The sequence below is a fragment of the Pseudomonas imperatae genome, assembly GCF_057128625.1.
In genome coordinates this window covers 1-101960 of the sequence record NZ_JBSKHP010000025.1, presented here as the reverse complement: position 1 = coordinate 101960, position 101960 = coordinate 1, and the positions used below count along the sequence as shown (strand labels likewise).

Genomic DNA, 101960 nt, shown 5'->3' with positions numbered 1-101960 from the left:
GTTGCTTGGTCATCAGACACCTCTCTGTGGCGAGCATTCTCGCCTAAATGGGTGTCCGGTTTCATTAGACCACTACATATATAGTCAAACGTGGGCTTCTCCGGACAACCATTACCCTTCCACAGCTCACATTCAGTCAAGACAATCGACAACCTTGATATCTACTGAATACAGCTGACTGTTACGTCCCGCAACAACTTTCGGAAAGCTCGTACACCGGTATGATTGTGCCCGACAGATACAACATTTACCCTGGTTTCGCGCCTAAGAAACGCCTCAAGTAGCGGCCAACCCGCTCCCGAAAATGCGGCATTTTGTGCCTGCGGCCCCCGGCTGCACGTCTCAAAAGCTCTGCTATGTCGGGGGTGGACTAATACAAGACCCGCAAGGGGAATACGTCCGGCCTTCTACTTGAGGTTTCTTAACCCCCGACACCTAGCCCTAAGAAAGCTATCAAGTAGAGGTAAATGGACATGCCAACCCACGAAACCGGAGGCCATCGAAGGCCCAGCAGCGAACGAGTGCACCAATCCAGCGACACTCCTCACACACCAATCGTCTTCACCCGCCACAACCGCCCGCTCCACGCCCTTTGGCTAGAATCGCAAATCTGGTTCTCGGCCCGAGACCTAGGCCGACTCATCGGCCGGCACCTGGAATCCCACGCCCTTCGCAAGCTAGACCCCGACCAAACTAACCCCGCCCCCATGGGATTCAGCTTTGTGTGGAATCGTTTGTGGGGTTAGGCAGTAAGGTGGGGAGCTCCCTGACGCGGCCTTGCGGCCGCTGCTACAGATGGGGTGGTGGTCGCTCTACAAAACACTCCCAGACTTTGCGAGAGTTCGGCGTAGCTGCCCTCGCCCGGACACCCACAGTCACACTTCATCAGTTGCCGCCCTTCCCACTGATGCGCAAACTCGCCCGACCTCAACGGGAAACGAGCCATGCGATCCCAAGCCAGCTTTCAACATATGGGCCATCACGGGATGGTGTTTGATGTGAATCGCTACGTAGTGACTGAGCATAATCGCGGCCAGTTGCACGTCATCCGGTTACCCTGGGCGCCAGCCGCGCGCCAGGAGGTCGTGCGCTTCGTTACTGACAGCTACTACCACATGCAGGCAAAGCAGCGCAGTTGCACAATCGTGCTCGCCATCTCTCGGCCATTGACCCGCGAGCAAGGTGATCGTTTGAACGGCCAGCGTGCCAGTGTTGCCCTGAGCATCGACACAGCGTTGGGCGCGTTATCGAGCGCGCTCACTGCGAGCGCTTTTATAGGGGCCATGACTGGAACCGCAACGCGAAATGGCGTGTTTTCGAAGCTGCCCACCTACCACGCCGGGGATATCATCGTGGCTGTGAGCCTCGAGGTTAGCGGTGGAATCGGCCCACAGCGTAGCCAACGCTCAATCATCATCCCATCAGGAAAAAGCGGGTGAGTTTTCTGCTGGAGATGACCATCGCGCTGGGCACGTTCCTCATCGTCAACCAGTGTGTTCGGCGTCGCACCTTCAGGAAGTGGACGGGATTGCTGGCTTGCATGGGAGGGTGTGGACTGATGTTTATCCCTCACCCCTACCGGTTGAATGAGAGCGTGCAGGCGGTTGCGTTCTACAGCGCCATCTTTGGATATTGTGTATTCCACAGCCGAAGCAAGTTCGAGACGGGCGATGGTTGAAGTCGCTTTGGAGGCTTGGTAGCAGAGCTGTTGCTGATGCCCATCACTCCATACAAGCCCACGAAACAACGAGACTAGGCTTGAACATGAACAGCTTCATCGAATTTGCACTAATAGTCGGCGCAAGCGTCGCAATCGACCGACTCATCAGCCGCTACAAATGGCGATGCTGGGCAGGCCTGATGATTTTTATTGCTGGATGGATATCTGTTTATTTGCCTTCCGATTACCGGTTTGACATGGACATCAGCTCGATGTCACTCACGTTTATTATCGTCGGTGTGGTGCTGATGGTGGGAAACCGTCGCCAGTCGAAGCGTGAAAGGGAGAGTACCTGAGTCCCATCACGGAAGCGGCTTGAAACCCGTCGGCTGCGCCTGGAAGTGCCAGCGCAGCCGACGGCAGCGGCTACGAGCCCCGCCCTAAGGCGCCACCACCACCCCCTGCCCCACATCCACTTCATCCAGCTTCTCGAACCGGCTTACCTGCGCAGTCCCCACCAGCTTGGCCCGCACGTTGCGCGCATTGGCCTTCTTTCCCGTGGCCGCGATCGCCTCCCACCACAGCGCCGCCACGCCCGCTACGTGTGGGCAGGCCATGCTGGTGCCGCTCAGGGTCTTGAGGCCGCCGCCGGGCCAGGCGGAGGTGATGTCGACGCCGGGCGCGCAGAGGGTGGCGAAGCAATTGGAGAAGTCGGCGACGCTGTAGTACGCGCCGTCACGGCCGATGGCGGCGACGGACAGCACGTCGTCGGCGGCGGCCGGCAGGGAGGCGGCGATGCGGTATTCCGGGTCGGTTTGGCGGCGGCTTTCATTGCCGGCGGCGGCGATGACCAGGGTGCTGCTGCCGAAGGCGGCGCGGGCCTTGGTCATGGCCATGAGAGCGTCGAACATGCGCAGGTTGGCGCGGTAGGTTTCCAGCGCGTTGGAGGTCGCCAGTTGCACCGGCCAGCCATTGCCCGCCAGGGTCTTGACCATGCCGGTGAAGTCGAACCCCAGGGACAGGGAGACGATGTCGGCGCGTTGGTCCAGCGCCCACAGCAGGCCGTCGAAGACCATTTCCGAGCTGCCGCTGCCGTCGTTGGCGAGCACTTTGCCGATCAAGGCGCGGCTGACGCCTGGGGCGACGCCGATGCGTTCGCCCAGGCCGCTGCCGAAAATGGTGCCGGCGCAATGGGTGCCATGGCCCTGGACGTCCCCGTTGCCGTCACCGCTGAAGTCCTTTTCCAGCAACTCCAGGCCGGCGAAGGCTGGATGCGTGGCGTCGATGCCGGTGTCGAGCACGGCCACGCTGACGCCAGCACCGGTGTACTGGCTGGTGATGGCCCCCACGGCGTCGGCGCCCCAGCAGGGCTTGTGCCGGGTGGCCCGGGAGTTCTGGGGGGCGATGAGCCGGGTCGGCATTTTCGGCGCGACCAGGGCCACGTCGGGCTCGGCGTTGAGCTCGGCCAGGGCGTGGGCGGGTATGCGTTCAAGGGACAGGCTGGGCTCGGCGGGTCCGGCGTCCTTGTTGGCCAGGCTGGCGAAGCCGGTGCGGCCTTGGGGGGCTTCGCGGCGTAGCACGATGTACTCTCTCATGGTGACGGTCCTTGTGGTCGGGATGGCGATGCCATCGGGACCTTAGGCGTCCGGTGCCGCACCACGGCAGAGGGAAAGCCGCTTACAGGTAGTCTTGGGTGCAGGTGCTGTTATGCCTTCCGATTACCTGCTCGGATTGCAGCTCCATATCTTTTCCATTTGAAAAAGCTACGCAGTGAAGGGCCAGCGCAGCCTTCGGCAGCGGCTACGGACGAATTGCATAACCCGCCACGGGTAACACGTCCCCCACCCTGTACAGCGGCTCGGCGCTCCAGACTCGGCCTTCCAGCAACTCCGTATCCCACTTTCCGTTTTCGATCGCGGCCAGCAACATGCCGATTCTCAGCGGCTGGTTACCGCGGCGATTTTTATCCCTGCTAAACCAAAACAAATCGAACCCTTCACCCGCAAAATATCGGTACGGGTCGTAGCCATCCACGTTCACGCCGTAGTCATGAAACAACATCGGCAACAGTTCATTGGCGTCGTCGCCGTCGATGCCCAGGTCGGCCGCAAAAGAGGTCGCAAGGCTCAGCGTTTCGAATGCCCGCCTGGCCAGGCCTGTCTGCGCATGTACTCGGCGAAGGATGTCGTCCAGCGTTGCTCTATTCGTTGCTTGAAATGGCGTCACAAATAACCCTGCGTACAAGCACTCGCCACAATCAGCAACCCAATAAACGGCACGATCAACAGCGTGCTTATGGCCATGGACACGACATTGGCCACATAGGGATGTACCCACCGAGGCAGCTTCTGCGCCAGCCCGTCCGCCAACGGCGCCGCCACCAGGGCACCGAGCACGGCGCTCAGCGCCACCACCAGCGCGCTGCCGCCGTGGGTAAGCACCGCGGCAGGCACCACGGAGACGATGGGGATGTAGGTGGGGTACCAGCCCTTGGCCATCCAATGCCCGCGCCACAGGTAGATGCCGATGGCCGAGCTCAGCGCCTGGCCGATGAGAATCGGCAGCAGCAGGCCTGTGCCGTAGACCGGGCTGGCGGGGTTGAGCCACCAGGCCAGCAGCACGCCGCCGAGCAGGCCGAGGCTGGCCAGTTCATTGCCAAAGAACGGCGCTTCGGAGAAGTCGGCGAGCACGCGGCGCAGCCCCCAGACCAGGCCGTGTTTTTGCGCAGGCGCGGGGGGCGTAGTGATGGCTGCCACGCTGCCGGGCTTGACCAGGGCCGGGAACCATTTGCACAGCAGGAACGCGACGAAACCGGCCAGCGCCATGCCGGACACTGCTCCCACCACGGCGGGAATTTTCCACGGCACGCAGACGTAGTTGACCAGCGCCAGACTGGCCGGGGTGACCAGCAACGCGCCGAACACTGCACCGGTGACGGTGATGCGCCAGCCGGGGCCATGCATCAGCACCAGGGCGGCGGGTACGGAGACGAAGGCGACAAAAGTGGGCTGCCAGGTGTCGGCGTCCAGGGTCCAGCCCCACAAGAGGTTGCTCAGCACCAGGCTCAGCAGCGAACTGGTCACCAGCCAGGGCCACAGGCCGCTGCCGTAGGCGATGGCGAAGCCCTGCCAGCGCTTGCCGGTGCTGTTGGCCCACCAGGCCAGGCCGGCGCCGGCCAGCAGGCCGATGGCGGCGAACTCGTGTTTGTAGAAGGCGAACTCGCTGATGTCGCCGATCCCCCAGCGCAGCCAGGCGCCGGGCTGGTCGAGGTTGTTGACGATGTCGTTGTAGGTGGGCCAGTTGGCCTCCAGCACCAGGCCATGGGCCAGCAGCAGCCCGGCAATGAAGCTGAGCGCGGCCACGGCCAGCAGCAGGCAGAGCACCGGACGGGCCTGGATGGGCAAGGTGGGGCTGAGGGTGTCGCGGGGCATGGGAGGTCCTGTTCATTCACCTGGATGGTTTCCCAATCAGAAACCAATCGTTCAGGTGTAAAAAATCAGCCGTTTCCGGTTAGTGCGTAGGACCTTTCCCAATAGCGGCTTTGGCTGCATAAACCGCGCCCATGTGCGTATGCCGGGCGGTACACGCATTCATGTTCGGGACAGGTGAAAAGGATTACTGTTTAGGTAGGCCCTGGCTGGCGTGGCAGGGCTGCGGTGCCTGGGGCGCGTGTGCCACCAGGCGCCTGACCGGCTTGGGCATCGGACTTGGGCTATTATCAAGTGGGATGCACGGGTGTTTTCCGGCCACCGCGGCGACCGGATGACCTGGACGCGACTGTCCACTCCCCACGGGAGCGAAGCTCAACCGCCCACGCGAAAACCGCCGTAGGACTTTTCATCTGGCAGGCATCATGAACATCAATCGGATCAAACGCAGTGTGCTTATTGGCGTACTCGCTGCTGCAACCGGGCTGTCGGCCCCGGCGTTCGCCGGCCCTCATGGCGGCGGATGGCATGGTGGTGGAGGCTGGCATCGCGGTGGGGGCTGGGGCGGTGGCGGCTGGTGGGGGTTGGGTATCGGCTTGGGCCTGGGGTATACCGCAGCGGTGGTAGCGGACTCCTACTACTACCCACGCACGACCTATTACTACCCTGCCACCAACTATTACTATCCAGCGTACGGCTACTATGCGCCGGCGCCGGTGTACCAGGCAGCGCCAGTTTACCAGCAGGCCGCGCCGGTACAGACCTCGGCCGTACCGCCACCACCCGCCCAGGCGAATTCGGACTGGTATTACTGCCGGTCCAGCCAGGCGTACTACCCCAACGTGCGCACGTGCAGCGTGCCATGGCAGCAGGTACCGGCCACCCCACCGGGAAACATCCGCTGACAGCCCTGTAGCAGCGGCCGCCAGGCCGCGTCTGGGCCCCTGCGCAGTATCGGATGCAACGCGTGCGGCCTGACGCAGCCTGGCGGCAGCTGCTACGGGGAGTCGTTTTTCGGGCAATAAAAAACCCGCCGAAGCGGGTTCTTTGTGGCCTTCCAACATCCTGTCGGAGCGCGTTCCGTGCTGGCCTGTCTTCCGTGACTGAGCGCGTCCTGCGCATCACCTGTGTAGCTAGATTAAGCCTGGATCCGAGTCGGCAATAGAGGAGATCGCTGGCACCGCGTGTAAGCCTTTCGCCATGCCCTATGTAACCTCCGTTTATCACCGGCAACAAAAAACCCGCCGAAGCGGGTTTAGTGTCCTGGCCATTCCAACCTCCCTGTCGGGCTGCGTCCTTTCAATGGCCAACCATCCTTGGCGCTGAAGCACTTCCTTGGCTTCAGTTGTTGGATCCAGAATATCGATACACCGCCCCCGACGAAAGAGGAGATTCCTGCGCCCACGTGTAAGCCTTTCGCCATAAGCTCACCAAACACACCCCCGTAGCAGCGGCCGCAGGCCGCGTCCCAGCCGCCAAACATGATTTCAAAGGCAATAAAAAACCCGCCGAAGCGGGTTCTTTCGTGGCCTTCCAACATCCTGTCGGAGCGCGTTCCGTGCTGGCCTGTCTTCCGTGACTGAGCGCGTCCTGCGCATCACCTGTGTAGCTAGATTAAGCCTGGATCCGAGTGGGCAATAGAGGAGATCGCTGTGCCGGCGTGTAAGCCTTTGGCTATGGGCGGTGTAACACGACGCTGAGCCTGGTGAAGGGCGCGGCCGAGTTGGCTGGTTTCCATTTCCGGTATTGCTGAAGGACGCTTCCTACCTATGTGAATGAGTTTTCGCATGGCCTGGCGATAGCCCCAGGCTAGAGGGTTTGTCTTATCCGATGGGTTGGCCAACCTGAGTTATCGAAGCGCGGTGGTGGCACTGGCCGGTGCGTCGACTCACTGCCCACCTACCCCTATTGTCGTTGGTCTTTTCTGACCATCGAGCAGCGACTGATCATGACCAAGACTTCAAACGACCCAGGCTTGCAGACCAGCTTTACCGAGGCGGCCTTGCTGATTTCAGGGGCACGGCAACGGGCGGCACAGGCGGTGAATACGCAGTTGATTGAGCTGTATTGGCAGGTGGGGCAGTACATCTGCAAGAAGCTGGAAAGCGCCGAGTGGGGCGAAGGTGTAGTAGCCGACTTGGCGGCTTACCTCGCGAAACATCAGCCAGGCCTGCGCGGGTTCACCCGCGCAAGCTTGTTCCGCATGCGTCAGTTTTACAAAACGTACCACCAGGACGAATTAGTCGCACCACTGGTGCGACAACTGCCATGGACCCACAACCTGATTATCCTCGGCCAAAGCAAGCGGCCTGAAGAACGTGAGTTTTACCTGCGGATGGCGATCAGGGAACAGTGGTCCAAGCGCGAGCTTGAACGCCAATTCAAAACCGCTCTCTTCGAACGCACCGTCCTGGAGCCCGCCAAATCCAACCCCTCCATCGCCACCACCCACCCCGCCGCTCTCGACGTGTTTCGTGACGCTTATGTAGTGGAGTTTCTCGGCCTGCCCAACAAGCATGGCGAAGCCGACCTGCACGCTGGCCTCCTCCTGAGGCTCAAGGACTTCCTGGCTGAACTGGGCCGCGACTTCTGCTTCGTCGGCTCACAGTACCCGTTGCAGGTAGGCCACCGCGATTTCACCCTGGACCTGCTGTTCTTCCACCGCGGCCTCAACTGCCTGGTGGCGCTGGAGCTCAAGGTCGGCCGCTTTGAACCGGAATATCTGGGCAAGCTGGAGTTCTACCTGGAAGCCTTGGACCGCGACGTGCGCAAGCCCCATGAGAACCCGGCGATAGGCGTGCTGCTGTGCGCCAGCAGTGATGATGAAGTGGTGGAGTACGCCTTGAACCGATCACTGTCGCCGGCTTTGATCGCGGAGTATCAGACGCAGCTGCCAGACAAGCGCCTGTGGCAGGCCAAGTTGCAGGAATTCTTCAACCTGGATTCGCCCGCTACCGAACCCCAGGCAACAAAAAACCCGCCGAAGCGGGTCTAGTGTCCTGGCCATTCCAACCTCCCTGTCGGGCTGCGTCCTTTCAATGGCCAACCGTCCTTGGCGCTGAAGCGCTTCCTTGGCTTCAGTTGTTGGATCCAGAATATCGATACACCGCCCCCGACAAAAGAGGAGATCCCCGCGCCAACGTGTAAGCCTTTCGCCATAAAACCACCAAACACGCCTCCGTAGCAGCGGCCAAAGGCCGCGTCCTAGCCGCCAACCATCATTTCAAAGCCAATAAAAAACCCGCCGAAGCGGGTTCTTTTGTGGCCTTCCAACATCCTGTCGGAGCGCATCCATGCTGGCCTGTCTTCCGTGACTGAGCGCGTCCTGCGCATCACCTGTGTAGCTAGATTACCCTGCCAACCGGGGGCGCAACAGAGGACATCGCTGGCAGCGCGTGTAAGCCTTTCGCCATGGCGGCTGTAAACGCCGCGATCAGCGCCCGCAGCACTGCTTGTATTTCTTGCCGCTGCCGCACGGGCACGGGTCGTTGCGGCCCACTTTCACTTCGTTGCGCACGGTCTGCAGGTCGATCGGCTCGTCGCCGGTGCGCTGCTCGGCCCAGTAGGCATGCAGCTCGCGGGCGGCGTTGGCCAGGGCGTCAGGCAGGTCGGCGGCGGGTTTGCCGGCCTGCTTGTCGGCGTCCAGCTGGCTGAAGATGAAGTTCAGCGCGGCGGTGGGTGCTTCAGGCATCTGGCTCCAGCCGCTGACCAGGGTGGTGGCGCCACGCAGGTAGCCCACGCACCAGTCCAGCACGTCCAGGCCTTCGCCGTCTTCGGCCTGGTTGAAGATGGGGTGGTAGTCGGCCGGCTGCTCGACCAGCAGCATGGAGATCTGGTTCAGGTGCTGGATCAACGCGTCGAAGAAGCGCTGGTAGGTGTCCTCGCTCTTCCATTTCGGCAGGTCGCCGCCGCCCCAGAACGACAGGTACCAGGCGTCGAACGGGATGTCGCTCTTGTAGGACATGACGGCCGTCAGGTAGCCGTCCATTTCCGACACCGTGCGCACGCCGGACTCGACCGCGAACGCGTCCAGCTGAGCCTGGATGAAGTCGAACTGCTCGGGGGTCAGGGGGTCGTTGCTGATGGTGTAGGCCATGGCGGGTGTCCTGTAGGGCAAAGGGGGCACAATCAAGGGTATCAGGGTGAAACGTCAGGCAACAAAAAAGGGCGACCCTTTCGGATCGCCCTTTTCTCACCGCCCAGCAGAGCGGATTTTGTTTGGTAGGCGCGATTGGACTCGAACCAACGACCCCCACCATGTCAAGGTGGTGCTCTAACCAACTGAGCTACGTGCCTGCTGTGGGGCGGCATTCTACGGATTTAACGCGGGCTGTCAACACAGGCGTGCGCAATTGTGACAACTGCGCCAGGCTGGGGACTACACTGACTACCTGGAATGTTGAATCAGGGAGGCTGTCTCGTGAAAAGAACAACGCTGTCACTTGCCCTTTGCTCTGCCCTTCTCGCGCTTTGCGCCTGCTCACCCGACCCCAACGCGCCCAAGGTGGACTACCGCAGCCTGCTCACCGCCGACCAGCAACTGGACCCTGCCAAGGTGCAGGACGCCCGCGCCAAGTGCGCCGCCATGCCCGCCAGCCAACAGAACGACAACGACTGGTGCGCCGCCGTGCGCAAGGCGGCCGATTGCGTCAAGGAAAGACTCTGCCCCTGACGTGCTGCACTTGCGCGCAGGATAAGCTTGCAGCACCCTTGCTTCCCCGCGCCGTGCCCCACCCCCCGGTGGCGCGGCTGTCCAGGAGCAACCGATGTTTCGTACCCTTTCCCACGCCGCGCTGATCGCCGCGGCCCTGGCACTGGCCGCACCGGCCATGGCCCAGACCCACGCCCATGCCAAGCACGCTGCACCCGCGAAAAAGCCTGCGCCCACCGGGCCGAAGGTAGCGACGCTCAAGGGCAAGTTCAGCTTCACCCTGCCGGCCGGCTACGTGGCCAGCAGCATGGACGCAGGTGATGAAAAGGACGGCACCACCGGCGCCAGCGGCACCCTGTACCAGAGCGAGAAAGAAAAGCGCGTGGTGATGGCCAGCGAAGGCCCCACGCCGCAGCAGGCCAGCGTCAGCGACTACGACCCCGCGTTCCTCGACGCCGCCGTGCAGGACTTCGTCAAGCAGCAAAGCGCCGGTCTGCCGGACTTCAAGAAGACCGGCGAGAAGGAATTCACCATCAAGGGCCTGGGCGTGCGGGAAATCGACAGCACCGCCACCCAGGGTGGTGGCCGCACGCTGTCGAGCACCTTCCTGGCCGGGTCAGGCACCAGCATGTCGATCGTGCAGGTGATCTCGCGGGCGGATGACCAGAAAGGGCATGAGGCGTTGGTGAAGAGGATTGTGGCGGGGAAGTGACGCTAATGTAGGCGTTGCCGTGGCCCTGATCACACTGGACATATCCGGTGAGGTTCAGGGCCAGCGCAGCCTTCGGCAGCGGCTACAGGACGGTGGAACCCAGCCTTAGTGCAAACAGCACTGCTTGAACTTCTTCCCGCTCCCACAAGGGCAAGGGTCATTGCGCCCCACCTTCTCCCCCGCCCGCACCGGCTCGCTCGGCTTGCGCTGGGCCAGCCAGTAGGCGTGCAGGGTCAGCGCGCCGATGCAGACCATGTCGGCCGCTTCTTCCGGGTCGATTTCTTCCTCTTCGGTTTCGTCGTCGTAGGTGTGGATGAGGATGCCGGCCAGCAGCTCCTGTTCCTCTTCCGGCAGGCCCGGCCAGCCGTCGCCCATGACCACGCCGCGCTCGTAGCCAAAGCACCAGTCTTCGACGCTGAGGGTGAAGTGGCCGTCTTCGTGCTCGTCTTCCATGAAGATGGGCGAGAACTCTTCGGCGTTTTCGATCAGCTTGCCGGCGATTTCGTTCATGTGCTGGATGACCAGGCTGATGAAGCGCTCGCACTGCTGATCGCTTTCCCACTTGGGTAGGAATTCGACGCCGCCCCACAGCGCCTCGAACCACTCTTCGAACGGGATCACCACCGGGCCGGACACCAGCGCGGTCAGGTAGCCGTCAAGCTCCGAGGTGTTCCAGACGGAGGTTTCGCTCTTGTATTGCTCAAGCATCGACTCGATGAAGTCCCATTGGGCATCGGTCAGGGGTGCAGCGCTTGGAGTGGTCATGGGTTTGGGCCGTGGGGAGATAGATAACAGTGTAAGTCGATTTACCGCGCAACGTAGTCCGCTGGGCAATAGCTGGGCGGCATTATGACGGCTTGCCGTGGGAAGCACGGCTTGGATGACAAATTTATTTCGCAAAAGTGATGGAGTGTCATAAAGCCATCATGCGCAACTGTTACAACCGCTGGCGTCGTTTTCAAATGAGTCAGCCGCCGTGAACCTTCGTTTTTCCCTGCGCCGCACGCCTTCCTCCCGCCCTGCCCTGCTGCGCCGCATGAGCATCGGCAAGCGCCTGCTGGCCAGCTTCGGCCTGTGTGCCCTGCTGCTGGCCGGGCTGGGCGGCCTGTGCCTGGCGGCGATGCAGCACATTCGCCACCAGGGCGAACTGATTGAACAGGGGCCGCTGTCGAGCATCGCCCAGGCCGATGCCATCGCCATCGACCTGGGCAAGATGCGCACCGAGGCCGCGCTGCTGCTGGTGTACGCCAATGACCCGGCCGAGCTGGTGAACCGCAAGATCAACCTGCAGCAGCTGAGCACCGAGGTGGACCAGGGCTTCACCCAATACCTGGCCAAGGTACCGGAAGGCACCGAGCACGACTCGATCAAATTGCTGCAGGACGCTTCCCAGCAGTTTGTCAGCCTGTTCAAGCAGGCCATCGACCTGGTGGAACAGAAGCAACTGAGCGAAGCCACTAACCTGTCCAACAACGGCCTGGCCAACCAGGGCGCGCTGATGGACATGCAGGTGCAGTTGCTGCGCGAACTGAACAAGCAGACCAGCGCCCAGGCCCTGGAAAACACCGCCAGCACCTTCGGCAAGGTGCAACTGGTGCTGCCCATCGCCATTGCCGTGGCGCTGGCGTTGATGCTGCTGCAGGCCTGGCGCCTGAGCGTGAGCATCACCCGGCCGCTGCGCCAGGCGTTGCAGGTGGCCACCACCGTGGCCAACGGCGACCTCAGCCAGCCCGTAGTCGCCCACGGCCAGGATGAGGTGGCGCAACTGCTGCAGGCATTGGGGCACATGCGTGACCAGCTGCACGGGGTGATCCAGCAGATCGGCGGCGCCGTGGGCCGGCTCAACTCGGCCACCCAGGAGATGGGCGCGATCATGCACGACAGCGCCCAGGGCCTGCAGCAGCAATACAGCGAGATCGAGCAGGCCGCCACCGCCGTGACGCAGATGAGCCAGGCGGTGGAGGAAGTGGCCGGCAATGCCGTGGAGACCTCCACCGAGTCGCGCAGCTCCAGCACCGCCGTGCGCGAAGGCCAGCAGCAGCTGGACGAAACCATGGCCGACATCGGCGCCCTGGCCGACCAGGTGGAGCAGGCCAGCCTGCGCGCCCAGGCCCTGGCCACCGAAACCCTGGGCATCAGCAAGGTGCTGGAGGTGATCCGTAACGTCGCCGACCAGACCAACCTGCTGGCGCTGAACGCCGCCATCGAGGCGGCGCGCGCGGGCGAAGCCGGCCGTGGCTTTGCCGTGGTGGCGGATGAGGTGCGCGGGCTGGCCCATCGCACCGGCGCCTCGACGCGGGAGATCGAGCAGATGATGGCAGGCATTCACACCGGCACCGGCCAGACGGTGCAGGCCCTGGCAGAAAGCGCAGCCCAGGCCGGCCGCACCCGTGAGCGGGCGCAGGTGGCCAAGGACGTGCTGGGCAGTATTTCCAGGTCGGTGGCGGGTATCGACGAGCGCAACCAGGTGATTGCCACCGCGGCCGAACAGCAGGCGCAGGTGGCGCGTGAAGTCGACCGCAACCTGGTGCGCATTCGCGACCTGTCGATGCAGACCGCCAGCGGCGCGGCGCAGACCAGCACGGCCAGCCAGGAACTGGGCCGCCTGGCGGTGGAGCTGGACGGGATGCTGGGGCGGTTTTCGTTATAACCCTGCCGCCGCCGGTGTCAGTTCGCCGGCAGCGCCAGCTTCACCCCACCCGGGTGCTGCGCGATCACGCCATAAGGCAGCACCGACCACTCCGTGCCCTCGCACATCCGCGCCACCCGCGCAAAGCTTGGGCCGAAGGCGATGCCTTTGTCGGTGAAGTGCCAGGTGGGGAAGTTCCACACCTGGGGGTCGCTGTAGTCGCAGTCGTTTTCATCCGCCGGCTTTTTCATCTCGTTGGGGTACAGCTGCTTGAACTGTGCCACCAGCCACGGCGCCAGGGATTTCTCCCGGTAGTTGGAGAATTTGTCGAAGTCCACGTCAGCCTCTTCCGACTGCTGCGCACCTTCGCGGTCGTCGTAGTGGAACGCCGGGCCCTCGCCCACCCACAGCACATCTTCCAGCGACAGCGGCTTGCCGTGGTTGACGTCGAAGTTGATCGGCGCATCGCCGAAGTCCGGGTGCGCGCCGCCGCAGTAGTAGCTGGTGTAGACGCTGACGCTGACCACTGCGGGCGACAGGAAGGTGGGCGTCACGGTCTGGTCGTACTCGCCTTCGCCGAAGCGGGTGCTGCCCAGCATGCACTCGTGGTAGCTGACCACCTCGCTCCACAGCCGCGCCCGCAACGCCTGGTTGACCCGGGTCAGTTGCGGCTCGGGGTAGCCGGACGCCACTTCGAACAGCTGGATCTTCGAGTTGGGCTCGCCGCGCCACTGCAGCGGGTAGCCCATGAAGGTGTCGCGCTTGCCATTCACCAGCGGCAGTTGCAGCAGGCGCAGGTAGTCATAGGGGGCGTTGTCGTGCAACTGCACCCAGAATGGGTCGGCGCCGGCGGCGGTGTCGGGTACCTGCGCCGGCTTGAGCTGGACCTTCAGCGCCTTGCCGCCGCTCTTCTGCCACTGGCCCTCCCAGCCGTCGTCACTGGCGTGCTGCAGCTGCAGGCGCGGGCGCGGGGTGTCGCTGTTGTCGTCGAGGCCTTCGTCCAGGGTCAGCTGGTCGTCGGCCAGGGTGCCGGACAGGGCCAGGTCGCGGTGGTATTTCTCGTAGAAATAGCGCCCGCTGACCTGCTCGGGGTTGGTCATGTCGAGGTCAACCACCACCGGCATGCCTCCCAGGGTACCGGTGTACACCTGGGCTTGAACCGCGCCGGCCACAAGGCTCAGCGACAACACACAAGGCCGCAGCCATCCATTGGTCATGGAGAAAATCCTTACAGGGCAATACGCCGATTATGGCTGAAGGCTGGCGGTACCGAATAGCTGCACTGCCACCAGTTCGCCCTGCTGCTCCTGCAGCCGCAGGGGCGCGGTGCCGCCGGGCATCTGCACCCGCACCTGCCCGGCCTGCACCAGGCCCACGCGCCAGGCCGCGCAGGCCACGGCGGTGGCGCTGGTGCCGGAAGATTCGGTGGCGCCCTCGCCGCGCTCGAACACCCGTGCCTCCAGGTGCTGCGGGCCACGCCAGGCGGCCCATTGCAGGTTGATGCCGGCCGGGCACGGCAGGCCCTTGCCCTGGCCACCGCTGCGCGAATAGGCAATGGCGGTCAGCGCCGCGTCCAGGGCCGGGGCGCGCAACTGGGCCATGCTCGGCAGGGCCTCGGCGCTGTCGAGCCATGTCACGCAGTGGGGGTTGCCGATGCGCACGAAGACGCTGCGCTGCCAGTGCTCGTCGATGGCCGCCAGGCTCGCCACGGCAGCCACCGCGTGGCCGTTGAACGTGGCCGCCTGTACCTGCTCGGCGCCCACGGCCTGGGGCCCGAACGCCGGCGCCCCCAGGTCCAGCCAGAAGCCCGGCACGCCCTTGACGCTGGCCGGCTCGACGCTGACCGGTACTGGCGACAGCGCGTCGGTTTTGTCATGGTGCACGTTGAGGGTGAAGGCCTGACCGCCGCTGACCTGGCCCTGGTCGCTCAAGGCCTGGGAAAAGATGGTCAGGCCGTTGCCGCTGCGTTCGGCCAGGCTGCCGTCGGTGTTGACGATCAGCAGGTCAAACGGCGCCTGCGCCTGGAAGGGCCCCACCAGCAGGCCATCGCTGCGATGGGCCTTGGCGCCAGCCGGGCGCGCGCCTTCGGGCCAGTCGCACAGGGCGGCGACGGCGGCCTGGGTCCACTGCTCGCGCGTGGCGGCGGCCTGGGCAGCGCTGGCCGGCACGTCGACGCCCAGGCGGCGCAGGTGTTCGGGGGAGCTCACTACGTAGCGATTGCCACGTGCGTCATACAACATGGGGACAGCCTCGCAATGACTGGAAATACACCGACCTTACCGGGAATCGCTGCCGCTGAGTACACTCGTGGCCTTTGCCTTCCAACCCCAGGAGCGGCGCCATGCCCTCGCTGATCCGTCGCCGCTGGCGCGCCCTGAGCCTGCTGGTGCTGATACTGCTGGCGCTGCCCTACGGCTGCTCGCGCCTGGCCTACAAGGAGCGCGAGCTGCTGTACAGCATCGAACCGGGCACTGCCAGCTGGTTCAACGGCGTGCCCGCGGGCGTGCAGCAGATGAACATCCCGCTGGACAACGCCCAGCACCTGCACGCCTGGTGGTGGCCGGCGCCGGGCCGGCACGCGCCCACGGTGCTGTACCTGCACGGCACGCGCTGGAACCTCACCGCCCAGGTGCGGCGCATCACCGAGCTGCGCAACCTGGGCTTCTCGGTGCTGGCCATCGACTACCGCGGCTTCGGCGACAGCCCCGGCGGCCTGCCGTCGGAGGCCAGCGTGTACGAGGATGCCCAGGTGGCCTGGCAGCGCATGAGCCAGCTGCAACCCGACGCCGACAAGCGCTTCATCTACGGGCACTCGCTGGGCGGCGCCATTGCCATCGACCTGGCCCAGCGCCTGACCCGGCAACCTGAACCCCAGGCCGCCGGCCTGATCATCGAGTCCACCTTCACCGACCTCGGTGACGCCGCGGCGGCGGTGATCCACACCTCGTTGCCGGTGCGCTGGATCATGTCGGAGAAGTACGATTCCATCGACAAGATCGGCAGCGTCGGCCTGCCGGTGCTGATCGTCCACGGCACCGACGACCGCTACGTGCCACCGCGCTTCAGCCAGGCGCTGTACGACGCCGCCCACGGGCCCAAGCAGCTGCTGCTGGTGCCCGGCGGCACGCACCTCAACAGCATGACCCTGGGCAGCGCCGACTACGCCCGCGCGCTGCACCAGCTGTTCGGCCTGAAGGCCACGCAGGGCGCCGGCTGACGCAACTTTCGGGGCCCGCGCGGGGTCATCTTCATAGGCATCCGCCGGTCCCGTGAACGCAGTCAGGAGCCCCATGGACAGTCAACAAGGCAAGACCCCGGGCCTGTCGCCCGACGAGGAACAGGAAGTCCATGAAAACCAGCCGCCGCGCGCGGCCGTGCTGCACGAAATCATCCGCACCCAGGGCGAGCACGAGCTGTCGCGCAGCGTCGCCGCGCTGTGGTGGTCGGCGCTGGCCGCCGGGCTCACCATGGGCCTGTCGCTGATGGCCATGGGGCTGTTCAACTCACGGCTGCCGGACGTGGAAGCCAGCAAGGTGATCGCCAGCCTGGGCTACTCGGCCGGATTCCTGGCGGTGATCCTGGCGCGCCAGCAGCTGTTCACCGAGAACACCCTGACGGCAGTGCTGCCACTGATGAGCCACCCTACCCTGGCCAACGCCGGCAAGCTGCTGCGGCTGTGGGCAGTGGTGCTGGTGGGCAACCTGGTGGGGGTGCTGCTGGTGTCCTACGTGATGCTGCACCTGCCGATCTTCGACACCCAGACCGACAAGGCCTTCCTGGAAATCGGCCGCAAGGTGATGGAGAACGACGTGTCGCAGATGTTCGCCAAGGGCATCGTCTCGGGCTGGATGATCGCCACCATGGTGTGGATGATCCCGTCCCAGGAAAGCGCGAAGCTGTGGATCATCATCCTCATCACCTACCTGATGGCGCTGGGGGACTTCACCCACATCGTCGTCGGTTCGGCGGAGGTGTCCTACCTGGTGTGGGCCGGCGAGCTGGGCTGGAAGGAGTTCTGGCTGACGTTCGCCGGGCCTACCCTGGCGGGCAACATCATTGGCGGCAGCTTCATCTTCGCGCTGATCAGCCACGCGCAGATCCGCAGCGACAGCGGCACGCCGCCGCCGGACAAACCGAATGCAAAACCTGGAGAAACGTAACCTGTGGGAGCTGGCTTGCCAGCGAGCTTTTCAAAAAACTCGCTGGCAAGCCAGCTCCCACAAGCACTATCAAGCGCTGGTAGCTACGTCGGCAGCACCGGTTGGTAACCCCTCCCACCACGCCGCGCCCTGTTGCGGCGCAAGCAGGTTCACCCGCTCACCCATCTGCGGCGTGCTCACCGGCACGCCTTGTGCCCGGGCCAGTGCCACGATGCGCTGGAACGGCTCTTCCCAGTTGTGCGAGGACAGGTCGAAGGTGCCGTTGTGGATGGGCAACAGGCAACGCCCGCGCACGTCCAGGTGTGCCTGCAGGCTTTCCTCCGGTTGCATGTGCACGCTGGGCCAGTTGACGTTGTAGGCGCCGGTTTCCATCAGCGTCAGGTCGAACGGCCCGTAACGCTCGCCAATCTGCTTGAAGCCGTCGAAATAGCCCGAGTCGCCGCTGAAGAAGATCCGCAGGTCAGGCTCCATGATCACCCACGACGCCCACAGGGTGCTGTTGCTGTCGAACAGGCTGCGCCCGGAGAAGTGCTGGGTGGGCGTCGCGGCGAAGCGCGTGCCGGCCACTTCGGTCTCCTGCCACCAGTCCAGCTGGCGTACCTTCGCGGCCGGGATGCCCCATTCGATCAGGCGGTCGCCCACGCCCAGGGTGGTCAGGAAGCACTCGGTCTTGTCGGCCAGCTGGCGAATCGCGCTTTCGTCCAGGTGGTCGTAATGGTCGTGGGAGAGGATGACCGCGGTGATGGGCGGCAGCTGCTCGATGCCCAGCGGCGGTTGGTGGAAGCGCTTGGGGCCAGCCCACTGCACCGGCGAGGCGCGCTCGGCGAAGACCGGGTCGGTAATGAAGAAGCGCCCGCGCAACTTCATCAGCAAAGTGGAATGGCCCAGGCGCCACAGGCTGGCATCGGGTGATGCAAGCAACTGCTGTTTGTCCAAGTTGTGTACAGGTATTTGCTGATGCGGCCGGGTGCCCGGCGGCTTGCGCAGCAGCAGGTACTTGAAGCCGATGCGCAGCTTCTTGAGAAAACCGTCACGGGGCAGCACCGTGGCGTTGCGGAACTGGCCGCCCACTCGCCGGGAGCCGTCAGCTTCCCCGGTGGCAGCGACTTCGGCGGCGTTCAATGACGATTGACTCATGATAACCAGTACTCCGAGGATCGGGGCGGCCACCAGGCCGTCCATTGCAGGCGCCCCACGGCTGTAGAGAATACCCCTACACCCGGCTCGGGGGAGCCCCTAGGTGTTACAACGCGTGTCCCAGTGCCACTACGGAACGAATAACCGTTGAAATGGCTTGCAAGGCCACTGCCAATGTCCACATTATTTATGCGATAAACCGCACAAACTCTACAAAATCCAACACCCTGTACAAGAATACGGCTGCAATCAGCCCGGTAACTCGACTTATGGAAAACCGCACGGGCAAGGGGTTGTCGTTTGCCAAACGCATTTATGCACCGCGAGTACTGGGCACCGCCCTCTGCCTGATCAGCGTCCTGGCAGGCGTGTACCCGCTGGCACCGCCCACCTGGCTACTGGCCCTGCTGGCCGTGAACGGCCTGGTGTGGCCGCACATTGCCTATCAGCTGGCGCGCAACGCCCAGGCGCCGTTCGAGGCCGAGCGGCGCAACCTGCTGTGCGACGCCCTGTTCTGTGGATTTTGGGTCGCCGTGCTGCATTTCAACCCGCTACCGTCGATTACCCTGCTGTCCATGGTCACCATGAACAACGTCGCCGGCGGCGGCCTGCGCCTGTTCCTGCATGGCCTGGGGGCGCAGTTGTTGGGGATGCTTGCCGCGGTGACGCTGTTCGGCCTGGGCTGGGCGCCGCAATCCACCCCCGCCCAGGTGCTGGCCTGCCTGCCCATGCTGACCCTCTACCCCCTGGCCGTGGGCTGGGTGTGCTACCGCCTGGCCATCCAGCTGTCGGAACACAAGCGCACCCTCAGCGCCCTGAGCCGCACCGACAGCCTCACCGGGCTGCTCAACCACGGTGCCTGGAAGGATGCGCTCAGCACCAAGTTTCGCAAATGCCAGCGCGACCACACCCCGGCGGTGCTGGCGCTGATCGACATCGACCACTTCAAGGACATCAACGACAGTTTCGGTCATATCGTCGGCGATGAGGTGTTGCGCCACCTGAGCCTGCAACTGCAACGCAACCTGCGCGACACCGACCTCGCCGGCCGCTACGGCGGCGATGAGTTCTGCGTGATTCTGCCCGGCGTCACCATTGCCCAGGCCTGCGAGGTCATGGAGCGCCTGCGCCTGGTGTTCCACGCCTACCGCCACCATCAGCTGGAGCCGCTGCGCGTCAGCCTGAGCATCGGCCTGGCCGCCTGCCGCCTGGACCTGGGCGACGCCGCCGCCTGGCTGGACGAGGCTGACAAGGCCCTGTACCTGGCCAAGAACACCGGCCGCAACCGCGTGAATATCTGCGCCGCCGACCTGTTATTGCTGACCTGACCCGACAATCGGACGATCGGCAGGAACAAATCTGGATCCAGCTGCTTCTATAGATCAGGACGTCTTCATGCTGTGCGCCCTCGCCCCGGCATGTGCCACAAGGATGCGCCTGATCCATGGACAGCACACTCGCAGCGCCGCGACACCAGGTGTTTACCCGTAAGCTGCTGGCCATTGTGGCGTGCCTGTTCGCGCTGACCTTGCTGGCGGCCATGGGCATGTTGATTGAAATCGCCAACGGCTTGAATGCCGACCAGCAGCAGAAGTCGACCTTCTACGCACAAAAGGCCCTGGACACCCGCCAGGCCAACTCGGCCAACCTGGTCAGCAGCCTGGCCGTGTGGAACACCGCCTTCCAGCACCTCAATGGCCCGGTCGACCGGCAATGGGCGTTTGGCGAACGCAACCTGGGCCCGGCGCTGTTTGGCCAGCATGGCTACGACGGCGTGTTCGTGGTGGACAGCCGCGGCACCAAGTACGCCCTCTACCAGGGCCAGCTGAGCAACGCGGCCATCAAGGATTTCATCGCCACGCCACTGCACGAGCTGATCCAACAGGCCCAGGCCGCCGTGCCCGGTGCGCCGGCCGTCAGCGCCGTGGTGATGTTCAACGGCTGGCCTGCCCTGCTCAGCGCCTCGCCCATCCTGCCCGACGACGACAGCCCGCAGCCGGCCCCCGCCGATACCTCGGTGCTGCTGTTCGCCGACCTGCTGACCCCGGCCAAATTGCGCCCCCTGGGTGACAGCTATGGCCTGCAGGGCCTGTCGATCCAGAGCCACGCCACCGGTGCACTCGATCAGCCCCGGCTGGCCCTGGGCGACACCGGCTATGACCTGACCTGGACCGCGCCACGGCCAGGCAACCAGCTGCTGTGGCAGGTGCTCCCCACCCTGGTGGCCGCCTTCGTGGTGCTGGCCCTGCTGATGGCCTGGTTCTTCCGCTACGCCCTGCGCACCGCCCGCCAGATCGAGGACGGCTACACCCGGCTGCACCGCACCAACCGCGCCCTGGAAGCCAGCGAAGAGCGTTTCCGCGCCGTGGCCGAAGCCGCCTCGGACTGGATCTGGGAAACCGACCAGCACTGTCGCATCAACTACCTGTCCGCACGCTTCGCTGCCGTCACCGGCTACACCAGCCAGGACTGGGTGCATCGCGCCATCGACCAGCTGCTGCAGTGCGAGACCACGCCCCTGCAAGGCTGGCTGCACAGCCTCGACGACAGCCCCGCCGCCACCAGCCTGCGCTGCGCCTACCGCGACCACGGCGGCCAGTTGCGCTATTGCCGGCTGGCGGCCCGCGCCATCATCAGCGACCACCAGATCGTCGGCTACCGCGGCACCGCCAGCGACATCACCGACGAGGTAGCCGCCCATGCACAGATCCAGCACCTGTCGATGCACGACCCGCTCACGGGCCTGGCCAACCGCAACCAGTTGGCAGGGTATTTCGACCAGCTGCGCAGCCAGCCTGGCCCACTGCTGGTGACCCTGCTGGTGCTGGACCTGGACAGCTTCAAGCCCATCAACGACGCCTTTGGCCACCTGGCCGGGGACGCCGTGCTGCTGGAGGTGGCCGCGCGCCTGCGCGACTGCACCCGCGAGCGCGACCTGGTGGTGCGCCTGGGCGGTGACGAGTTCGTGCTAGTGCTGAACGGCATGAGCACGCACCAGGAAATCGATCGTTTCTGCGCCCGCCTGGTCGACAGCCTGCACCAGCCCATCGACTACCAGGAGCACCCGCTGCACGTGGGCGCCAGCCTGGGCATCGCGCAATCGGCGCAGCAGGGCCTGGACCCGGACGAGCTGATCCGCTGCGCCGACATTGCCCTGTACCAGGCCAAGGCCGACGGCAAGAACACCTGGCGCTATTTCTCCGCGCACATGCGCGAGCGCATCCAGCACCGCCGCCAACTGGAACAGGACCTGCGCCTGGCGGTGAAGAATCAGGAGTTCGTGCTGCACTACCAGCCCCGCTACCGCCTGTGCGGCATGGAGATCGTCTCGGTGGAAGCGCTGGTGCGCTGGCAGCACCCGGTGCACGGCCTGCTGGCCCCCGACACCTTCATTGGCCTGGCGGAGGAAACCGGGTTGATCGTGCAGATCGGCCGCTGGGTGCTGCGCGAAGCCTGCGATGCCGCCCGCCACTGGCCGGCGCCGCTGATGGTCTCGGTGAACCTGTCGCCGGCGCAGTTCGCCCGCAGCGACGTGGTGCGCGAGGTGCGCGACGCCCTGGTGCAGACCCAGTTACCGGCCCACCGCCTGGAACTGGAAGTGACCGAAAACGTGATGATGCACGACATCGAGAACGCCCTGGGCACCCTGACCGCCCTCAAGGAGCTGGGCGTGAAGCTGAACATGGACGACTTCGGCACCGGCTATTCCTCCCTGGGTTACCTGCGCACCTACCCCTTCGACAGCCTGAAGATCGACAAGCGCTTCATCGCCGCCCTGGAAAGCACCGACAGCGACCGGGCGGTGGTGCAGGCGATCATCAGCCTGGGCAAGGCCATGGGCCTGACGGTGACCGCCGAGGGCGTGGAAAACGAGCAGCAGTTGCAGACGCTGTGCAACGACCAGTGCCACGAAGTGCAGGGTTACTTCATGAGCCGGCCCATCGACCGGCAGGCGCTAACGGCGCTGCTGGGCATCGGCGCCCTGCCTAGCAGGACCCCACGGGTACCCGAACTCCCCTGACCGTAGCAGCGGCCGCCAGGCCGCGTCGGCGCCACACCTCGCACACCGCGCCGCCTGTGACGCGGCCTGCAGCCGCTGCTACGGTGAAAATCGCTCGACTTGCCGGCCAGACTTTGGGAAATTCAGCGCTTCCTGAGTTTTTGCTCATCTATCAGTGGAACCGCCATGGCGAATACTCTTGCTGCCGACATCGCCACCATCGGCCGCATCAAGGCCGTGCCCGCCATCCTGCAGGTGATCTGCGAGAGCACCGGCCTGCGCTTCGCCGCCGTGGCGCGGGTTACCGACAGCCACTGGACCGCGTGCGCAGTGCGCGACGACCTGGGCTTTGGCCTGGGCGTGGGCGGTGATCTGGACCTGACCACCACCCTGTGCCACGAGATCCACAGCAACCACCAGGCCATCGTCATCGACCAGGCCAGCGCCGACCCGCAGTACTGTGACCACCACACTCCGCGCCTGTACCAATTTGAGAGCTACATCTCGGTGCCGCTGTTCCGCACCGACGGCAGCTTTTTCGGCACGATTTGCGCCCTCGACCCGCGCCCGGCCAACCTGCGGCAAAGCCCCATCCAGGCCATGATGGAGTCCTTCGCCCGAGTGGTGGCGTTGCAGATGGAAAACGATGACAGCCACCAGCAGACCGAGGCGGCGCTGACCCATGAGCGGGAAATCGGCGATTTTCGCGACCAGTTCATCGCCGTGCTCGGCCATGACCTGCGCAACCCGCTGTTCGCCATCGGCGCAGGTGCCGAGCTGCTGTTGCGCAAGACCCAGGATGAAAAAAGCCGCGGCATCATCCAGCACATCCTCACCGCCGGCCAGCGCGCCGCGCAGTTGGTGGAAGACGTGCTGGACTTCGCCCGCGGGCGCCTGGGCAACGGCATCACCGTGAAGCTCGAGCAGCGGCCGGACCTGGCCCAGGCCTTGGCTCATGTGGTGAATGAGGTGCAGCGGGTGCACCCGCAGCGCCGGATCGACCTGCGCATCGAGCAGGCCCTGGACGTGCGCTGCGACCGCGACCGGGTGGCGCAGTTGCTGTCGAACCTGGTGGCCAACGCCATCTACCACGGCGCCGAAGACGCCGTGGTCACGGTCAGCGCCGAGCTGCGCGAGCAGCACTTCGTGCTCAGCGTGCACAACCACGGCACGCCGATCGACGCGGCCATCATGGCCCAGTTGTTCCAACCGTTTTCACGCCGGGCCAGCGGCTCGCCGCAAAGCGGCCTGGGCCTGGGCCTGTACATCGCCAACCAGATTGCCCTGGCCCACGGTGGCCAGATGCAGGTGCACTCCAGCGCTGCGGCCGGCACCCTGTTCAGCTTCCGCATGCCGGTCTAGACCAGGCGCGACACCACCTCCACCATGCGGTCCAGGCTCTGCCCCCAACCATCGTGAAAGCCCATCTGCTCGTGGGCCTCGCGGTCGGCCGCGCTCCAGTGCAGGGCGCGAGCGGTGTAGCGGGTCTTGCCGTCGATGTCCTCCAGGCTGATGACCGCGGTCATGAACGCCCGCGCCGAGGGCACCCAGCCGGGCTTGAAGGCGTCGGTGAACACCAGGCGGTGGGGTGCGTGGATGTCCAGGAACACGCCTTCGCTGGGGTATTCAGTGCCGTCCGGGGCGCGCATTACGGTGCGGAACAGTCCGCCCACCCACAGCTGCATCTCGCACACCGGCGTGGTCATGCCGTGGGGCCCCCACCATTGGCACAGCAGGTCGGGCTCTACCCAGGCGCGAAACACCACGCTGGGCGGCGCATTGATCAGGCGGGTGATGGACAGTTCGAATTCAGCCGGCGGCGTGTCCAGAGGGTGAAGGCTCATTTTATTATTCTCCTTCGTCGGCGGGCGTTTACACCCGGAAACGCCACTATGGCGGCAAACCCGTCAAAGGGCGAAAGCGCAATTAGGAATAATATTCCCGCTAGTAAGACCCAAGCCCGTGCGATCATCGCCAAAACAAGAGCAGCGTTGAACCGCAGCTGAATCAGCACGCATATTCACGTTTTTTTGACGGTTCGACGGCTAGATTTTCCCGCCCGCATGGGCACACGTTTTGTAACAGCACGGCAAAAGGCGAGGAGCAGTGAAGATGGTGGCAAGTCAGGGCAGACGGTTTCAGATCAGTTCAACACGGCTGGTATTGTTGTTTTCATTGGCCATGGTGCTGTTCTACAACCTGGCGACCTGGGAGGCACTGGCCAACCTGATTACCCTGGAAGGCCCCAAGCGCGTGGGCTTCTACCTGTCCTTCGGGCTGTTCCTGTGGGCCACCTTCACCCTGCTGCTGACCCTGGTGTCGTTCCGCCCGCTGCTCAAGCCGGTGATCACCATCGTGGCGCTGGCCTCGGCGGCAGCGGCATACTTCATGAACGACTACGGCATCGCCATCGACACGGTGATGATCCAGAACGTCATCGAGACCAACCCGGCTGAAGCCAAGGCGCTGCTGAGCCCGAAAATGTTCGGCTACCTGCTGGTGCTCGGCGTCATCCCCTCGGTGCTGGTGTGGTGGCTGCCGGTGCAATACCGCCGGTTCTTCCCCGGCCTGCTGAACAAGGTGCTGGTGGCCGTGGCCTGCCTGTTGGTGGTCGCGGTGTCGGTGGGGGCGTTCTATTCCACCTACGGGCCTATTTTCCGCCAGCCGGACAAGCTCACCCACTTCATCAACCCCAGCAACTACATCTACGCGGTGACCAAGCTGGCGAAGTCGCGCTACTCGGTGAAAGAGAACGTGGTGGTGCAGCAAGTGGGCACCGATGCGGTGATGAGCGCGGCGGCCAAGGCCCAGCCGAAGAAGAACCTGATGATCTTCGTGGTCGGTGAAACCGCCCGCGCCGACCATTTCTCGCTCAACGGCTACGAGCGCGAGACCAACCCGGAACTGAAGAAGCAGGACATCCTCAACTTCACCCGCGTGCACTCGTGTGGCACCTCCACCGCGGTGTCGGTGCCGTGCATGTTCTCGATGTTCCCGCGCAGCGACTACAGCGACAAGAAGGGCAAGACCTACGAGGGGCTGCTGGACATCCTGCAACGTGCCGGCGTGCAGACCGTGTGGCTGGATAACAACAGCGACTGCAAGGGCACCTGCCTGCGCATCCCCAACCACGACATTCCCAAGGACCAGAAGAGCCCGTTCTGCGACGGCACCAACTGCCTGGATGAGTCGCTGCTGGTGGGCCTGCAGGACTACATCGACGGCCTGAAGGACAACGCCATCATCGTCCTGCACGCCGACGGCAGCCACGGCCCGGAATACTACGACCGCTATCCGAAGGACAAGGAAGCGTTCCAGCCGGTGTGCCGCACCAACCAGCTGGGTAGTTGCACCCACGATGAGCTGGTGAACGTGTACGACAACACCATCCTGTACACCGACTTCTTCCTGTCCAAGGTCATCGACCTGCTCAAGCAGAACCAGGACAAGTACGACACCTCGATGATCTACGTGTCGGACCACGGTGAGTCGCTGGGCGAGAACGGCATGTACCTACACGCCGCGCCGTACAGCATTGCCCCGGAAACCCAGATCCACGTGCCCATGGTGATGTGGTTCGGCAAGGACACCCTGGCCCAGGAAGGCATCGACCGCGCCTGCCTGAAAGCCAAGCAGGACGAGGGCGACCTGAGCCACGACAACATCTTCCACTCGGTGCTGGGCATGTTCCAGATCCAGACCGGCGTGTACCAGTCGGGCCTGGACATGTTCCACGATTGCCGCCGCGCGCTCACCGCCGGGCAGTGAGCGCCACTGCCGGTCAGTCCTTGACCGGCAGCCAGATTTCCAGCCGGCCATTGCCCGTGGCCGGCTCGTAGTCATCGCTGTAGCGCTCGAACTCGGGCGCATCGGCCGCTTCCAGGCCCGAATTGGGCAGCCACAACTGCCAGATGGCCTGGAAGGTCTGGCCCAGCCCGGATATATGCCCCTGATGCTCGAACACCGCGTAGCGCTGGGGCGCCAACTTGATCCAGCGGAAGTCCTGCGGCAGTTCCCGCTCGGTCTCCACCTCCACCCCAGCGATGTATTCGAAGCCGCCCACCCCGTCGGGGTTGCAGCACACGCCGTAGCTTTCATGGCCCAACTGGCCGGGCACCTTGCCCAGGAACGGCACGAACTCGCGCCACAGCGCCTCGATGCCGCTGGTGGTGTCCTGGGTGAAGCGGTCGGACAGGCCGGCAATGATCATCGCCCGGCCCTGCTCGTAGCGCACCGGTTCGATACCGGTGGGTTCAATGCCTGTCATGAATACCTCGCATCCTGAGTGTGCAAACACTGTAGCAGCGGCCGCGAGGCCGCGTCACAGCCCCCCGCGAATCCCCCGCTTGCGGGCCAATTCCCCCTTGCGTTAACGTTCAGACCTCCCGCGCCCCGGAAAAGTCGGCATGAACCTGATCACCGAAGACTGGCACGCCGGCGCCGTGGTCGAAGCCTGCTGGGTTCGCGCCGAGGCCGCCAGCTTCCCCCGCCACACCCACGACGAATACGTGCTGGGCACCAACCTCACCGGCGTCGAGCACATCTGGCTCGACGGCCGCGCCCTGGAAGCCCCCGCCGGCGCCATCACCCTGTACAACCCGCAGGCCATGCAGGCCTCGCAGTTCAGCCCGCAGGGCGTGGAATACATCAGCCTGCACCTGGCACCCGAGGCGGTGGAACAGGTGGTGCGCGACAACAACCTGGCCGGCAGCAGCTTCGAACAGGGTGTGTTTCACCACGCCGGGCTGCAACGGGCCATCCTCGACTTCGCCCGCACCCCCGGCGCCCACCGCGCCGAGCAGGAAGAGGCCTTCATCCACCTGCTGTGCCAGTGGCTGCAGCCAGGCCCCGGCAAGGCCGGCGAACAGCACGCCAGCGTGCTGCGCAGCCTGGAATACCTGCAGGATAACCTGGGGGAGAAGGTGGACCTGGAAGTGCTGGCCGGCGTGGCCGGCCTGAGCAAGTACCACTTCGTGCGCTGCTTCAAGAAACAGACCGGGCTGGGGCCCCTGCAGTACCAGATGCAACTGCGCCTGCTGGAAGCGCGCAAACGCCTGCGGCGCCAGCAGCATTCACTGCAGATAGTGGGTGAGTTGGGGTTTTACGATCAGAGCCACTTCATCAATGCGTTTCGCAAGGTGATGGGCGTGACGCCGCAGGCCTATGCCCAGGCCTTCAAGACAAGCCGCCTGTAGCCGCTGCCGCAGGCTGCGCTGGCCTGTCTCCACACCGAAGATCTCCAGCGGGGCAAAGGGCCAGCGCAGCCTGGCGGCAGCGGCTACAGGGGGATCAGTGGCCGAAAATGTTCGACTTCTTCGCGCGTTTTTCAGCGCGTTTCTCTTCAGCGGTACGGGTTGGTTTTTTCTTCGCCGCTTTTTTCGAATCCATGCCTTTCATGCTATGCACTCCCCTGTTGGGTGGATGGTTCTAATAGGTATAACACCTGCGCCAGCGGCGTGCGGACTATTTAAACCGCCGCCTGGCCAACGATGAACTCCTGGTAGCCCGAGCCGATCACATAGGCCGCGAACCAGGCGAAAATCCCTGCGGAGGCCAGGTAGGAATAGCGCAGCAACTTGTCCCCCAGCAGCTTGCCGCCCTGGCTGGCCGCCGTGCAGATCGCCACGCACCACAGCACGCCGGCGCAGAAGAACCCCGCCAGGAACTGCCCGGCGCTCAGCAACCCGCCGCCGCCCGAACGGGAAATCAGCGTGCCACCCACCGCCGCGAACCAGAGGATGGCGCTGGGCGAGGACATGGCCAGGAAGATGCCCCGGGCAAACTCCTTAAACCCCGAGCGGGCGGTGGCTAGATCGTTGGCCTGCAAAGCGCTGTCATGGCGCCAAGCGCTGAGCAGCATCTTCACGGCGAAATACACCAGCAGCAGCGAGCCGCCCACCCACAAGCCCCAGCGCACCCAGCTGTACTGCAGCAGCACGGTCATGCCCACCAGCGCCAGGATCGCGTAGGCCAGGTCGCCGAAACAGGTGCCCACGCCCAGCCAGAAGCCTTGCAGGTAGCCACGCTGCATGGCCAGGGTGATCATCGCGATATTGGCCACGCCAATGTCCAGGCACAGGGAAAGGCTTAACAGGAAACCGCTGGAGAACTGCATGTAACGTGTCCACAAGGCAGGTGAAAGAAGCCGCCATTGAGCCAGAAGCCTGCGCCCCGGTATTGGACAAAATTGCGCTGTGGGAGCTGGCTTGCCAGCGAGCTTTTCGGGCCCCAACAGCTCGCTGGCAAGCCAGCTCCCACAGGTGATATTCCCAGGGTTCATGTCAGTTAGTGGCGGGAGCGGGTTTATTAATAACTGCGCGGCTTCTAGGATGCTGGCATGCATACACCACTGGAGGGCCGCATCATGACGGACGCACGCACGCTGTTGGGTATCCGCACCCCCATCATCCAGGCACCCATGGCCGGCACGGCCACGCCGCAGCTGGCGGCACAGGTCAGCAATGCCGGCGGGCTGGGGTCCATTTCCATTGCCGCGGTGGATGCCGAGGCGGGGCGCACGATGATCCGCCAACTGCGCGCACTGACCGACCAGCCCTTCAACATCAATGTGTTCTGCAACCGGCCGTCGACGCCCGACAGCACGGTGGAAGGCGCCTGGCTCGAGCACCTGCAGCCGTTCTTCGCCGAATTCGGCGCCCAGGCGCCTGCCGCGTTGCATGACATCTACAGCAGCCTGTACGACGACGAAGCGCAATTGCAGGTGCTGCTGGACGAACGCCCGCCCATCGTCAGCCTGCACCTGGGCCTGCCACCGCAGGCGCGCATCGACGCGTTGAAGCAGGCCGGCATCGTGCTACTGGCCAGCGCCACGTCCTTGGAGGAAGCGTTGCGGGTGCAAGCCGCCGGGATCGACGCGGTGGTGGCCCAGGGCGCCGAGGCCGGCGGCCATCGCGGCATCTTCGACGAGCATGGCGCAGACGAGGAACTGGGCACCCGTGACCTGGTGCGCCTGTTCCGCGAGCACCTGCACATGCCGATCATCGCCGCTGGCGGCCTGATGGATGGCGCCGACATCGCCGAGGTGCTGGCCCTGGGCGCGGTGGCGGCGCAACTGGGCACCGCGTTCGTGCTGTGCCCCGAATCCGCCGCCAACCCGGCCTACCGGCAGATGCTCGGCAGCGCCCGGGCCGGGCGCACGGCGTTCACCCGGGTGATTTCCGGGCGGCCGGCACGGGGCATCGTCAACCGCTTCATGCTCGAGGTGGGCGCGCCGGGCCATCCGCCCGTGCCCGGCTTCGGCATTGCCTACAACGCGGGCAAGAAGCTGATTGAAGCCGCCGCCAAGGCCGGCTCGCCGGAGTTCGCTGCGCACTGGGCCGGCACCGGTGCCGCCAGGGCGCGCGCCCTGCCCGCCGCCGAACTGCTGGCAGCGCTGACGGACGAATACCACGCCGCGCGGTCTACTCTCTGACAGGACAACGTCTTGAAGGAGCCAGACATGGCCAAGGACACCGCGCGCACCCTGGGGATCCGCACCCTCGCCGTCCACGCCGGGCAAACGCCCGACCCGAGCACCGGCGCCGTCGCCACGCCGATCAGCACCGCCTCGGCCTATTCCTATGGCGACTTCGACACCGGCGAACAACGCTTCAGCGGCGAGAGCCCGGGGTTCATCTACAGCCGCTTCGCCAACCCGACGGTGGCCGCGCTGGAGGGCAAGATGGCCGCGCTGGAGGGTGGCGAAAGCGCCGTGGCCTTCGCCAGCGGCATGGCCGCCATCTGCGCCAGCGTGCTGGCCCTGGTGTCCAGCGGCGACGAGCTGATCCACGTCGGCACCCTGTACGGCGGCACCGAAGGGGTGATGCGCAACCTGCTGCCTCGCTTTGGCGTGCGTTCCCTGCACGTGGCCACGGTGGACCAGCTGGAAGCGGCGATCACGCCCAAGACCCGGTTGATCTTCGCCGAAACCCCGGACAACCCCATGCTCGGCATCGTCGACCTGGCGCAGGCCGCACGCATCGCCCGCGCCCACGGCATCGTCACCGTGGCCGACAACACCTTCGCCACCCCCTGCCTGACCCAGCCGCTGAGCCTGGGCATCGACGTGGTGGTGCATTCGGCCACCAAGTTCATCGGCGGCCATGGCGATGCCACCGGCGGCGTGGTGGTGGCCAGCCGCGCGCTGGTGGAGAAGATTCGCGGCGTGGGCCTGAAGCAGTTCGGCGGTTGCCTGAGCCCCTTCGAGGCGTCATTGCTGATCCGCGGCCTGAAGACCTTGCCGCTGCGGGTGGAAGCCGCGTCGCTGAGCGCCGAGCGCATCGCCCGACTGCTGGACGCCCACCCGGCGGTGACCACGGTGTTCTACCCTGGCCTGGACAGCCACCCCGGCCACGCCGTGGCCCGGCGGCAGATGAGCCGCTTTGGCGCGTTGATGGCCTTCGAGCTGAAGGGCGGCAAGGCCGCCGCGCGCACCTTCCTCGACAGCCTGACCCTGGTGACCCAGGCGGTGTCGCTGGGCGACACCGACTCGCTGGCCTGCCACCCCGCCTCCACCACCCACAGCGCGGTGGCCGAGGACATTCGGCGGCAATATGGGGTGACAGAAGGATTGGTGCGCTTGAGCGTGGGAATCGAAGACGTCGAGGACCTGGAACACGACATCACCCAAGCCCTGGACACCCTGTAGCAGCGGCCGCAGGCCGCGTCCCGCACCACCGCGGTGCCATGGACGCGGCCTGCGGTCGCTGCTACGACTACGCTTTGCGGCGTAGCAGGACGACCGCGAAGATGGCGGTCCAGATGGCCGAGGCGAAGGTGTTCACCCGCTCGTACAGGCCGTGCCCCACGAGGTTCTTCGCCGAAATGGCCACCATAGGCAGGGTCACCAGTGCCACCAGGGTGAACGCCATGGAAAGGAACGCCAGGCCACGGAAGCCTTCCAGGCGCAGGCCCAGGCGCACCCAGATGGCGCCGGCAGCGATCAGGCTCCAGGCCATGACCAGGCCGGCAATATGGTGAACCTGCTGGGCGGCCGACGGATCGTCAAGGCTGCACCCGGCATCACAGGCAAAGTCACCGGTGACAAAACTGGCCAGGCCATGCAGCACAATCAACAGGCCGCTGACACGGCCCCACGCCGATTGTGGAAATGTCTTGTAAACACCAACCCCAAACAAAATGAATAACAAACCAAGCGGAAAGTTATTAATGATCGGCGCAATAAAGTGTGTCGGCGCATCCACCGCACCCAATACACTCATGGACTGTTCAAACTGGCTGTAGTCCGGGTACAGGCTGCCCAGGATCAGCAAGGCAACTGCCAGCCAGAAAGGCGTCAGCAGGCCAGCCACATACAGCGGTTTCAAGGGAAGGGATTTCAAGCGAACACTCCGCGGGCAATAATTGGCGTGGACCTTACTACACTGGGCACGGCCACGTCACGGCCCGCTGCCCCCGCTCACTGCGCGAGGGCTCGGCGGCCAGGCATCAGTTGTTCTCGCAACCGTTGCCCATCACCCGGTATTCGATGGTGTGGCGTTCGCCCTGGTGGTCCAGGTAAGTCATCTTCGCCGGTACCACTTCGCACACGTCGGGAATCGAAGTCATGCTCACCACCTTGGCGATATCCAGGTGGGTACCGTAGGTATATTCCTGCACACTGTTATTGCTGGCAGCAGGCAGAGTAGCAGCGCCGGCAACAGTCGAGAACGCGACCAGTGCGGCAATCACAAGAGTTTTCATGGTAAAGGGCCTTTAAAGCAATCACGCTGATTGACTTCATTTGCCGGCTTGGGGCTGGAAGAAGTTGTTACACAATATTTTGAACTCATTGTGTAACACGAAGTACCTGTCACCGCTGTTTCATGTTTCAGCGGGGACATATATAGAATACAACTTCCCCAGCGGGAATAAACCTCAAGGGCTGACAAGCACTGTTGCCGAAGTTGCAATAATTCAGCCCTTGCTGTGCAGCGCGTTGCTCAGTTCGTCACGCACGCGCCCCAGCGCTTCGCGAATACGCGCCTGGTGCTGCTCGATGCGCCACGCTGGGCCCACCACGGTCATGGCGTAGTTGCCTTGGGGCGTGTCCAGCAAAGTGGCGATGCCGCCCACGCCCTGCACATGCTCCTGGCGGTCGTAGGCGAAGCCCTCGGCGCGAATCTGCGGCAGTTGCGCCAGCAGTTGCTCAAGGTCGAGGGTGGCCGGGGTCAGCTGCTCCATCTGCCCTTGCAGCAGCTCGCGCACCGCCTCGTCGCTCTTGCGTGCCAACAGCACCTTGCCGCCGGATGACGCGTGCATGCGCAGGAAGTTGCCGGTGCCCGGCGACACCCGCAGCTCGCTCGCCGAGACCACCGAATGCAGCAACAGCAGGTCGGCGCCACTGGCGTGCAGCAGCACCGCGGTCTCGCCGGTCAGCCGCGACAAGTCTTCCATGAACGGCCGCGCCAGCTGCGAAATGTCCACGTGGCTGTGAGTGGCCAGACGCATCAGCGCCGGGCCCAGGCACACGCCGCCGGCGCCGCGCACTTCCAACAGCTGCTCCAGCGCCAGGGCGTCCACCAGGCGCTGCACGGTGGAGCGCGGCAGCTCGATGCGCTTGGCGATGGCGCCCAGGCTCAGGCCCGCCGGTTCGTTTTCCAGGCAGCGCAGGATGGCCGCAGCGCGGGAGATCACCTGAATGCCGGTGCGGTCGTTGTCTGTCGTGGTCACTGGATTGCCTCTTGTATCGCTGCTCAGTACACTGTACCAATTATCGCACTCTTACTCGCTCGCGTCTCGGGAAATCTTTCGTGTCCGCACCTGCTCCTCCACCCGCCCCCACGCCGTTCGGTTGGCGCCTGGCCATCGGCCTGGTCGGCGTGCTGATCGCCGCCCTGACCTCGGGCATCAACGACCGCGCCACCGACATTGCCCTGGCCGACGTGCTGGGCGTGTTCGGCCTGGGCCACGACGAAGGCACCTGGATCAGCTCGGCCTACAGCGCCGCCGAAGTCTCGGCGATGCTGATTGCGCCGTGGCTGGCGGTGACCTTCTCGCTGCGCCGCTTCGCCATCGTCGTCACCTTGCTGTTCAGCCTGTGTGGCGCCCTGTGCCCGCTGGCGCCGAACCTGGAAAGCCTGCTCACCCTGCGGGTGCTGCAAGGGCTGGCCGGCGGCTGCCTGCCGCCGCTGCTGATGACCGTGGCGCTGCGCTTCCTGCCGTGGCACATCAAGCTGTACGGGCTGTCGGCCTACGCCCTGACCGCCACCTTCGGCCCCAACGTGGCCATGCCCCTGGCCTCGCTCTGGACCGAAAACGCCGACTGGCGCCTGCTGTTCTGGCAGATCATCCCCGCCGGCCTGGTCGGCTCGGCCTGCATTGCCTTCGGCCTGCCGCAGGACCCGTTGCGCCTCGAACGGTTCAAGCAGCTCGACTGGCGCGGCGCCCTGCTGGGCTGCGGCGGCATCAGCATGCTGGTGGTGGCGCTGACCCAGGGTGAACGCCTGGACTGGCTGGACTCCAGCCTGATCTGCTGGCTGCTGCTGGGCGCCGCGGTGTGCCTGCCGCTGTTCCTGCTCAACGAATGGTTCCACCCGTTGCCGCTGTTCAAGCTGCAGTTGCTGGAACGGCGCAACTTCGCCTTCGGCATCACCACCCTCACCCTGTTCATGTTCGTCAGCCTGGCCGGCAGCGCCATTCCCGCCGCCTACCTGGCCGGCGTGCACGGCTACCGACCACTGCAGACCATGCCCCTGGCCCTGAGCATCGCCCTGCCGCAACTGCTGCTGGCGCCGCTGGTGGCCACGGTGATCAACCGCAACTGGGTGGACGCCCGCTACGTGATCGCTGCCGGCCTGGCCATCCTGACCGTGGCCTGCCTGGGCGGCGCGCAGCTGACCGGCGCCTGGATTCGCGACGACTTCTACTGGCTGCAAGCGCTGCACGCGGTTGGCCAGCCGATGATCGTGGTGCCTCTGCTGATGCTCGCCACCGGCGTTATCCACCCCATGGAAGGGCCGTTCGCCTCGGCCATGGTCAACACCCTGCGCGCGCTGTTCTCGGTGCTGGCCGCGGTGGCCCTGGAAAACTTCGTCACCGCCCGCGAACACCTGCACTCCAACGTGCTGCTCGACCGCCTGGGCAGCGTCCGCCAGGGCCTCGAGCCGCTGCTGGACGCCACCGGCCTGGCCCACCGCGTGCACGCCCAGGCCCTGGTGCTCACCGCCAGCGACGCGTTCCTGGCGCTGATCGCCGTGATCGCCGTGCTGCTGCTTGTCTTGCTGACCCTGCCCAAACGCGCCTATCCACCGCAACCTCCGGTATCCCCATGAAGCATAGAACCGCCATTTCGCTGATCACCGTCGCCATCTTGCTGTGCGGCACTTACGGGGCCTACCGGTTGCTGAGCCACGGCTCGCTGGAAAGCACCGACGACGCCTACATCAACGCCGACTCGGTGCTGGTGGCGCCGCGCGTGGCCGGCCAGGTCACCCAGGTGGCCGTGGCCGACAACCAGGCGGTGCGCACCGGGCAGCTGCTGGCGCAGATCGACGACCGCGACTACCTGGCCGCCCAGGCTGCGGCCACGGCCAACGTCAACGCCGCCCAGGCGCAGCTGAAGAACCTGGCTGCCGGCATTGAGCGCCAGGGCGCCGAGATCGACCAGGCCACGGCGAAAATCCGCGCCACCGCCGCCTCGCTGGCTTTCGCCCAGGCCAACGCCCAGCGCTACCGCAACCTGTCCAACGCCGGTGCCGGCACCCAGGAAGAACGGCAGAAGGCCGAGTCCGACCTACAGGGCTGGCAGGCCGCCCGCGACCGCGACGACGCCGCCAAGGTGGCCGCGCAGAAAACCCTCGAAGTGCTCAAGGCCCAGCGCGAAGTGGCCGAGGCACAGCTGGCCAAGGACCAGGCGGCGCTGCAACAGGCCAACCTCAACCTGTCGTACACGCGCATCACCGCGCCCCAGGACGGCATGGTCGGCCAGCGCTCGGTGCGCGTGGGGGCCTACGTGGCGCCCGGCAAGCCGCTGCTGGCGGTGGTCCCGTTGAAGGACGCCTACGTGGTGGCCAACTTCCGCGAGACCCAGCTGGCGCACATGCACCTGAACCAGACCGTAAGCGTGCACGTCGACAGCTTCCCCGACCGCACCTTCACCGGCCACGTCGACAGCGTGGCACCGGCCACCGGCCTGTCGTTCTCGGCCATCGCCCCGGACAACGCCACCGGCAACTTCACCAAGGTGGTGCAGCGCATTCCGGTGAAAATCGTCTTCGACGCCGGCCAGCCCGAGCTGGAAAAACTGCGCGTCGGCATGTCGGTGGTCGCCAGCATCGACACCGCCCAGGAGCAGCATTGAGATGAAACGCCCCTTGCTTGCGCTGGCCATTGCCAGCCTCGGTGCCTGCAGCGTCGGCCCCGATTTCCACACGCCGCAACCACAACTGCCCGCGCAGTGGCAGCAACAGGCCCAGGCCGCCGCCGCAGTCGACAGCCAGTGGTGGCAGACCCTGGGTGACCCGCAGCTGAGTTCGCTGGTGCAGCGCGCCGCCAAGGCCAACTTCGACGTACGCGTGGCCAGCAACCGCCTGGAGCAGAGCCGTGCCATGCGCCAGGTCAGCGGCGCCGCGCAGTTGCCCGGCGTGGCCCTGGGCGCCAGCTACCAGCGCGAACGCAACAGCGCCGTCAGCCTGCTCGACCCGTCCAACCTCAGCGGCAAGGCGCCGTTCGAGCTGTGGAACAGCGCCGCCGACGCCAGCTGGGAGGTGGACCTGTGGGGCCATGTGCGCCGCGCCGTCGAGGCGGCCGACGCCGAGGTCGACCTGAGCCAGGCCCAGCGCAACGGCGTGCTGCTGAGCATCAGCGCCGAGACCGCCAGCGACTACCTCAAGCTGCGCGGCGTGCAGACGCAACTGCAGGTGGCCCGGCAGAACCTCGATATCGCCAAGCGCAGCCGCGACCTGACCCAGACGCGCCTGGAAAACGGCGTGACCACCCACCTGGACACCGCCAACTCCGCGGCCCAGGTGGCCAGCATCGAGGCGCTGTTGCCCATGCTGCAGGCCCAACAGGACCGCCTGATCAACGCCCTCAGCTACCTGCTGGGCGAGGCTCCGGGTGCCCTGGCTGGCGAGCTGCAAGCGCCGAAACCGCTGCCCGCCAGCGCACCGGACGTGCCCCTGGGCCTGCCCTCGGAACTGGCCCAGCGGCGCCCCGACATCCAGGCCAGCGAAGCCGCGCTGCACCGCGCCACCGCCGCCATCGGCGTGGCCAAGGCCGACTTCTACCCGCGCATCAGCCTGGGCGCCAGCTTCGGCTTCCAGGCCCTGGACGGCTCCAACTTCGGCGCCTGGAACTCGCGCCAGTGGAGCTACGGCCCCAGCCTGTACCTGCCGATCTTCCAGGGCGGGCGCCTGACCGGCACCCTGCAACTGCGCAAGCACCAGCAGCAGGAAGCGGCGCTCAACTACCAGAAGACCGTGCTGGGCGCCTGGCATGAAGTGGACAACGCCCTCACCGACTACCGCGCCGAACAGCAGCACCATGCGGCCCTGGCCGAAGCCGTGCGGCAGAACGACATGGCCCTGAACGTGGCCCAGGAACGCTACCGCCAGGGCGCCATCGACTTCATCAACGTGCTCAACGTGCAGCGCATTCGCCTGCAGAACCAGAGCGAGCTGGTGAACAGCACCACCCAGGTGGCGCTGGATCGCGTGCAACTGTACCGCGCCCTGGGCGGTGGTTGGCCGGCCACATGAGCATTGACTACGCGCCCCTGGCGCCAACGCTGTGGCCGTTGTTGAACAAGTTCTACCGCGAGCAGCGCTCCCCCATGCGCGGCGACAAGGCGGCCCAGGCCTGGGTGGCGCGCGACGGCGAGATCATTGCCGCGCTGAACCTGACGCCGGTGGCCGACGGCCATTGGCTGACCGGTTTGCTGGTGGCAGACGCCTGCCGCGGCCAGGGCGTGGCGCGGCGGCTGGTGACGCAGGCGCTGGCCAGCGTGGCCGGGCCGGTGTGGCTGTTCTGCGACCCGGGGCTGGCGGGGTTTTACCAGCGGCTGGGGTTTGCGCTGGCGAACGATCTGCCCCAGGTGCTGGCGGAACGGTTGGTGCGCTACCAGCGCAACAAGGCGTTGATCGCGATGACCACGTCGGCCCCGTGACGCGCCCTTACGGCCGCTGCTACGCTGTGGGGATCGTCTTTTCGCCTACAGGGATTGTCATGAAACGTTCGTTGCTCGCGGCTATTGCCCTGGCGTGTGCCGCCCCCGCCTTCGCCTTGACCCTGGCCGCCGTGGCCCCGCCCTCCACCATCAGCGACAAGACCTTCGCCAGTGTGCTCAAGGGCAGCTGGCGCGACCCGGCCAACAGCGCCCGCGACCGTTACCGCCACCCGCGCCAGACCCTGCAGTTCTTCGGCCTGCGCCAGGACCAGACGGTGATCGAGATCACCCCCGGCACCGGTTGGTACAGCGAGGTGCTGGCACCGCTGCTCAAGGACCACGGCAGCTACATCGCCGCCGTGCAGTCGTCCGGCAGCTTCGACACCCTCAAGCGCAAGTTCGACGCCGACAGCGCCCACTACGGCAAGGCCAGGCTGGTGACCTTCGATCCCAAGGCGCCCACCTTCGGCCCGGACGCCTCGGCCGACACCCTGCTGACCTTCCGCAACGTGCACAACTGGGTCATGGCCGACAACGCCAAGGCCATGTTCCAGGGCTTCTACCAGGTGCTCAAGCCGGGCGGCACCCTGGGCGTGGTGGACCATCGCGGCAAGCCGGGCGAGACCGTTGAGCAGATCAAGAGCAGCGGTTACCTGCCTACTGAATACGTGATCAAGCTGGCCACCGACGCCGGCTTCACCCTGGTGGGCCAGAGCGAAATCAACGCCAACCACAGGGACACCAAGGACTACCCGCAAGGCGTGTGGACCCTGCCGCCCACCTACAAACTGGGTGACAAGGACAAGGCGAAATACCAGGCCATCGGCGAGTCGGACCGCATGACGTTGCGGTTCATCAAGCCGGTGGCGGTGGCCAAGGATTAGTGGCGGCCGCTTACGACGTTGTTGTGGGAGCTGGCTTGCCAGCGAGCTGTTGAGGCCCTAAAAGCTCGCTGGCAAGCCAGCTCCCACAAAGACAGTTGCCGCTACACGAAAAATGCGTTAATCGTCGGACGCCGGATCCAGCCCCGGGAACAGCACCTCGGTAAAGCCAAAGCGGCTGAAGTCGGCGATGCGCGAGGGGTACAGCCGGCCGATCAGGTGATCGCACTCGTGCTGCACCACCCGCGCATGAAAGCCCTGGGCCACGCGCTGAATGGGTTGCCCCTGGGGGTCGAAGCCCTCGTAGCGGATGTGCGTGTACCGGTCCACCACCCCACGCAAGCCCGGCACCGACAGGCAGCCCTCCCAGCCTTCTTCGGTGGCCGGGCTCAACGGCGTGATCAAGGGGTTGATGAGGATGGTCTGCGGCACCGCTTCGGCGTCCGGGTAGCGCTCGCTGCGCTCGAAGCCGAAGATTACCAGCTGCAGGTCGACGCCGATCTGTGGCGCGGCCAGGCCCACGCCACCGACGTGCTCCATGGTCTGGAACATGTCGGCGATCAGCTGGGTCAGCTCGGCGCTGCCGAACATGTCGGCCGGCACTGGTTGGGCCACGCGCAGCAGGCGCTCGTCGCCCATCTTGAGGATGTCGTGAATCATGAGGCGGTCCTTCTCCCGGTCAGGCCTGCTCGGCGTCCGGTTTCAGCGAGTGATCGCGGCCCAGACCCGAAACATGCTTTTTATCATCTTGCGCCTCGTCTTCGGGAAATTCCTTGTGGCCCGGGTCCTTGCCCTCTTCCGACATGTGCTCGATTACTGCATTCATCTCGGCGCCCAGCAACAGCACGGCCGAGGAGATGTAGAAATACAGCAGCAGCACGATGATCGCGCCGATGCTGCCGTACATGGCGTTGTAGTTGGCGAACGTCTTGACGTAGAAGGCAAAGCCCAGCGAGGCGATGATCCACACCACCACGGCCAGCACCGAGCCTGGGGTGATGAACCGAAACTTCTGCCGCACGTCCGGCATCACGTAGTAGATCAGCGCCACGGCGATCATCATCAGGATCACGATCACCGGCCAGCGGGCGATGGTCCACAGGGTCACGATGAAGTCTTCCAGGCCGATCTGCCCGGCCAGCCAGCCCATGACCTGCGGGCCCAGCACCATCAGCGCGGCCGCCGCCAGCAGCATGCCGGCGATGCCCACGGTGTAGAAGATCGACAGCGGGATGCGCTTCCATACCGGGCGCTCCTCGACCACGTCGTAGGCAGCGTTCATGGCGCTCATCATCAGCCGCACGCCGGCCGAGGCGGTCCACAGGGCGATGACGATACCGAACGACAGCAGCCCGCCCTTGGATTGCTGCAGCTGGTCGATCACCGGGTTCACCGAATCCAGCGCCTGGGGCGGCAACACCAGTCCGGCCTGCAGGCGCAGCCACGAGAAGAAGTCGGGCAGGTGCAGGAAGCCGATCAGGGCAATCAGGAACAGGATGAAGGGAAACAGCGAGAACAGCATCTGGTAGGCCAGCGCCGAGGCATAGGTGGACATCTCGTCATCGATGAACTCCTTCACCGTGCGCATCAGCACGGTCTGCAGGCTCAGTTCACGCAATTCCGGAAAAATCATTAGCGTCTCCTTTCGCCGCCATGGGGAGGGTTACAACGAGTGAAACGCCGGACCTGGCCACACTCGGGGGCACAGGTTTTACCTCAATGTAGCGTGAAACACGAACCTGGAACGGTTACCGGCAATGTCCAGACAGCACAGCGGCCATCCGAGGATGACCGCTGTATTGGCTCAGACCGCGCGAACACCGATTAGTGCTTGCTCAGTTTGTCCTTGGCTTCGCCAATGGTTTGCTGGACTTTGCCCTTGGCCTTGTCCGCGGCGCCTTCGGCACGCAGCTTGTCGCTGCCCACCAGTTTGCCGGCGCCTTCCTTGACGTTGCCCTTCGCTTCGTTAGCCATTCCTTTCACTTTGTCTTTAGTGCCACTCATGGTATTTCTCCTTTCAGGAAAGTACAGGTGTCTAAAGTCGACATAAGGTTGACTGAACGCTTCGCCCCAGAGTTTCAAAAATTTCTCGGTAATTATCTTTACCCGATGAACTGCACTGGGCGAATATCGACCGCAACCACCCGCACCGCCCACACATCGCGTTCTGCATCTACTAGACTCATGCCGCGTTTTCGCCACCGAGCCGGCGAACGTGAAAAAACAACAGTGTTTTCCCGGAATCGATACTCATGCGTGTTTCCCCCGTACTGGCAGCCCTGCTGCTGGCCCTGCCCGTGGTGACAGCCCACGCGGACGAGCCGACCCCGACCACGGATGCGCCGCAGACCCTGGTGGTCAACAGCTACGCCGACGACGGCAAGGATGGCACCCTGCGCTGGGCCATCGAGCAGAACAACCAGAACCCCGGCCATTACCGCATCGAGATCCAGGCGGTGGGCAGCGCGCCCTTCGTGATCAAGCCGACCTCGGCCCTGCCTGACATCAAGGGCCCGGTGGTGATCGAGGGTTCGGCGTGGAAACACAGCGGCGATTTCATCGCCATCGACGGTTCGGCGTTCGTCCAGGGCGACACTGCCAAGGCCTGCCCGGGCGCCGTGGCCGGCCAGTCGGGCGCCAACGTGCGCACCTTGAGCAACCCCGGCCTGAGCGTGCGCGACACCCAGGGCGTGGACATCAGCGGCCTGGAAGTGCGCAACTTCTGCATCGGCATCCTGCTCAACCGCGCCGGCAACAGCAGCGTGCACGACAACCGCATCGTCGCCAACCGCGGCGGCGCCGGCATCATGCTGACCGGCGACGACGGCCAGGGCAACGCCACGGTCAACACCACCATCAACAACCGCATCATCCGCAACCAGCTGATCGACAACGGCGACGGCCTGGAACTGAGCCGCGGCGCGGCGTTCAACCTGCTGGCCGACAACCTGTTCCGCGCCAGCAAGCTGACCCCCGAGGCGTCCCAGGGCGTGGAAGTCTTCCAGGCCAGCGACAACACCCTGACCCACAACCGCTTCGAAGGCTACTCCGACGGCGTGCAGATCAACGCCGGCGACCGCAACTACCTGGGCGGCAACGTGCTCATCGGCAACTCCATCGGCATCAGCGTCACCGGCGCCGACAACCTGCTGGACCGCAACGTGATCCACGGCAACCGTATCGGCGTGGCCCTGCGCCCCGAAGCCGTGAGCCACAACACCCGCCTGACCGCCAACCGCATCTGGGACAACAGCCAGGACGTGAAGCGTTGCCAGAGCGGCGGCTCGTGCATTCCCACCCAGCGCACCGGCGCCATCGTCTTCGGCGTGCCGGGCCCGGACAACGCCAGCTTCGTGGGCAACCGCGGCGCCGGCGTGGAAGCCGGCAAGGCGGTGATCTGCGCGGCCAAGGGCGCGCCGGTGGTGGACTGCCAGCAGTTGCCCAACCACAACCAGCCGGCACCCAAGCTGCGCGCCATTGCCGCTGGCCGCCTGCACGGCGAAGTCACCGGCGAGCCCAACAGCCGCTACCGCGTGGAAGTGTTCGGCAACGCCAAGCCGACTGAAACCGAGGCTGCCAACTTCCTCGGCGAGGTGTATGTGTCCACCAACGGCCGCGGCGTGGCCAACTTCAGCTTCCCGCTGGACGTGAAGGAGCCCAACCGCTCGTTCACCGTCACCGCCACCAGCCCGGACGGTGCCACTTCCGAGCTGAGCAAGGCCCTGCCCCGCTGAGCCAATACCGCGCCCTGCCCGCTTTTGGCGGCAGGGCGTCAGGTTTGCCTTTATGTTTGCGCGTTTTACCCCGAGAATGCACCGCGTATTCAGCCACGGCGCTGACGCTTCATTTGCGTAGGACTTCTATGAAACTCGACAAACCCCTGGCCATCGCGCGCCGCAACAAAGAACTCGGCGGCGCGGTGCTTGGTGTCAACAACTGCCACTTCACCCTGCACGACGCCCGTCGCAACATCTTCTGGTTCGACATTCCGGTGGGTCGCCTGGCGGTTGGCCAATATGAGTGGATTCACATGCTCATGCACACCCCGGCCACCGACCAGCTGCTGCACCTGAAGGTGCCCACCGCGTTCTTCCGCGAGCGCATGGAAGGCCTGACCGTGCGGAACGCCGGCAAGCGCAAGTCGACGGTGAGCCTGGAGCTGAGCGCCGACAAGGATTCGTTCCTGAAAGACGTGCGCCCCACCGGCACCGGCGTAAGCTTCGCGCAGTTCCTGCAGGGCTGAAATCGCTGACGCGGCCTGGCGGCCGCTGCTACGGGACGTGTAGCAGCGGCCGCCAGGCCGCGTCCAGCCTCACGCCCATTTGCTGGTTGCCCACACCCCAACGGCCGCCGCCAGCGCCGACACCACGATGCCCCAGAAGATATCGATGAACACCAGCAACGGCGGCCAGCCCACCAACGTGGCCCAGTTGGTCAGGTCGTAGGTGCCGTAGGCCACCAGCCCCAGCATCGCCCCCACCCCCAGGCCGCGCCAGACGCTGCCCGCGTTTACCCCCGGCCACACCGCCAGCACCACCACGCCCAGCGCATACAGCAGGTAAAAGGCTGCCGCCGGCCCGAGCAAGGGCTTGTCGCGCATCAGCGAGCCGAGCATTTGTTTGTAGGTAGGACTCATGAGCACGCCCAGCCACAGGGCGTCGAGTACAAGGATGACCAGAAGGGTGCTGACGTAGGCGATCAGGGCTTTTTTCATCGGTACACTGCCTCGAAAGGGGTTCGTACAGTGTAGGCCCAGGCCCGGCGCGAAAAGTTCACGCCGGGTGTCTAGCTCAAGGGCTTCAGGTCAATTCGATGCGGTCGGCATGAATCACCAGCTTGCCTTCCTTGTAGAGGGCACCGATGGCCTTCTTGAAGTTGCCCTTGCTCACGCCGAACAGGCCGCTGATCACGGCCGGGTCGCTCTTGTCGCTGACCGGCAGCACGCCATTGTTGTCGCGCAACTTGCCGAGGATCTGGCTGTGCAGGCTGCTGGTCAGTTGCTCACCCACCGGTTGCAGGCTGAGGGCAATCTTGCCATCGCTGCGCAGTTCCTTGATGAAGCCTTTTTCCTGCTTGCCCGAACGCAGGAACTTGAACACTTCGTTCTTGTGAATCAGGCCCCAGTGCTTGTTGTTGATGATGGCCTTGAAACCCATGTCGGTTTCCTCGGCCACCAGCAGGTCGACTTCCTGGCCAACGCTGTAGTTGGCGGGCAACTTGTCCAGGTAGCGGTCCAGGCGCGCGGTGGCGGTGATGCGCTTGGTGCGCTTGTCCAGGTAGACATGCACCACGCAGTAGTCACCCTGCTTGAGCTCGCGCTTCTCTTCCGAATACGGCAGCAGCAGGTCCTTGGGCAGGCCCCAGTCCAGGAATACGCCGATGCTGTTGATTTCGACGACTTTCAGGCTGGCGAACTCGCCCACCTGAACTTTTGGCTTTTCCGTGGTGGCCAGCAACTTGTCTTCGCTGTCCAGGTACACGAACACATTCAACCAGTCTTCATCTTCACTGGGAATATCCTTCGGAATATAACGGTTGGGCAGCAGTATTTCGCCGTCGGCGCCACCGTCCAGATATAAACCGAAGTCCGTATGTTTAACCACTTGCAAACTGTTGTAGCGCCCGACTAAAGCCATTTCAAAAAACCCTCGTTACGTGGGCGCATTCTACCCCAGATCCCCGGCTGCCGCTGCCCCGGCGCGCCAAGCCTTGATTTTCAAGGGCTTGGCGCCCCGTTCGTCAGGCCATTGGTCGCCTGGCCTGGCCAAGGCCTGTGCCCGACGGCCGTTTCAATGCAAACTTTTCATTTAAAACAAACGCTTAGGGCCGACAAATTAAAATAAAACGAACGATTGACAAATTACTATTAAGCTATTTCCAAGCCAATATTAGCCCAACAATTAAAGCCCCCTTGCGGTATAATCGCCGGCCGTATTGAAAATTGCACAGGTGAATGGCAGCCATGCGTGTTAAAGCCTCCAACAGCAAAGCCAAGCCCGCTCCGGCCGTGGAAACCAGCGAATCGATCAACGACCAGATCGCCGCCTTCCTCAAGTCCGGTGGTGAAATCCAGCAGATCGCCAAGGGCGTCAGCGGCCAGACTTTCACGCCGTCGCGCCACATCAGCCTGGGCAAGAAGTAATACCCCTGAGGCTCGTGGGCTGCCTGGCCCACCGCCTCCGCTTCACCTCCCCGCGTAGCCTTTCTGCCCATCGGCGCAGGTAAACCCGACGAACGGTATCAAACCAGCTTCGTTGCCCGGTATGCTTCACCCCTCTAGATCAAGCCTTCCAGCCCGGGAGGAGCACGATGCTCAAGCCCAGCCTACTTTTTGCAGCCACGTTGCTGGCGGCCCAATGTGCGAGCGCGCAACCGGTGCAGTTGCAGCGTGACCTGGGCGACTACAGCCTGCAGATCGGCACCAACCCGGCGCGCAGCATGGCCCAGGGCCTGGTCAAACCCGCTACTTCCGACACCGTGCACGGCGGCGTGGACCTGAGCAGCGACAGCGGCTGGTATTTCGGCCAGTGGTCGCCGAGCATGGGCCTGACCGCGTCCACCAGCATGGAAATCGACACCTACACCGGCTTCAAGAGCTCCTTCACCCAAAGCCTGGGCTACGAGGTGGGCGTGATTCACTACACCTTCCCCGACCTTGCCACCAACGACAGCCACGAGGTGTACGCCGGCCTGACCGTGCTCAGCACCCGTTTCGGCGCGGCCTTCAGCGATGACCCGGGGCGCCACGACAGCACCCTGTTCGCCGACTTCGGCCACGTGCCGCTGCTGGACTTCGGCGTGCGCGTGAAGGTCGGCGACCACCAGCTCGACACGCCCTACACCATCGGCGACGGCAGCGAAGTGCGCGGCTTCAGCGACTGGTCGGTGCAGCTGTCGCGGGCGTTCATGGGCGTGGACCTGAACCTCATCTACAGCGGCTCCAGCCTGGGCGGCGCCAGCTGCGAGGCCTACTCGGGCCAGAACAGCTGGTGCGACGGCACCCTGGTGCTGCAGGCCCAGCGCTCGCTGTTCTAGACCTTGTGGGAGCTGGCTTGCCAGCGAGCTGTTGGCGCCTCAAAAAACTCGCTGGCAAGCCAGCTCCCACACCGAAGACGTTTATTCGTTATCCCGCTGCTGGCGGCGGTAAGGGAACACGTCGATCACCTTGCCGTCCATGATCGCGCCCTGCAGGCCTTTCCAGTAATCGGCGTCGTACAGTTCACCGTGCAACTGGCTGAACAGCTTGCGCTGGCCCGCATCGGCGAACAGGAACGGCGGAAACTCCTCCGGAAACACGTCGTGAGGGCCGATGGAATACCACGGCTCGGAGGACATCTCGTCCTCGGGAAAACGCGGCGGCGGGATGTAGCGGAAATTCACCTCGGTGAGGTAGCTGATTTCGTCGTAGTCGTAGAACACCACGCGGCCGTGACGGGTGACGCCGAAGTTCTTCAGCAGCATGTCGCCGGGGAAAATGTTCGCCGCCGCCAGCTGCTTGATGGCCAGGCCGTAGTCTTCCAGCGCCTCGCGCACCTGGGGCTCGTTGGCGCTTTCCAGGTACAGATTCAGCGGCGTCATACGCCGTTCGGTCCAGCAGTGGCGGATCAGCACGGTGTCGCCCTCCAACTGCACGGTGGATGGCGCCACCTCCAGCAGCTCGGCCAGGCATTCGGGGTCGAACTTGCTCTGGGGGAAGCGAAAATCGGCGAACTCCTGGGTGTCGGCCATGCGCCCCACGCGATCGACGCTTTTCACCAGGCGGTATTTCTCGATAACCGTGTTGCGGTCGACGTTCTTCGAGGGCGAAAAGCGGTCCTTGATGATCTTGAACACCGTGTTGAAGCCCGGCAGGGTGAACACCGACATGACCATGCCGCGCACGCCGGGGGCCATGATGAAACGGTCGTCGGTCTTGGCCAGGTGACGGATCAGTGCGCGGTAGAATTCCGACTTGCCGTGTTTGTAGAAGCCGATGGAGGTGTACAGCTCGGCGATGTGCTTGCCCGGCAGGATGCGCTTGAGGAAGCCGACGAACTCGGCCGGCACCGGCACGTCCACCATGAAGTACGAGCGGGTGAAGGAGAAGATGATCGACACCTCGGCCTCGTCGGTGATCAGCGCGTCCACGCGCACGCCCTGCCCTTCGCGGTGCAGGAACGCAATCGCCACCGGCCACTGCTCGTCGCGGGTATACAGGCGGCCCACCAGGTAAGCGCCCTTGTTGCGGTACAGCACCGAGGAAAACAGCTCCAGGCACAGCTCGCTGTCCTTGCACACCCAGTCGGGCAGGTGCTCGCGCAAATGACCCTGCAGGCGCTGGATATCGCCCTCTAGGTCGGCGTAGGGCACCTCGAAACGGTAGTCGCGGAACACCTGGGCGAGCATATTGCCCAGTTGGCCGTTGGGCTTGTAGGTGCGCGTCTGCGGTGCGCGCTCGCCGCGCAGGCTGGGGCGCGTGGTGTGGATGAACATGCAGCCGTCGGTGATCAGGTCATGGCTGAACAGGCCGCAGAAGATCGAGTTGTACCAGGTCTCGGCCAGTTCATCGTCGAAACGCAGGTCAATCAGGCGGATATAGGCGCTTTTCACCAAGGGCCACAGGCTGACGTCCATCAGCACCGGGTGTTCGAAGCCCTCGCGCAGGGCGCCCACGGTCTGCGCCACCTTTTCTTCATACAGGTTGATGCGCGCCGCCGACGCCTGCTGGATGTCCTGCCAATGGGCCTGCTCGAACCGCGCGCGGGCGCCGTCGGTGATCAGCCGGAAGTGTTCGCGGTAGTCGTCGAAGCCGTCGAGGATGGTGCGGGCGATCTCGGCGGCCGGCCATTGTTGCGCCATGGGTGAAGCCTCTGCGAAGGGGGCGAACCCCAAGCGTAGCAACCATTGTTTGTAGCCGCTGCCGAAGGCTGCGCTGGCCGGTGTGTACACTGGCGATCTGCAGCGCCAGCGCAGCCTTCGGCAGCGGCTACGAGGGTGGTTGCCAACGCAGGCGTGCTCTAGGAGACTTGCCGCCCTGCCCACCGGATCTGGAGATCCCCTTGAAACCTGCCTCCCTCATGAACATGTTGCTGCTTGCCGCCGTCTGGGGTGCCAGCTTCCTGTTCATGCGCGTCATCGCCCCGGTGCTGGGCGCGTTCCCCACCGCCTTCTTCCGCGTCGCCATCGCCGCCACCGGCCTGCTGGTGATTCTGGGCCTGATGCGGGTGAAATGGGATTTCCAGGGCAAGCTCAAGACCTGCCTGCTGCTGGGCATGATCAACTCCGGCATGCCTGCCACCCTGTACTCGGTGGCCGCCCAGGTGCTGCCGGCCGGCTATTCGGCGATTTTCAACGCCACCACGCCGCTGATGGGCGTGTTGATTGGCGGCCTGTTCTTCCATGAACGCCTGACCCCGCTCAAGCTGCTGGGGGTGTTCGCCGGGCTGTTCGGCGTCGGCATCCTGACCCGCGCCGGCCCCGTGGCCTTCGACCTGCAACTGGCCCTGGGCGCCGTGGCCTGCCTGCTGGCCACCACCTGCTACGGCTTCGCCGGCTTCCTGGCCCGGCGCTGGCTGGACCAGCAAGGCGGCCTGGACCCGCGCCTGTCGGCCCTGGGCAGCATGCTCGGCGCTACCCTGCTGCTGACGCCGCTGTGCGCCGCCAGCGTGGCCATCGCCCCGCCGGCCAGCTGGGGCGGCTGGGAGGTATGGGGGTCGCTGCTGGGGTTGGGCCTGGTGTGCACGGCGTTTGCCTACATCCTGTACTTCCGTTTGCTGACCGACATCGGCCCGGTGAAGTCCAGCACCGTGACCTTCATGATCCCGGCGTTCGGCGTGTTGTGGGGGGCGTTGCTGCTGGGCGAGCCGCTGTCGTGGGCGCACCTGTATGGCGGGGTGTTGATTGGCTTGGCGTTGTATTTCGTCCTGAAACCCACAAAATCCCCGTAGCAGCGGCCGTAGGCCGCGTCCCGCAACACCGCCCCCCATAAGGGATAACGCGGTGCTTCCGGACGCGGCCTGCGGCCGCTGCTACGGGGATGGGTGTCAGCCCAGCATTTCCTTGAGGCGGTACCACGCCATGCCCAGCGCCAGCAGCGGCGAGCGCAGGGCCTTGCCACCCGGGAAGGTCATGTGCGGCACCTTGCTGAACACGTCGAAGCCGTGGCTGTGGCCGGCATGGATGGCCTCGGCCAGCAGTTTCGCCGTCCAGTGGGTAACGTTCACCCCATGCCCGCTGTAGCCCTGGGCGTAGTACACGTTGGGGTGCTGGCTGAGCCGGCCTACCTGGGGGAAGCGGTTGGCGGTGATGCCGATCATGCCGCCCCACTGGTAGTCCAGTTTCACGTTGGCCAATTGCGGGAACACCTTGAGCATCTTCGGCCGCATGTAGGCGCCGATGTCCGCCGGGTCCTTGCCCGAATAGTGACAGGCGCCGCCGAACAGCAGGCGGCGGTCGGCCGTGAGGCGGTAGTAGTCCAGGCCCACTTTCTGGTCGCACAGCGCCAGGTCCAGCGGGATCAGGCTCTGCGCCACCTCGCGGCTCAACGGTTCGGTGGTGATGATGTAGCTGCCGGCGGGCAGCACCTTGCCGCTCAGGCGTGGCTCCAGGTCATCCAGGTGGGCGTTGCAACCCAGCACCAGGTGGCCGGCGCGTACCGTGCCGCCGGCGCAGCGCACCTGCACGGTGCTGCCGTGGATGATCTCCAGCGCCGGGCTGTGCTCGAAGATGCGCACGCCCTGGGCCTGGGCCAGCCGCGCCTCGGCCAGCACCAGGCGCAGCGGGTGCAGGTGCCCCGAGCCCATGTCGATGAAGCCGCCGGCGTACTGGTCGCTGGCCACCACTTCGCTCATCTGCCCCGGGCCGACGATGCGGGTTGCATGGCTGTAGCCGATGTCCCCCAGCCAGCGCTGTTCCTCGGCGAACGCGGCGAACTGCGCCGGGGTGTTCGCCAGTTCGCAGAAGCCCCAGCGCAGGTCGCAGTCGATGTTGTTGGCCTCGATGCGCTCGCGCACCACCGCCACCGACTCGATGCCGGCCTGCTCCAGGTAGCGCACGCCGTCGTTGCCCACGTAGCGGGCGAAACCGTCCACCGCGTGGCCGATGCCACGGATCAGTTGCCCGCCGTTGCGGCCACTGGCGCCCCAGCCGATTCGCCGCCCTTCCAGCAGCACCACCGACAAGCCACGCGCGGCCAATTCAAGGGCCGTGTTGACGCCGGTGAAGCCACCGCCTATCACGCACACATCGGCGACCAGGTCCTCCCCCAGGCAGGGGTAGTCAGGCATCTGGCCGGCGGTTGCCGCGTAGTAGGAACGGGCATGTTCTGAATGCATCACCATCACACTTCTCGCTGTCAGCGGTTTGACTTGATGTCGGTCCAGTCGCGGGTCATCAAGCGCATGATGGCCGGCGTCGGGGCGGTGGAAATGTACAGCTTGTCCAGCACTTCCTGGGGCGGGTAGACCTCAGGATTGCTCAGCAACTCGGGGTCCATGTACTGCTTGGCCTCGACGTTGGGGTTGGCGTAGCCCACGGTGGCGCTGACCTTGGCGATCACCTGCGGGTCGAGCAGGTTGTTGATGAAGGCATGGGCCTCTTTCACGTCGGCGGCGTCGGCAGGGATGGCCAGCAGGTCGAACCACAGGTTGGCGCCTTCCTTGGGAATCGAGTAGGCGATGTGGATGCCATTCTTGGCTTCCTTGGCGCGGTTGGCGGCCTGGAACACGTCACCCGAGTAGCCGAAGGCCACGCAGATGTTGCCGTTGGCCAGGTCCGACACGTACTTGGACGAGTGGAAGTAGGTCACGTACGGGCGCACGGTCTTGAGCTTGGCCTTGACCTTGGCGTAGTCCTCCGGCTTGTTGCTGCGCGGGTCCATGCCCATGTAGTTGAGCACGGCGGGCATCACTTCGTCGGCCGAGTCCATCATCGACACGCCGCACTTGGCGAGCTTCTTCATGTTCTCGGGCTCGAACAGCACGGCCCAGGAGTCGATGTGGTCGACGCCCAGCACCTGCTTCACCTTGTCCACGTTGTAGCCAATGCCGTTGGTGCCCCACAGGTACGGCACCGAGTGCTCGTTGCCCGGGTCATTCTTCTCCAGCAGGGCCATCAGTTTGGGGTCCAGGTTTTTCCAGTTCGGCAGCTGCGAGCGGTCCAGTTTCAGGAACGCCCCGGCCTTTACCTGGCGCCCCAGGAAATGGTTGGAGGGCACCACCACGTCGTAGCCGGTGTGGCCGGCCAGCAACTTGCCCTCCAGGGTCTCGTTGGAGTCGAATACGTCGTACACCACCTTGATGCCGGTCTTGGCGGTGAAGTCCGCCAGCGTCGTTTCACCAATGTAGTCGGTCCAGTTGTAGACGCTGACAGAGCCTTCGGCATGGGCGCCGGTGGCGCACAGCAGCGCCAGCGCCGCGGGTAACATGGATTTCAGTAAACGCATTCGACTCACTCCGTTGGTACTTTTCTAATGGTTTTTTTGCTTACACGCTCAGCAGCAGGAATTCACGCTCCCAGGAGCTGATGACCCGCTTGAAGTTTTCATGCTCGGCACGTTTCACCGCCACGTAGCCGCGGACGAACTTCTCGCCCAGGTACTTGATCACGGTGTCGCACTCTTCCATATGCGCCAAGGCGTCCTCGATGGTGATCGGCAGGCGCAGGTTGCGGCGCTCGTAGGCCCGGCCTTCCACCGGCGCGCTCGGCTCGATGTGCTCGACCATGCCCAGGTAGCCGCACAGCAGGCTGGCGGCGATCGCCAGGTAAGGGTTGGCGTCGGCGCCCGGCAGGCGGTTTTCCACGCGCATGGCTTCGGGGCTGGCGTCCGGCACGCGCAGGCCCACGGTGCGGTTCTCTTCGCCCCACTCCACGTTCACCGGTGCCGAGGTGTCCGGCAGGAAGCGGCGGAACGAGTTGACGTTGGGCGCGAACATCGGCAACAGCTTGGGAATGTACTTCTGCAGGCCGCCGATGTGGTGGAGGAACAGCTGGCTCTTGCTGCCGTCTTCGTTGACGAAGATCGGCTTGCCGGTGGCGATGTCGACCACGCTCTGGTGCAGGTGCATGGCGCTGCCCGGCTCGTCGCCCACCGGCTTGGCCATGAAGGTGGCGGTGACGTTGTGCTTGAGCGCCGCCTCGCGCATGGTGCGCTTGAAGATGGTGATCTGGTCGGCCAGGTCCAGGGCGTCGCCGTGGCGGAAGTTGATTTCCATCTGCGCCGGGCCGTCTTCGTGGATCAGCGTGTCCAGGTCCAGGCCCTGGGCTTCACACCAGTCGTAGACGTCTTCGAACAGCGGGTCGAATTCGTTGGCGGCGTCGATGGAGAACGACTGCCGGCCGCTTTCGGCGCGGCCCGAGCGGCCCAGCGGCGCGCGCAGGGGCAGGTCCGGGTCTTCGCAGCGCTGGGTCAGGTAGAACTCCATCTCGGGCGCCACGATAGGCTGCCAGCCCTTGTCGGCGTACAGCTTGAGGACTTTCTTCAAGACGTTGCGCGGCGACAGCTCGACCGGGTTGCCCTGCTTGTCGAAGGTGTCGTGGATGACGATGGCCGTGGGCTCGATGGCCCACGGGATCACGTAGATCGACGAAGGGTCCGGGCGGCAGATCATGTCGATGTCCGCCGGGTCCAGCAGGTCGTAGTAGATGTCGTCGTCGACAAAATCCCCGGTTACCGTTTGCAACAGCACGCTTTCCGGCAGGCGCATGCCGCGCTCGTGCAGGAATTTGTTGGTGGGTGCTATCTTGCCGCGGGCGATGCCGGTCAGGTCGCTGACCACACATTCAACCTCGGTAATCTTGTGATCTTTCAGCCAACTGGACAGTTGGTCGAAGGGGGCATTCATAAAGACCTCGTCGTGGATGATGTGAGCGCCGGTATTGTATGTTTTTTCCCTCACCGGAATGAGGCTTGGGGTGTCTCTTCCCCTTGGGCGCGTTCCCTTATATCTTGCGCAAGCGGCTTATAACCATCTATCCATTTTACGCACGCCGAAATGCACCATTATGGTGCGCCAAGGTCATCGCATGAAAGAGCCTTTTTCGCTTAACGTCCAGGCCTTCGACACCGGCAGCTTTGCCGAACAGATCCAGGTCACCCCCGGCTGGGTGCAGGACTACCAGCAGATGTCGCCCGGGCATTTCCGCGGCCACATCCGCTACCTCGACCTGCAGGGCGTGGAAATCTACGAAGAAGGCATGAACACCCGCGTGGAGCAGCATTTCAGTGCGCCCAAGGGCTCGCTGGCGTTCTGCTTCGACCTGAGCGAGCAGTCGCTGTACTTGCTCAACGGCGAGAGCCGCAACATCTGGATCACCCCGGAGAACTACCGCGAGGTGGCCGTGGTGTTCGGCCCGCAGTTCGTCCGCGAGCACGGCCTGGACAGCGCACGCCTGGCCGGGCTATTCATGGCGCCGCTGAGCTGCGGCCAGAACGCGCTGTTCACTCGCTGGCTGAGCAGCACCCTCACCCGCCTGGCCCAGGCCGAGCACGCCCCCGACCGCGAGGCGCTGACCGCGCAGTTGCTGGACGACTGCCTGTTCATCCTCGACCACGCCTCGGTAGGCCTGGACGGCAGCGCGCTGCAACGCCGCGCTGCGGAACGGCGGATCATGAAGCGGGTGTTCGAATGGGCAGCCGATGTGCCGGACGAGACCCTGAACCTGGTGGAGCTGGCCAGCGTCGCCGAAGTGTCGCTGCGCCAGCTGCAGCAGGCGTTCAAGGCCTACACCGGCATGGCGCCGGCGCAGTGGCTGCGCTTGAAGCGGCTGAACAACGCGCACCGCGAACTGCTGAAGGCCCAGGGCAGCGCCACCACGGTGGCCGAGGTGGCGATGCACTGGTCATTCTGGCACCTGGGGCGCTTCTCCAGCAGCTACCGGGCGCTGTTCGACGAACTGCCCAGCGAGACCCTCAAGCGCAAGCGCTGAGGCCCTAGGCCTTGCGGAACACGAACACCAGCCCCAGCACGATCAGGCCCATGCCCGCCACGCTCAGCAGCGCCAGGCGGTTGCCGAAGATCAGCCAATCCATCACCGCCGTCACCGCCGGCACCAGGTAGAACAGGCTGGTGACGTTCACCAGGTTGCCGCGGGCAATCAAGCGGTACAGCAGCAAGGTCGCCAGCACCGACACCACCAGCCCCATGTACAGCACCGGCACGTAGAACGACAGGCTGTGCTCGATGTGGAACGGCTGGCTGGGCACGAACAACGCACACAGCAGCATGCCGGCCGCGTACTGCACCGGCAGCGTGCCCAGCGGGTCGGTGCTGATGCGCTTCTGCATGATCGAGCCCAGGGTCATGCTGAGCATGGCCAGCAGCGCGAAGGCCATGCCGGCCATGGACATGCCGGCGATGCCGATGCTCTGGAACACCACCAGCACCAGCCCTGCCAGCCCCAGGCACAGGCCGAACAGCCGGGTGAAGGAATGGCGACGCTCCACCAGCACGGCGGTGAGGATCGGCTGCACACCCATCACCGTGGCCATCACCCCGGGGGTGACCTTCAGGCTCAAGGCCAGGATGTAGAAGATCTGGTAGGCGCCCAGCAGCACCAGGCCGGTGGCGATGGCGTACAGCACGCCTTGCCGAGTGCCGGGCAGGCGCAGCTTGAGCACCGGGATCAGCAGCACCAGCGCCACCAGGGCGATGGCGAAACGGCACAGCAGGAAGGCGAACGCCGAGGCGTGGGCCAGGCCCCATTTGGAGAAAATGGCGCCACTGCTCCACAGCAGGACGAACAGGATGGTCGAGGCCGCCGAGGCCACGGAGTCTTTCGAAAAGGCAAACATGTATGCACCTGTCATTCGGGCCAATCAAGGCCAGCACGGCTAAACAGCCGGGTTCAGTGTTTTGATGTGCGGGTCAGACCGCAGGAACAACGCCTGGCGGGGGTGCAACGACTGCACACACGGGCGTCTGAACGACAGGAGGGGGATATTGACCGAGCATGGCGGGCTGCTGGTCCACGCGCGGCACGCCGACAGCGTGAGCTGTGCGAGGTTTGCCGGTGGGGAAGCAGGAGGTGGCCATGGGGTGCTCGTTTGCAAGTGAAGGCCGACTATAGCAAGGGTTGGATCGCGTTGCCAGCGGACGCGGCCTTCGGCAGCTGCTACGGGTACCGTCGCGGGTTACGCTGGAATCAGTGCGTTCAACCACTCGACGAAATCCGCTACCACTGCGCCGCTCAGTTCATGGCCGATGGGGTACAGCTTGAGCTCGTGGCGCACCCCCAGTTCGTTGAGGAACTGGTCAGCGCGCTCGGCCCAGCTGACCGGCAGCTTGTTGTCGTGAATGCCGTGGGCGACGAACGCCTTCAGCGCCGACAGCTCCAGCGGACCGGCCAACCGCACGGCGATCTCCGGGAGGATACGGCCGCTGAGCAGGCCGAAGCCCTTGAACAGCGCTGGCGCCGTGAGGCCGCTGCTGGCGCTCATGATGCCGCCCTGGCTGAAACCGGCGATCACCGTGGGCAGTGGCGGCAGCGCCTGCGCCAAGGCCAGCAGCTGGCGGCGGCTGGCTTCGGCCTGCTCGGCGTTGATCACCGGGCCCTGCTCGCCGAACTGCACGTTGAACCAGGCAAACTGCTGCGGGCCGATGGCCAGCGGCCCCTGCACCGCCAGCACTTCAAAGTCGCCGGGCATGTGCTCGCCCAGCGCCACCATCCCGCGTTCGTTGCTGCCCACCCCGTGCAGCAGCAACAGGCGCCCGCGCACCGGGCCGCTGGCCGGGCTGAGGCGGTAGTGGAGGTGCGAAACCGGGTCATGTTGCAGGTCACCGAAGGTGCGAGTGGTCATCAACGTGGTCCTTGAAGGCAATGGCTCTAGCCTAGGCCATCGGCGCCGTTCTGATAAGTCGCCATTGATGGGACAAAGCATCCCGCCGCGTGTGAAGATAACGGCAGTTGCCCCACCCAATAAAAGGACTGATCGATGCGCACCAAAGCCGTACTGGGCCACACCGAAACCACCCGAATCATGGCCGCCGCCCGCGCCGAAGCGCTGCAGAACCACTGGGCCGTGACCATCGCCATCGTCGATGACGGCGGCCACCTGCTGGCCCTGGAACGCCTGGACGGCGCCGCTTCCAGCACCGCCTACCTGGCCCCCGAAAAGGCCCGCACCTCGGCCATCAGCGGCCGCGAGTCGAAGTATTACGAAGAGCTGGTGAACAACGGCCGCAACTCGTTCCTGTCGGTGGACATCATGACCTGCCTGGAAGGCGCGGTGCCGATCGTCCACGACGGCCAGGTGATCGGCGCCATTGGCGTGTCAGGGGTGAAGTCGGAGTTTGACGCGCAAATTGCCCGCGCCGGCGCCGCCGTGCTGGGTCAATAAGGCAGCAGGGCCCCGGCCGAGCGGCCGGGGCACGGGGCTTAGCCGAACAGCCAGTAGCCCAGGGCAGTCAGCACCACCACCGCCAGCACCGGGCGCATGACGCGGTAGGCCTTGGGGTTGGCGCGCTTGAACTTCTTCACCTTGCCGGCGATGCCGTCGCTGAAGCGCTTGCTCCAGGCGTAGGCCTGGTTGATGCCGCCCACGCGTTCTTCGTCGACGTTCTGCGGCGCCGTGGCGCGGCCCAGGAAGGCGCTGACGCTGCGGTTGATGCGGCCCATCAGGCGGCTGCTGAGCGGGCGCTCGATGTCGCAGAACAGGATCACGCGGGTGAAGTCGGTCTCGTTCTTGACCCAGTGCACGTAGGTCTCGTCGAACATCACGTCCTCACCGTCGCGCCAGGCGTATTCCTGGCCATCGACGAAGATGCGGCAGGCGTCCGAATTCGGCGTCGACAGGCCCAGGTGGTAGCGCAGGGAGCCGGCGAACGGGTCGCGGTGCGGGTTCAGGTGGCTGCCGCCGGGCAGCAGCGCGAACATGGCGCCCTTGACGTTGGGGATGCGGCTTACCAGCTCGACGGTTTTCGGGCACAGCGCCACGGCCGATGGCAGCGGCTGGTCGTACCACTTGAGGTAGAAACGCTTCCAGCCTTTCTTGAAGAACGAACCGAAGCCGGCGTCGTTGTTCTTCTCGGCGGCGCGAATGTAGCCCTCGTCGAACAGGTGCATGGCTTCTTCGCGGATGGTTTCCCAGTTGTCCTTCAGCAGGTCCAGCTCGGGGAACTTGCTGCGGTCCAGGTAGGGCTTGGACGGCACGGCGGAGAACAGGTACATCAGCGCGTTGTACGGCGCGAAGAAGGCGGAGTGGTTGACGAACTGGCGCAACACCGGCAGGCGCGCCTTGCCGCGCAAGTGCACGTAAAGGATGCTGCAGACGAACAGCATCAGCACCGCAAGCTTGACGGTGAGTGAAAGGGTCATGCAACAACTCCTTGAATGGGCAGTCCGCCATGATAAACCCTGGGAGGCCAGCTAAACAGCCGCTCCGGACGAGATTCATTATTGCGTGGCGCGCAAGGACGGGCGGTGAGGCAGATCAACGAGCGCGATTATCCTTGTGGGAGCTGGCTTGCCAGCGAGCTTTTGGGGCTTTCAAAAGCTCGCTGGCAAGCCAGCTCCCACAATTTTCAGCTTACTGCTGGTTCTCGGCCTCGGTGAACAGGTCGGCGAACAGCATGCTCGACAGGTAGCGCTCGCCCGAGTCCGGCAGGATCACGACGATGGTCTTGCCCTGCATTTCCGGCTTCTCGGCCAGGCGCACGGCGGCGGCCATGGCGGCGCCACAGGAAATGCCGCACAGAATGCCTTCTTCCTGCATCAGGCGCAGGGCCATGGCCTTGGCCTCGTCGTCGCTGACCAGCTCCACGCGGTCCACCAGCGACAGGTCGAGGTTCTTCGGCACGAAACCGGCGCCGATGCCCTGGATCTTGTGCGGGCTGGGCTTGATCTCTTCACCGGCGATGGCCTGGGTGATCACCGGCGAACCGATGGGCTCCACCGCCACCGAGAGGATCGACTTGCCCTGGGTGTGCTTGATGTAGCGGGAAATGCCGGTGATGGTGCCGCCGGTGCCCACGCCCGCCACCAGCACGTCCACGGCGCCGTCGGTGTCGTTCCAGATCTCCGGGCCGGTGGTCTTCTCGTGAATGGCCGGGTTGGCCGGGTTGCTGAACTGCTGCGGCATGAAATAGGTGTCGGGGTTGGCCTTGGCCAACTCCTCGGCCTTCTCGATGGCGCCCTTCATGCCCTTGGCCGGCTCGGTCAGCAGCAGCTCGGCACCCAGGGCCTTGAGCACCTTGCGGCGCTCGATGCTCATGGACGCCGGCATGGTCAGCACCAGCTTGTAGCCGCGGGCGGCGGCGACGAACGCCAGGCCGATGCCAGTGTTGCCGGAGGTGGGCTCGATGATGGTCATGCCCGGCTTGAGCTTGCCGCTGCTTTCGGCGTCCCAGATCATGTTGGCACCGATGCGGCACTTGACCGAATACCCCGGGTTGCGGCCTTCGATCTTGGCCAGCACGGTCACGCCGCGCGGGGCGATGCGGTTGATCTGCACCAGCGGCGTGTTGCCGATGGAATGCGCGTTGTCAGCGAAAATGCGGCTCATGGCAGGAGGTCCTTATGCACCAGCGTAAAAATTCAAGGGTAAGCCCGGGGGCCTGGCGAGTCCAGTGCGAACGGATGCGGTGGCCGCAGGTCAATGCCTGTATACGGTCCCGGACATGCGCATCATGAAACGTCGCTACAGCTGGCCCTTGTGGACGGTGGCAGTCATTGTGCTGTTGCTGATCGTGGTACACGTCGCCCTGCCCTACGTGGTGCGCAATTACCTCAATGACAAGCTGGCCGACATGGGCGCCTACCGCGGCCACGTGGCCGACGTCGACCTGGCACTGTGGCGCGGCGCCTACAAGATCAATGGCCTGGAGATCGTCAAGGTCGACGGCAAGGTGCCGGTGCCGCTGCTGACTGCGCCGCTTATCGACCTGTCGGTGAGCTGGTCGTCGCTGTGGTACGACCACGCCGTGGTGGCCAAGGTGGAGTTCGTCGACCCCGAGCTCAACTTCGTCGACGGCGGCGCCAACAAGCAGGCCTCGCAGACCGGTGCCGGCACCGACTGGCGCGCGCAGATGAACAAGCTGCTGCCCATCACCCTCGATGAAGTGCGCATCGACAACGGCACCATCACCTTCCGCAACTTCAGCTCCAAGCCGCCGGTAAAACTGTCCGCCGACCAGGTCAACGCCAGCATCTTCAACCTCACCAACGTCGCCGACAAACAGGGCAAGCGCAACGCCCGCTTCGAAGGCCACGCCCAGCTGTTCGGCCAGGCGCCGCTGGAAACCACCGCCACCTTCGACCCGTTCAGCAATTTCGAGGACTTCCAGTTCCGCCTGCGCACCACCGGCATCGAACTGCGCAAGGTCAACGACTTCAGCAGCGCCTACGGCAAGTTCGACTTCAACGCCGGCACCGGCGACGTGGTCATCGAAGCCACGGCGAAAAAAGGCCAGCTGACCGGCTATATCAAGCCCCTGCTGCACAACGTCGAAGTGTTCAACTGGCAGCAGGACGTGGAAAACAAGAACAAGAGCTTCTTCCGCTCGGTGTGGGAAGCCATCGTCGGCGGCACCCAGACCCTGCTCAAGAACCAGCAGAAAAACCAGTTCGCCACCCGCGTCGACCTCAGCGGCAGCGTGCACCGCCAGGACATCAGCGCCCTGGAAGCCTTCTGGGAGATTTTGCGCAACGGCTTCGTCCAGGCGTTCAACGCCAGGTACGAGCAGGCACCGCCGAAAGAAGGCGGCTGATTGCCCCTGTCGTGTTCATTCAGCGACTGAATAGTGGTGCTGCGTTCACATTCGACCGGGCCGCGCGTTATAGTCGCTGCCATAACAAACTCTCGGCATAGAGGACAGGCACACATGAAGTTCGAAGGCACCGCGGCATACGTCGCCACAGACGACCTGAAACTGGCGGTGAACGCGGCCATCACCCTGCAGCGCCCGCTGCTGGTGAAGGGTGAGCCGGGCACCGGCAAGACCATGCTCGCCGAGCAATTGGCCGAATCCTTCGGTGCGCGCCTGATCACCTGGCACATCAAGTCCACCACCAAGGCCCACCAGGGCTTGTACGAGTACGATGCAGTGAGCCGCCTGCGCGACTCGCAGCTGGGCGTGGACAAGGTGCACGACGTGCGCAATTACCTGAAGAAAGGCAAGCTGTGGGAGGCCTTCGAGTCCGAGGAACGGGTGATCCTGCTGATCGACGAGATCGACAAGGCCGACATCGAGTTCCCCAACGACCTGTTGCAGGAACTCGACAAGATGGAGTTCTACGTCTACGAAATCGACGAGACCATCAAGGCCAAGCAGCGCCCGATCATCATCATTACCTCCAACAACGAGAAAGAGCTGCCGGACGCCTTCCTGCGCCGCTGCTTCTTCCACTACATCGCCTTCCCCGACCGCACCACCCTGCAGAAGATCGTCGACGTGCACTACCCCGACATCAAGAAAGAGCTGGTGAGCGAAGCCCTGGACGTGTTCTTCGACGTGCGCAAGGTGCCAGGCCTGAAGAAGAAGCCCTCCACTTCCGAGCTGGTGGATTGGCTGAAGCTGCTGATGGCCGACAACATCGGCGAAGCGGTGCTGCGCGAGCGCGACCCCACCAAGGCCATCCCGCCGCTGGCCGGCGCCCTGGTGAAGAACGAGCAGGACGTGCAACTGCTCGAGCGCCTGGCGTTCATGAGCCGACGCGGCAACCGCTGAGGGGCCTGCCATGCTGCTCAACCTGTTCAACGAGATGCGCGCCGCCAAGGTGCCGGTCTCGGTGCGTGAACTGCTGGACCTGATCAATGCCTTGCAGGCGCGGGTGACCTTCGCCGACATGGACGAGTTCTATTACCTGTCGCGGGCCATCCTGGTGAAGGACGAGCGCCATTTCGACAAGTTCGACCGCGCCTTCGCCGCCTACTTCAACGGCCTGGAAAAGCTCGACGACCACCTGCAGGCGCTGATTCCCGAGGAATGGCTGCGCAAGGAATTCGAACGCAGCCTCACCGACGAGGAGCGCGCGCAGATCCAGTCCCTGGGCGGCCTCGACAAGCTGATCGAAGAGTTCAAGAAGCGCCTGGAAGAACAGAAGGAACGCCATGCCGGCGGCAACAAGTGGATCGGCACCGGTGGCACCAGCCCGTTCGGCTCCGGCGGTTTCAACCCCGAGGGCATCCGCGTCGGCGACGCCGGCAAGCGCCAGGGCAAGGCCGTGAAGGTGTGGGACCAGCGCGAGTACAAGAACCTCGACGATCAGGTGGAGCTGGGCACGCGCAACATCAAGGTGGCCCTGCGCCGCCTGCGCAAGTTCGCCCGCCAGGGCGCCGCCGAGGAACTGGACATCGACGGCACCATCGACCACACCGCCCGCGACGCCGGCCTGTTGAACATCCAGATGCGCCCCGAGCGGCGCAACACGGTGAAGCTGCTGTTGCTGTTCGACATCGGCGGCTCCATGGACGCCCACGTGAAGATCTGCGAGGAGCTGTTCTCGGCCTGCAAGACCGAGTTCAAGCACCTGGAGTACTTCTACTTCCACAACTTCGTGTACGAGTCGGTGTGGAAGAACAACATGCGCCGGACCTCGGAACGCACCGCCACCCAGGACCTGCTGCACAAGTACGGACCGGACTGGAAGGTGATCTTCGTCGGCGACGCGGCCATGGCGCCCTACGAAATCACCCAGCCGGGTGGCAGCGTCGAGCACTGGAACGAGGAAGCCGGGTATGTGTGGATGCAGCGCTTCATGGAGAAGTACAAGAAGCTGATCTGGATCAACCCGTATCCGAAGGACACCTGGGGTTATACGGCGTCGACCAACATCGTGCGCGAGTTGATCGAGGACCAGATGTACCCGCTGACGCTGCGCGGGTTGGAAGAAGGGATGCGTTTCCTGTCCAAATAATCTTCCCGGCAGCCGATACAGGAACCGCGTAGCAGCTGCCGAAGGCTGCGTCCGAGGCCACCCGCAAAACCGCGGTGCCCATGACGCGGCCTGCGGCCGCTGCTACGGGAACCGCGCGTCCGGCGGCGCCGGCTAGCGCCAGTGCTCGGGCACTTCGCCCTTGTACTTGCGCACGCCGTACAGGGTCCAGGCCGGCAGCATGATCAGGCATTCCAGCACCAGCGCCAGCACGAAGGCCACGCCCACGCCCCAGCCGATGGCTTCAGGCACCAGCAGCACCTGGTAGGTGTAGCCGTTGAGGGTTTCCTGGCTGATCTGCGGGTCGGCGGCGGTCAGCACGTGCCAGTCGCGGGTCCACCAGGGGCCCTGCAGGGCCATCCATTCGCTGTCCAGCGCCTGGTGGCGGTTGATCAGCGTGCCCAGGCTCTGGCTGTCGCTCTGGAACACCGGGTCGGTGCTTTCGCGGTAGTGGGCGATCAGCGCCTGCAGGTCACCGTTGAAGAACTTGTCTGCAGTGTCCTGGAAGCCGCGCAGGCTCTGCTGCGCCTCCATCAGGTGGGCTTCCACGCGGTGGGCGTAGTCGTTGATCAACCCGGGCACTTGCACGCCCAGCAGCAGTCCGACGGCGAACAGCACCAGTCGCAGGTAACTTCGCAGCATGTGTGGCTTCCTAGTCGGTGGTGCCCTGGAGCACGCACTCGCCGCGGCGCCAAAGCGCCCATTGGCCAGGCTCGTAGCGGTTCCAGGTTTCGTTATCGGTCAACGGTTCGGTGGTAATCACCGACACCACGTCGTTGGGGGTGGTCTCGGCCTGGAAGTCGACGGTCACGTCCACGTCCTTGAGCCGGGCCGGGCCGAACGGCGCGCGCCGGGTGATATGGGCAAGTTTCGTCGAACAGAAGCAGAACAGCCAGTCGCCGTCGCTGAGCAGGCCGTTGAACACGCCCTTGGAGCGGTAGTGGGCGCAGGCCTCGACCAGGGTGGGCAGCAACTGCTCGACCTCCACCGGTTCCGGGAAGGCTTCGCGCACGCGGTTCAGCAGGTCGCAGAAGGCCGCTTCGCTGTCGGTGTCGCCTACGGGCCGGTAGAAGGTGGCCGCCGGGTTGAAATCGGCCAGCTGGCCGTTGTGGGCGAAACACCAGTTGCGCCCCCACAGCTCGCGCACGAACGGGTGGGTGTTGGACAGGCAGACCTTGCCGACGTTGGCCTGGCGAATGTGGCCGATCACCACCTCGCTCTTGATCGGGTAGCGCTGCACCAGCTCGGCCACCTGCGATTCGCTGCTGGCGGCCGGGTCCTGGAACAGGCGCAGGCCACGGCCCTCGTAGAAGGCAATGCCCCAGCCGTCGCGGTGCGGGCCGGTGCGGCCGCCGCGCTGCATCAGCCCGGTGAAGCTGAAGACAATATCGGTCGGCACGTTGGCACTCATGCCCAGCAATTCACACATGGCGGCTCTCTTGATGGCTTACAGGCGCGGCTCGACCCGCATGCGCCCGGCCGGGCTCGGTGGCGTCGGGGTTGGCGGCGTGCGGCCATAGCGGTCGCCGGCACCGAACGGCTCGTCCGGCTCGTCGCGGCGCTGGGCGTCGGCCTTGGCCAGCGCTTCGTCGCGGGCCGCCTGTTCAGCGCGGCGCGCGCGGCTGCTGCGCTCGATGGGCCAGCGGATCAGGGCGTAGATCACGTACAGCACCAGGGCGATCAGGCTGTACATGGCCAGGTCGGACATGGCCGGCAGCGCGTGCCCGGCGTCCTTGAACAGGATGTCCAGGGCCGTCATGGCCACGGCCGGGGCGAACATGCCCTTGCCGGGGTCGACGATGGTGGGGGTGAACAGCAGCACTGCCATCACGATGCGCAGTGGCTGGCGCAGCCAGCGCCAGATCCAGGTGGTCAGGCGCAGCCATACCATCAGGCAACCGAAGGCGGCGAAGGCGTAGATACCCCAGGCGAGGAAATAGTCGTTCTCGGTCATGGTGTCCGTGGCAAGGCAGGCAAATAGGCGCTTATGATAACGACTTTTCGCCGTGCAGGCGCCCCCCATGCCAAAAGGCCCGCCGGGCGCCGCCAAAACCTACTGCAAAGTGAGCCGCCCATGCCCCCATCAGCCACCGCCCCACGCGCCCCGATCGCCCGCAAGGCCGACGGCGCCGACCCGTACGCCTGGCTGCAGGAACGCGACAGCGACGAGGTACTGGATTACCTGAAGGCCGAAAACGCCTACCAGGAAGCACAACTGGCCGACCAGGCCGAGCTGCGCGAACAGCTGTTCGAGGAAATAAAGGGCCGCATCCGCGAGACCGACCTGTCCCTGGCCTCGCCCTGGGGCCCGTACCTGTACTACACCCGCACCACCGCCGGCGACGAATACGCCCGGCATTACCGCTGCCCGCGCCCGGCCGACGACAGCCCCACCGTGGATGAAAGCCGCGAAGAACTGCTGCTGGACCCCAACGCCCTGGCGGCCGGCGGCTTCCTGTCCCTGGGCGCGTTCAGCGTCAGCCCTGACCACCGCCTGCTGGCCTACAGCCTGGATACCAGCGGCGACGAGATCTACCGCCTGTACGTGAAGGACCTGACCAACGGTAGCGTCAGCGAACTGCACTTCGACGACTGCGACGGCAGCATGACCTGGGCCAACGACAGCCAGACCCTGTTCTTCGGCGAGCTGGACGACACCCATCGCCCGCACAAGCTGTACCGGCACCGCCTGGGCAGCGACGCCTGCGAGCTGGTGTTCGAGGAAACCGACGGCCGGTTCTTCCTGCACTGCTACCGCGCCAGCTCCGAGCGCCAGCTGATCCTGCTGCTGAACAGCAAGACCACCAGCGAAGCCTGGGTGCTGGACGCCAACCACCCCGAACAAGCCTTCCAGTGCCTGGCGCCACGGGTGGAAGACCACGAGTACTACCCCGACCACGGCCAGCTCGACGGCCAGTGGACCTGGTTCATCCGCAGCAACCAGGACGGCATCAACTTCGCCCTGCTGCAGGCCCCGGACGACGGCCAGGTGCCGACCCGCGAGCGCTGGCAGCCGCTGATCGGCCACCGCGACGACGTGATGCTCGAGGGCGTGACCCTCAACGCCCACGCTTTCACCCTGAGCCTGCGCGAGGGCGGCCTGCCGATCATCGAGGTGCACCCACAGGGCCTGGCGAGCTATCGCGTGCAGTTGCCGGACGCGGCCTACAGCCTGCACGTGTCCGACAGCCTGGAGTTCGTCAGCGCGCGCATCCGCCTGCGCTACGAGGCGCTGAACCGCCCGGCCCAGGTGCGCCAGTTGTTCCTGGCCACGGGTGAGCAGCAAGTGCTGAAGGAGACCCCGGTGCTGGGCCCGTTCGACGCCGATGCCTACGTGAGCCAGCGCCTGTGGGCCACCGCCAGCGACGGCACGCGCATTCCCATCAGCCTGGTGGCCCGCCGTGACACCCTGGGCCAGCCCACGCCGCTGTACTTGTACGGCTACGGCGCCTACGGCGAAAGCCTCGACCCGTGGTTCTCCCACGCGCGCCTGAGCCTGCTGGACCGTGGCGTGGCCTTCGCCATCGCCCACGTGCGCGGCGGCGGCGAGTTGGGCGAGGCCTGGTACCGCGCCGGCAAACAGGAACACAAGGGCAACACCTTCAGCGACTTCATCGCCTGCGCCGAGCACCTGATCGCCCAGGGCCTGACCAGCAGCAACCAGCTGGCCATCAGCGGCGGCAGCGCCGGCGGCCTGTTGATTGGCGCGGTGCTGAACCAGCGCCCGGATCTGTTCAAGGCGGCCATCGCCGAGGTGCCGTTCGTCGACGTGCTCAACACCATGCTTGACCCCGACCTGCCGCTGACCGTCACCGAGTACGACGAATGGGGCAACCCGGAAGAACCGGAGGTGTACGCGCGCATCAAGGGCTACGCGCCCTACGAGAACGTCAGCGCCCAGGCCTACCCCGCCACCCTGGTGGTGGCCGGCTACAACGACAGCCGCGTGCAGTACTGGGAAGCGGCCAAGTGGGTAGCACGCCTGCGGGCTACCCGCACCGACGACAACCTGCTGCTGCTCAAGACCGAGCTGGGCGCCGGCCACGGCGGCATGAGCGGCCGCTACCAGGGCCTGCGTGACGTGGCGCTGGAATACGGGTTCGTGTTCAAGGTGCTGGGCCTGGCCTGAACGGGAACTTTGCCTTGCCCTGATGTCTGAGTGACATCTTTCACATGCCAGCCGGTTCCTGCCGCCTACACTGGGAGGCAGGAACCGTGCGTATAACAAGACCGTGATGCCATGCCAGATCCGACCTACCTGAATAACGAAATCCGCGACATGCTGATGGACTGCGGGCTGTTCAATACCCTGCTGCCGGCCGACTGTGCCGCCGCGGCAGGCTATTTCATCATCACCAGCATCCAGCAGGGCGAGGAGATTTTCCACGAGGGCGACGCCGGCACCTTCATGTGCATCATTCACCGCGGCCTGGTGACGGTGCAGAAGACCGGCAACGGCGACCGGCCGGTGCCCGTGGCCACCTTGCGCAAGGGCGCCTTCGGCGAGATGGCGGTGCTCGACGGCGAGCGCCGCTCGGCCACCTGCGTGGCGGCCAGCGACTGCGTGCTGCTGAACCTGGGCAAGGACTCGCTGGAGAAGATGCTCAACGACTCGCCGAAAGTCGCCGCCAAGATCATTCGGGCCCTGGCGGTGGCGATGTCCAAGCGCTTGCGCATGGCGGATGGGCAGTTGTTGTCGCAGAACCCTTGACACGCTTGGCTACGTAGCCGCTGCCGCAGGCTGCGCTGGCCGGTGTGAACCCTGGGAATCTCCAGCGAGGCACAGGGCCAGCGCAGCCTGGCGGCAGCGGCTACGCAGGTGATGGGCCCGGAGTTATGGCGACGGCGGCTTGTTCGGCGATTCCATCGTTGGCAACGGCGCGTCCTTGGGCGGGCCCGGCAGCTCGATCGGCGGCAGCAACGGCGCGGTGCCGTTGCCGCCACCGGCCTTGGGCGTGATCGGCGTGCTGACCTGCGGGTAAGGGGTGGGCGTGGGCGTGCCCGGGGCACCGCTGCTGGGGGTGAGCACGTTGCTTGGCACGTCTTCCAACGCCTGGGCGCTGCCAATTCCCAGCGCAAGGGCGGCAATGCCCGATACAATAAGCGACTTCATCGATGGCGCCCTGCCTGTGGCTTGTCATGCCGCCAAGGCTACTCCCTGGCGCGCCCGCTGTCCCCTCCCCCTGCGAGATCCCCATGAAACGTTTTGTACTGCTGGACACCACGCCGATTCCTGACAACGGCGGCGCCCTGTGCCTGTTCGAGTACGGCGAGGATTTCGTCATCAAGATCCAGGGCGGCGACGGCGGCCAATTGATGAACACACGCATGCACGGTTCCGAAGACGCCCTGGCCGAGATCCCCTGCCGCAAGGTGGCCGGGCGGCCGAACTCGCGGGTGCTGATCGGCGGCCTGGGCATGGGCTTCACCCTGGCCTCGGCGCTCAAGCACCTGGGCAAGACTGCCGAGGTGGTGGTGGCCGAGCTGGTGCCCGGCGTGGTGGAGTGGAACCACGGCCCGCTGGGCGAAAAGGCCGGCATGCCGGTGCTGGACCCACGCACCACCATCGTCCAGGAAGACGTGGCCAAGGTGCTGCAGGCCGAGCCCCAGGGCTTCGACGCGATCATGCTCGACGTCGACAACGGCCCCGAGGGTCTGACCCAGAAGGCCAACTCCTGGCTCTACTCCATTGGCGGCCTGGCCGCCTGCGCCAAGGCGCTGCGGCCCAAGGGCATCCTGGCCGTGTGGTCGGCCAGCGCCGACCGCCAGTTCAGCGAGCGCCTGCGCAAGGCCGGTTTCAAGGCCGAAGAGGTGCAGGTGTTCGCCCACGGCAACAAGGGCACCCGCCACACCATCTGGATCTGCGAAAAGCTGAAGGGCTAAGCGCCGTAGCCGCTGCCGCCAGGCTGCGCTGGCCCGGTGGTTCACTGAAGATCTTCAGGGGCTCACACCGGCCAGCGCAGCCTACGGCAGCGGCTACGCGGGACTGGTTTTCGCGGTAGAATGCGGGCTGACCGTCATTATTTCCTGAGGTGAACCCATGAGTTCGTCCACGCCCCATACCGCCAAGCTCGACCGCATCCTGGCCGACGCCCAGCGCGAGCGCGAAAGCGGCTACCGCGACAAGGCCCTGAAGATGTACCCGCACGTGTGCGGCCGTTGCGCCCGCGAGTTTGCCGGCAAGCGCCTGAGCGAACTGACCGTGCACCACCGTGACCACAACCACGACAACAACCCCCAGGACGGTTCCAACTGGGAACTGCTGTGCCTGTACTGCCACGACAACGAACACGCCCGCTACACCGACCAGCAGTACTTCGGCGACGGCTCCCTGAGCACCCCGACCATTGCCAAGGCCACCCACAACCCCTTCGCGGCCCTGGCCGGGATGCTGAAGAAGGATTGACCCGGCGTGGCCAACAAGCGTTACAGCTGCATCGGTCTGTTCAACCCCAAATCCCCTGAAAACGTCGGCTCGGTAATGCGAGCCGCCGGCTGCTATGGCGTCAATTCGGTGTTCTACACCGGCAAGCGCTATGAGCGCGCACGGGATTTCGTCACCGACACCAAGCGCATCCACTACGACATTCCACTGATCGGCATCGACGACCTGCAGAAGATCATCCCCCTGGGCTGCACGCCGGTGGCGGTGGAACTGGTGGAAGGCGCACGGCCGTTGCCCGAGTACACCCACCCGGACCGCGCCATCTACATCTTCGGCCCTGAAGACGGCTCCCTGGACCAGAGCGTGCGCGACTGGTGCGAGGACACCATCTACATTCCCACCGAAGGCTGCATGAACCTGGCGGCGACGGTCAACGTGGTGCTTTACGACCGCATGGCCAAGGGCCTGAACACCCGCTCGGGGCCAAAATTCAAGTAAGCCGAGGGAACAGCGGCGGGCCGTGCCGGTCTGCTACTGAACAGCGCCCATCAGGAGAAGCATCATGAGCGACAACCAGCACCTGGAAGTCTTCGACACCATCGCCCGCCCTACCCCGTCCGCCGAGCACAACGTGCATGGCTGGGAACGTGCAGGGTCGGTGGCTACCGGCATCGTCATGGTGGGCAAGGGGCTGCGCCGCGGCGGGCTGTTCGGCCTGATCCAGGTGGCCATCGGCGGCGTGGCCCTGGCCCGCGGCCTCACCGGCCACAGCGCCACCAAGGCGCTGATCGAGCACAGCCGCCAGGAGTTCGATGGCGTGCGCGCGAGGATCGAACGGGCCGGGGAAGAGTTGAGCAAGCTGCAGGAAAACGCGGTGAAGGCCACCAAGACCGCGACCATCACCGGCGACACCGAACTCAAGTCCCCGAAGGCCTGACACCCACCTCGCTTGGGATTTTCCGTGCAGGTGATGGCCAGCGCAGCCTTCGGCAGCGGCTACGGGTGGTGTAGCCGCTGCCGCAGGCTGCGCTGGCCGTCATGAACACCACGAATGCCCAGCGTACACGTCAGCCTGCGCGGAAGATCAGGTAGTCTTCCCAGTCATCCTCGTCCACGTCCTTCTCGCTGATCATCCGGCCGGACTGCGAGATATGCTTCTTGTGCACCTTCTTGCGGTCGCCGCTGACCAAGTGGTGCCAGTTGGGCAGGTCCTTGCCCTCGCTGACCAGGCGGTAGCCGCAGGTCGGCGGCAGCCATTTGAATTCGTCCGCCTGCCCCGGCGTCAGCTGGATGCAGTCCGGCACCTTGGCCTTGCGGTTGGGGTAGTCGGTGCACTGGCAGGTCTTGAGGTCCAGCAGCTGGCAGGCGATGCGCGTGTAGTAGACGCTGTTGTCTTCCTCGTCCTCGAGCTTCTGCAGGCAGCACAGGCCACAGCCGTCGCACAGCGACTCCCATTCAACCGGGTTGAGCTGGTCGAGGGTCTTGGTCAGCCAGAAGCGATCGACGTTTGCGGGCATGGAGCGGTTTTCCTGTCTCTGAATTCATTTCCACCGGCAGCCGGTGGAAAACGCCGCCAGTCTAGTGCCGGGCGAGCCCCAGGCCAAGCGCGGACGACATCCGGTCAACACTTCACTTGTCAGCCGGGGCCGTGGCGCAGTAGTTTCGCTGTTTTCCGCACACTTCACAGGAAGCGTCCATGAGTGCCAACCCCCGTATCGCCGAGCTCGGCATCAACGAGCAGTTCATCAACCGCTGGTCACCGCGCGCCTTCAGCGACGAGACCATCTCCGAGGAAACCCTGCTCAGCTTCCTCGAAGCTGCGCGCTGGGCGCCGTCGGCCTACAACTCGCAGCCTTGGCGCTTCCTGTACGCGCGCCGCGGCACGCCGAACTGGGAACGCTACCTGGGCCTGCTGAACGAGTTCAACCGCAGCTGGGCGCAGCACGCCTCGGCGCTGGTGATCATCATCTCGAAGACCACCTTCACCGCCCCGGGCGCCAGCGAGGAAACCCCGGCGCTGTGGCACACCTTCGACACCGGTTCGGCCTGGGGCCACCTGGCGCTGCAGGCCAGCCTGAGCGGCTGGCACACCCACGGCATGGCCGGTTTCGATAAGGAACTGACCCGCAAGGAACTGAAAGTACCGGAAGGCTACGAGCTGCACGCGGCCATTGCCATCGGCAAGCTGGGCGACAAGGCCAGCCTGGCCGAGCACCTGCAAGCCCGTGAAACCCCAAGCCCGCGCCGCCCGCTGAGCGAGCTGGCCGCTGAAGGTGATTTCACCCTGTAACGCTGCCACCCCACCCTGTAGCCGCTGCCGAAGGCTGCGCTGGCCCGCGTGAGCACTGGAGATATCCAGCGAGGCACATGGCCAGCGCAGCCTGGCGGCAGCGGCTACAAGGCTAAGGCGCGCGCCCGAGGCTACTCAATACCCGCGGGTGAAGTCCACCTCACCACGCAACGGCTGCTTGCCGTTGTACGCCGCCAGGTTCTCGACAAACAACCGCACCATCGCCTGCGGCGAAGTGGGCGCCGAGCTGTGCCCGGTCAGCAACAGGCCCCAGGCCGTCCAGAACGGATGACGCTGCGGCAGCGGCTCCTGCCGGCACACATCGATCACCGCACCGGCCAGGTGCCCCTGTTTCAACGCCTCCACCAGGTCGGCATCGACCACCGCCACGCCGCGCCCGGCGTTGATGAACAACGCCTCGGGGTTGAAGCGTGCGAACAGCGCCGCGTCATAGATATCCTGGGTAGCCGGGGTGTCGGGCAGCAGGTTGAGCACGTAGTCCACCTGCCCCACCTTCTCGCCCAGCGCCTCCATGCCCAGCACTTCGACGAACGGTGCCTGCTGCCGCGGGCTGCTGGCGATGCCATACAGGGTCACGCCAAACGGCCGCAGGAACTCGGCCACGCGCTGGCCGATGTCACCGGCGCCAACGATCAGCACCCGCCGGCCTTCCAGGCTGTGGCCAGGGCGTGGGTCCCACTTGCGCTCGACCTGGCTGACCAGACGCGCCATGACCTCGCGCTCGTGGCCCAGCATGTAGGTCAGCATGTACTCGGCCATCACCTGGCCAAAGATGCCCACCGCGCGGGTCAGGCGGTAATGGCGTGGCAGCCCGTGCATCAGCAGCGGCGTAATGCCCGCCCAGGTCGATTGCAGCCACTGGGGCTTGTGCCCCTGGCGCAACAGCGTGGCCAGCAGGTCGGGCTGGCCCAGCCACACCGGGCAATCGGCAGCCAGCTTCGACAGTTCGGCGGAGTCGCCGCTGGTCAGCACGTCCAGCTCGGGCGCCGCTTCACGCAACAACCGTGCGTAAAGGGCATGATCCTGTTCGGCAATCAGAACACGCATGCTAGTAAAACCCTTGAAAACCCCACCTGCGCCAGGCGCGACTGCGGGGTGTAGCGGTCAGACCGGATCGTTGCGACGCAACAGCTCTTCGGGCAGGTGCTCGATGTATTCCTCTTCGGGCGGCGGCATCTGCAGGTGGTAACCCTGGCTGTCGAGGTTGGCCAGCACCTGGGTGATGTCCTCGCGGGCCAGGGCGCGCTCGGGGCTCAGCACCAGGTCGAAGGCGTGCACGGGCTTGCCGAACACGGTCAGCAGGCCCTCGGGCACGCGGGCCAGGGCGTCGCTCTTGAGCACGTAGAGGTACATCTCGTTCTTGCGCGGGCTTTTGTAGATGGAGCAAATGCGTTTCATGGTGTCTCTCCTGCGCTGGCCAGGGCCTGGAGCAGGGCCGGGCCCATGAGCTCGCGACGCCAGCCGCGCAGTGTGTCGGGCAATTGATAGGGACCGTTGGGGTAGCCGCTCTTGAGCAGCGCTTCCAGGGTCTTCTTGCGCAGCATTACCTCGGGGGCAATGCCCAGGCGCTCGCCTTCGGCCTGGCCGATGGCACGCAGCTGCTTGAGGATGCCGGCGGCTTCCAGCGGCAGCGGCTCGGGCAGGGCCGGCGGCCACTGGTCGGGCGGCACGCTGCCGGCGTCCTTGATCAGCTTGAGCAGGAACTCGCCGTCCTGGCGCACGGTGCGCGGGTGCATGTCCTCGATCTTGGCCAGGGCTGCCAGGTTATCCGGCTGGGTGCGGGCCAGGGGCCATAGGGAATGCTCACGCACGATGCGGTTGCGCGGCAGGTCGCGGGCGCGGGCCTCGCGCTCGCGCCAGGCGCACAGCTCGCGCAGCACGGCCAACTGCTGGCGCGACAGCTTCCAGGCCAGCTTGGCCTCGCGGTAAACCTCGTAGGGGTCCACTTCGCGGCGCAGCTGGGCGACCAGCTCGCCGCCGTCTTCCAGCACCCAGGCGTACTTGTCGTCGGACAGCTGCGGGCGCAGCTTTTCGTAGACCTCGGCCAGGTGCACGGCGTCTTCGGCGGCGTAGCTCACCTGGGTTTCGGACAGCGGGCGCTGCAGCCAGTCGGAGCGGGTTTCGCCCTTGGGCAGCTCGATGTCGAGCACCGCCTGCACCAGGCGCGAGTAGCCCATGGAGAAGCCCAGGTTCAGGTAGGCGGCGGCCAGTTGCGTGTCGAACAGTGGCGCGGGCAGGCTGCCGGTCAGGCGCAGCAGCACCTCCAGGTCTTCACTGCAGGCGTGCACCACCTTGATCACGTCGGGGTTTTCCAGCAGCTGGGCCAGGGGCTGCCACTGGGTGATGGTCAATGGGTCAATCAGCCACGCGCACGCGCCATCGCCGATCTGGATCAAGCCGGCTATCGGGTAAAAGGTGTCGACCCGCATGAACTCGGTGTCGAGTGCAACGTACGGCAGACGCTGCCACTCGGCGCATTGCCGGGCCAGGCTGTCGTCGTCGCGAATCCAGTGAATATCGATGGCCACAAGGCTCTCCCCTGAAGAATGGCGCGCAGTATATATCGACCCCGACGTTTACTGGGCATTCCATCGATGCAGGAAGCGACCTTTCAACCCTTGCGCAGCACGTAGGTGCGCCACATGGCGATGCCGGGGATCAGGTCATGATGGGCCACTATCTCGAAACCTGCCTGGCGAAACTCGTGCTCGATCTGTGCCCGCGCCACCACGAAGCGGTGCTGGCGCGCCGGCCCCGCACGCCGCTGCTCCATGCGCCGGCGCCGCCAGGCACGGTAGTTGCCGTCCACCCATAGGGAAATGATCACCGTGTCGCGGCTGACCCGGTGGAACTCGCGCAGGATGCCCAGGCGCTGCTCGTTGTCCGACACGCGGTGGAACAGGCCCATGCAGAAGATGCAGTCGACGGCGTTGCTGCCCAGGGTGATGGCGTCCACCGAGGCCTCGAGCGGCGTGATGCGCGCTGCCAGCGCCGGGTCGAAAGCGCCCATGGCGCGCCCCAGGCCTTCGGCATTGTGCCCGCCCGCCAGGATCACGCGGTTGGCGTGCTCGGTCAGCACCGGCCAGAACCGCCCACCGCCGCACGGCAGGTCCAGCACCAGCCCCGGTTCGCCCGCCGAATGCAGCGAATGGCGCACCAGCTGCGCCTCGCGCCAGTACGCCAGGCGCGCGCCCAGGCTGGCAGGCGCGGGGCGGCCCAGGGCCAGGGAGAGGTCGCGCTCAGCAGGGGTCGAGGGTGGCAAAGGCATGAAGCGCAACTTCCCGAAGGGATAAGGTAGGCCTGTACGTTAAGGGTGGACCAGTTAAAGTCCGGTCAACCCATTGTGAAAAAAATGTCACGAAATGAAGGTCTGTCGATTGCTTCAGTGCTTCGCGACTGCCTGCGTCGTTGTAGTGTTTTTGAAACACCTGGCCCCCTGCCGGGGTCGTACCTGTGAATCGAGGCTATTCTCTAGAAGTCTCAACCTAGGCCCACTACCCCTGCGGAGATGACGAACATGCCGGTCAAACACAATCTGTTCGAGGACTTGAAACTTACACGCGAAGAGGTCGAAACCCGCAGGAAAGGCGATGACAGGCTCAGCAAGCTGCTGGACGACTACCACGCCATCGATGCAGACGTACTGAAGGCCGAATCCGCCGCCGCGCCGGACGACGACGTGAAGAAGCTCAAGGAAAAACGCCTGCTGGCCAAGGACCGCATCGTCCAGCAGCTGGAATACCCCGGCACCCAGGGCGCCGGCAACGGCTTCGACAAAGCCTGACTTCCCCTCCCCCGTAGCAGCGGCCCCAGGCCGCGTCCGAGCCACCGCGGTGCCCGGGACGCGGCCTGGGGCCGCTGCTACGTAGAACGGTGCCTTCCTCTTACATCGCCGTGCGGAAAATCTCCTCGATCTCGCCTTGGCTCGCCGTGCGCGGGTTGGTGAAGCCGCACGCGTCTTTCATGGCGTTGGCCGCCAGGGTGGGGATGTCGTCGGCCTTGGCGCCAAGCTCGGCCAGGCCACGGGGGATGCCGATGTCGGCCGACAGCTGGCGAATGGCGGCGATGGCGGCGGCCGCACCCTTTTCGTTGTCCAGCCGCTGGGTGTCGACGCCCATGGCGGTGGCCACGTCTTTCAGGCGGCCGGGGCACACGCTGGCGTTGAAGCTTTCCACGTGGGGCAGCAGCACTGCGTTGCAGACGCCGTGAGGCAGGTCGTAGAAGCCGCCCAGCTGGTGGGCCATGGCGTGCACGTAGCCCAGGGAGGCATTGTTGAACGCCATGCCGGCCAGGAACTGGGCGTAGGCCATGTTCTCCCGCGCGGTCATGTCCTCGCCCTGGGCCACGGCGGTGCGCAGGTTGGCGGAAATCAGCTCCACCGCCTTCAGGGCGCAGGCGTCGGTGATCGGCGTGGCGGCGGTGGACACGTAGGCTTCCACGGCATGAGTCAGCGCGTCCATGCCGGTGGCAGCGGTCAGGCCCTTGGGCATCTTGGCCATCAGCGCCGGGTCGTTCACCGACAGCAGCGGCGTAACGTTGCGGTCGACGATGGCCATTTTCACGTGGCGTGCTTCGTCGGTGATGATGCAGAACCGGGTCATCTCGCTGGCGGTGCCGGCCGTGGTATTGATGGCGATCAGCGGCAACTGCGGCTTGGCCGACTGGTCCACGCCTTCGTATTCGCTGATGTGGCCGCCGTTGGTGGCGCACAGGGCAATGCCCTTGGCGCAGTCGTGAGGCGAGCCACCGCCCAGGGAAATGATGAAATCGCTGCGCGACTGCTTCAGCGCGGCCAGGCCTTTCTCGACATTGCCCACGGTAGGGTTGGGCTGCGCGCCGTCGAAGACGGTGGCATTGATGTCCTGCTCGGCCAGCAATGCGGCCACTTTTGCAGCCACCCCGGCCTTGGCCAGGCCAGCGTCGGTGACGATCAGGGCGTTGCGGAAACCATACTTGCGAATGGCCACTACCGCCTCGTCGAGGCTGCCGATACCCATCATGTTCACGGAGGGAATGAAGAAGGTGCTGCTCATGATTGATCCTCTTTTATTGTGGTTGGCCCAGGGCCGGGCCGAGGTTGCGGTTCATCAGGCGAGCTGTGTGCGAGGTCAATGCTAGGCGCGGGGCGGCGGGGGAAGAATGGTGCTTTGGGGGGGATGGAGGGGGTGCTTTGGTAGTAGGTGGGCGCCGACGCAATCCCATCCACAACCCTCCTGCCGGCTGCTACGATACCCCTCACCAAAAGAACAAACCGGCGCGATCTTTGTAGTCTCCCGGATGGAGGAAAGATGACCGCCCAGAATGACCATCCGCTGACCGAGCTGCACCGCCTGCCCCGCAATCCCTGGCTGCAGAAGCTGGCCAACGCCCCCGCCGGGCTGTGGTTCTGGCCGATCATGCTGCTGGCCACGGTGGCGCGGCTGTACCAGCTGACCGCCTCGGCGATCTGGTGCGACGAGGGCTCGAGCCTGGTGATCAGCCAGTACGACCCCGCGCAGATCTGGCTACACGCCGCCCACGACGTGCACCCGCCGCTCTATTACCTGGTGTTGCATGGCTGGATGTCGCTGTTTGGCAACGGCATGTTCTCGATTCGCGTCATCAGCGCCCTGCCCGGCATCGCCAGTGTGGGCCTGGGCGTATGGCTGCTGCAGTTGACGGCTGGCCGGCGGGCGGCGCTGCTGGGCGGAGTGATGCTGGCGCTGCTGCCGATTGCCGTGCACTACAGCCAGGAAATCCGCATGTACCCGCTGATGGGCATGTGGCTGCTGGGCGCCACCCTGGCGCTGGTGCATTGGGCCAGGCAGCCGCACCAGCATCGCTACCTGGTGATCTACGCGCTGCTGATGGCCGCCAGTTTCTACACCCATTACTTCACCAGCCTGTGCGTGCTGGCCCACTGGGCGTGGCTGGCGCTGCTGCGCGGCCATGGCAACCGCCTGGTGCAGCGCCCGGCGTGGTGGCTGGCCAACGTCGCCATCGTCGCCCTGTACGCCCCGTGGATTCCCAGCCTGGTCGGCCTGGTGCAGCACCTGCCCGAGCTGGAAGCAGGCAACGATGTCGGCTGGATTGGCGCGGTGACCCTGGGTTCGCTGCCGTCGATGGTGTGGCAGTACCTGATCCTCAGCGACGGCTTCGACCTGCCGGTGGCGCTGTTCATCAGCGTGCCGGTGCTGCTGGCGGCCATTGTGTTCTGGGTGCTGTGCACCGACCGCCACGCCCTGCGCCTGCCGTCGATGCTGGTGATCTACTGCGTGCTGCCGCTGCTGCTGATCTTCCTCATCTCGTTCAAGACGCCGCTGCTGGTGGACCGCTACATGATGTTCTCGGCGCTGGCCCTGCCGCTGGTGCTGGGCGTGGCGGCCGACCGCCTGGCGCGCCATTCGCGGCCCCTGGCGATGGTTGCGGTGCTGGCCTACGTAGCCCTGCAGGGCGTAGGCCTGCAGCGCAACTATGACGTGGACGATGATCAGTTCGACAAGATGGTGGACTTCGTCAACCAGCGCTTCCAGCCCGGCGACCGCATCGTGGTCAGCGACCTGTTCTGGTATTTCGGCTACCTGTACTACAACACCACCGACACCGAGCCGCTGCTGTACACCCCGGCCAAGCCCGACGGCAGTTCGGGCCGCCCCACCGACTACGGCTTCGGCAACCTGGTGGACGAACGCGCCGACCACATCTACGTCGACGCCCTGCAGCAGCTGCCCGCCGACCACCAGCGGGTATGGCTGATCAGCGGCACTGGCGACGTCGACGACTTCGCCTCGATACCCGCCCAATGGCGCAAGGTCGACCAGAAGGTGGTGGGCGACACCGAGGCGCGGCTGTACGAGCGCCCCTGATCAGGGCAGGTAAAGCTTGAAGTTGCCGCCGCCCAGGCTGCCGCCGTTGCTCAGTTGCACGTGGCCCAGCACGCCGTTGCGCTCATGGCGCTCGGCGATGCGCGCGGCGAAGTACAGGCCCAGGCCAGTGCTGCCGCTGACCGGGTTGATACCCTGCACGTAGGCCGACTGCGACTCGATCAGGGCCGGTGGGTAGCCAGGGCCGTCGTCGTTGACGCTGATCACCAGCTGGCCGTCTTCCTCGGCTGCGGTGATATGGATGGCCTCGCGGGCGAAGCGGATGCCGTTGATGATGACGTTGGCGACCACCGACCCCACCAGCTCGCGGTCGAAGAAGCCTAGCGGGCACAGCACGTCCACGTCATAGCTGGCACTGATGCCGCGGCTGGCCAGCACTTCCTGGTGCCAGGCCAGCTGCGACTCGATGAAATCGTCCATCTCGTGGTATTCGGGGCGCAAGGGCAGCTGGTTGACGCCCAGTTTGTACAGGCCCAGCAGCTGCACCATCATGCCGTTGAGGTTGGCGAACTCGTAGTCGATCACCCCGCGCTCGGCGTTTTCGCGCTGGGCCGGCGGCAGGCTTTGCGACCATTTGCCGTGGGCGGTCATCACCGAAGCCAGGGAGTTTTTCATGTCATGCACGATGGAGGCGATGACCATGGAGAAATCCAGACTTGCCTTGTCGTCACTCATGCACCAAACGCCCTGTTACGCAGTTTCTGATAGCGCTCGAAGCGCGCGTCGCTCTCGGGCATGTGGCCTACCATCCGCAGGGCCTCGCGGCACTCGGCCAACCCCGCCGCGGTAATCGGCACGCCCTTGGCGTGCAGCAGGCCCTGGGCCAGGTTCAGGGCGATACTGATGTTCTTCGGCTGCAGGGCCATGGCCTTGCGGAACAGCGCCTGGGCCTCGGCGAAGCGGCCTTCGCGGTAGGCGCGCACGCCCTCCTGGTTGACGTCGATGGCCACCTTGTTGGCCCCCAGGATCGCGGGGTCATCGGTCTGCTTGGCGATGTTCTGCATCACCGCCGGGTCGTCGCCATAAATTTCCGCGCAGCTCTTGAGCACGCCCACGCCGGCGTCGGCCTGCCCAAGGTTCTGCAACTGCGCGGCCACCGACAGGGCGGCCTCGGCGCTGAGGAACTGGTCCATGTCCTGCAGGCGGCCCACGGCCTCCTCGGCCAGCTTGGCCGCGGCCTCCGGGTCGGAACGCTGCAGGCTGGTGGCCTTGATCAGGCGGGTGCGCACCTGGATGCCCTGATCGTCGCCGTTGTCCTTGGCCACGTCCATCAGGGTCTGGTTCAGCTCCACGCGGCTGCGTGCGTCGAGGCCGGCATCGCCGCCCTTGTTGATCAGCGCCTGGGCGAAGCCGAGGTTGGTTTCCGGGTTCTTGAAGCGCGAATACTGGCCCTGGTTGACCGCCTGGCGGTAGGCACGGGACGAGGTGTCGAAATCCTGGTTCTCCATGGCCAGCTTGCCCAGCAGGCTCTGCCGGCGCACGGCCAGCGGCGATAGTTTCACCGCGTCTTCCAGCACCTGCTGCGCACGCTTGCCGTCGTTGCGTGCCACCAGCACCTCGGCCAGGCCGTCGTACAGCGCCGGCAGCATGGGGAAGGTCTTCAGCGCGCGCTCGTACACGTCCTGGGCTTCGGCCAGCTTCTTGCGCTTGAACAGTTGGCTGCCGAGCAACCCGAATGCCCACGGCGTCGGGCGGTCGGCCAGGATGGTCTTGAGGAAGGCCTCCAGCGGCTCATGCTGGTTCAGGTCACGCAACGCCTCGGCCTTGTAGCGGTGGCACAGCGGCGCATAGCGGGCGTCTTCCTGGGTGAGACGCGTGCAGGCGGCCAACACCTCCATCGGCAGCTTCTTGTCCAGCGCCTGCAGGATCGGCTTGAGCAGCGTCTTGCGCTGCACCAGCTTCTCCAGGCGCTGGGCCAGGCCGGCGCGGTTGAACGGCTTGGTCAGGTAGGCGTCGGGCTCCCATTCCAGGGCGCTCATCACCATGGCCTGGCTGTTCTCGGCGGTCACCATGATGAACACGCTCTCGTGGCTGAGCAGCTTGTCCAGCATCAGGTCTTCGAGCACCTGCTGGCCGTTCTTCTTGCCGTCGCCCAGGTTGAAATCGTGCAGCACGAAGTCGTAGCGCTTCTGCGCGCACGCCTTCAGCGCCTGTTCGCCGGTGTCCGCCGTGTCCACGTCCTTCACGCCCAGCTCGCGCAGCATGGAACGCACCGAGCTGCGGAAGTCGGAGAAGTCATCGACGATAAGAAACGATTTTTGGTTGTACGCCAGCATTCGCGATCCCGTCAGGGGAGTGAATATGAGCCCGTGGGGGCTATCCAATACGTGGGCTATCGGCATGGGCGGAATTTTCTAGAGGGTGTGCACCCCATGAAAACCGCGCGTTGGCCCGGGTGTGGGACCGCTGGAACGCCTGCGGGGTCACACCATATTGCCACCATACAGCCACCAGCAATACTGGCCGCGGCCGATTGCCACACGGGTAAAAAGGTAGGCCAGGATTGCCGGGGCGTCTTGCCGGCCTCGTGCAACTTTTGCCTCAAGACACCCCTATTTGAAATAACCCGAACAGACTCAATGGTTAGTTTAATCATTCCAAAATAAACATATACGAATAACCTGCCGCTAAATAACAGTAATAGCGCATTGAAAATAATGTGCGCCATTACTCATTTTCTGACAATTAAATTTTATCCGCCCCTCCTGCACGATGAGGTAATGCATCATGCACGCAACAATAGAACGCACCACTGATATCAACTTGCGGATCTTTGATATCCGCCAACGCATCATGGCGCAGTGTGCGGAACTACGCCGCCGCCATCCGCTGTTGAATCATCAGGACGCCTTGGGGGCCAGCGTGCTGCTCGCTGCCGTGGCGGCGATAGCAGGCACCGCGGGGCTTTATCTGGGCGGGTATATACCCTGGTGGGCCTGCATCATCGCGAACGCGTTCTTCACCTCGTTCACCCACGAACTGGAGCATGACCTGCTCCACCGCCTCTACTTCCGCAGTCGGCCCGTGGCGCAGCACCTGATGATAGCGCTGTCCTGGCTAACCCGCCCCACGGCCATCAACCCCTGGGTGCGGCGGGAGCTGCACATCAACCACCACAAGGCTTCGGGCACCGATACCGACCTTGAAGAGCTGACCCTGTCCAATGGCACACCCTGGGGAATACTGCGAGGGCTAATGGTCAGCGACCTGATGATTGGCGCGGCGGTGATGGTTACGCGTGCCAAGACATGGCGTGAACGCAAACAGCTGCTCGATACTGGCTTGAAAGCCTATTTACCGCTCACCGCACTGACGTGGGCAGCCTGGTATGTATTCCTCGGTTTTCACCTTATTCAAGGCATCGGTTATTTATCTGCACTACCGTTCCACTTCTCCACCTCATCGCTGAATGCCATGCAATGGCTCGATGCTGTGGTAGTAATCATTATCGCCCCCAATATCCTGCGTAACTTCTGCCTGAACTTCATCACCTCGAACATTCATTACTATGGCGATATAAACCCCAAGGACCTTACCCAGCAAGTGCAGGTGCTCAACCCCTGGTGGCTGTGGCCGCTGCAGGCGTTCTGCTGCAACTTCGGGGGCACCCACGTGATTCACCATTTCGTGGTGATGGAGCCGTTTTACATCCGCCAATTGAGCGTGTCGGCGGCGTACCGGGCGATGCGGGAGAACGGGGTCAGGTTTAATGATTTTGGGACGTTTGGGCGGGCTAATAGATGGGAGCCCAACGCGTGACTCAACCTATGGGGTGAGCCAGGCTCACCCCAATTTTTCAGAGGCACTTAGATTGCGCAGCGCCGACTCAGAAAGGTCCCACCCCAAAATAGCCACTGTCCTAACGACATCCCCTCACGCCTGCTCATAAAGTCCCCTGCTTCAACCACCCTCGCCCCGCTCGCCTCCCATGCGCTCAAACGATCGACAAAGGCGTAGCCGTTCGGATACAGTAAAAGCTGATGAGTCAATACACGATAAGGACGACAATACAGTTCGATTCCTGGCTTTCCAACCTGAAGGACCGTAATGCCAGAGGTGTCATAATCAGACGCATAGAGCAGGCAGAAAACGGCAATTGGGGCGACTGCGCATCTGTCGGCGCAGGAATCAGCGAAATGCGCGTATTTGTGGGGCCGGGCTACAGGATCTATTTTGCCCGCTTCGGCACAATCCTTTACATGCTGCTCAATGGCAGCGACAAGGCCGATCAACACCGCGCCATAAAAGCAGCCAAACTTATCTTGGCCGAACTCCAGGAGCAGCCACATGGCTAAATCCAAGCCTTTTGATCCGGAAGATATGCCAATCATCTCCATCGCCGAATCCAGCACAATCCCGTTCGAAGCGTCACGCTACCTGGATAACGACGAAACCATCAGCGCCTACCTCTCCGCCAGCCTGCAAGAGGCTGACCCAAACGCGTTTTTGAAAGCCTTGTCGCAAGTCGCCAAGGCAAGAGGGATGACGCAGTTGGCGAAGGAGACCGGATTGAGCCGGGAAAGCCTGTATAAAGCGCTGCAGGAAGGCGCAAAACCTCGATACGACACCGTGTTGAAGGTTATCGGTGCGCTGGGCTTGCAATTGACGGCACAGCCAAGCACTTCCGGCACAGCGACCACCGTCTTTCATCCCCCCCAAAGACCGTAGCGCCAGCGGCGTTCGCCTTGAGGTCATCCGTAGGAGACGGTCTTGGCCGCGACAGCGCCAACTTGAGATTGCCGCGACAGGCTTTGCAGCCGCTGCCGTAGGCTGCACTGGCCTTGGTCCACACTGAAAATCTTCAGCGTACTCGCGGGCGAGCGCAGCCTGGCGGCAGCGGCTACAACGCCCCCCTATAGCAGCGGCCGCAGGCCGCGTCATTGGCGCCGCGGTGGGCCAGGCATACCTTGCATGCAGCCTGACGCCGCCTGCGGCAGCTGCTACGGGTGCTGGGCCGCCCGTGCGCGCTTTGCCGCCACGGCCCTGTCCAGGGTCAGGTTGGCACAATCGATGAAGATGTACGCCAGGTAGGTCAGCGCCTCTTCGTCATGAAGCTCGCCAGCCCGGGGATCCAGCCCCAGCAGCCGACGGTTGCGTTCGGGCAGTTGCTTCCAGCCGTCGAGCAGGAAGCTGTGCAACGCATCGACAATGCGTTGGCGGGAATTGAAGCAGCGGGGCGACATCCGGGTGCCGGGCTTGCGTTTGATCGAGCGGGCGGCGGGTGGGCGTTTAAATGGGCGTGGGGTGCGGGGGAAACGGGGGGCTTGGCGGTCCATGACCTGATCCTCTCTGCCTGAGATACATTGAGAGTCTATCCTAAAGCAAATATCCCATTTTGGGATAATCCTAAAATAGGTTTATTGAAGGTGTCGACTCCCCGAATCGGCAATCTCATGAAAACCATCTACAAGGAACGGTACCAGCAGCTGCTCATGCTGCTGGTGGAGGCCAGAAAAACGGCCGGACTGACACAGGCGCAGGTTTCGGCGCTGCTCGATAGACCGCAGTCTTTCATTGCGAAGGTAGAGAACGGCGACAGGCGCCTGGATGTGATTGAATTCATGGTGCTTTGCCAGGCGCTCGGGCAATCGCCGGAGAACATCATCACGCGAATTTCATGACGGGCATGTAGCCTGACAGCAGCGGCGAGATGCTACAGCTGCATTTCTTTTGCCCTGAGGACTGGCTTGGGGCATGTGGAGCGCAACCCATCGATATGCTCCATCAGCCCTTCAGGAATGCTTTGCCACATAGGATCGAGAATGAAGTCAACACCTTCCCGGCGAGCCATTTTGGCAGCCGGGACGAAGTCGGCATCACCTGCTACGAGCACAATTTGGTCAACCTGCTTTTTAAATGAAAGCGAAGCAACATCAACGCCTATACGCATGTCCACACCCTTTTGCCGGGTTTCCATGGAAACGTCTTCTGCGCTCAAATCCGCGATCTGGATCTCACCCTTCAGGAGCGCAGAGATCTTGTCAGGCTTTATGGTCCACTTCACGCCTTTGGACAGGTGGCCGAGTCGCAACGCCAGCTTCCGCTTGCTGCGCAGGCGGGCGTGCAACTCTTTGCGGAACAATGCTTCCTTGGACTTTGAAAAGTCCACGGCACGCTTCGAAATTGGATTGTGGTGCTTGATGTCCAGCGGCGGACAATCGTAGAAGAATATTCTGTATAGCTCCCGCCGCTCCTGTTTGAGGCTTCGCTCCGGTGCGCTGCCAATCGACCTGGATTGCGATTTGCTTAAATGGGAGATTGCCCAGCGATGCACCAGATCTGCAGCCCGTTCGGCGTTGTAGGCATTCTGCGGCTCGATTCGGCGGAATCTTTTTATAAAATACGCGCCATCAACCAATACTGCGGTAGGCATCCATTTCCTCCAGATAGCAAAACGCCCATGGGGTCGGCAAGTCCAGGATAGGTAGGACCGCTTACAGCCATGGGCGGGATACGTGCAGGATAGGTATCACCAGGCACCGGGTCAATCAATCGATTGTTCCTGATTGTAAGGCCAGACAGCGGGTACACAAAAACAACGCACAAACAAAAAACCCCGCAGCTTCTCAGCTGCGGGGCTCTTCGATATATGGCGGAGAGATAGGGATTTGAACCCTAGGTACTGTCGCCAGTACAACGGATTTCGAATCCGTCCCGTTCGGCCACTCCGGCATCTCTCCAGTGGCGCGCATGATACCAGCGTTTTCTAAAAAGGCGAAACCTTTTTTGAAAAAAATTTGCGTGGTATCAAACGCTTGCGTGAGCTTGCCGAATTACAGCGGCACGCCCAGGCGTTTGGCGACTTCTTCGTAGGCTTCGATCACGTCGCCCAGACCCTGGCGGAAGCGGTCCTTGTCCATTTTTTTCTTGGTGTCCTTGTCCCACAGGCGGCAGCCGTCAGGGCTGAACTCGTCGCCCAGGACGATCTGGCCGTGGAACAGGCCGAATTCCAGCTTGAAGTCCACCAGCAGCAGGCCGGCGTCGTCGAAGAGCTTGTTCAGCACTTCGTTGACCTTCAGCGACAGCTCTTTCATCTTCGCCAGTTGCTCGGCGGTGCCCCAGCCGAACGCAACCACGTGGGACTCGTTGATGAACGGGTCGCCCTTGGCGTCGTCCTTCAGGAACAGCTCGAAGGTGTACGGGTTCAGCTTCAGGCCTTCTTCCACGCCCAGGCGCTTCACCAGGCTGCCGGCGGCGTAGTTGCGCACCACACACTCGACCGGAATCATGTCCAGCTTCTTCACCAGGCACTCGTTGTCGCCCAGCAGCTTGTCGAACTGGGTAGGGATACCCGCTTCTTCCAGCTTCTGCATGATGAAGGCGTTGAACTTGTTGTTCACCATGCCCTTGCGGTCCAGCTGTTCGATGCGCTTGCCGTCGAACGCCGAGGTGTCGTTGCGAAACAGCAGGATCAGGCGGTCGGCGTCGTCGGTCTTGTAAACCGATTTGGCTTTGCCACGGTAGAGTTCTTCACGTTTTTCCATGATGGGCTCCGCTTGCTAAGTAGATGGGCTAGGCGATTTCACGCCAGTCGAGCCCTGCATCTTGATCGGCCAGTTGCAGCCAGTCCGGGTCGCACCCCAGGGTGTCGACAAAACATTGCCGGGCCAGCTGCGGCAGGTTGTTCTTGCTGCTGAGGTGGGCCAGCACCAGGTGTTGCAGGTTTTGCCAGCCCAGCTCCGACACCAGGTTCGCGGCCTGGTGGTTGTTCAAATGTCCCAGGGAGCCGCCCACCCGCTGTTTCAGAAACATCGGGTAGTGGCCCCGGGCAAGCAGGTCGCGGCAATGGTTGGACTCGATCACCAGCGCATCGAGGCCCTGGTAACTGTCCATGACACGCCCGCAGTACGAGCCCAGGTCGGTCAGCACGCCGAGGCGCCGCTGGCCATCGCTGAACACGTACTGGGTGGGCTCCAGCGCATCGTGCGCCACGCCCACCACGTTGATCTTCAGTGCGTCGACTTCCAGCACGTCGCCACACGCCACGAAACCGGTAGGTTCCACGGGTTTGCGCAGGGCGCGGTGGGTGCCGCGGCTCAGGTACACCGGAATATTGTAGCGCCGCGACAGCAAACCCACGCCATGCACGTGGTCGGCATGTTCGTGGGTGACCAGGATGGCGCTCAATTGTTCGGGGCTGACGCCCAGGCGGGCCAGCCGACGTTCGGTTTCACGCAGGGAGAAACCGCAGTCGACCAGCACGTAGGTGCCTTGGTGAACCACCAGCGTGCCATTCCCTTGGCTGCCGCTACCGAGAATGGCGAAGCGCACTTAACCCAGGTTGTCCTGGATCACGCTCAACACGCGACGGGCCACATCGGCCGGTGCCACGGTATTGATGTTCTTCTCGACGGTAACCTGGATGTTGTCACCCACCTTGCTCAGGCGAACCTGGTAGCGCTCGGCGCGTGCCTCGATCTCTTCCTTGCTCGGCTCGCTGCCGAACAGGCGGCTGAAGAAGCCTGGCTTGTCATCCTTCTTGACGGGTTTTTCCGCCAGGTTGATGTAGTACAGGCCCAGGCTGCGGTTGATGTCTTCCACCTTCCACTGGCCGTGGTCCAGGGCGCGGCCAACGCTGGACCAGGCGCGGTCCAGGTCCGTGCCCACGTTCAGCACCGGGTTGCCGCTGCCGTCTTCGCTCAGGGCCACGCGGCTCGGGGCGTCAAAGTCACGCGCGGCCAGCAGCGACACCGAGCCGCCCTTCTGGGCGCTGCGGGTCATGCTGGCAAGCATTTCGTCCACCAGGGCCACGTCGGCACCGGCGTTGGTCGGCATTTTCGGGAAGTCGACCGACTGGCTGCTGCCCGAAGGGCGGCTGACGGTGGTCACGTAGACTTCACTGGTGTTGCGCTGCACGCCCGGCTCGATGCGCACGCGCACGCGGGTCTCGCCGTCGCCGCTGGCGGCAGAGGCTTGCAGGCGCTTGGCCATGGACGCCGACAGCTCGTCATAACGCTGCCAGGCGGTGGTGAACTCACCGGTCTGCGGGCGCTCGTCGGCGATGCGGAAGCCGTTGTCCTCGAAGAACTGGTGGGCCACCGGCCAGGTTTCAGCCGGCGGGTGCTCGGACAGGATCCAGTGGGCGTCGCCGTTCTTCTGCAAGGTGTAGTCGGTAGCTTCCTGGGACGCCTGCAGCGGCAGCGGGCGCGGCACCTGGTACTCGCCGGTGCGCTGGGCCTCATCGGCGACGTTGCGCGGAATCGGCAGCAGTGGGTCCAGGCGCTTGTCCAGCGCCAGGCCTTCAGGGGTCTGCATGGGAGCCGTCTGACGGGCCTCCAGGTAATCGCTGCCACGGTCACGGAAGTAACCATTCTCGCCCCACAACCAACTGCAGCCGCTGGTGCTCGAAATCACCAGGGCAAGGGCGGAAAGACCGGCCAATCGCTTCATGCGTTGTACTTCCTCAATTAGACCAGGACGCCGGTCTGGCGCAGGGCCTGACGCAGCGTTTCGTGATAAGGGGCGCTCAACCAGGTGAGCGGCAGGCGAATGCCTTCAGGCATCAGGCCCATTTCGTGCAGTGCCCATTTCACGGGAATCGGGTTGGCTTCCAGGAACAGGTTCTTGTGCAGCGGCATCAGCTGCTCGTTGATGGCGCGGGCCTGCTCGGCCTCGCCACGCAGGGCAGCGGCGCACATTTCGTGCATGGCGCGCGGCGCAACGTTGGCGGTGACCGAGATGTTGCCCTTGCCACCCAGCAGGATCAGCTCGACTGCGGTCGGATCATCGCCGGACAGCAGCAGGAAGTCGCTGGAGACGCCGGCCAGGATGTCCTTGGCGCGCTGCAGGTCGCCAGTGGCTTCCTTGATACCGATGATGTTCTTCACGGTGGACAGGCGGATCACGGTCTCGGCCTTCATGTCGCAGGCGGTGCGGCCTGGCACGTTGTAGAGGATCTGCGGGATGTCCACGGCCTCGGCGACGTGCTTGAAGTGCTGGTACAGGCCTTCCTGGGTCGGCTTGTTGTAGTACGGGGTCACCAGCAGGCAGGCGTCGGCGCCGGCTTCCTTGGCGTTGCGGGTCAGTTCCACCGCCTCGCGGGTGGAATTGGCACCGGTGCCGGCGATGACCGGGATACGACCGGCCACCTGCTCGACCACGCGGTGGATCACATCGATGTGTTCCTTGTAGTCCAGGGTCGCGGACTCGCCGGTGGTGCCCACGGCGACGATGGCATCAGTGCCTTCCTTGAGATGGAAGTCCACGAGTTTGCTGAGGCTGTCCCAGTCGAGACGACCTTCTGCGTCCATGGGTGTGACCAGTGCCACCATACTGCCCGCAATCATGCAACCGCTCCTGCCGGAAAAAGAGAGCGGTAATGGTACTGGGGCCATGTGCCTTGCACAAGCGAAGTACCACCTCGCGAGCATTCCCCTTGGCGCCGCTTTTCGCTACCCTTCAGACTTTGATCGGTACCGGTGGGCGTGTTTGTCCGGTTTGCAACGCGTTCCAAGCACTGCAAACCCCTGATCCTGAGCCGCCGATCCCCTGCCAACGGGCGTTTTGCGCGCCGTTGCCGGCATCGTGCCCGGCTACCATGGGGTCACGCGGGCCAGCCTTCATGTCCATTTGTGTACTGACCGCTCATCGCTTTAGGAATGCTGCATGTCCACCCCCACAGTTCGCGAACAATTCCTTGTCATCAGTGCCCTTGGCCCTAACCCCATGGAGCTGACCAACGTCCTGTGCCGGGCCAGCCACGACAGTCGCTGCTCGGTGGTGACCTCGCGCCTGACCCGCCACGGCGAGTGCAGTGCCCTGGTACTGCAGGTGTCGGGCAACTGGGACGCCCTGGCGCGCCTGGAAACCAGCCTCGGCTCGCTGGCCAAGAAGCACGGCTTCACCGTCAACCTGGTGCGCAGCGCCACCCTGGAAACCCGCCCGCTGTCGCTGCCCTACGTGGCCTACGTCAGCTCGGTGTACCGCTCGGACATCATCAACGAGCTGTGCCAGTTCTTCATCGACCACCACGTGGAACTGGAGAACCTGACCTGCGACACCTACCAGGCACCGCAGACCGGCGGCACCATGCTCAACGCCACCTTCACCGTGACCCTGCCGCCTGGCGTGCAGATCAGCTGGCTGCGCGACCAGTTCCTGGACTTCGCCGACGCCCTGAACCTGGACGCGCTGATCGAGCCCTGGCGCCCCACCAACCCCATCTGACAAGGACTTGCCCATGGCAGTTGAAATCGGCCAGCCGGTCGCGGACTTCGAAGCCCCGGCCACTGGCGGCCAGTCGGTCAGCCTGAGCGCCCTGAAGGGCCGCCAGGTGGTGATCTACTTCTACCCCAAGGACAGCACCCCGGGCTGCACCACCGAGGGCCAGGGTTTCCGTGACCAGCACGAAGCCTTCGCGGCGGCCAACACCCTGGTGTTCGGCGTGTCCCGCGACGGCATCAAGAGCCATGAGAACTTCAAGGCCAAGCAGGCGTTCACCTTCGAGCTGATCAGCGACAAGGACGAGGCCCTGTGCCAGCTGTTCGACGTGATCAAGCTGAAGAAGCTGTACGGCAAGGAATACCTGGGCGTGGACCGCAGCACCTTCCTGATCGACCAGAATGGCGTGCTGCGCCAGGAATGGCGCGGCGTGAAGGTACCCGGCCACGTCGACGCGGTGCTGGCCGCCGCCCAGGCCCTGCACAGCGCCTGACCTGTGGGAGCTGGCTTGCCAGCGAGCTGTTGGGGCCCGAAAAGCTCGCTGGCAAGCCAGCTCCCACAACACCGCCGTTCGTTACAGAATCGGCGACACCTGCGGCTCGTTGCGCGGCCACGCGTCCAGCACTGCCTTGAACAAGGTGGCCAGCGGGATGGCGAAGAAGATCCCCCAGAAGCCCCACAGCCCGCCAAACAGCAGCACCGCGCAGATGATCGCCACCGGGTGCAGGTTCACCGCACCGGCGAACAGCAGCGGCACCAGCACGTTGCCATCCAGGGTCTGGATGATGCCGTACACCGCCATCAGGTAGATGAACTGGTCACCCCAGCCCCACTGGAACAGCGCGATCAGGGTCACCGGCACGGTCACCACCACCGCGCCCACGTAGGGCACCACCACCGACAGCCCCACCAGCAGCGCCAGCAAGGCCGCGTAGTTCAGCCCCAGGGCGACGAAGGCTATATAAGTGGCGACACCGCAGATGATGATCTCGATCACCTTGCCACGGATGTAGTTGGCGATCTGCCGGTTCATTTCCTGGCCCACGCGGGTGATCAGCGCCCGCTCGCGCGGCAGGTAGCCCTTCACCCAGCGGGCGATCATGACCCGGTCCTTGAGGAAGAAGAACACCAGGATCGGCACCAGCACGAAGTAGATCATGATGTTCACCAGCAACGGCAGGCTCGACAGCGAGAACGTCAGCGCCCACTGGCCGAACTTGCCGATCTCGCCGCGCGCCGCCTCGATGGCCTGCAGCACCTGCTCGTCCGACACCAGGTGCGGGTAGCGCTCGGGCAGCAGCAGCAACAGCGACTGCCACTTCCCAAGCATGCCCGGCAGCTCGTTGAACAGGGTGATCAACTGGTGCCACAGCAGCGGCACCAGCACCAGCATGAACACCGCCAGAGCGCTCATGAACAGCGCAAACACCAGGGCCACCGCCACCCCCGAGGGCACGCGCAGGCGCTCAAGGCCGGTGACCAGCCCCTGCATCAGGAACGCCAGGACCATGCCCGCCAGCACCGGCGCGAGCATGCCGCCCAGGGTCAGCACGGCCGTGAACGCCAGCACCAGCAGCACCGTGAGCACCACCGCTTCTTCATCCGAGAAGTAACGCTGTATCCAGTCGCGAAGCACTTTGAACATCAGTTTTCCTTGTTATGAGAAGCGGGCACGCACGCTCAGGCTTTCTTCAGCCAATAGGTATAAACCCCGTCCCGAACAGTTTCGTGTAACAGGGCATGACCTGCCAACCGGGCAAAGCTGTGAAAATCGCGCTGGGAACCAGCGTCGGTGGCGATGACTTTCAGCACCGCCCCGGCCTGCAGCCGGTTGAGTTCCATCTTCGCCTTGAGCAATGGCAACGGGCAATTGAGACCGCTGGCGTCGAGCTCGGCGTCACACTGTACTGCGTCGGTCATGGCCTTTTTTTCTCCGGGGCACGGCAAGCTGGCGGGGTTGGCCGCCTAGAATACCTCATGCGCGGCCCCCTCTGGTCGTGGAAGGATGACCCGGCTACAGTAAGGTCTTTCTCGACTCAGAGCCCCGTGCATGTCTTTATTGCGCCCCACCCTGCTGACGCTTGCCTGCCTGCTGGCCCTGCCGGGCCATGCCGACGACTTGCCGTCACTTGGCGATGCCAGTTCGGCCATTGTCTCCCCGCAGCAGGAGCATGACCTGGGCCGTGCCTGGCTCGGGCTGCTACGCAGCCAGGTCGGCCAGCTGTCCGACCCCCAGCTCAAGGATTACGTCGAAACCACCGTGTACCGCCTGGCCGAAAGCAGCCAGCTGGAAGACCACCGCCTGGAATTCATCCTCATCGACAGCAAGGAGCTCAACGCCTTCGCTGCCCCCGGCGGCATTGTCGGGGTGAACGGCGGGCTGTTCCTCAACGCCGACACCGAAGGCCAGTACGCCGGCGTGATGGCCCACGAACTCTCCCACTTGGCGCAACGGCACTTCGCCCGCGGCGTGGAAGAACAGAAGCGCATGCAGATGCCGGTAATGGCCGCCTTGCTGACGGGCATCGTGCTGGCAGCCACCGGTGCCGGTGACGCCGGCATCGCCACCATCATGGGCAGCCAGGCGGCGGCGATCCAGTCGCAACGGGCGTTCTCGCGTGAAAACGAGAGCGAGGCCGACCGCGTCGGCCTGGTCACCCTGCAGAAGGCCGGCTACGACCCGCGCAGCATGCCCGACATGTTCGAGAAGCTGGCGCGCCAGTACCGCTTCGACGCCAAGCCGCCGGAATTCCTGCTCACCCACCCGGTCACCGAAGCGCGGATCGCCGACACCCGCAACCGCGCCGAGCAGTTCCCCAAGGGCGGCATCGAGGACAGCCTGCGCTTCCAGCTGATCAAGAAGCGCGTGGAGCTGATCTACGAAGACACCCCCGGCATGGCCGCCAAGCGCTTCCGCGCCCTGCTGGACGAGAACCCCAAGTCCGACCCGGCCCGCTACGGCCTGGCCATCGCCCAGATCAAGAGCAGCCAGTTGAACGACGCGCGCGAGAACCTCAAGCCGCTGCTGGCCAAGGCGCCCAATGACATTACCTACAACCTGGCGGCGGTGGACCTGGACGTGGCCGCCAACAAGCTAAGCGACGCCCAGGCACGGGTCGACCGCCTGCTGGGCCTGTACCCGGGCAACTTCCCGCTCAACCAGGTGCGGGTCGACCTGCTGATCAAGCAGAGCCGCACCGCCGATGCCGAGAAGGCCCTGGAAGACCTGCTGCGTTCGCGCCCCAACGACCCGGACGTGTGGAACCAGGTGGCCGACACCCGCGGCGCCAACGGCAACATCATCGGCCTGCACCAGGCCCGCGCCGAATACTTCGCCCTGGAAGGCGACTTCCGCCAGGCCCAGCAGCAGCTGGACTTCGCCAAGCGCCGGGCGGCCAACAATTTCCAGCTGGCCTCGCGCATCGACGCGCGCCAGAAGGACCTGGCCGAGCAGGAGCGCATGGTCAAGGAAATGATGCGCGGGTGATGTACCCGGACGCGGCCTGCGGCCGCTGCTACAGCGGGGTTTCCTGTAGCAGCGGCCGCCAGGCCGCGTCCCCCACCATCAGCTATACTTTTTCCCCGCCACGGAAGGAGTTAGCCGCGCCAACGGTTTTTTTCGCGGCCCATTCGACAAATTTTTCACCATTGACGGCCAGCGTCTAAGCTTCAGGCAGGTACGATGAAATTACCTGATTGGGCTGACGACTATGGGCGCTTTGTGGCAGACAGAACCCACCAAGACTGCGGTACCCACCGACAGTCCGGCTGAACCACCGACCCCGAAACCTGCGCGCCAGCGCCATTTGTGGCGCCGCCTGTTCTGGCTGCTGGTGCTGATCGGCCTGGTGGCACTGGCCTTCGCCATGCGCGCCGAAATGCGCACCTCCAAGCTGCAAGCCCGTGAATTCAGCCGCTACGCCAAGGATTTGACCTACACCCTGGCCCCCGGCCCCAGCGACTCCATCGCCTACCCCGGCGAAGGCCCGTTCGACAAGCGCCTGGGCTACAGCGACCTGGGCCAGTTCCTGCCCCGGCTGATCAAGCGCGACTACGCGATCGAGGCGCAGACGCGCTTCTCGCCTTCGTTGATGGCCTACTACGATCGCGGCCTGTTCATCCCCTATTCCGAGAAGATCCAGGCCGGCCTGACCATTACCGACTGCAAGGCCGACGTCCTCTACGAATTCCACTACCCGCAGCAGCTGTACGCGCAGTTCCAGGACATTCCGCCGGTGGTGGTCAACAGCCTGCTGTTCGTGGAAAACCGCAGCCTGCTCGACCCGCGCGAACCGCTGCTGAACCCGGCGGTGGACTGGCCGCGTTTCGGCAAGGCGGCCTACACCCAGGTGGCGAAGATCTTCGCCCTGCCCGGCCAGTCGGCGGGCGGCAGCACCCTGGCCACGCAGCTGGAAAAGTACCGGCACTCCCCGGACGGCCTTACCGTGTCGGGCGGCGAGAAGATCCGCCAGATGGTGTCCGCCAGCGTGCGCGCCTACCAGGATGGCCCCGACACCCTGGAAGCACGCCAGCGCATCGTGCGCGACTACCTCAACAGCGTGCCGCTGTCGGCCGTGCCCGGCCACGGTGAGGTGCACGGCATGGCCGAGGGCCTGCGGGTGTGGTACGGCGCCGATTTCGCCCGGGTCAATCAGGTGCTGTCGTCCACCGACAACAGCCCGAAAATCCTCGCCGAGCGCGGCCTGGCCCTGCGCGAAGTGCTGTCGCTGATGATCGCCCAGCGCCGCCCCTCGCACTTCCTGTCCAAGGGCCATGACGAGCTGGCACAGCTCACCGACAGCCACATCCGCCTGCTGGCCGCCAACAACGTCATCGACCAGCCCCTGGCCGACGCCGCCCTGGCCAGCAAGGTCAGCTACCGCGACTGGGTGCTGGAACCGACCATCCAGCCCATCGAGACCAACAAAGGCATCAGCGTGGCGCGCACCCGCCTGTCCACCCTGCTCAACCGCCCGCTGTACGACCTTGACCGTCTGGACCTGTCAGCCACCAGCACCCTGCAGAATGACCTGCAGCTGCAGGTCACCGACTACCTCAAGCACCTGGCCGACCCCGCCTATGCCCAGCAACTGGGGCTGATTGGCGAGCACCTGCTGACCCCCGCCAGCACCCCCGAGGTGAAATACAGCTTCACCCTGATGGAGCGCACCCCGGACGGCTCGCGCGTGCGGGTACAGACCGACAACACCGACCAGCCGTTCGACATCAACGAAGGCAGCAAGCTGGAGCTGGGCTCTACCGCCAAGATGCGCGTGCTCACCAGCTACCTGGAGATCATCAGCGAACTTCACGACAAGTACGGCGCCCAGGCACCTGCCGAGCTGAAGAAAGCCGACATCAACGAGCAGGACCGCCTCAGCCGCTGGGCCGTGGACTACCTGATGCAGAACAAGGACCACGCCCTCAAGCCCATGCTCGACGCCGCCCTGGAGCGCAAATACTCGGCCAGCCCCGGCGAAAGCTTCTTCACCGGCGGCGGCATGCACACCTTCAAGAACTTCCGCAACGAAGACAACGGGCGCATTCCCACGCTCAAGGAAGCCCTGCGCGAATCCATCAACCTGCCGTTCATACGGCTGATGCGCGACATCGTCCGCTACACCACCTACAACGGCCCCAACAACAGCGCCGAACTGCTCAAGGACGACGGCGACCCCCGCCGCCAGGAATACCTGGCGCGCTTCGCCGACAAGGAAGGCAGCGACTTCCTGCTGCGCTTCTATAAACGCTACCAGGGCAAGAGCGCCCAGGAACGCCTGGACACCTTCCTCGACGGCCTGCACCCCACCGCCTCGCACCTGGCCGCCGTGCACCGCTACCTGTACCCCACCGCCAGCCAGGCCACCTTCGAAAGCTTCGTGCGCTCGCACCTGGGCAAGGGCGAGACGGTCACTGAAAAACGCCTGGGCGAGTACTACGACAGCTATGGCCCCGGCCACTGGGACCTGCCCGACCAGGGCTACATCGCCCGCGTCCACCCGCTGGACCTGTGGCTGGTGGGCTACCTGATGCAGCACCCCGACGCCAAGTTCAGCGAGGCGGTGACCGCCAGCCACTTCGAACGCCAGGAAGTCTACGGCTGGCTGTTCAAAAGCCGTCACAAGAGCGCCCGCGACAGCCGCATCCGCACCATGCTGGAAATCGAGGCGTTCCTCGACATCCACCGGCGCTGGGCGCGCCTGGGCTACCCGTTCGACCACCTGGTACCGTCGCTGGCCACCGCCATCGGCAGCTCCGGCGACCGCCCCGCCGCCCTGGCCGAGCTGATCGGCATCATCCAGAACGACGGCGTGCGCCTGCCGGTGCTGCGCATCGACAGCCTGCACTTCGCCGCCGGCACCCCGTATGAAACCGAGGTAACCGCAGCGCCGGACAAGGCCCGCCAGGTGCTCAAGCCGGAAATTGCCCAGGCCATGCGCGAAGCGCTGTCGCAGGTGGTGGACGCCGGTACCGCGCGGCGCGTGTCGGGCAGCTTCAAGACCGCCGACGGCACCGCGCTGGTCATGGGCGGCAAGACCGGCACCGGCGACAACCGCATCGAGAGCTTCGGCGCGCGCGGCCGGGTGCTGGGCTCCAAGGCCATCAACCGCACCGCCACCTTCGTGTTCTACATTGGCCAGAACCACTTCGGCACCCTCACTGCCTTCGTCCCCGGCCGCGCCGCCGAAGGCTTCCGCTTCACCTCGGCGCTGCCGGTGCAGGTGCTCAAGGGCATGGCGCCAATGCTGACCCCCTATGTGCAGCCGGGCGCCGCCACCCAGTGCAAGGTGCCCAACCAAAGCACCGCCGCCAGGTAAACCCTACGCCAATCTGCGTAGCCGCTGCCGAAGGCTGCGCTGGCCCTTGAGTTCACTGGAGATCTTTGGTGAATGATGGGGCCAGCGCAGCCTGCGGCAGCGGCTACGGGGCCCAAGCGTCCCGTGCATTGCCCAGATGAGAACCATTCGTCTTTTATGCTTGCGCAATACTAAGATATATCTTACGGTATATCTTAAGTAACCAAGTGAAGAGAAAAAGACGATGAGAGACCACCATCACCCCCACCCCCGCCGCGAGTTCGGCGACGGCCACGACGGCCTGGAACGCCGCCCCGGCCGCGAGCGCGGCGGCCGCGGCCCCCGTGTGTTCGCCCCCGGCGACCTGAAATTGCTGCTGCTGGCCCTGGTGGCCGAGCAGCCCTGCCACGGCTACGACCTGATCCGCCAGATCGAAGGCATGTTCGACGGCGCCTACAGCCCAAGCCCCGGCGTCATCTACCCGACCCTGACGTTCCTGGAAGAAAGCGAGCTGGTCCAGGGCGACGCCCAGGGCGGCAAGAAACTCTACACCGCCACCGACGCCGGCCGCGCCTCGCTGGGCGACCAGGCCATTGCCCTGGAAGGCGTGCGCACCCGCATCGACGTGAGCAAGCGCGCCCTGCGCGGCCACGACCGCCCGGCCGAGATTCACGAAGCCGTGCATAACCTCCGCCATGCCCTGCAGCTGCACCACGGCCGCTGGAGCCCCGAAGAGATCGTACGGGTCCGCGACCTGCTCACCAGTACTGCCAAGGCCATCGTCGATGGCCCCGCCACTGCTTACCCCGCTCAGGAGAAGTCCGTATGAAGGTAGAGAACACTCACGGCGTGCACCGCGTCATGCACGAAATCAAGCGCCGCCGCCTGGACGTGTTGCGCGTTACCCAGCTGACCCCGCGCATGCGCCGCATCACCGTGGGCGGCCCGGAGCTGGAAGGTTTCCTGAGCCTGGGCGCCGACGACCACATCAAGCTGATGTTCCCGCGCAACGCCGAGGAACAGGCGGCCCTGCTGACCCTGAAACTGGGCGGCCCCAGCGAAGGCCCGAAACCGGCCATGCGCGACTACACCCCGCGGCGCATCGACCTGGCCGCCGGCGAACTGGACATCGACTTCGTGATTCACGGTGACGGCCCTGCCTCCACCTGGGCCGAGCAGGCCGCACCGGGCCAGCACCTGTACATCGGCGGCCCGCGCAGCTCCACCATCGTCCCGGATATCTTCGACAGCTACCTGCTGATCGGCGACGAAACCGCCATCCCGGCCATCGCCCGGCGCCTGGAAGAACTGCCGGCCAACCGCAAGGCGCTGGTGGTCATTGAAATCGAGAACGCCCAGGAGCAGCAGGTGCTGGGCAGCGCCGCGCAAGTGGAAGTGATTTGGGTGGAGCGCCACGCCAGCGAACACGCGCTGCTGGCCGCCGTCACCGACCTGACCATCCCCACGGGCGAGCTGTACGCCTGGGTGGCTACCGAAGCGGCGCTGTCGCGCCAGGTGCGCAAGGTGCTGCTGGACCACCACCACCTGGGCGAGTCTGCCGAGGTCAAGGCCGTGGGCTACTGGCGCCTGGACGAAAACGACTAAGGCTGACACCCCGTAGCAGCTGCCGAAGGCTGCGTCCGAGGCCATCCGCTAAACCGCGGCACCTGGGACGCGGCCTTTGGCCGCTGCTACGCGATTGTGCGGCGGGCTTGCCAGCGGTCAACGCCCACCAAGGCGAAGGAAATGGCCACGAAGCCGAGCAGAATCACCAGCGCATTCACCACCACCCGCCCATACCCCAGCGTGCCCACGTCGATGAACGGATAGGGGTACACGCCAATCTCGCTTCCGCGCAGCAGGCAATAGCCGAAATACACGATGGGATAGACCATCCACGCCACCACGTGCCGGGCCCGCAGGCTGCCCTTGGGCACGCACCACCACCAGAACGCCACGAACACCGGCGGCAGGATGTCATGCAGCAGCTCGTTCACCACCCACTGCACCCCTTGCGGGTGCCAGGTGTTGCGCAGCAGCAGGCTGTAGGCCACGCCCACCAGGATAATGCTCGCCGTTACCCCCGAACTCACCCAGGGCCGCAGCCAGAACGACGCCGCGTTGCCGCCCTGCGCCCGCGCCGTGGCCGTCAGCACGATGGCCACCAGGGTGTTGGTGAGAATGGTGAAGTAGCTGAAGAAGTGCAGCACCCCGCCCACCAGGCTCGCCTGGTCGGCCAGCCGCCCCTGCAGGATCAATAGCAGCTGCACCGTCAGGGCCAGCCAGGCGGCCCAGGCCGACAGGGTGACGAACAGGCGCAGCGGGCGCGATGGCAGGGGGTTATGCATACAGGTCAGTCCTCGACAGGCCGTTTGGTGCGGGCCAGCTTCACGTACAGGCGCTCCACCTTCTCCCGCGCCCAGGGCGTCTTGCGCAGGAAGGTCAGGCTCGACTTGATGCTGGGGTCGCTCTTGAAGCAGCGGATATCAATGCGCTCGGCCAGCCCTTCCCAGGTGTAGTGGGTGACCAGCGCAGTGAGAATCTGCTCCAGCGTGACACCGTGCAGCGGGTTGTTTGTGGTTTGGGTCATGCCTGGCTCCAGCCGTGTGAGGGGTGCGCACCATAGCCGAGCCGTACGGCAGCGGGAAGACCTTAGCGCCGCAGCCTGGGCTGGCTAATAGGCGCTTTCTGCGCACCTTGTAGGATATTTCCTAATTTACCACTGTGCGGCCGGGCTGGCGGCGGTTGGCAGATTTAACCGCGGCGGCGTGACGCGGCCCTGTGGCCGCTGCCACGGGGGCGGGCGACGCTTGTTCGCGGGCGCATGACTAAAGATTAAGCCACCGCGCACGTTCGCCAAGGGACACTGAAGAAATTTTCATGGCTGCGAAAGGTCGATATTCAGGCGGTTCGGCGGGGTCCGGCTATTGTTACGCCACTAGCAACTATGCATGTTGCATAAGCGTCTTTTAATAACAAAAAAACCTCTATATCCTCCGCCACCCGCAACTGAAACGATTTTTTTGCGTAATAAAACCTACATTCTTCATTGACATTAATGCCATCGAAGAATGTACCGTTTGGTTAATAATTAAAGATCCTTAATAAATGCCAAAATTCGAACTTCGCCGCGCCCGCGTCGCCGGCCGCATCAACGTATCGCCGACCCTCCGCCTGCTGGGCGGCATGACTGCCCTGGGCCTGGCTTCCTGTGTCCAGGCAGCACCGGCCTTCGACGCCGACTCGCCCTACATGCTGGGCGACTGGGGCGGCAAGCGCACCGAGCTGCACGACCTGGGCTACGACTTCAAGATGGAGTACGTGGGCGAATCGGGTTCGAACCTGCACGGCGGCTACAACCATGACCACGCCACCCGCTACAGCGACCAGTTCGCGCTGGGCATGCACATGGACCTGCAGAAGATCCTGGGCTGGCACGACGCCGAGTTCCAGCTGACCCTGACCGACCGCAACGGTGACAACATCACCAACGACCGCGTGGCCGATCCACGCACCGGCGGCATCAGCTCGTCCCAGGAAGTCTATGGCCGTGGCAGCATCGTGCGCATCACGCAGATGTACTACGAGCAGAAGTTCTTCGACCAGGCGCTGGACATCAAGGTCGGCCGCTTCGGTGAAGGCGAAGACTTCAACAGCTTCCAGTGCGACTTCCAGAACCTGGGCTTCTGCGGCTCGCAGGTGGGCAACTGGGCCACTGGCATCTGGTACAACTGGCCGGTCAGCCAATGGGCCGCGCGGGTGAAATACCACCTGAACAGCGAAGTGTACGCCCAGATCGGCGCCTACGCCCTGAACCCGTCCAACCTGGAAAATGGTAACGGTTTCAAATTGAACAACGCCGGTACTACCGGCGCCGTGCTGCCGGTCGAGCTGGTGTTCACGCCGAAGATCAACAACCTGCCGGGCGAATACCGCGTGGGTTACTACTACAGCACCGCCAACGCCAAGGATGTCTACAAGGACAGCAACGGCCAGCCGGCCGCCCTGAGCGGTGACGACTACCGCTCCAGCTCCAGCAAGCACGGCTACTGGCTGACCCTGAACCAGCAACTGACCGCCCAGGCCAGCGACAACTCGCGCGGCCTGAGCGTGTTCGGCAACGTCACCGTGCACGACAAGAAGACCAACATGGTCGACAACTATGTCCAGGCCGGCGTCGTCTACAAAGGCCTGTTCGATGCCCGTCCAAAGGATGACATCGGCTTCGCCCTGGCGCGCATTCACGTGAACCCGGCTTACCGCAAGAACGAAGAAGCGACCAACGCCGCCAATGGCGTGACCGACTACAACGATCCTGCCTACATGCCAATCCAGCGCACTGAAACCAGCGCCGAACTGAACTACGGCGTGCACGTGACCAACTGGCTGACCGTGCGCCCGAACCTGCAATACATCAAGCACCCAGGCGGCGTGGATCAGGTCGACAACGCCCTGGTCGCCGGCATCAAGGTGCAGAGCTCTTTCTAACAACAATTCAACTTTACGGAAGAAGTTAACCAGACCACGAGCGTAGGCCCTCCCGGGCTACGCTCGACTACTCAAACGTAACGGAGAAACCACACTATGAGCACTGACAGTGCTTTCAGTCGGGGTCGCCTCGCGCCGAGCTTGCTCGGCCTGGTGATGCTGCTAATGGGCCTCGCCCTGCTGGCCGGAGGTGTCAAGCTTGTCACCCTGGGCGGCTCCCTGTACTACGTGATCGCCGGCCTGTTCCTGGTCGTCACCGGTGTCCTGCTGCTGACGGGTCGTTCCGTGGCACTGGGCATCTACGCCGTGTTCCTGCTGGGCAGCACCGTCTGGTCGCTGGCCGAGACCGGCCTGGACTGGTGGCAATTGGTGCCACGCCTGTCGCTGTGGTTCGTGCTGGGCCTGCTGCTGTGGCTGCCATGGTTCCGCAAGCCACTGGTGCTGCGTGAAGCCGCGCCAAAAGGTACTTCGGTACTGGGCGTAGCCGTTGTGCTGGCCGGCGCCTGCGCCGTGGCTGCGCAATTCACCAGCTACGGTGACATCAGTGGCGACCTGGGTCGCGACGACACCGACATGACCAGCGCCGCCCCTGCCCAGCCCGATGGCGAGTGGCAGTCTTACGGCCGCACCGAGTTTGGCGAGCGCTACTCCCCGCTGAAGCAGATCACCCCGGCCAACGTGGGTAACCTGACCGAAGCCTGGCGCATCCGCACCGGTGACATGCCTACCGACAAGGATCCGGTCGAGCTGACCAACCAGAACACCCCGCTGAAGGTGAACGGCATGCTGTACGCCTGCACCGCCCACAGCAAGGTGCTGGCCCTGGACCCGGACACCGGCAAGGAAATCTGGCGCTACGACCCACAGATTCAAGGCCCGAACGGCAATGACTTCCGCGGCTGGGCGCACATGACCTGCCGTGGCGTGTCGTACTACGACGAAGCCGCCTACAGCAAGTCGGACGTGCCAAGCGCGCCGGCCGCCCTGTCCACCGCTGGCCAGGCCGTGGCCACCAGCTGCCCACGCCGCCTGTTCCTGCCGACCGCCGACGCTCGCCTGATCGCGCTGAACGCCGACACCGGCAAAGTCTGCGAAGACTTCGGCGACAAGGGTGTCGTGAACCTGCACTCCAACATCGGCAAGTTCACCCCTGGCGGCTACTACGCCACCTCGCCTGCCGCCATCACCCGTAACCTGGTGATCATCGGCGGCCACGTGACCGACAACGAATCCACCGACGAGCCTTCGGGCGTGATCCGTGCGTTCGACGTGCACGACGGCCACCTGGTCTGGAACTGGGACGCCGGCAACCCGGACGACACCGCGCCGATCGCCGAAGGCAAGTTCTACACCCGCAACTCGCCGAACATGTGGTCGCTGGCCAGCGTCGACGAGAAGCTGGGCATGATCTACCTGCCACTGGGCAACCAGATGCCTGACCAGTGGGGCGGCAACCGCACCCCAGAGTCGGAGAAATTCAGCGCCGGCACCGTGGCCCTGGACATCGACACCGGCAAGCTGAAGTGGAACTACCAGTTCACTCACCATGACCTGTGGGACATGGACGTACCAAGCCAGCCTACCCTGGTCGACATCAAGACTGCCGAAGGCGTGAAACACGCCCTGGTGCAGCCGACCAAGCAAGGCAGCCTGTACGTGCTGGACCGCACCACCGGCGCGCCAATCGTGCCGATCCAGGAAGTGGACGCGCCGAAGGGTGCCGTGGAAGGCGACCACACCGCGCCAACCCAGGCCCGCTCGGAGCTGAACCTGCTGCCGCCGGAGCTGAACGAAAAAGCCATGTGGGGCGTGACTCCATTTGACCAGCTGCTGTGCCGCATCCAGTTCAAGTCGCTGCGTTATGAAGGCCAGTACACCCCTCCGTCGACCCAGGGCAGCATCATCTACCCGGGCAACGTCGGTGTGTTCAACTGGGGCGCCGTGTCGGAGGACCCGGTTCGCCAGATGCTGTTTACCAGCCCCAACTACATGGCGTTCGTCTCCAAGCTGGTGCCTCGCGCCCAGGTGGAAGCGGGCAGCAAGCGTGAAAGCGAAACCAGCGGCGTGCAGCCAAACACCGGCGCCCCGTATGCCGTGATCATGCACCCACTGATGTCGCCGTTCGGCGTGCCATGCCAGGCTCCGGCCTGGGGCTACGTGGCCGGTGTCGACTTGACCACCGCCAAGGTGATCTGGAAGCACAAGAACGGCACCAGCCGCGACAGCTCGCCGATCCCGCTGAACCTGACCCTGGGCGTGCCTAGCATGGGCGGCTCGATGGTCACTGCCGGTGGCGTTGGCTTCCTGAGCGGCACCCTGGACCAGTACATCCGCGCTTATGACGTGAAAAACGGCAAGAAGCTGTGGGAAAGCCGCCTGCCAGCAGGTGGCCAGTCGACCCCGATGACCTACACCGGCAAGGATGGCGCACAGTACGTGCTGTCCGTGGTGGGTGGTCACGGTTCGCTGGGCACCAAGATGGGCGACTACATCATTGCCTACAAGCTGTCCAAGTAACGCTGTGATGTAACGAAAAACGGCTCCCTCGGGAGCCGTTTTTTTATGCCCAAAAGCCCGAACATCTCCGATCCGGCGACGGCTCTTGATCTGCTTTTGATGTTGATCTGGCTGTCGATTTAGCTGTTGATCTTGATCTGGCTTTTGATCTTGATCTGGCTTGTGATCTTGATTGTATGCCCCGTAAAGCGCCAGGGCCGACTGGAGGCGTCGATCAACGGGCTGCC

At 64.4% G+C, this 101960-nt stretch carries 102 protein-coding genes, 2 tRNA genes and 1 pseudogene; 54 read left to right on the top strand and 51 right to left on the bottom strand.

Annotation, left to right across the window (positions count from 1 at the left end):
• Nucleotides 1–467 precede the first annotated feature (467 nt).
• From ACWKWX_RS25860 to ACWKWX_RS25845, 4 genes and pseudogenes are all read left to right on the top strand, one after another.
• A pseudogene (locus tag ACWKWX_RS25860) lies at nucleotides 468–692 on the top strand (BRO-N domain-containing protein); the annotation flags it as partial.
• 252 nt (nucleotides 693–944) lie between these two features.
• Complete coding sequence (locus ACWKWX_RS25855) at nucleotides 945–1439, top strand: hypothetical protein (RefSeq protein ID WP_473004248.1); 495 nt, start codon at nucleotides 945–947, stop codon at nucleotides 1437–1439.
• Nucleotides 1436–1678 carry a hypothetical protein gene (locus ACWKWX_RS25850; protein WP_416426445.1) on the top strand — a complete coding sequence of 81 codons (243 nt, stop codon included), beginning with the start codon at nucleotides 1436–1438 and terminating at the stop codon, nucleotides 1676–1678. Before ACWKWX_RS25855 ends, ACWKWX_RS25850 begins: the two co-directional genes overlap by 4 nt.
• Nucleotides 1679–1764: 86 nt before the next feature.
• Nucleotides 1765–2016, top strand: a complete 252-nt coding sequence (locus tag ACWKWX_RS25845) for a hypothetical protein (protein WP_483829263.1) — start codon at nucleotides 1765–1767, stop codon at nucleotides 2014–2016.
• An 84-nt stretch (nucleotides 2017–2100) separates the two neighbouring features.
• On the opposite strand, the gene ACWKWX_RS25840 is transcribed toward ACWKWX_RS25845, so the two are convergent.
• The 3 genes from ACWKWX_RS25840 to ACWKWX_RS25830 form a co-directional block, all read right to left on the bottom strand.
• A complete protein-coding gene (locus ACWKWX_RS25840) occupies nucleotides 2101–3255 on the bottom strand; it encodes a S8 family peptidase (protein WP_483829262.1) in 1155 nt (384 codons plus the stop codon).
• A gap of 205 nt (nucleotides 3256–3460) precedes the next feature.
• A complete protein-coding gene (locus ACWKWX_RS25835) occupies nucleotides 3461–3886 on the bottom strand; it encodes a DUF1493 family protein (RefSeq protein ID WP_483829261.1) in 426 nt (141 codons plus the stop codon).
• Entirely contained in the window at nucleotides 3883–5091 is a 1209-nt protein-coding gene (locus ACWKWX_RS25830; RefSeq protein ID WP_483829260.1) for a hypothetical protein, read from the bottom strand. Before ACWKWX_RS25830 ends, ACWKWX_RS25835 begins: the two co-directional genes overlap by 4 nt.
• A gap of 581 nt (nucleotides 5092–5672) precedes the next feature.
• Here ACWKWX_RS25830 and ACWKWX_RS25825 point away from each other — a divergent pair.
• On the top strand, nucleotides 5673–5993 hold the full coding sequence (locus ACWKWX_RS25825) for a hypothetical protein (protein WP_483829259.1): 321 nt from the start codon (nucleotides 5673–5675) through the stop codon (nucleotides 5991–5993).
• Between the two features lie 1043 nt (nucleotides 5994–7036).
• Nucleotides 7037–8083 (top strand): PDDEXK nuclease domain-containing protein, encoded by a 1047-nt coding sequence (locus ACWKWX_RS25820; RefSeq protein WP_483829258.1) that lies wholly within the window; start codon nucleotides 7037–7039, stop codon nucleotides 8081–8083.
• Between the two features lie 438 nt (nucleotides 8084–8521).
• Here the strand turns inward: ACWKWX_RS25820 and ACWKWX_RS25815 are convergent, their stop codons facing one another.
• Together ACWKWX_RS25815 and ACWKWX_RS25810 are read right to left on the bottom strand one after the other, a co-directional pair.
• Nucleotides 8522–9184 carry a UPF0149 family protein gene (locus ACWKWX_RS25815; RefSeq protein ID WP_473004260.1) on the bottom strand — a complete coding sequence of 221 codons (663 nt, stop codon included), beginning with the start codon at nucleotides 9182–9184 and terminating at the stop codon, nucleotides 8522–8524.
• A 123-nt stretch (nucleotides 9185–9307) separates the two neighbouring features.
• Nucleotides 9308–9384: transfer RNA gene (locus ACWKWX_RS25810), tRNA-Val, on the bottom strand.
• A gap of 208 nt (nucleotides 9385–9592) precedes the next feature.
• Here ACWKWX_RS25810 and ACWKWX_RS25805 point away from each other — a divergent pair.
• Nucleotides 9593–9760, top strand: coding sequence for a hypothetical protein (locus ACWKWX_RS25805; protein ID WP_483829257.1), 168 nt, complete (start codon nucleotides 9593–9595; stop codon nucleotides 9758–9760).
• Nucleotides 9761–9854: 94 nt separating this feature from the next.
• Nucleotides 9855–10451: a DcrB/PsbP domain-containing protein gene (locus ACWKWX_RS25800; protein WP_416426454.1), complete on the top strand. Its 597-nt coding sequence runs from the start codon at nucleotides 9855–9857 to the stop codon at nucleotides 10449–10451.
• A gap of 105 nt (nucleotides 10452–10556) precedes the next feature.
• Here the strand turns inward: ACWKWX_RS25800 and ACWKWX_RS25795 are convergent, their stop codons facing one another.
• Nucleotides 10557–11216, bottom strand: coding sequence for a UPF0149 family protein (locus tag ACWKWX_RS25795; protein WP_416426456.1), 660 nt, complete (start codon nucleotides 11214–11216; stop codon nucleotides 10557–10559).
• A 271-nt stretch (nucleotides 11217–11487) separates the two neighbouring features.
• Between ACWKWX_RS25795 and ACWKWX_RS25790 the strand changes: the two genes are divergently transcribed.
• Nucleotides 11488–13101 (top strand): methyl-accepting chemotaxis protein, encoded by a 1614-nt coding sequence (locus tag ACWKWX_RS25790; RefSeq protein ID WP_416427455.1) that lies wholly within the window; start codon nucleotides 11488–11490, stop codon nucleotides 13099–13101.
• A gap of 17 nt (nucleotides 13102–13118) precedes the next feature.
• Here the strand turns inward: ACWKWX_RS25790 and ACWKWX_RS25785 are convergent, their stop codons facing one another.
• Nucleotides 13119–14297 carry a hypothetical protein gene (locus ACWKWX_RS25785; protein ID WP_416426457.1) on the bottom strand — a complete coding sequence of 393 codons (1179 nt, stop codon included), beginning with the start codon at nucleotides 14295–14297 and terminating at the stop codon, nucleotides 13119–13121.
• Nucleotides 14298–14327: 30 nt separating this feature from the next.
• A complete protein-coding gene (locus tag ACWKWX_RS25780) occupies nucleotides 14328–15320 on the bottom strand; it encodes a diaminopimelate epimerase (protein ID WP_483829256.1) in 993 nt (330 codons plus the stop codon).
• Between the two features lie 101 nt (nucleotides 15321–15421).
• Between ACWKWX_RS25780 and ACWKWX_RS25775 the strand changes: the two genes are divergently transcribed.
• On the top strand, nucleotides 15422–16297 hold the full coding sequence (locus ACWKWX_RS25775) for an alpha/beta hydrolase (RefSeq protein WP_416426460.1): 876 nt from the start codon (nucleotides 15422–15424) through the stop codon (nucleotides 16295–16297).
• 73 nt (nucleotides 16298–16370) lie between these two features.
• Nucleotides 16371–17240 carry a formate/nitrite transporter family protein gene (locus ACWKWX_RS25770; RefSeq protein ID WP_416426461.1) on the top strand — a complete coding sequence of 290 codons (870 nt, stop codon included), beginning with the start codon at nucleotides 16371–16373 and terminating at the stop codon, nucleotides 17238–17240.
• 69 nt (nucleotides 17241–17309) lie between these two features.
• Here ACWKWX_RS25770 and ACWKWX_RS25765 read toward each other — a convergent pair whose 3' ends face one another.
• The gene (locus tag ACWKWX_RS25765) at nucleotides 17310–18377 is read right to left on the bottom strand and encodes an MBL fold metallo-hydrolase (protein WP_483829255.1); all 1068 of its coding nucleotides are present in this window, start codon (nucleotides 18375–18377) and stop codon (nucleotides 17310–17312) included.
• A gap of 269 nt (nucleotides 18378–18646) precedes the next feature.
• Here ACWKWX_RS25765 and ACWKWX_RS25760 point away from each other — a divergent pair, with 269 nt between their 5' ends.
• The 3 genes from ACWKWX_RS25760 (at nucleotide 18647) to ACWKWX_RS25750 (ending at nucleotide 23739) form a co-directional block, all read left to right on the top strand.
• A complete protein-coding gene (locus ACWKWX_RS25760; RefSeq protein ID WP_416426463.1) occupies nucleotides 18647–19705 on the top strand; it encodes a diguanylate cyclase in 1059 nt (352 codons plus the stop codon).
• 116 nt (nucleotides 19706–19821) lie between these two features.
• Nucleotides 19822–22398, top strand: coding sequence for a bifunctional diguanylate cyclase/phosphodiesterase (locus ACWKWX_RS25755; RefSeq protein WP_483829254.1), 2577 nt, complete (start codon nucleotides 19822–19824; stop codon nucleotides 22396–22398).
• Nucleotides 22399–22563: 165 nt separating this feature from the next.
• Nucleotides 22564–23739 carry a GAF domain-containing sensor histidine kinase gene (locus tag ACWKWX_RS25750; protein WP_416426466.1) on the top strand — a complete coding sequence of 392 codons (1176 nt, stop codon included), beginning with the start codon at nucleotides 22564–22566 and terminating at the stop codon, nucleotides 23737–23739.
• Here the strand turns inward: ACWKWX_RS25750 and ACWKWX_RS25745 are convergent.
• Complete coding sequence (locus ACWKWX_RS25745; RefSeq protein WP_416426467.1) at nucleotides 23736–24221, bottom strand: SRPBCC family protein; 486 nt, start codon at nucleotides 24219–24221, stop codon at nucleotides 23736–23738. The two genes, ACWKWX_RS25750 and ACWKWX_RS25745, sit on opposite strands and share 4 nt — an antisense overlap.
• A 268-nt stretch (nucleotides 24222–24489) precedes the next feature.
• Here ACWKWX_RS25745 and ACWKWX_RS25740 point away from each other — a divergent pair, with 268 nt between their 5' ends.
• Nucleotides 24490–26145 carry a phosphoethanolamine transferase gene (locus tag ACWKWX_RS25740; RefSeq protein WP_416426469.1) on the top strand — a complete coding sequence of 552 codons (1656 nt, stop codon included), beginning with the start codon at nucleotides 24490–24492 and terminating at the stop codon, nucleotides 26143–26145.
• A gap of 13 nt (nucleotides 26146–26158) precedes the next feature.
• On the opposite strand, the gene ACWKWX_RS25735 is transcribed toward ACWKWX_RS25740, so the two are convergent.
• Complete coding sequence (locus ACWKWX_RS25735; RefSeq protein ID WP_473004274.1) at nucleotides 26159–26644, bottom strand: GyrI-like domain-containing protein; 486 nt, start codon at nucleotides 26642–26644, stop codon at nucleotides 26159–26161.
• Between the two features lie 139 nt (nucleotides 26645–26783).
• Here ACWKWX_RS25735 and ACWKWX_RS25730 point away from each other — a divergent pair, with 139 nt between their 5' ends.
• Entirely contained in the window at nucleotides 26784–27572 is a 789-nt protein-coding gene (locus ACWKWX_RS25730; RefSeq protein ID WP_416426471.1) for a helix-turn-helix domain-containing protein, read from the top strand.
• Nucleotides 27573–27844: 272 nt separating this feature from the next.
• On the opposite strand, the gene ACWKWX_RS25725 is transcribed toward ACWKWX_RS25730, so the two are convergent.
• The gene (locus ACWKWX_RS25725; protein WP_483829253.1) at nucleotides 27845–28492 is read right to left on the bottom strand and encodes a LysE family translocator; all 648 of its coding nucleotides are present in this window, start codon (nucleotides 28490–28492) and stop codon (nucleotides 27845–27847) included.
• 249 nt (nucleotides 28493–28741) lie between these two features.
• Between ACWKWX_RS25725 and ACWKWX_RS25720 the strand changes: the two genes are divergently transcribed.
• Both ACWKWX_RS25720 and ACWKWX_RS25715 read left to right on the top strand, forming a co-directional pair.
• Nucleotides 28742–29809, top strand: coding sequence for an NAD(P)H-dependent flavin oxidoreductase (locus ACWKWX_RS25720; protein ID WP_473006898.1), 1068 nt, complete (start codon nucleotides 28742–28744; stop codon nucleotides 29807–29809).
• 27 nt (nucleotides 29810–29836) lie between these two features.
• Nucleotides 29837–31024, top strand: coding sequence for a trans-sulfuration enzyme family protein (locus tag ACWKWX_RS25715; RefSeq protein WP_483829252.1), 1188 nt, complete (start codon nucleotides 29837–29839; stop codon nucleotides 31022–31024).
• A gap of 67 nt (nucleotides 31025–31091) precedes the next feature.
• On the opposite strand, the gene ACWKWX_RS25710 is transcribed toward ACWKWX_RS25715, so the two are convergent.
• From ACWKWX_RS25710 to ACWKWX_RS25700, 3 genes are all read right to left on the bottom strand, one after another.
• Nucleotides 31092–31688 (bottom strand): DUF998 domain-containing protein, encoded by a 597-nt coding sequence (locus ACWKWX_RS25710; protein ID WP_483829251.1) that lies wholly within the window; start codon nucleotides 31686–31688, stop codon nucleotides 31092–31094.
• A 136-nt stretch (nucleotides 31689–31824) separates the two neighbouring features.
• Nucleotides 31825–32079 carry a DUF2790 domain-containing protein gene (locus ACWKWX_RS25705; protein ID WP_416426477.1) on the bottom strand — a complete coding sequence of 85 codons (255 nt, stop codon included), beginning with the start codon at nucleotides 32077–32079 and terminating at the stop codon, nucleotides 31825–31827.
• Nucleotides 32080–32292: 213 nt separating this feature from the next.
• A complete protein-coding gene (locus ACWKWX_RS25700) occupies nucleotides 32293–33048 on the bottom strand; it encodes an IclR family transcriptional regulator (protein WP_416426479.1) in 756 nt (251 codons plus the stop codon).
• Nucleotides 33049–33128: 80 nt separating this feature from the next.
• Between ACWKWX_RS25700 and ACWKWX_RS25695 the strand changes: the two genes are divergently transcribed.
• The 5 genes from ACWKWX_RS25695 to ACWKWX_RS25675 are packed head-to-tail and all read left to right on the top strand — an operon-like array spanning nucleotide 33129 to nucleotide 38367.
• Nucleotides 33129–34649 carry an MFS transporter gene (locus tag ACWKWX_RS25695; RefSeq protein ID WP_483829250.1) on the top strand — a complete coding sequence of 507 codons (1521 nt, stop codon included), beginning with the start codon at nucleotides 33129–33131 and terminating at the stop codon, nucleotides 34647–34649.
• Nucleotides 34640–35677 carry an HlyD family secretion protein gene (locus tag ACWKWX_RS25690; RefSeq protein ID WP_483829264.1) on the top strand — a complete coding sequence of 346 codons (1038 nt, stop codon included), beginning with the start codon at nucleotides 34640–34642 and terminating at the stop codon, nucleotides 35675–35677. Before ACWKWX_RS25695 ends, ACWKWX_RS25690 begins: the two co-directional genes overlap by 10 nt.
• Nucleotide 35678: 1 nt before the next feature.
• The gene (locus ACWKWX_RS25685) at nucleotides 35679–37076 is read left to right on the top strand and encodes an efflux transporter outer membrane subunit (protein WP_483829249.1); all 1398 of its coding nucleotides are present in this window, start codon (nucleotides 35679–35681) and stop codon (nucleotides 37074–37076) included.
• Nucleotides 37073–37483 (top strand): GNAT family N-acetyltransferase, encoded by a 411-nt coding sequence (locus ACWKWX_RS25680; RefSeq protein ID WP_483829248.1) that lies wholly within the window; start codon nucleotides 37073–37075, stop codon nucleotides 37481–37483. Before ACWKWX_RS25685 ends, ACWKWX_RS25680 begins: the two co-directional genes overlap by 4 nt.
• A gap of 59 nt (nucleotides 37484–37542) precedes the next feature.
• Entirely contained in the window at nucleotides 37543–38367 is an 825-nt protein-coding gene (locus ACWKWX_RS25675; protein ID WP_483829247.1) for a class I SAM-dependent methyltransferase, read from the top strand.
• A gap of 117 nt (nucleotides 38368–38484) precedes the next feature.
• Here ACWKWX_RS25675 and def read toward each other — a convergent pair whose 3' ends face one another.
• The 3 genes from def to ACWKWX_RS25660 all read right to left on the bottom strand — a co-directional run bounded on the left by def (nucleotide 38485) and on the right by ACWKWX_RS25660 (nucleotide 40368).
• Nucleotides 38485–39024 carry a peptide deformylase gene (gene def, locus ACWKWX_RS25670; protein WP_483829246.1) on the bottom strand — a complete coding sequence of 180 codons (540 nt, stop codon included), beginning with the start codon at nucleotides 39022–39024 and terminating at the stop codon, nucleotides 38485–38487.
• 19 nt (nucleotides 39025–39043) lie between these two features.
• A complete protein-coding gene (locus tag ACWKWX_RS25665) occupies nucleotides 39044–39997 on the bottom strand; it encodes a YihY/virulence factor BrkB family protein (RefSeq protein ID WP_473004288.1) in 954 nt (317 codons plus the stop codon).
• 191 nt (nucleotides 39998–40188) lie between these two features.
• Nucleotides 40189–40368 carry a CsbD family protein gene (locus tag ACWKWX_RS25660; RefSeq protein WP_416426490.1) on the bottom strand — a complete coding sequence of 60 codons (180 nt, stop codon included), beginning with the start codon at nucleotides 40366–40368 and terminating at the stop codon, nucleotides 40189–40191.
• 248 nt (nucleotides 40369–40616) lie between these two features.
• On the opposite strand from ACWKWX_RS25660, the gene ACWKWX_RS25655 reads away from it, so the two are divergent.
• Together ACWKWX_RS25655 and ACWKWX_RS25650 are read left to right on the top strand one after the other, a co-directional pair.
• Complete coding sequence (locus ACWKWX_RS25655) at nucleotides 40617–42098, top strand: right-handed parallel beta-helix repeat-containing protein (protein WP_416426491.1); 1482 nt, start codon at nucleotides 40617–40619, stop codon at nucleotides 42096–42098.
• A gap of 128 nt (nucleotides 42099–42226) precedes the next feature.
• Nucleotides 42227–42607 (top strand): hypothetical protein, encoded by a 381-nt coding sequence (locus ACWKWX_RS25650; protein WP_416426493.1) that lies wholly within the window; start codon nucleotides 42227–42229, stop codon nucleotides 42605–42607.
• Nucleotides 42608–42676: 69 nt separating this feature from the next.
• Here the strand turns inward: ACWKWX_RS25650 and ACWKWX_RS25645 are convergent, their stop codons facing one another.
• Complete coding sequence (locus tag ACWKWX_RS25645; protein ID WP_416426494.1) at nucleotides 42677–43078, bottom strand: DUF2177 family protein; 402 nt, start codon at nucleotides 43076–43078, stop codon at nucleotides 42677–42679.
• 85 nt (nucleotides 43079–43163) lie between these two features.
• Nucleotides 43164–44000 carry a CvfB family protein gene (locus tag ACWKWX_RS25640; protein WP_416426495.1) on the bottom strand — a complete coding sequence of 279 codons (837 nt, stop codon included), beginning with the start codon at nucleotides 43998–44000 and terminating at the stop codon, nucleotides 43164–43166.
• A 317-nt stretch (nucleotides 44001–44317) separates the two neighbouring features.
• Between ACWKWX_RS25640 and ACWKWX_RS25635 the strand changes: the two genes are divergently transcribed.
• On the top strand, nucleotides 44318–44506 hold the full coding sequence (locus ACWKWX_RS25635; RefSeq protein ID WP_027977102.1) for a hypothetical protein: 189 nt from the start codon (nucleotides 44318–44320) through the stop codon (nucleotides 44504–44506).
• Nucleotides 44507–44673: 167 nt separating this feature from the next.
• Nucleotides 44674–45399, top strand: coding sequence for a TorF family putative porin (locus tag ACWKWX_RS25630; RefSeq protein WP_416427458.1), 726 nt, complete (start codon nucleotides 44674–44676; stop codon nucleotides 45397–45399).
• An 81-nt stretch (nucleotides 45400–45480) separates the two neighbouring features.
• On the opposite strand, the gene aceK is transcribed toward ACWKWX_RS25630, so the two are convergent.
• The gene (aceK, locus tag ACWKWX_RS25625; RefSeq protein ID WP_476295532.1) at nucleotides 45481–47202 is read right to left on the bottom strand and encodes a bifunctional isocitrate dehydrogenase kinase/phosphatase; all 1722 of its coding nucleotides are present in this window, start codon (nucleotides 47200–47202) and stop codon (nucleotides 45481–45483) included.
• A 218-nt stretch (nucleotides 47203–47420) separates the two neighbouring features.
• On the opposite strand from aceK, the gene ACWKWX_RS25620 reads away from it, so the two are divergent.
• Complete coding sequence (locus ACWKWX_RS25620; RefSeq protein ID WP_473006900.1) at nucleotides 47421–48290, top strand: DMT family transporter; 870 nt, start codon at nucleotides 47421–47423, stop codon at nucleotides 48288–48290.
• A gap of 96 nt (nucleotides 48291–48386) precedes the next feature.
• Here ACWKWX_RS25620 and ACWKWX_RS25615 read toward each other — a convergent pair whose 3' ends face one another.
• The 3 genes from ACWKWX_RS25615 to ACWKWX_RS25605 are packed head-to-tail and all read right to left on the bottom strand — an operon-like array spanning nucleotide 48387 to nucleotide 52184.
• The gene (locus ACWKWX_RS25615) at nucleotides 48387–49676 is read right to left on the bottom strand and encodes an NAD(P)/FAD-dependent oxidoreductase (RefSeq protein WP_416426498.1); all 1290 of its coding nucleotides are present in this window, start codon (nucleotides 49674–49676) and stop codon (nucleotides 48387–48389) included.
• Nucleotides 49677–49696: 20 nt separating this feature from the next.
• A complete protein-coding gene (locus ACWKWX_RS25610) occupies nucleotides 49697–50785 on the bottom strand; it encodes a polyamine ABC transporter substrate-binding protein (protein WP_416426499.1) in 1089 nt (362 codons plus the stop codon).
• A 40-nt stretch (nucleotides 50786–50825) separates the two neighbouring features.
• A complete protein-coding gene (locus ACWKWX_RS25605) occupies nucleotides 50826–52184 on the bottom strand; it encodes a glutamine synthetase family protein (RefSeq protein WP_416426500.1) in 1359 nt (452 codons plus the stop codon).
• Between the two features lie 181 nt (nucleotides 52185–52365).
• Here ACWKWX_RS25605 and ACWKWX_RS25600 point away from each other — a divergent pair, with 181 nt between their 5' ends.
• Complete coding sequence (locus tag ACWKWX_RS25600; protein ID WP_483829245.1) at nucleotides 52366–53268, top strand: helix-turn-helix domain-containing protein; 903 nt, start codon at nucleotides 52366–52368, stop codon at nucleotides 53266–53268.
• A gap of 4 nt (nucleotides 53269–53272) precedes the next feature.
• Here the strand turns inward: ACWKWX_RS25600 and ACWKWX_RS25595 are convergent, their stop codons facing one another.
• Nucleotides 53273–54133 carry a DMT family transporter gene (locus tag ACWKWX_RS25595; protein WP_473004294.1) on the bottom strand — a complete coding sequence of 287 codons (861 nt, stop codon included), beginning with the start codon at nucleotides 54131–54133 and terminating at the stop codon, nucleotides 53273–53275.
• Between the two features lie 339 nt (nucleotides 54134–54472).
• A complete protein-coding gene (locus tag ACWKWX_RS25590; protein WP_476295535.1) occupies nucleotides 54473–55138 on the bottom strand; it encodes an alpha/beta hydrolase in 666 nt (221 codons plus the stop codon).
• Nucleotides 55139–55273: 135 nt separating this feature from the next.
• Here ACWKWX_RS25590 and ACWKWX_RS25585 point away from each other — a divergent pair, with 135 nt between their 5' ends.
• Complete coding sequence (locus ACWKWX_RS25585; protein WP_416426506.1) at nucleotides 55274–55678, top strand: heme-binding protein; 405 nt, start codon at nucleotides 55274–55276, stop codon at nucleotides 55676–55678.
• Between the two features lie 38 nt (nucleotides 55679–55716).
• On the opposite strand, the gene ACWKWX_RS25580 is transcribed toward ACWKWX_RS25585, so the two are convergent.
• Nucleotides 55717–56655 (bottom strand): aspartyl/asparaginyl beta-hydroxylase domain-containing protein, encoded by a 939-nt coding sequence (locus tag ACWKWX_RS25580; RefSeq protein WP_416426508.1) that lies wholly within the window; start codon nucleotides 56653–56655, stop codon nucleotides 55717–55719.
• 211 nt (nucleotides 56656–56866) lie between these two features.
• Nucleotides 56867–57841: a cysteine synthase A gene (cysK, locus tag ACWKWX_RS25575; RefSeq protein WP_416426510.1), complete on the bottom strand. Its 975-nt coding sequence runs from the start codon at nucleotides 57839–57841 to the stop codon at nucleotides 56867–56869.
• Between the two features lie 124 nt (nucleotides 57842–57965).
• Between cysK and ACWKWX_RS25570 the strand changes: the two genes are divergently transcribed.
• The 3 genes from ACWKWX_RS25570 to ACWKWX_RS25560 all read left to right on the top strand — a co-directional run bounded on the left by ACWKWX_RS25570 (nucleotide 57966) and on the right by ACWKWX_RS25560 (nucleotide 61194).
• Complete coding sequence (locus tag ACWKWX_RS25570; protein ID WP_483829244.1) at nucleotides 57966–59045, top strand: DUF748 domain-containing protein; 1080 nt, start codon at nucleotides 57966–57968, stop codon at nucleotides 59043–59045.
• 114 nt (nucleotides 59046–59159) lie between these two features.
• On the top strand, nucleotides 59160–60005 hold the full coding sequence (locus ACWKWX_RS25565) for an AAA family ATPase (RefSeq protein WP_027977089.1): 846 nt from the start codon (nucleotides 59160–59162) through the stop codon (nucleotides 60003–60005).
• 10 nt (nucleotides 60006–60015) lie between these two features.
• Nucleotides 60016–61194 (top strand): vWA domain-containing protein, encoded by a 1179-nt coding sequence (locus ACWKWX_RS25560; RefSeq protein ID WP_416426514.1) that lies wholly within the window; start codon nucleotides 60016–60018, stop codon nucleotides 61192–61194.
• Between the two features lie 132 nt (nucleotides 61195–61326).
• On the opposite strand, the gene ACWKWX_RS25555 is transcribed toward ACWKWX_RS25560, so the two are convergent.
• The 3 genes from ACWKWX_RS25555 to ACWKWX_RS25545 are packed head-to-tail and all read right to left on the bottom strand — an operon-like array spanning nucleotide 61327 to nucleotide 63166.
• Complete coding sequence (locus ACWKWX_RS25555; RefSeq protein WP_416426515.1) at nucleotides 61327–61854, bottom strand: DUF2937 family protein; 528 nt, start codon at nucleotides 61852–61854, stop codon at nucleotides 61327–61329.
• Between the two features lie 10 nt (nucleotides 61855–61864).
• Nucleotides 61865–62641 carry a class II glutamine amidotransferase gene (locus ACWKWX_RS25550; protein ID WP_416426516.1) on the bottom strand — a complete coding sequence of 259 codons (777 nt, stop codon included), beginning with the start codon at nucleotides 62639–62641 and terminating at the stop codon, nucleotides 61865–61867.
• 18 nt (nucleotides 62642–62659) lie between these two features.
• Nucleotides 62660–63166 (bottom strand): MFS transporter, encoded by a 507-nt coding sequence (locus ACWKWX_RS25545; protein WP_473004297.1) that lies wholly within the window; start codon nucleotides 63164–63166, stop codon nucleotides 62660–62662.
• 120 nt (nucleotides 63167–63286) lie between these two features.
• Here ACWKWX_RS25545 and ACWKWX_RS25540 point away from each other — a divergent pair, with 120 nt between their 5' ends.
• Together ACWKWX_RS25540 and ACWKWX_RS25535 are read left to right on the top strand one after the other, a co-directional pair.
• Nucleotides 63287–65341: a S9 family peptidase gene (locus ACWKWX_RS25540; RefSeq protein WP_483829243.1), complete on the top strand. Its 2055-nt coding sequence runs from the start codon at nucleotides 63287–63289 to the stop codon at nucleotides 65339–65341.
• A gap of 111 nt (nucleotides 65342–65452) precedes the next feature.
• On the top strand, nucleotides 65453–65923 hold the full coding sequence (locus tag ACWKWX_RS25535) for a cyclic nucleotide-binding domain-containing protein (protein WP_416426521.1): 471 nt from the start codon (nucleotides 65453–65455) through the stop codon (nucleotides 65921–65923).
• 123 nt (nucleotides 65924–66046) lie between these two features.
• On the opposite strand, the gene ACWKWX_RS25530 is transcribed toward ACWKWX_RS25535, so the two are convergent.
• Nucleotides 66047–66325, bottom strand: coding sequence for a hypothetical protein (locus ACWKWX_RS25530; RefSeq protein ID WP_483829242.1), 279 nt, complete (start codon nucleotides 66323–66325; stop codon nucleotides 66047–66049).
• 83 nt (nucleotides 66326–66408) lie between these two features.
• Between ACWKWX_RS25530 and ACWKWX_RS25525 the strand changes: the two genes are divergently transcribed.
• The 4 genes from ACWKWX_RS25525 to ACWKWX_RS25510 all read left to right on the top strand — a co-directional run bounded on the left by ACWKWX_RS25525 (nucleotide 66409) and on the right by ACWKWX_RS25510 (nucleotide 68534).
• A complete protein-coding gene (locus ACWKWX_RS25525) occupies nucleotides 66409–67095 on the top strand; it encodes a spermidine synthase (protein WP_473004299.1) in 687 nt (228 codons plus the stop codon).
• A gap of 157 nt (nucleotides 67096–67252) precedes the next feature.
• Nucleotides 67253–67618 carry a YajD family HNH nuclease gene (locus ACWKWX_RS25520; RefSeq protein WP_473004300.1) on the top strand — a complete coding sequence of 122 codons (366 nt, stop codon included), beginning with the start codon at nucleotides 67253–67255 and terminating at the stop codon, nucleotides 67616–67618.
• A 6-nt stretch (nucleotides 67619–67624) separates the two neighbouring features.
• Nucleotides 67625–68095 (top strand): RNA methyltransferase, encoded by a 471-nt coding sequence (locus ACWKWX_RS25515; protein ID WP_027977079.1) that lies wholly within the window; start codon nucleotides 67625–67627, stop codon nucleotides 68093–68095.
• Nucleotides 68096–68159: 64 nt separating this feature from the next.
• Nucleotides 68160–68534: a YgaP family membrane protein gene (locus tag ACWKWX_RS25510; RefSeq protein WP_483829241.1), complete on the top strand. Its 375-nt coding sequence runs from the start codon at nucleotides 68160–68162 to the stop codon at nucleotides 68532–68534.
• 130 nt (nucleotides 68535–68664) lie between these two features.
• Here ACWKWX_RS25510 and ACWKWX_RS25505 read toward each other — a convergent pair whose 3' ends face one another.
• Nucleotides 68665–69114 carry a YcgN family cysteine cluster protein gene (locus ACWKWX_RS25505; protein WP_416426530.1) on the bottom strand — a complete coding sequence of 150 codons (450 nt, stop codon included), beginning with the start codon at nucleotides 69112–69114 and terminating at the stop codon, nucleotides 68665–68667.
• 179 nt (nucleotides 69115–69293) lie between these two features.
• On the opposite strand from ACWKWX_RS25505, the gene ACWKWX_RS25500 reads away from it, so the two are divergent.
• Nucleotides 69294–69887, top strand: a complete 594-nt coding sequence (locus ACWKWX_RS25500) for a nitroreductase family protein (RefSeq protein ID WP_416426531.1) — start codon at nucleotides 69294–69296, stop codon at nucleotides 69885–69887.
• A 135-nt stretch (nucleotides 69888–70022) separates the two neighbouring features.
• On the opposite strand, the gene ACWKWX_RS25495 is transcribed toward ACWKWX_RS25500, so the two are convergent.
• From ACWKWX_RS25495 to ACWKWX_RS25480, 4 genes are all read right to left on the bottom strand, one after another.
• Entirely contained in the window at nucleotides 70023–70955 is a 933-nt protein-coding gene (locus tag ACWKWX_RS25495) for a D-2-hydroxyacid dehydrogenase (protein WP_416426532.1), read from the bottom strand.
• A 57-nt stretch (nucleotides 70956–71012) separates the two neighbouring features.
• Entirely contained in the window at nucleotides 71013–71306 is a 294-nt protein-coding gene (locus ACWKWX_RS25490) for a YcgL domain-containing protein (RefSeq protein ID WP_416426533.1), read from the bottom strand.
• The gene (gene rnd / locus ACWKWX_RS25485; RefSeq protein ID WP_473004303.1) at nucleotides 71303–72436 is read right to left on the bottom strand and encodes a ribonuclease D; all 1134 of its coding nucleotides are present in this window, start codon (nucleotides 72434–72436) and stop codon (nucleotides 71303–71305) included. The genes ACWKWX_RS25490 and rnd overlap by 4 nt, the downstream gene beginning before the upstream one ends.
• An 83-nt stretch (nucleotides 72437–72519) precedes the next feature.
• The gene (locus tag ACWKWX_RS25480; RefSeq protein ID WP_416427460.1) at nucleotides 72520–73170 is read right to left on the bottom strand and encodes a class I SAM-dependent methyltransferase; all 651 of its coding nucleotides are present in this window, start codon (nucleotides 73168–73170) and stop codon (nucleotides 72520–72522) included.
• Nucleotides 73171–73425: 255 nt separating this feature from the next.
• On the opposite strand from ACWKWX_RS25480, the gene ACWKWX_RS25475 reads away from it, so the two are divergent.
• Entirely contained in the window at nucleotides 73426–73692 is a 267-nt protein-coding gene (locus ACWKWX_RS25475; protein WP_416426536.1) for a hypothetical protein, read from the top strand.
• Nucleotides 73693–73792: 100 nt separating this feature from the next.
• On the opposite strand, the gene yiaY is transcribed toward ACWKWX_RS25475, so the two are convergent.
• Nucleotides 73793–74941 (bottom strand): L-threonine dehydrogenase, encoded by a 1149-nt coding sequence (yiaY, locus tag ACWKWX_RS25470; protein ID WP_416426537.1) that lies wholly within the window; start codon nucleotides 74939–74941, stop codon nucleotides 73793–73795.
• A gap of 255 nt (nucleotides 74942–75196) precedes the next feature.
• On the opposite strand from yiaY, the gene ACWKWX_RS25465 reads away from it, so the two are divergent.
• The gene (locus ACWKWX_RS25465) at nucleotides 75197–76753 is read left to right on the top strand and encodes a glycosyltransferase family 39 protein (RefSeq protein WP_483829240.1); all 1557 of its coding nucleotides are present in this window, start codon (nucleotides 75197–75199) and stop codon (nucleotides 76751–76753) included.
• On the opposite strand, the gene ACWKWX_RS25460 is transcribed toward ACWKWX_RS25465, so the two are convergent.
• Together ACWKWX_RS25460 and ACWKWX_RS25455 are read right to left on the bottom strand one after the other, a co-directional pair.
• Nucleotides 76754–77446 carry a sensor histidine kinase gene (locus ACWKWX_RS25460; protein WP_416426545.1) on the bottom strand — a complete coding sequence of 231 codons (693 nt, stop codon included), beginning with the start codon at nucleotides 77444–77446 and terminating at the stop codon, nucleotides 76754–76756.
• Nucleotides 77443–79047, bottom strand: coding sequence for a response regulator (locus ACWKWX_RS25455; protein WP_416426546.1), 1605 nt, complete (start codon nucleotides 79045–79047; stop codon nucleotides 77443–77445). Before ACWKWX_RS25455 ends, ACWKWX_RS25460 begins: the two co-directional genes overlap by 4 nt.
• A 451-nt stretch (nucleotides 79048–79498) precedes the next feature.
• On the opposite strand from ACWKWX_RS25455, the gene ACWKWX_RS25450 reads away from it, so the two are divergent.
• From ACWKWX_RS25450 to ACWKWX_RS25440, 3 genes are all read left to right on the top strand, one after another.
• Nucleotides 79499–80530 carry a fatty acid desaturase gene (locus tag ACWKWX_RS25450; protein WP_483829239.1) on the top strand — a complete coding sequence of 344 codons (1032 nt, stop codon included), beginning with the start codon at nucleotides 79499–79501 and terminating at the stop codon, nucleotides 80528–80530.
• Nucleotides 80531–80751: 221 nt separating this feature from the next.
• On the top strand, nucleotides 80752–81066 hold the full coding sequence (locus ACWKWX_RS25445) for a type II toxin-antitoxin system RelE/ParE family toxin (protein ID WP_416426548.1): 315 nt from the start codon (nucleotides 80752–80754) through the stop codon (nucleotides 81064–81066).
• Complete coding sequence (locus ACWKWX_RS25440; RefSeq protein ID WP_473004309.1) at nucleotides 81059–81439, top strand: addiction module antidote protein; 381 nt, start codon at nucleotides 81059–81061, stop codon at nucleotides 81437–81439. The genes ACWKWX_RS25445 and ACWKWX_RS25440 overlap by 8 nt, the downstream gene beginning before the upstream one ends.
• 272 nt (nucleotides 81440–81711) lie before the next feature.
• Here ACWKWX_RS25440 and ACWKWX_RS25435 read toward each other — a convergent pair whose 3' ends face one another.
• Nucleotides 81712–82047, bottom strand: a complete 336-nt coding sequence (locus ACWKWX_RS25435) for a hypothetical protein (RefSeq protein WP_483829238.1) — start codon at nucleotides 82045–82047, stop codon at nucleotides 81712–81714.
• Nucleotides 82048–82164: 117 nt separating this feature from the next.
• Between ACWKWX_RS25435 and ACWKWX_RS25430 the strand changes: the two genes are divergently transcribed.
• Nucleotides 82165–82392 (top strand): helix-turn-helix domain-containing protein, encoded by a 228-nt coding sequence (locus ACWKWX_RS25430; RefSeq protein WP_473004311.1) that lies wholly within the window; start codon nucleotides 82165–82167, stop codon nucleotides 82390–82392.
• Between the two features lie 32 nt (nucleotides 82393–82424).
• Here the strand turns inward: ACWKWX_RS25430 and ACWKWX_RS25425 are convergent, their stop codons facing one another.
• The 6 genes from ACWKWX_RS25425 to dapA form a co-directional block, all read right to left on the bottom strand.
• On the bottom strand, nucleotides 82425–83144 hold the full coding sequence (locus tag ACWKWX_RS25425) for an NYN domain-containing protein (RefSeq protein ID WP_483829237.1): 720 nt from the start codon (nucleotides 83142–83144) through the stop codon (nucleotides 82425–82427).
• 217 nt (nucleotides 83145–83361) lie between these two features.
• Nucleotides 83362–83451: transfer RNA gene (locus tag ACWKWX_RS25420), tRNA-Ser, on the bottom strand.
• 93 nt (nucleotides 83452–83544) lie between these two features.
• Nucleotides 83545–84255: a phosphoribosylaminoimidazolesuccinocarboxamide synthase gene (gene purC / locus ACWKWX_RS25415; RefSeq protein WP_416426552.1), complete on the bottom strand. Its 711-nt coding sequence runs from the start codon at nucleotides 84253–84255 to the stop codon at nucleotides 83545–83547.
• A gap of 28 nt (nucleotides 84256–84283) precedes the next feature.
• Nucleotides 84284–85042 (bottom strand): MBL fold metallo-hydrolase, encoded by a 759-nt coding sequence (locus ACWKWX_RS25410; RefSeq protein ID WP_416426553.1) that lies wholly within the window; start codon nucleotides 85040–85042, stop codon nucleotides 84284–84286.
• Nucleotides 85043–86161 (bottom strand): NlpB/DapX family lipoprotein, encoded by a 1119-nt coding sequence (bamC, locus tag ACWKWX_RS25405; RefSeq protein ID WP_416426554.1) that lies wholly within the window; start codon nucleotides 86159–86161, stop codon nucleotides 85043–85045.
• A gap of 17 nt (nucleotides 86162–86178) precedes the next feature.
• Nucleotides 86179–87057 (bottom strand): 4-hydroxy-tetrahydrodipicolinate synthase, encoded by an 879-nt coding sequence (gene dapA / locus ACWKWX_RS25400; protein ID WP_416426555.1) that lies wholly within the window; start codon nucleotides 87055–87057, stop codon nucleotides 86179–86181.
• Between the two features lie 319 nt (nucleotides 87058–87376).
• On the opposite strand from dapA, the gene ACWKWX_RS25395 reads away from it, so the two are divergent.
• Nucleotides 87377–87937: a glycine cleavage system transcriptional repressor gene (locus ACWKWX_RS25395; protein WP_416426556.1), complete on the top strand. Its 561-nt coding sequence runs from the start codon at nucleotides 87377–87379 to the stop codon at nucleotides 87935–87937.
• Nucleotides 87938–87950: 13 nt separating this feature from the next.
• On the top strand, nucleotides 87951–88424 hold the full coding sequence (locus ACWKWX_RS25390; protein WP_473004314.1) for a peroxiredoxin: 474 nt from the start codon (nucleotides 87951–87953) through the stop codon (nucleotides 88422–88424).
• Nucleotides 88425–88505: 81 nt separating this feature from the next.
• Here the strand turns inward: ACWKWX_RS25390 and ACWKWX_RS25385 are convergent, their stop codons facing one another.
• Both ACWKWX_RS25385 and ACWKWX_RS25380 read right to left on the bottom strand, forming a co-directional pair.
• On the bottom strand, nucleotides 88506–89576 hold the full coding sequence (locus ACWKWX_RS25385; RefSeq protein WP_416426560.1) for an AI-2E family transporter: 1071 nt from the start codon (nucleotides 89574–89576) through the stop codon (nucleotides 88506–88508).
• Nucleotides 89577–89611: 35 nt separating this feature from the next.
• Nucleotides 89612–89851: a sulfurtransferase TusA family protein gene (locus ACWKWX_RS25380; RefSeq protein WP_416426562.1), complete on the bottom strand. Its 240-nt coding sequence runs from the start codon at nucleotides 89849–89851 to the stop codon at nucleotides 89612–89614.
• 130 nt (nucleotides 89852–89981) lie between these two features.
• On the opposite strand from ACWKWX_RS25380, the gene ACWKWX_RS25375 reads away from it, so the two are divergent.
• The 4 genes from ACWKWX_RS25375 (at nucleotide 89982) to ACWKWX_RS25360 (ending at nucleotide 96333) form a co-directional block, all read left to right on the top strand.
• Nucleotides 89982–91418: a M48 family metalloprotease gene (locus ACWKWX_RS25375; protein WP_476295556.1), complete on the top strand. Its 1437-nt coding sequence runs from the start codon at nucleotides 89982–89984 to the stop codon at nucleotides 91416–91418.
• Between the two features lie 223 nt (nucleotides 91419–91641).
• Complete coding sequence (locus ACWKWX_RS25370) at nucleotides 91642–94749, top strand: transglycosylase domain-containing protein (RefSeq protein ID WP_416426565.1); 3108 nt, start codon at nucleotides 91642–91644, stop codon at nucleotides 94747–94749.
• Nucleotides 94750–94972: 223 nt separating this feature from the next.
• On the top strand, nucleotides 94973–95557 hold the full coding sequence (locus tag ACWKWX_RS25365) for a PadR family transcriptional regulator (protein ID WP_416426567.1): 585 nt from the start codon (nucleotides 94973–94975) through the stop codon (nucleotides 95555–95557).
• Nucleotides 95554–96333: a siderophore-interacting protein gene (locus tag ACWKWX_RS25360; protein WP_483829236.1), complete on the top strand. Its 780-nt coding sequence runs from the start codon at nucleotides 95554–95556 to the stop codon at nucleotides 96331–96333. The genes ACWKWX_RS25365 and ACWKWX_RS25360 overlap by 4 nt, the downstream gene beginning before the upstream one ends.
• 86 nt (nucleotides 96334–96419) lie before the next feature.
• On the opposite strand, the gene ACWKWX_RS25355 is transcribed toward ACWKWX_RS25360, so the two are convergent.
• The gene (locus ACWKWX_RS25355; RefSeq protein ID WP_483829235.1) at nucleotides 96420–97076 is read right to left on the bottom strand and encodes a Pr6Pr family membrane protein; all 657 of its coding nucleotides are present in this window, start codon (nucleotides 97074–97076) and stop codon (nucleotides 96420–96422) included.
• A gap of 5 nt (nucleotides 97077–97081) precedes the next feature.
• Complete coding sequence (locus ACWKWX_RS25350; protein WP_416426572.1) at nucleotides 97082–97318, bottom strand: VF530 family protein; 237 nt, start codon at nucleotides 97316–97318, stop codon at nucleotides 97082–97084.
• A gap of 518 nt (nucleotides 97319–97836) precedes the next feature.
• On the opposite strand from ACWKWX_RS25350, the gene ACWKWX_RS25345 reads away from it, so the two are divergent.
• The gene (locus ACWKWX_RS25345; RefSeq protein WP_416426574.1) at nucleotides 97837–99216 is read left to right on the top strand and encodes a carbohydrate porin; all 1380 of its coding nucleotides are present in this window, start codon (nucleotides 97837–97839) and stop codon (nucleotides 99214–99216) included.
• Between the two features lie 96 nt (nucleotides 99217–99312).
• Nucleotides 99313–101733 carry a glucose/quinate/shikimate family membrane-bound PQQ-dependent dehydrogenase gene (locus ACWKWX_RS25340; RefSeq protein WP_483829234.1) on the top strand — a complete coding sequence of 807 codons (2421 nt, stop codon included), beginning with the start codon at nucleotides 99313–99315 and terminating at the stop codon, nucleotides 101731–101733.
• The last annotated feature ends 227 nt before the right edge of the window (nucleotides 101734–101960 follow it).

Excerpts from the sequence above, each read along its gene's own strand:
- ACWKWX_RS25855 (WP_473004248.1), top strand. The coding sequence starts at position 945 with ATGCGATCCCAAGCCAGCTTTCAACATATGGGCCATCACGGGATGGTG.
- ACWKWX_RS25845 (WP_483829263.1), top strand. The coding sequence starts at position 1,765 with ATGAACAGCTTCATCGAATTTGCACTAATAGTCGGCGCAAGCGTCGCA.
- ACWKWX_RS25840 (WP_483829262.1), bottom strand. The coding sequence starts at position 3,255 with ATGAGAGAGTACATCGTGCTACGCCGCGAAGCCCCCCAAGGCCGCACC.
- ACWKWX_RS25830 (WP_483829260.1), bottom strand. The coding sequence starts at position 5,091 with ATGCCCCGCGACACCCTCAGCCCCACCTTGCCCATCCAGGCCCGTCCG.
- ACWKWX_RS25820 (WP_483829258.1), top strand. The coding sequence starts at position 7,037 with ATGACCAAGACTTCAAACGACCCAGGCTTGCAGACCAGCTTTACCGAG.
- ACWKWX_RS25815 (WP_473004260.1), bottom strand. The coding sequence starts at position 9,184 with ATGGCCTACACCATCAGCAACGACCCCCTGACCCCCGAGCAGTTCGAC.
- ACWKWX_RS25800 (WP_416426454.1), top strand. The coding sequence starts at position 9,855 with ATGTTTCGTACCCTTTCCCACGCCGCGCTGATCGCCGCGGCCCTGGCA.
- ACWKWX_RS25795 (WP_416426456.1), bottom strand. The coding sequence starts at position 11,216 with ATGACCACTCCAAGCGCTGCACCCCTGACCGATGCCCAATGGGACTTC.
- ACWKWX_RS25790 (WP_416427455.1), top strand. The coding sequence starts at position 11,488 with ATGAGCATCGGCAAGCGCCTGCTGGCCAGCTTCGGCCTGTGTGCCCTG.
- ACWKWX_RS25785 (WP_416426457.1), bottom strand. The coding sequence starts at position 14,297 with ATGACCAATGGATGGCTGCGGCCTTGTGTGTTGTCGCTGAGCCTTGTG.
- ACWKWX_RS25780 (WP_483829256.1), bottom strand. The coding sequence starts at position 15,320 with ATGTTGTATGACGCACGTGGCAATCGCTACGTAGTGAGCTCCCCCGAA.
- ACWKWX_RS25775 (WP_416426460.1), top strand. The coding sequence starts at position 15,422 with ATGCCCTCGCTGATCCGTCGCCGCTGGCGCGCCCTGAGCCTGCTGGTG.
- ACWKWX_RS25770 (WP_416426461.1), top strand. The coding sequence starts at position 16,371 with ATGGACAGTCAACAAGGCAAGACCCCGGGCCTGTCGCCCGACGAGGAA.
- ACWKWX_RS25765 (WP_483829255.1), bottom strand. The coding sequence starts at position 18,377 with ATGAGTCAATCGTCATTGAACGCCGCCGAAGTCGCTGCCACCGGGGAA.
- ACWKWX_RS25760 (WP_416426463.1), top strand. The coding sequence starts at position 18,647 with ATGGAAAACCGCACGGGCAAGGGGTTGTCGTTTGCCAAACGCATTTAT.
- ACWKWX_RS25755 (WP_483829254.1), top strand. The coding sequence starts at position 19,822 with ATGGACAGCACACTCGCAGCGCCGCGACACCAGGTGTTTACCCGTAAG.
- ACWKWX_RS25750 (WP_416426466.1), top strand. The coding sequence starts at position 22,564 with ATGGCGAATACTCTTGCTGCCGACATCGCCACCATCGGCCGCATCAAG.
- ACWKWX_RS25745 (WP_416426467.1), bottom strand. The coding sequence starts at position 24,221 with ATGAGCCTTCACCCTCTGGACACGCCGCCGGCTGAATTCGAACTGTCC.
- ACWKWX_RS25740 (WP_416426469.1), top strand. The coding sequence starts at position 24,490 with ATGGTGGCAAGTCAGGGCAGACGGTTTCAGATCAGTTCAACACGGCTG.
- ACWKWX_RS25735 (WP_473004274.1), bottom strand. The coding sequence starts at position 26,644 with ATGACAGGCATTGAACCCACCGGTATCGAACCGGTGCGCTACGAGCAG.
- ACWKWX_RS25730 (WP_416426471.1), top strand. The coding sequence starts at position 26,784 with ATGAACCTGATCACCGAAGACTGGCACGCCGGCGCCGTGGTCGAAGCC.
- ACWKWX_RS25725 (WP_483829253.1), bottom strand. The coding sequence starts at position 28,492 with ATGCAGTTCTCCAGCGGTTTCCTGTTAAGCCTTTCCCTGTGCCTGGAC.
- ACWKWX_RS25720 (WP_473006898.1), top strand. The coding sequence starts at position 28,742 with ATGACGGACGCACGCACGCTGTTGGGTATCCGCACCCCCATCATCCAG.
- ACWKWX_RS25715 (WP_483829252.1), top strand. The coding sequence starts at position 29,837 with ATGGCCAAGGACACCGCGCGCACCCTGGGGATCCGCACCCTCGCCGTC.
- ACWKWX_RS25705 (WP_416426477.1), bottom strand. The coding sequence starts at position 32,079 with ATGAAAACTCTTGTGATTGCCGCACTGGTCGCGTTCTCGACTGTTGCC.
- ACWKWX_RS25685 (WP_483829249.1), top strand. The coding sequence starts at position 35,679 with ATGAAACGCCCCTTGCTTGCGCTGGCCATTGCCAGCCTCGGTGCCTGC.
- ACWKWX_RS25680 (WP_483829248.1), top strand. The coding sequence starts at position 37,073 with ATGAGCATTGACTACGCGCCCCTGGCGCCAACGCTGTGGCCGTTGTTG.
- ACWKWX_RS25675 (WP_483829247.1), top strand. The coding sequence starts at position 37,543 with ATGAAACGTTCGTTGCTCGCGGCTATTGCCCTGGCGTGTGCCGCCCCC.
- def (WP_483829246.1), bottom strand. The coding sequence starts at position 39,024 with ATGATTCACGACATCCTCAAGATGGGCGACGAGCGCCTGCTGCGCGTG.
- ACWKWX_RS25665 (WP_473004288.1), bottom strand. The coding sequence starts at position 39,997 with ATGATTTTTCCGGAATTGCGTGAACTGAGCCTGCAGACCGTGCTGATG.
- ACWKWX_RS25660 (WP_416426490.1), bottom strand. The coding sequence starts at position 40,368 with ATGAGTGGCACTAAAGACAAAGTGAAAGGAATGGCTAACGAAGCGAAG.
- ACWKWX_RS25655 (WP_416426491.1), top strand. The coding sequence starts at position 40,617 with ATGCGTGTTTCCCCCGTACTGGCAGCCCTGCTGCTGGCCCTGCCCGTG.
- ACWKWX_RS25650 (WP_416426493.1), top strand. The coding sequence starts at position 42,227 with ATGAAACTCGACAAACCCCTGGCCATCGCGCGCCGCAACAAAGAACTC.
- ACWKWX_RS25645 (WP_416426494.1), bottom strand. The coding sequence starts at position 43,078 with ATGAAAAAAGCCCTGATCGCCTACGTCAGCACCCTTCTGGTCATCCTT.
- ACWKWX_RS25640 (WP_416426495.1), bottom strand. The coding sequence starts at position 44,000 with ATGGCTTTAGTCGGGCGCTACAACAGTTTGCAAGTGGTTAAACATACG.
- ACWKWX_RS25635 (WP_027977102.1), top strand. The coding sequence starts at position 44,318 with ATGGCAGCCATGCGTGTTAAAGCCTCCAACAGCAAAGCCAAGCCCGCT.
- ACWKWX_RS25630 (WP_416427458.1), top strand. The coding sequence starts at position 44,674 with ATGCTCAAGCCCAGCCTACTTTTTGCAGCCACGTTGCTGGCGGCCCAA.
- aceK (WP_476295532.1), bottom strand. The coding sequence starts at position 47,202 with ATGGCGCAACAATGGCCGGCCGCCGAGATCGCCCGCACCATCCTCGAC.
- ACWKWX_RS25620 (WP_473006900.1), top strand. The coding sequence starts at position 47,421 with ATGAACATGTTGCTGCTTGCCGCCGTCTGGGGTGCCAGCTTCCTGTTC.
- ACWKWX_RS25615 (WP_416426498.1), bottom strand. The coding sequence starts at position 49,676 with ATGCATTCAGAACATGCCCGTTCCTACTACGCGGCAACCGCCGGCCAG.
- ACWKWX_RS25610 (WP_416426499.1), bottom strand. The coding sequence starts at position 50,785 with ATGCGTTTACTGAAATCCATGTTACCCGCGGCGCTGGCGCTGCTGTGC.
- ACWKWX_RS25605 (WP_416426500.1), bottom strand. The coding sequence starts at position 52,184 with ATGAATGCCCCCTTCGACCAACTGTCCAGTTGGCTGAAAGATCACAAG.
- ACWKWX_RS25600 (WP_483829245.1), top strand. The coding sequence starts at position 52,366 with ATGAAAGAGCCTTTTTCGCTTAACGTCCAGGCCTTCGACACCGGCAGC.
- ACWKWX_RS25595 (WP_473004294.1), bottom strand. The coding sequence starts at position 54,133 with ATGTTTGCCTTTTCGAAAGACTCCGTGGCCTCGGCGGCCTCGACCATC.
- ACWKWX_RS25590 (WP_476295535.1), bottom strand. The coding sequence starts at position 55,138 with ATGACCACTCGCACCTTCGGTGACCTGCAACATGACCCGGTTTCGCAC.
- ACWKWX_RS25585 (WP_416426506.1), top strand. The coding sequence starts at position 55,274 with ATGCGCACCAAAGCCGTACTGGGCCACACCGAAACCACCCGAATCATG.
- ACWKWX_RS25580 (WP_416426508.1), bottom strand. The coding sequence starts at position 56,655 with ATGACCCTTTCACTCACCGTCAAGCTTGCGGTGCTGATGCTGTTCGTC.
- cysK (WP_416426510.1), bottom strand. The coding sequence starts at position 57,841 with ATGAGCCGCATTTTCGCTGACAACGCGCATTCCATCGGCAACACGCCG.
- ACWKWX_RS25570 (WP_483829244.1), top strand. The coding sequence starts at position 57,966 with ATGAAACGTCGCTACAGCTGGCCCTTGTGGACGGTGGCAGTCATTGTG.
- ACWKWX_RS25565 (WP_027977089.1), top strand. The coding sequence starts at position 59,160 with ATGAAGTTCGAAGGCACCGCGGCATACGTCGCCACAGACGACCTGAAA.
- ACWKWX_RS25560 (WP_416426514.1), top strand. The coding sequence starts at position 60,016 with ATGCTGCTCAACCTGTTCAACGAGATGCGCGCCGCCAAGGTGCCGGTC.
- ACWKWX_RS25555 (WP_416426515.1), bottom strand. The coding sequence starts at position 61,854 with ATGCTGCGAAGTTACCTGCGACTGGTGCTGTTCGCCGTCGGACTGCTG.
- ACWKWX_RS25550 (WP_416426516.1), bottom strand. The coding sequence starts at position 62,641 with ATGTGTGAATTGCTGGGCATGAGTGCCAACGTGCCGACCGATATTGTC.
- ACWKWX_RS25545 (WP_473004297.1), bottom strand. The coding sequence starts at position 63,166 with ATGACCGAGAACGACTATTTCCTCGCCTGGGGTATCTACGCCTTCGCC.
- ACWKWX_RS25540 (WP_483829243.1), top strand. The coding sequence starts at position 63,287 with ATGCCCCCATCAGCCACCGCCCCACGCGCCCCGATCGCCCGCAAGGCC.
- ACWKWX_RS25535 (WP_416426521.1), top strand. The coding sequence starts at position 65,453 with ATGCCAGATCCGACCTACCTGAATAACGAAATCCGCGACATGCTGATG.
- ACWKWX_RS25530 (WP_483829242.1), bottom strand. The coding sequence starts at position 66,325 with ATGAAGTCGCTTATTGTATCGGGCATTGCCGCCCTTGCGCTGGGAATT.
- ACWKWX_RS25525 (WP_473004299.1), top strand. The coding sequence starts at position 66,409 with ATGAAACGTTTTGTACTGCTGGACACCACGCCGATTCCTGACAACGGC.
- ACWKWX_RS25520 (WP_473004300.1), top strand. The coding sequence starts at position 67,253 with ATGAGTTCGTCCACGCCCCATACCGCCAAGCTCGACCGCATCCTGGCC.
- ACWKWX_RS25510 (WP_483829241.1), top strand. The coding sequence starts at position 68,160 with ATGAGCGACAACCAGCACCTGGAAGTCTTCGACACCATCGCCCGCCCT.
- ACWKWX_RS25505 (WP_416426530.1), bottom strand. The coding sequence starts at position 69,114 with ATGCCCGCAAACGTCGATCGCTTCTGGCTGACCAAGACCCTCGACCAG.
- ACWKWX_RS25500 (WP_416426531.1), top strand. The coding sequence starts at position 69,294 with ATGAGTGCCAACCCCCGTATCGCCGAGCTCGGCATCAACGAGCAGTTC.
- ACWKWX_RS25495 (WP_416426532.1), bottom strand. The coding sequence starts at position 70,955 with ATGCGTGTTCTGATTGCCGAACAGGATCATGCCCTTTACGCACGGTTG.
- ACWKWX_RS25490 (WP_416426533.1), bottom strand. The coding sequence starts at position 71,306 with ATGAAACGCATTTGCTCCATCTACAAAAGCCCGCGCAAGAACGAGATG.
- ACWKWX_RS25475 (WP_416426536.1), top strand. The coding sequence starts at position 73,426 with ATGCCGGTCAAACACAATCTGTTCGAGGACTTGAAACTTACACGCGAA.
- yiaY (WP_416426537.1), bottom strand. The coding sequence starts at position 74,941 with ATGAGCAGCACCTTCTTCATTCCCTCCGTGAACATGATGGGTATCGGC.
- ACWKWX_RS25465 (WP_483829240.1), top strand. The coding sequence starts at position 75,197 with ATGACCGCCCAGAATGACCATCCGCTGACCGAGCTGCACCGCCTGCCC.
- ACWKWX_RS25460 (WP_416426545.1), bottom strand. The coding sequence starts at position 77,446 with ATGAGTGACGACAAGGCAAGTCTGGATTTCTCCATGGTCATCGCCTCC.
- ACWKWX_RS25455 (WP_416426546.1), bottom strand. The coding sequence starts at position 79,047 with ATGCTGGCGTACAACCAAAAATCGTTTCTTATCGTCGATGACTTCTCC.
- ACWKWX_RS25450 (WP_483829239.1), top strand. The coding sequence starts at position 79,499 with ATGCACGCAACAATAGAACGCACCACTGATATCAACTTGCGGATCTTT.
- ACWKWX_RS25445 (WP_416426548.1), top strand. The coding sequence starts at position 80,752 with ATGAGTCAATACACGATAAGGACGACAATACAGTTCGATTCCTGGCTT.
- ACWKWX_RS25440 (WP_473004309.1), top strand. The coding sequence starts at position 81,059 with ATGGCTAAATCCAAGCCTTTTGATCCGGAAGATATGCCAATCATCTCC.
- ACWKWX_RS25435 (WP_483829238.1), bottom strand. The coding sequence starts at position 82,047 with ATGGACCGCCAAGCCCCCCGTTTCCCCCGCACCCCACGCCCATTTAAA.
- ACWKWX_RS25430 (WP_473004311.1), top strand. The coding sequence starts at position 82,165 with ATGAAAACCATCTACAAGGAACGGTACCAGCAGCTGCTCATGCTGCTG.
- ACWKWX_RS25425 (WP_483829237.1), bottom strand. The coding sequence starts at position 83,144 with ATGCCTACCGCAGTATTGGTTGATGGCGCGTATTTTATAAAAAGATTC.
- purC (WP_416426552.1), bottom strand. The coding sequence starts at position 84,255 with ATGGAAAAACGTGAAGAACTCTACCGTGGCAAAGCCAAATCGGTTTAC.
- bamC (WP_416426554.1), bottom strand. The coding sequence starts at position 86,161 with ATGAAGCGATTGGCCGGTCTTTCCGCCCTTGCCCTGGTGATTTCGAGC.
- dapA (WP_416426555.1), bottom strand. The coding sequence starts at position 87,057 with ATGATTGCGGGCAGTATGGTGGCACTGGTCACACCCATGGACGCAGAA.
- ACWKWX_RS25395 (WP_416426556.1), top strand. The coding sequence starts at position 87,377 with ATGTCCACCCCCACAGTTCGCGAACAATTCCTTGTCATCAGTGCCCTT.
- ACWKWX_RS25390 (WP_473004314.1), top strand. The coding sequence starts at position 87,951 with ATGGCAGTTGAAATCGGCCAGCCGGTCGCGGACTTCGAAGCCCCGGCC.
- ACWKWX_RS25385 (WP_416426560.1), bottom strand. The coding sequence starts at position 89,576 with ATGTTCAAAGTGCTTCGCGACTGGATACAGCGTTACTTCTCGGATGAA.
- ACWKWX_RS25380 (WP_416426562.1), bottom strand. The coding sequence starts at position 89,851 with ATGACCGACGCAGTACAGTGTGACGCCGAGCTCGACGCCAGCGGTCTC.
- ACWKWX_RS25375 (WP_476295556.1), top strand. The coding sequence starts at position 89,982 with ATGTCTTTATTGCGCCCCACCCTGCTGACGCTTGCCTGCCTGCTGGCC.
- ACWKWX_RS25370 (WP_416426565.1), top strand. The coding sequence starts at position 91,642 with ATGGGCGCTTTGTGGCAGACAGAACCCACCAAGACTGCGGTACCCACC.
- ACWKWX_RS25365 (WP_416426567.1), top strand. The coding sequence starts at position 94,973 with ATGAGAGACCACCATCACCCCCACCCCCGCCGCGAGTTCGGCGACGGC.
- ACWKWX_RS25360 (WP_483829236.1), top strand. The coding sequence starts at position 95,554 with ATGAAGGTAGAGAACACTCACGGCGTGCACCGCGTCATGCACGAAATC.
- ACWKWX_RS25355 (WP_483829235.1), bottom strand. The coding sequence starts at position 97,076 with ATGCATAACCCCCTGCCATCGCGCCCGCTGCGCCTGTTCGTCACCCTG.
- ACWKWX_RS25350 (WP_416426572.1), bottom strand. The coding sequence starts at position 97,318 with ATGACCCAAACCACAAACAACCCGCTGCACGGTGTCACGCTGGAGCAG.
- ACWKWX_RS25345 (WP_416426574.1), top strand. The coding sequence starts at position 97,837 with ATGCCAAAATTCGAACTTCGCCGCGCCCGCGTCGCCGGCCGCATCAAC.
- ACWKWX_RS25340 (WP_483829234.1), top strand. The coding sequence starts at position 99,313 with ATGAGCACTGACAGTGCTTTCAGTCGGGGTCGCCTCGCGCCGAGCTTG.